Origin of the sequence: Pseudalkalibacillus sp. Hm43 (assembly GCF_051842935.1) — a bacterium.
Lineage (GTDB): Bacteria > Bacillota > Bacilli > Bacillales > Fictibacillaceae > Pseudalkalibacillus.
The window spans coordinates 1,087,959-1,203,301 of the sequence record NZ_JBPXRR010000001.1 but is presented as its reverse complement, the minus strand read 5'-3'; the positions used below and the strand labels follow the sequence as shown (position 1 = coordinate 1,203,301).

Genomic DNA, 115,343 nt, shown 5'->3' with positions numbered 1-115,343 from the left:
GTATGATTCATAAGGACAATCACTTTCTTCGCTTTTTGAGCGAGATCGATTGCGCCTCCCATTCCAGGTACTCTTTTCCCAGGGACGATCCAATTGGCGATGTCGCCTTGTTCACTCACTTCAAGCGCTCCGAGAATGGTCATATCGAGATATCCTTTGCGGATGATGCCAAACGCAGTGGCACTGTCGAAGTAGGAAGCACCTGAAACAAGCGTCACTGGGTAACCACCAGCATTCGAAAGATGTCCGTCTTCCTCTCCATCCTCTGGTGATGGACCCATACCAAGGATGCCATTTTCCGTATGAAGCATCACACCAAGCTCTGGTTTCAAATAATCAGCAACAAGAGTCGGAATTCCGATTCCAAGGTTGACGATCATGCCATGCGTTATTTCTTGTGCGGCACGTTTGGCGATCCGTCTGCGCGTCTCAGCTCCCAAACCCATTTCCAGTCCACCCCTTTACTCGGTACGACGTAATCGACGAATGCACCCGGTGTCACGATACACTCGGGATCCAATTCACCAGCACCGACAATCCGCTCCGCTTCAACGATCGTGATGTCTCCAGCCGTTGCGATGAGCGGGTTTGTATTTCTTGCACTTTTATCAAACGTCAGGTTCCCGTATATATCTGCTTCCTTTGCAAAAACGATGGAAACGTCGGCTGAGAGTGCCGGTTCGATCATGTACTCTTTATCTTCCACATTCACCTTCTGCTTTCCTTTTTCAACGAGCGTTCCTAAGCCGACATCGAGCAGAATGCCTCCGAGCCCCATGCCCCCCGCTCTAATTTTCTCCGCTAACGTACCTTGGGGATAAAACACGACCTCAAGCTCTCCGTCGTGCATCTGTTTTCCGGCTTCTGGGTTAGAGCCTATGTGAGAAGCGATGAGCTTTTTCACTCTTTTCTCGGTAATCAACTTGCCTGGTCCGATCCATGGAAAACCAACGTCATTGGAAATGAGTTCAATGTCTTTTGTTCCGAGGTCCAAAATAAAGTTTACAAGAGTCGGAGGAGCACCGACTCCCCCAAACCCTCCGCACATCAATGTCATGCCGTTTTTAAAACAGGAAGCAAGATGTTCCATTTCAACAACTTTAGAAGGGACATTCGGTTCCGTCATCTATTCTCCTCCTTTCTAACTGATCGACCGGTGCTGTAAAAGACCTTCCTGGTCGAGATCATGACTGATTTCAGCAATCGCTTCTTCCAATGTCGTCAACAACAGTTTCACTTCTTCTTTATTGATCGTGAGGGGTGGTGCTACGATGACTGCATCACCTGAAGTACCATTGATTCCACCAACTGCAGGATAGACGATCAATCCCTTTTCAAAGCATTTCTTGATGGTCCGCTCTGTCACGAATGTGTGGATCGGGAAGCATTCCTTCGTGTCAGGGTTGCTGACGAATTCAAGGCCCCATAAAAGACCTTTTCCTCGCACGTCTCCGACCAAAGGATAACGATTCGCAATTTGATGTAGCTCCTGTTCAACGAACGCTTCAAGATCCGCTGCGTTATCACACACTTGATGCAAGTTCATGTAATCGACGACGGCAAGGGCTATGGCCGCTGATTGAGGGTTTCCGCTCAGCGTATGCCCGCTCATAATGACTTTCGAACCTCTCTCAATCGTGCTGATGATTCTTTCCGAGGCCATCGTTGCGCCAATTGGTGTATATCCACCACTCAAGCCTTTTCCGAGTGCCATGATGTCGGGTTCCACGCCCCAATGCTCCATGGCAAACCCTTTTCCGGTCCGACCGAATCCTGTCATCACTTCATCGGCAATCAGAAGGATGTCATACTTGTCGCAAATTTCCTTGATTCTGTTGTAATAAGGGTCAGGTGGAACGATTGCGCCTCCTGCTGCCCCGATGATCGGTTCAAACACGAATGCTGCCACTTTATCCGGACCGATGCGCTGGATTGCGGTTTCCAGTTCATTCGCACACTTCAATCCACATGTCGGATAGGTTTCGTAAAAAGGACACTGATAGCAGTACGGTGGTGACACCACCGGGTAATCTGCGAGCAATGAAGAGAAGCGGTTCCGCCTCAGCACATGGCCAGACATGGATAAAGCTCCGAGTGTTATTCCGTGGTAGCTGGTCCATCGAGATATGACGCGGTTCTTTTCCGGTTTCCCTTTTTCCTGCCAAAATTGGATGGCGATTTTGAGTGCCGTTTCCATCGCTTCAGATCCACTGTTGACGAAAAACACGTAATCAAGGTCACCTGGAGCCATTTGTGATAACTTTTCAGCGAGTTCTTCTGCTGGTCGATTCGTGAACTGTGAGCGATAGACGAAAGACACTTTTTCCGCTTGCTCTTTCATCGCCTGGATGATTTCCGGGACACCATGCCCAATATTCGCTGTGACTGCACCAGAAGCGCCGTCCAAATATCGGTTTCCGTCTGTATCGTATAAATAGATCCCTTTCCCATATGCGACTTCAGGATAAGATGCGCCAAGCAAAGGTTTGATGAGATGTGATTTGTTCTTGGCCATGGCAGATAACACCTCTCTTCTATAATGAAAGAAGCACCGAATGGATCGCTGCTCCTTTCGTATCTGTGATGAATCAGATCAGATGTCCGATACTCTACAATTTAAAATAATTCTTCTTCAAAAACCGCGGGACTTCCATCAGTTCTTGGTAGGTCAAGGAATTCGGCAGCGGCTTCGTATCAATCAACATAAGCTGGTCTTCGATCTCTTCAACTAAAGTTTCATCCTGATATTCCATTCCACAATCCGGACACTGGACAGATGGAATCGCCACAATTTCTATAGCTCTTGTTCCGTCTGGAAGTTCCCAGTAACAAGTCGCAGCTGCATTGGTCGCTTTTTTCGATTCACACCACGCACATTGCATAGAATCCCCCCTTATTCCCCAGCCGTCTTGTTCTGTTCGGCTTGCCATTTCCGCTCGATCATTTCATCCCGTTTCGATCGGCGATCCTTCAATGAACTGTGATCCGGATCATCGTTGTAAGTTTTCCGTCTGTTCAACCGTTGCAATCCTTCAGGTACAAGATTGAACGCCTCATCCCTCATCAAGCCGGCAATTCCGACGCTCTTCGGTTTTTCTGCGATTTGATAGAGTTCATCGAAATACGCTTCGGCCCGGCCTGGTACATAATTTTCTGGCTCTGGATATGTCGTGATCACACCTTCAAAATTCCGCAAGACCACTTTATCGGCACTTTGCGAAATGATGTAGTTCGGCTGCACGGAAATCTTACCTCCGCCACCTGGTGCATCAACGACAAACGTCGGTACAGCATAGCCCGATGTATGACCGCGGAGCGATTCAATGATTTCCAGACCCTTGGAGACAGGTGCCCGGAAATGTCCGATTCCTTCTGACAGGTCACATTGATAGATGTAATATGGACGGACTCGTATCTTTACGAGGTCGTGCATCAACTTTTTCATAATGTAAGGGCTATCATTGATACCCGCTAAAATGACAGCTTGGTTTCCGACTGGTACACCGGCATCGGCCAGCATTTCACACGCTTTTTTCGACTCTTCGGTAATTTCAATCGATGTATTAAAATGTGTATTCAGCCAAACCGGATGGTATTTCTTCAAGATATTGCACAAGTTTTCCGTAATCCGCTGCGGGAACACGACCGGTGCTCGGGTCCCGATCCGGATGATTTCAACATGCGGAATCGCCCGTAAATTTTTCAACACATATTCGAGGATGTTGTCGTTGATCAACAATCCGTCTCCACCGGAAATCAACACGTCCCGCACGACCGGTGTATTCGCGATGTACTCGATGGCGGCATCCAATTGTTTCTTCGGTACACCCATTCCGATCTGGCCCGAGAAACGGCGTCGCGTACAGTAACGGCAGTACATCGAACATTGGTTCGTCACCAGGAAAAGGACACGGTCCGGATATCGGTGAGTCAGACCCGGGACAGGTGAATCTTCATCCTCATGAAGTGGGTCTTCGAGATCGTACTTCGTCTTGTTGATCTCTGCGGATATCGGTACCGACTGCATCCGAATCGGACAACGGTGGTCATCCGGATTCATGAGTGAAGCATAGTAAGGCGTGATGTTCAACGGAATCGTCCGAGTGGAGATCCGAACCCCTTCTTCCTCTTCTGGTGTCAAATTGACCACTTTCTTCAATTGATCGACGTTCCGGATCGTATGGGTCAGCTGCCAGAGCCAATCGTTCCATTGCTCATCGGTAACATCCTTCCAGAGCTCAACATCTTTCCAATGACGTTTCGGCTTATAAATGAACTCTTTCATGTCATTCCCCCCATTAAAAGTTCTGCTCACCTATATGAAATGCAAGTTTCATGCCAATTTCTAATTTTTCAGAAAATAGTTCCTCTACATCATATGAGACATAGGCAGAAAAGGGTGAATGACTATTTTGCGGAGGATTGATTTGTGATATTTTTGTTTTAAAAAAGAAACACACCGCCTAATTTTCGGCAGTATGTTTCTCATTGATTTTTGAGAGCTTATATTGCAAGGTTTGTCGTGGTATTTTCAAAAGTTTAGCCGCTCGCTGGATGTTTCCGTCCGTCGCATCCATCGCTTTTTTGATCCATTTCGCTTCGGTGTCCGAAATTGCTTCCCGAAGTGATGGGATCCGGACTTCTTCACCCGGGAGATCGGACGCCTCAATCAAGTGGATCGGGATGTGCTCAAAGGTCAGGGTATCTTCGCTGATCAAGTTCAAAGCCGACTCAATCGCATGCTCCAATTCACGGACATTGCCGGGCCAATGATACTCGTTGAACAATCGCTTCACTTCATCTGAAACCCGGATGACGAGTTTACCAAATTTGAAGTTATACCGTTGGATGAAATGGTCCATCAGCAGTGGAAGATCTTCTTTTCGGTCCCGTAACGGCGGTATTTTTAAAAAGATGACGTTCAATCGGTAGTAGAGGTCTTTCCGTAGCGTTTCCTTCTCGATGCACACTTTCGGATCTTCGTTCATCGCAACGATGACACGAACATCTACGCTTTTTTCCGTCGTACTTCCTACACGGCGGATTTTTCCGTTTTGAAGAACGCGAAGCAGCTTCGCCTGGGTGTCGAGCGGCATGGAATTCAGCTCATCCAGAAACAGCGTGCCACCATCAGCGAGCTCGAACAATCCCGGTCGGTCCACTGCTCCGGTATAGCTTCCTTTCGCTGTTCCGAATAGAATGCTTTCCAGCAGTGATGACGGAATCGCTGCACAGTTTTGAGCGATAAAAGAACGTTTGCGACGATCGCATGCATTATGGATTGCCTGAACGAGCAGTTCTTTTCCAGTACCCGTTTCCCCGTACACGATGACTGGCGAAGTCGATTCTGCCGCTTTCATCGCGGTTTCCTTCACTTTTAAAAACAAATCATTCTGTGTCAAAATGTCGTTCATCTTGAAGTTGGTTCCGTTTTCGTATTCCTTCGGCCGTTCATTCGTAGTCGAACCTTTGACCCTTGCTTCCAGATCAAGCAATTTCCAGGAAAGCTGTTGGATTTTCGAGAAGTCCTTTGCAATTTCAACTGCTCCGACAATTTCCCCATTTACAACGATCGGAAGGGTCGTATTGACCGTCGTGATCAGCTTTCCTTTTACATTCGGATAGCGTTGATGCTGGTTATAGATTGGTTCACCCGACTCCACGACCTTCAGCAATGTGCTCGTTTCTTTTGAAAAGGTCGGAAACACATCCAGCAAGTGATTGCCGAGTACATCCTCAACTGCAACACCATCATGAATGGACGCGATATCGTTGTAAAATACGGTAATGCCCTCTTTATTGATGACATGAATTCCTTCGTCAATGGAACTTAAGATGGCTTGGAGCATTTCGCGCGTATTGGTGACATCCAGTAGCATGTTCCTTACCCCCTTGAAACAAGATGCCCAAAATTCATCATCTGCTGCCGGTTTTTCGGCATCTATTTCCGTCTTGATAAATCACAGACCCATAGGTTCATATCTTCAAGTTTGTTATAGATGTTGCAGTTTTTTGTGAATCGCCCTTTATATTGATAATATCGTTGGTGGAAAACCGCATTCATCCCAAATGAGAGGGCACGTGCGATCGAGTAAGCACAGTAAATCTGCTTCTCTTTCAACTCACATTCCAGCTTGGCGATGAGGATTTTCATGAGACCTTTCTTCCGATGATCAGGCAAGGTCGCACAGTCGGTGAGCTCAGCATTGTGGTAGGTGGTGTTGATGTCGGCCGATGCCGCACTGACGATTTTTCCATCGAACTCGGCAACATAGAAAATCGAGTCTTGGTTGATCAGCTTTTCGATGTATTTCGGATCGTTCATCGGCGTCGGGTAGATTTCAAAGACAGCCTGGTACAGTTCTGATAACGCATACGCATCCGTTGCCTCTGCTTTTCGGATTTTATAATGTGCAGCTGTCGGGACGTCTAATGTTCGTTCCACCTCTTGCACTTGCTGCAACGTTTCATCTTCATACACCCAGTAGTCACTCGTGCGACGGGCATTTTCCGTGAAAAGCGCCATGGAATAGGCATCATTTCCGCTGAAGTATCCAGAGAAAAGTGCCTCGAATTGATAACCGAGAGATAAGAAGTTCTTCCAGTCTTCTTGCCTAGAATAGACGATGACTTTTGAGAACGGATTGTCGGCAAGTAGTCTCATAATCTGTTTGTGGATCGAATCAACGTTTCCTCTATAATCCTCTATTTTCAATCGTTCATTAAAGAAATCCAGCGAGACATCCACCGTAAAATCGGTCGATGTGATTACGCGATCTTCCTTGAACACCTTCGTTTCCTTCATCCTTGCCATGCCCCCAATCGAGATTTGATGACAACTATTTTTCTATATGATTCCATATGTTTATGTCCTTTTCCTGCAAGTATGAGAGGAGAATAATTCGCCGATTTATGGGAAATCTCTGATTCTGGTCTATAAATTTTTATTTTTATGGGAAATGCACTCAATTTTATGGGAAATAACCAAAAACAGATCTATACGATAAAAAAAACACAACTTCCATCCTGGAAGTTGTGTTGATATTTCAAGTTTATAAGGTTTGCAAGTATCGATGAGGCAATTTCCAGCGGTACCTGGCTGAAAAAAGTCTCAGCGTGATCAGTATGATGCATAATGCATACAGTTCCCATGCCTGTGAAACGAATCCCGTTCCGATGCAGATCCCTGCAATGATCGCCCATGCGGCATAAATGTCATACCGAAGCACCGTCGGCTTTCGCCCTGCAAGAAGATCACGGACAATTCCGCCTCCTGTACCTGTCATGACCGCCGCCATAATGATTGCCGTCAACGAGTGACCTGCTGCATACGCATAAAGAGCACCCTGGATGGCAAAAGTCGATAATCCGACTGCATCAAAAAAGTTCAGCCAACCTCTCGTCCAGTGAATCCAGCCATCCGGTATGATAAACACGATGACGATAACGAGAACCGTCACTTTAATGAGGATGTCCTGTTGCCACAGTGTCGACATCGGTACATCTATCAATATATTTCGTATGATTCCGCCTCCGAAAGCGGTCGCTAATCCTAATATCAAAACGCCGAGAAGATCGTAGTCCTCTTCCATCGCGATGATGGCTCCACTGATCGCAAAAGCCAACGTACCGATGACGTTCAAAACCTCCCAAGTCAATCCCGTTTCTCTCCTTTGGTTCATTACTTTTTCGTTATGCCAAATAGAGTTTACACCGTTTCCATCGGGATGGCAACGGATAATGAGTTTTTATTAAAAACCATTTAATGACGGTTTGGTATTCAATTTATCAAACTTCAGTACGGTACGTGAAATTTAATAAATATCATCCTTATTTCTCGTTCGGTTCCGTCTTAACTGCGTGCTCATCATATGAGCTCCAGTCACTCCAGCTACCTACGTATAACTTGCTTTTCTTACCGATTTCATCAAGAGCAAGTACGTTGACGCATGCGGTGACCCCTGACCCACAGTAATTGATGACTGGCTTGTCCTCCGCTTCGAACCGTTCCTTCAATTGATCGGTTGATTTCCAAGTTCCTTGCTCGATATTGTCCATGAAAAAGCGGTTGCGAGCCCCAGGAATATGTCCTGCTTTTACATCGATCGGTTCAGATTTACCAAGATATCTTGCTTCATCTCTTGCATCGATCAACACGATATCTTCTTTGTCAGTCGCTTCCCTTACTTCATCCAGATCTGCAACCATATCTTCCTGGATGTCTGGTTTGAACGTGGTTTTCTCGACATCCGGAAGTTTTTCCGTCAATGGATAATTCTTTTTCTCCCAAGCCTGGAAGCCTCCATCCAACACGTAAACTTTTTCATGACCGAGATATTTCAGCATCCACCAGAGTCGGGCAGCCATTGCGGTGTTCTGTGCATCATATGCGACGACCGTTTTCGTTTCATCCACTCCCATCGATTCCAGGAAACTGACGAATTGGTCCAGATCTGGTAACGGATGCCGTCCACCACGATCTCTGACTGGACCCGAAAGGTTTTTCTCGAGATCGGCATAATGCGCACCCGGAATGTGAGCATCATGATATTCTTCCTGTCCTTGGTCTTTATTGTTCAAATAAAACCGGCAATCTACGGGAATGACACCTTCGTCATCGAGCCATGAATACAACCAATCCACTGATACGATATTTTTCATGATCCATTCACCTACTCTTTTCATTTTCTTCATTGTATCTGAATCGACTTGCCGATGACAAACGAATGGACACCTTCATTGACGGGTGCTGTACAAACGATTAAACTTCAGTTAGATGAAGAAAGAGAGGTCGTTTTACATATGGAGCAATGGATCAATCCAAGAGTGAAAGAGATACAAATTTCAGGCATCCGGCAGTTCTTCAACAGAGTTTCCGCTTATCCTGATGCCATTTCTTTGACGCTAGGACTTCCGGATTTCCCAACACCGGAACATGTAAAAGAAGCCGGTAAAACGGCAATTGATGAAAACAAGACAACCTATACACATAACGCAGGTTCGATCGAACTAAGAAACGCCATCGGACGATTTGTAAAAGAAAAATACAATCTCGATTACGAGACCGAAAACGAAATCATCGCCACGAGCGGCGCAAGTGAGGCGATCGACATATCGCTGCGCACGATCCTCGTCGAAGGAGATGAGGTCATATTGCCGGGACCCGTCTATCCTGGTTACGAGCCGGTCATCCGCTTATGTGGTGCAAAGCCGGTCCACGTGGATACGAGGGAAACGGAATTCAAGCTGACTGCATCACTTATTGAAAAAAACATGACGGACCGGACGAAATGCGTCATTCTTCCATACCCTTCCAATCCAACTGGGATGACGTTATCGCATGATGAAAGGAAAGAAATCGCTCACCTTTTGAAAGATACAAATGTGTTCGTCCTATCTGATGAGATCTATAGTGAATTGACTTACGATCAAGCACATCAATCCATCGCCACGTATGAAGGCATGAGGGAGAAGACGATCGTCATCAACGGGCTATCGAAATCCCACTCGATGACAGGATGGAGAATCGGATTTTTATTGGGGGATGCTGATATCACACAGCATATCCTCAAAGTTCATCAGTACAACGTGACGTGCGTATCTTCAATCACCCAGTCTGCCGCAGTCGAAGCGCTAACAAATGGTAAAGATGATGCGAAGCCGATGAGGGAGATTTATGAACAGCGGTTGGGCTACACCTACTCGCGCCTTCAAGACATGGGTCTTGGAATCCATAAACCAGGTGGCGCATTCTATCTCTTCCCTTCAATCAAAAAATATGGCATGAAATCATGGGATTTCGCAACCCAACTGTTGGAGGAAGAAAAGCTCGCAGTCGTTCCAGGTATTGCATTTTCCGATTACGGAGACGATTATATCCGGATTTCCTATGCGTATCATCAAGATCAGCTGAAGGAAGGTCTCGACAGATTAGAACGCTTCCTTAATCGACTCGAAAAATAAACGAGCAGGCATCCCCTGCTCGTTTTGCTATACATCCACATATTTTTTCAACAAGATAAAGTATCCATAACAGACGATATACGCAAGTAAGTAGGAAACGAATGTCCAGAGGATCGTCCAACCGTTGTAATAATGGACCATGCCGATCACCACTCCCGTATACTCAATGATCGTCGTCAACAAAGTGAATAAAAGAATCCAGAGAATCGGGCTCCATCCCGAACGTTTAATGAAGTAGAAAAGGAAACCCGTGAGGATCGGATAGACGCCGAAATACATCGGTAATGCGGCGAAAGTCTCTATATCATGCTTTGGATCGATTCGCCAAAACTTCAAATGGAAGCCGACAACATCAAACGTAAACGCCACAACAGCCGCAAACGGTGCAATCAACAGAAAGATTTTCGTGTCTCTCTTTAACAAAAAGATCCCTGCAATCCACGGGATCAACAAACCGAACAACGTATTGATGAACATTTCGCTCAACTCCTTATGTAAGGTTTGAGCAATTTAAGCTGTTTTTATACCTAGCACAGTTTTTTATAAAGAAGATCCTTATGTAAAGAGGATTTCTGCAACAAAGGGAATGTCCCGTGCTGGACCTGCTCTTTCAGGCGATTCAACTCAGTCCATGCTTTCTCGTATTGTGATGTCCTGATGATCTTTTTCTGGAGTGCTTCCTCCAGTTCATCAGCATCCTTCACGATCATCTCACCAGATGGAAGGATGACCAGATCCAAAAACAGATCATCCAACCATGGAACCCCTTCATCAAATCCAATCTGTTCACATACATCGATATACCACTGGACTGGCGTGCCCGTTGAATCATACATCGTCGTGACGGAATAATGTTCACCAATCGGGAAGTGCTGAAGCCAGCAGTAACCGTCATCGATGATACATACTTCACTGTTATCGTATTTTACAATCAGCGGTTCGGTCACACTGTTCATTTTTAACAAAGAAAGATGACCTGTGAAGTCATCTTCCTCAATGAACGCTTGTGCATATTGGTGATCGATGAGCCTCGTCCAACCCGGACGGTTTCCATACAATCTTTTTAACATGTGCCCCTCTCCTCACGTAATCAAGTATTCAATTCATATATTTTGCTCACTTGAGATTCCAACGCATCCATCTGTACGAATCTTGCTTCTCGGATGTATTCTTTTCCTTCTACGAACAGTAACAGGACTGGAACGGTGAAAATGGAAAAATGGCCTGCAATGTCTGGCACTTCATCTGCGTTGATATGGCCCATCTGGATCTCCGGATAATCAACCAACATCTCACGGACCTTTGGAAGTAAGGCATGACAGACGCTGCAATTCGTTCTTGAAATATAGATGAAGCTCAAACGATGATTCTCTACAAAGTGATTCACTGCCTCGATGGAATGAAGCTCTTTCATTTCTTTCATGGTTTACCTCCGAAATTTATGAAAAGAGTGCGATGTACACCATCACACTCTTCGCTCTTTATTGCTTTTGACAATATTCTTTGATCATGTCTTTCGTTACATTCTTACGTTGTGGAACGATGCCTTTCCTCGCCAGCTCATTGATCTGCTCGGTAACTTCATTGATTTTTACGAGCGCTTCTGAAAAATCATCATCCGCTTTGCATTTCTTCAAGGCGATCTCGATCCATTGCTCCCGTTTTTCGTCGAGTTGAGCGAATTGACGTACTCTTGCATGTTGATCATTGCTATGTTTAGAAATCTCGTGATGTACAGACATGTACGTTCCTCCTTTTAATCTTCCCTATTTTTCTTATCCATCAGTTTTTTTACATGTTCTTTCGGCTTCCAGCAATTGAACCGATAATCCGGCTTCGTTTCATAGCCGAGTCGCTCACAAAAATACGTAATGGAACCTGGTTTCTTATCGACCCGAAAATGGATACAGGTCGCACAACAATGGAAACGTTCCTCATTCATGATTGACACGAACCTCTTGTTGGATGATTTGGTCAAGCTCATGTTTCATCGTTTGCAACGTTTCCAATTGTTCCTTCGAACCGAATGATTCGATCAGACCAATATAGTATTGCTGAATTTCATCTATCATCTGTTCTTTGAGTCGGTTCAATTCATCCGTCATTTTTTCCTTATAAAAAAGGTTGAACTGTTCTGTGAAGCGATCGACGACCATCTGTAGTTCAGGTAGGAACTTTTCAGAAAGTTCTTCCCTAAGTTCATCGCGTCCATTCCCTTCAAAGAACTGCTTCGGATTTTTGAACCGCTTCAACGAAGGTCGTAAGTTTTCACGTGTTGATTTGGACCAAACTGCTTCGACTTCTGGCGTCTCAATCGAGAGCTCAGCCATCTCCATGTATTCATATTGGCTTTTTGCAGATGTGAAATCCGCAATCATATCAAAGAATTGGAGACGCTGGTCATTCAATTTCTTCTCCACGCGTAATGTCGTCGCCCGTAATTCTTGAGATAGTTGGAACGCCATCGATTCCAACAATTCCTCTAAACAGCGTAGGAGTTGTTCTTTCCCTACATTTTTCTGTGAAAGGACGGATGGATTGAAGGCAATCTTGAATTCATCATTGAACGTGAGCATCAAACGATGAACGACATAATGGAGCAATTCATTCGTTTCTTGGACAACTGCTTTTTCATATGGTTTCGTCGAGCTAGAATGGATTTTCTCTTCAATCTCAGTTTGATCTGTTTTCAGTTGATCTTTTTGAGCGGCTTGCGTCTCTTTATCCGCTTGTGCGTTTTGGATCCATTCCGTTAAGCGATCTTTCGCTGCTTGCAGTAATTGATTGGCTTGCTGCTGTAGAATGTCGTCCCGTTCACGGATGGTGTTCGTATGGAAGGACTCCGCAAATGAACCAAATTTCGAATGATCTTCTTTCGACTCTCCTTTACGTTCATTCAAAGCTTCCTTACTGGATAAAGCATACATACGAGGGTGCCGGATGCCGTATGTGTTCAATTGGGACCTTACATAATCGACGACGGCTTCCCGTTCTTCTTCATCTTTCGCAAGATCGGCTGCATTGATGACGAAATACATTTTGTCCATTGAGAACGTATCTTTTACACGGCCGAGCTGTATGAGAAAATCACGATCCGCTTTCGAGAATGCATGGTTATAATAGGTCACGAAAACGATCGCATCCGCGTTCTTGATATATTCGAACGCAACGGAGGTGTGACGCGCATTGATCGAGTCCGCACCTGGCGTATCCACGAGCGTGATCCCTTCCCGGGTCAGTTCACAATCGTAATACAGTTCCACTGATTCTGTGAAGCATGCACGTTCTTCTTGTGCCACAAACGAACCGAAGTTCTCATGATCGATGATCTGTTCTGAACCTAGGTAGTCCTTCATAGCCGCGTATCCCTTCGATACAGCCATCAAGAAGTTGTAATGAGGGCCCGGTTTCTCACTATCAAGCGTTTGAATGACCTCAACCGCTTCTTCGAGGGTTCTACACTCTTTTCCGAAGCGTTGTAACGAATGATTCACTTCTTCTAAGATGATTTCGACCGATTTTAGTTGAATTTTGACGGTTCCGTGTTTGTTTTCATCGGTCACAGGTAAAATTTTATTGATCGTCGCCGTAGTCGGATTCGGTGATACAGGAAGGACATCCTGTTTCATCCAGGCGTTAGCGAAGGATGATTTTCCTGCACTGAATGCGCCGAACAATGCGACCGTATATTCTTTGTTCTTGATTTTTCCAGAACGTTCCTTCATCCGTTTCGTCAAGTCACTGAGAGATGACCAATCACTTAGTAGTTCACTCGCCTGATCCAGCTGGGAAGCAGCTTGTTCAATATTAACTGTTGACCCTTCGACGATTTCTTCTTCTTCAACTGTAAAATCAGCTGCATCTGCTTCATGCTTGTCTGGCTGTTTGATCCATTTTCCTTCTTCAACTTCTGATTGAAGGTGATCTAGTACGTCTTTAAACCATTCTTCCGTACCGTTCGCTTCTTCATTTGAATGAAGCAGTTGGCGGAGCGTTTCCTGTTCGTGCATGTAAAGGTCGTTTTCAACCGAAGCCCCCTTCACCTTTTCAAGTTCTACCTTCAACTGTTGAAGTTCATCGTTCAACTTCATTTGTTGGGGTTTCACTTGTTCGTTCAAATACATTTCTTTGATTTTCTCGAACAACTGAACAACATCTTTTCGGTACCGTTTCTTTAAATCATCCTCGACATCACGATTATATTGAAGCACATATGCTTCGTTGAACGTCGCCCCTTTTTGTTGGAGACGCCATATATCTTCTGGCTCGAACTTATGCTCCATTTCCAGGATGCTGTTTTCGATGTCTGCATCATGGACGTTCAATTTTTTCATTTGCTTTTGCAATTCATCTTTCAAGTGCCATTCCAATTCCGTTTTCGCTTTCTCATTGACCGCTTCGACAAAGCGTTTGATTCGCGATTCGCGTTCTTCTTCCGTTTTCTTCCTTGTGAAGAAAAGACCCGTTTTGAAGTCTTCCTTCAGGCTCTCAAGCACCGCTCTCCCCAGTTCTCTCACTTCATATGGGGCAACACGTGCATTGTCGATCAGTTTTCTCAATTCGGCGTGGAACTCTTTTTCCACTTTCTGATCCTGCTCTTCCAATGCCGCTTTTTGATCTTCGAACGATTCGATCTCATGGATCAATGACTTGGAATCCTTTTGATTTCCTTCATCAACATCAGGATACTTTTTTTCCAAATATTCATTGATGATTTGTGCGCTCATCGATTCCAGTGTTTTTCGGATATAAGCTTGCTTGTTCGCTTTGATTTGCTTCAATTCTTGCTGTAGACGATCCAACTGATTTTCAGTATGATCTGTTGCTTTTAACGACGTAAAAAAGGTTTCCTTCGGTCGCACGCCCCAATGCATGAAAGCTTCAGTCGTCTGACGCTTGAAGTCCGCAAATGAAAGCTCCTTCTCACTATGTTTGTCGATCTGATTCACGACAAGATAGACCTCTTTTCCGAGATCCTGCATTTCCTTTGTAAATTCGAAATTCAGTTCAGATTGAACGTGGTTGTAATCCATCACGTAAAAGATCACGTCAGCCAGATGGAGCATGGATTCCGTTGAAATCCTGTGGGCATCATCCGTTGAATCGATTCCCGGTGTATCCATCAACACTGTATCATCATTCAAGAAAGGGTGATGCTTAAGGATTTCGATGGTACGTATCCCTTCACCATCTTTAGAAGCTTTCTTCACTTCATCTAGATCCATCTCACCTTCATAAGCGATCTTTTTACCATGTTGATCGGTCAGGATCACCCGAGGTTCCCCTTCCCTCAAAGCGACGATGTTGGCGCTTGTCGGAATTGGAGATGACGGCAACATATCGTCGCCCATGAGCGTATTGATCATACTGGATTTACCAGCACTGAAATGTCCACAAAACGCAATCGTGATTTCTTCAGCATCCGCTTTCTGAGCGAGCTGACGAATTTTATGTAAAAAAGCTTGATCGGCTTGATTCTGTGCAAAATGTTGGTCCATTTGATAAAAGCGGTCCAACCAGATATTCGTTTTGTTTTGTCTATTCGTTGTCATGTTAACACCTGATTTTTTATCGTTTTATTCTTACTTTATCATATTTACCAACTTCTGTGCGTTCCTTTAAACTTGTCCTGCTGTTTTCGATATAATAGAAGATGAAGAATTTGGAAAGATATAGAATGGAGCCGTTGAGAACGAACAAGACTTATTGGACAATTTTGGGAGAGGAGTACATATGGAAACACAATTCGAACTCGTATTATTATTGTTAGCAATCGCCGCAGGAATTACTGCAGTCGCAAAAAAGTGGAGGCAGCCGTATCCAATTGCCCTGGTCATCATTGGTGTCGTGATCGGTCTGATGCCATACAGTGGATTAGAAGAATTGAAAGAGACATTTGCAGAAGATGAGTTTTTCCACTTTGCGATCATCTCGATCTTTCTACCGACTTTGCTCGGTGAAGCAACACTGAACTTGCCTTTTTCTCATTTAAAAGAAAACAAAATGCCGATTTTGCTGCTAGCAGTCATCGGTACATTGATTACATTCGTCACCGCAGGTTGGATGACCGCTTTGTTTCTCGGGCTCTCCATCCAAGCGGCACTCGTCTTCGCGGCATTGATGGCCCCGACGGATCCCATCAGTGTGCTGTCCATCTTCAAATCGATGGGTGTCAATCACAAGATTTCGACTGTCATGGAAGGTGAAAGTCTGATCAACGACGGTTTGGCTGTCGTCTTGTTCACGATTGCTGCTTATCAGTACGATGTGATCCTCGACGCTGGGACGGGTGGCATCGGCATCGCCTTAGGCGAATTTTTCAAAGTCGTCATCGGAGGTCTACTAGTCGGTGGCGCGTTCGGTTACTTCTTCTCCAGACTGACAACCTTTTTTGATGATTACCCATTAGAAATCGTCTTTTCGATGCTATTGTTCTATGGATCCTTTTTCGTGGCAGAAGCCTTCCATGTTTCCGGGGTGATCGCCGTTGTCATCGGAGGAATCATTTTCGGTAACTTCGGAACCCGCATCGGGATGAGCCCGACAACGAGCCTCAGCATCCGGACCTTTTGGGATGTCGCTTCACTCGTGGCCAACTCTCTCGTCTTTTTGCTCGTAGGTCTCGAAATCACGCGGATGGTCCATTCCGTCAACTGGATTCAAGTACTCATCGCGATCGGAATCGTTGTGCTTGCGAGAAGCATCGCCGTGTACAGCACGATCAGTTTCATCCGCTCCCTGCCGAAAAACTGGAAGCACATTTTCAATTGGGGCGGATTGAAAGGGTCTCTATCACTTGCGCTTGCACTCAGCCTACCCATTGATTTTCCATTTCGTGAAGAGATTCTGATGCTTGCTTTCGGAGTAGTCTTCTTCTCCCTTGTCGTTCAAGGATTAACAATCAAGCCGCTCGTATCCTTATTAGGTGAAAAGGCGACGAAAGAGGAAAAATTGGAGTATGATCGTATTCAAAGCCGAATTTACCGTTATCATTCAGGGCGTAAACAGTTGGAGAGGATGACGGCTGAAGGGACATTGTCGTCCATCGTCTACAATAAATTGGTCGATCAATATGACGGAGAATTGAAGGAATTGAATGAGGAACTGGAACGACTTTATCAACAGGAACCCGAATTGAGAAAAGAATCGACTGCCCGTGCGATCAAACAAGCTCTATATGCAGAGCACGAAGCGCTTGAGCAGTTGGAACGCCGGCATCTTATCTCCAATCAAATAACAGAGGAAGAGAAGCGCTTCATCCGAGATCTTCTCGAACGGGAAGACATGGGTGACCAAGTCGCCCTTCATGAACACAAAAAGGAATGACCCATCCCGGTCATTCCTTTTTTTAGAGTTGCTCAATGAAAGAAGTACGCCATATAAATCTCGTCTTCGTACTCCCCTTTTATGCAAAGCTGATCTTTCTGGGTGCCTTCATGAACGAATCCGTATCGCTCATACAATTTGGAGGCAATTGGATTGTTGGAAAAGACCGTCAACCAAAGCTTATGAAGCCCTTCCGTCTTCCCCCATTCAAGCGTATACTCCATAATTTTCGTCCCGATCCCTTTGCCCTGAGCTTCTTCCGTTATCCAAGTCCGGAAAACGCCACAGTGCCGCTTCATTTCGAGCTCACCTCTCAACACCCTTGCAATACCGACGATATTACCGTCCACTTCAACAACAGCGTACATGTTGTCCGACAGTTTCACATCAGTTATAAAGGAACGCTCCTCTTCGATGGTACGCGTTTTCTCTTTCTGGATGAATGAACGGCTTTTGACAATTGATTCTGCAGCCTGGATGATGTGCTCAGCATCCCGAATGTCAGCTGGTCGAATCGTCACAACACTACCGTCTTTCGCTTCAAATGTATATACATGGGGTTCACGTTTCAACGTCACACTAATCCCTCCTGTCGACAGGTCTAGAAATAGTGTGTCTCAATTTGGAGAGAGTCATGAATCGTAAGCCAACCATATGAATAATTCTTTTGAAATCGTTTGGCAGTCGCTGATCCTGGATTATAAAGGATTATACCGTCCACCTCTTCATGATGAGGAATATGGGAATGTCCAAACACAATGACATCGACTTCCTCTTCTTCGAATGCACGTAAAGCGCGTTTCGGTGTACTTTTTCCTTTTCCGAGATGACCATGAACGAGTCCAATTCGATAACCTTCTATTTCCACAACTTTCTTATGGGGAAGTCGCTCCTGCAGTTCATCGGAATCCACATTTCCATACACCGCTTCGACTGGTGCATATTTCATCAACTCTTCCAAAACACTTGAATCCATGAAATCTCCTGCATGTAAAATCAGGTCTGCTTTTTCCATCTCTGTTAAAAGAACTTCTGGGAAAGGTTTCCCAGAAGTTCGTAAATGCGTATCCGCTAACAGGAGGATTTTTTTCATGAAGCATCACTTCCTGTTTCACTGAAATTGTCTTATTTCACTCGTTGCTTGTAAGAACGGTGAGAACGGTTCTGTCTGCCGCCACCAGAACGGCTGTTCTGAGGTCGGTTACCGCCGCCACGCTTTGGAGGACGTCCACCTTTTCCTTTATGCTTGTTGTAAGGTCGACCGCCGCCACCTTTATTGGATTTTTTCTTGGAATCCAACGGCTTGATCGGTGTGATGTCAACTGGCGTCTTATCCGGCTCTTTCGTATAACCTTTAAGTGCTGCAGCTACCAAATCACGAGGATTATATTGGGAAAGCAGTTCATCTGCAACAGCATGATATGATTCAAGATCATCATTTTTGATGGTATTCGTCAGTTGATCCGCAGCCATACGTTGTTGACCTTCCAGGGCATCATCCGTTGTAGGGATCGTCATTTGTTCCATGCGCTTCTTCGTGATCTGTTCGATCGTCTTCAAGTGATCGAATTCACGAGATGTCATGAATGTGATTGCCACTCCTGTTTTACCAGCACGACCTGTACGACCGATTCGGTGTACATAGCTTTCTGGATCTTGAGGAATGTCGAAGTTGTAGACGTGTGTCACGCCACTGATGTCGATACCACGAGCTGCAACGTCTGTCGCAACGAGGATGTCCACACGATTTGTACGGAATTTCTTCATGACACGGTCACGTTTTTGCTGAGAAAGATCACCATGGATACCGTCCGCAGAGTACCCACGTTTGTTCAATGCATCCGTCACTTCGTCTACACGTTTTTTCGTACGACCGAAAATGATGGCAAGTTCAGGTGCTTGGATATCCAACAAACGGCAAAGGACATCGAATTTCTCTTTTTCATGGACCTTCACATAACGTTGGTCGATTTTCGTAACCGTCATTTCACTTGCTTTCACTTGGACGATTTCGCGGTCCTTTTTCATGAATTGGTTCGCAAGTGATTGAATCGCTTTTGGCATAGTTGCAGAGAACAACATCGTTTGATGTTCTTCTGGAATTTGACCAAGGATCGCTTTGATATCATCAATGAATCCCATGTTCAACATTTCATCCGCTTCATCGAGGATGACGGTTTTCAATTCGCCAAGGCGGATCGTCTTACGGTTCAAGTGGTCTAAAAGACGACCAGGTGTACCTACAAGAATTTGTGGTTTTTTCTTCAATGCTTTGATTTGCAATCCGATGTGCTGACCACCGTAAATCGGTAGCGTACGAATACGCTTATGGTGTCCGATTTTGTTAAGCTCTTCAGCAACTTGGATCGCAAGTTCACGTGTCGGTGTTACGATCAATGATTGGACACCTGTTTCTTCCTTATCGATTGCTTCGATAATCGGGATACCGAATGCGGCAGTCTTTCCTGTACCCGTTTGAGCTTGCCCGATCAAATCTTTCCCTTTGATTGCTACAGGGATGGCATCTCTCTGGATTGGTGTCGGTTCTTCAAATCCCATGTCATTAATCGCTTTTAACGTACGTGCTTCAATTCCTAAATCTTTAAATGTTGTCAAATCATCTAACTCCTTTTTTAAATAAGGCAGCGTTAGCATGTCATGTTGACGTTCGGCTCTACCGTCAACCAAAAATTCCTCACCTTTGAGGATATTTGTCATCAAAATCTATATGTTTTCAATAAGTAACTAACAATGCCTTTCCTAATACCATTACTCTTATTATTGAAAGTTCCACAGCTTCCAATACCGTAAACCAAAACATGCCATAAGACATACAAAAGCACTTCCCGTTTCCGGAAGTGCCTCACTACGTTTACGATTTAATATGAGCTACCGGTTATTGAATTCAAATTAAAATATACCATGGTTAATGAAGAAACACAAGAAATCAATTTTCTACACTTTGATTTTGTTGAATACGTTGATTGAATTTCTCTTGAAGCTTCTTCGTTACAGGACCCGGTTGGCCATCGCCAACCTGTTTTCCATCGATCGTGACGACGGGCGAAACCTCCATAGTGGTACTCGTGATGATGACTTCATCAGCATTCATCAGATCATCCCTCGTGAATGTTTTTTCTTTTACGTTAATAGCCGATTGTTTCGCGAGTTCAAGCAACACATTCCTTGTGATGCCATTCAAAATATAATTGTTCGCTGGGTGTGTGAACAATTCACCATTTTTGATGATGAACACATTGGAAGAACTACCTTCCGTCACGATCCCATCCCGAATCAGGATCGCTTCATCACAGCCCGCTTCCTTCGCCTTTTGTTTACTCAATACATTTCCAAGCAAATTCAAACTCTTGATATCACAACGTAACCAGCGAATATCTTCTGTTGTGATGACTGAAATGCCTTCCTTCATTTTATTGAGAGGACGTGGCGCTTCTTTCGTATAAGCGACAAGGATACCGCTTGCATGATCCGGAAAATGGTGCGTGCGCTCTGCTACTCCTCGTGTGATCTGTAAATACACTTGACCGTCTTTGATCGAATTGGCAACAGCCAGTTCCATTAGTCGTTCTTTCAGGACTTCTAACGAGAAGGGAAGCTGCATTTGGATTTCATTGGCACTCCGTTGCAGTCGCACCAAATGTTCATCCATTCCGAAGAACTGTCCATCATAAATTCGGATGACTTCATAAATGCCATCTCCGAATTGATATCCTCTGTCTTCCATTTCAATATGTAGTTTGGACTGCTCCATCAGTTGATCTTGTACTAGGATCATTTCCGTTCCCCTCCGTTTTTTATACAGTATAATATTCAACCCACTTCACAAGCTAAAAGAAGTTCTTTCAGTACGTAAAAAATGTTCTTTCAAGTATACAACATTTCAGTTAATAGGTGGTCTATTTATGGACGGAAATTGGCTCTCCATTATACCTTTTTTGCTGGTCATACCGATTGCGATGATGACCAAACAAGTCCTTCCAGGGATTCTCGTCGGTTTGATAGCCGGAGCATACTTGATGAATCCTTCTGTCATCGGAGGAATTGAAACGATGTTGACCTATCTGGTCACTGCTCTCGTTGATAAGAATAACATCAAGATCATCGTTTTCCTGTACGTGTTTTCCGGACTCGTCGGTATGATCAAGATCGCAGGTGGGATCAAGGGCTTCGTCGAAGCTGCGTCTGAAAGGGTCGATACTAAAAAGGAAGCTATACTCCTAACATATGTCTCAACCCTCGGAACATTCAGTGCACCAAGCTTCCGTTTTGTCACCATCGGACCCATCATGCGCGCCTTGATGAAGCGAGTGAGCATGACGAAAAAAGAGCTTGGATTCGTGATTGAAACGACGACCACTCCCATCATCGTCCTCATACCGATCGCCACAGCCTTCGTCGGTTATATGGTGTCGGTCATCGAGCTCGGTTTGCACAACCAACAATTAGAGGGTGACCCTTATTCTTTGTTCATCCAGAGTATCCCTTTCAATTTTTTCGCAATTGCCATTTTCCTTGTGGGGATTTACTTGAGCTTTTTCCATCATTCATCTGATGGTGAACAGGAGCAACCAGCTGATGAAGGTGACGAAGATGATTGGCACAACTGTGATCCGGCCGTTTCCCTTGATCTTCCTTCAAAGCCGGTCAATTTGTTGTTGCCCCTGTTTCTTGTCATCGTATTGACGCTAGCTCTCACATGGTACGACGGAGCTCAGCAAGGCTATGGCTTCTTCCAGGCTTTCATCAAGGCGAACGTCTTGGATGCGATGGTCATTGCACTATTGATCACCACACTCTTGACCGTCTTTTTGTTCCTGTTCCAGAAATTCGAGCTGAAGATATTGATTGAGAGCTTCGTTTTTGGTGGAAACAATTTGATGTCGGTCATCCTTTTGTTATCTGTCATCTGGGGATTGGCTTCTGTTACAGAGGATCTCGGGTTTTCTTCGTTCATCACGGAAAATGCCAGCTGGATTCCACCGATCCTCGTGCCCCCGATTCTGTTCTTATTCGGTTGCGCAGTATCCTATTTCATTGGTTCTGCTTGGGGAACATGGGGAATCCTCATGCCCCTCGGTATATCCATGGCAGCTCTCGCTGACGTTTCCTTGCCACTTGTGATCGGTGCTGTTTTTGCAAGTGGTACATTCGGTTCGTTCGCTTCTCCCTTGAGTGATGATATCAATACCGTTAGCCGAATTTTGAACCTCCAGGTGATGGAGTATGCTCGTTTCAAATTGAAAGCTGCTCTCATTGCAGTTGGCATTTCAGCCCTTCTATACGCTGGGATTACATTCATCTTATAAATCTTTTTTCTAAAAAGCGAGCATCCTGGAACGGAAATCAACGACGATCAAGAGCAACAAAGTTTGCGAAAACAGCCTAATAAAAAACCTGAGAATCTCATTCATAATGGGTTCACTTGTGAGGTGCATAACGCAAAATCACAGACTAAATCACAAGGTATAACACATACTTCTAGAGTCCACTCTTGAGTCTTAATGGAACCAGTTACTTATTCAGCAAGTGCACCTGATAATTGATGAAGAATGACTAATTCATAAATCTAACGGACATTGAGGACCTTATTTCTATACATTATTCACTTTTACTAAACCTAACGGACATATGGTACCTTATTTGGGCCAAAATCATTAAAAACCATATACTTTTTAAAGAATAGCGTCTCTGATGTCCGTTTGCACCCCGAAAGGAGCGTTTTTGTCACAAATAACGGATCTCCTGTCCGTACAACACAAATCACATCTAAATTCACAGCCCTCCAATAATTGTTTCAGCCCTTGTGAAATGGTATGTGAATTCATATGTAAATTAGGCACAAAAGTTTAGGGAAGGGCTGATATAACAATAAAAAACGCACTGTGAATTCCAATGTGAAATCCAGTGCGTTTCTCTTTGAGATTTACTTGTTTGCACCTCTGAAATAAACCTGTTAATCTCATTCATCCTCAGGTAAATTTAAATACTCCTGTATCCGATTTGCCATCTTCACGTACCCTTTTTGGTTCGGATGCAGTTTGTCATTCGCAAACAGTTCGTCACTGTCTTCTTCAATGAAGATATCGTCGACTGGAATGTATTGCGTATTATCATTGATATCTGCAACTAATTCCGCAGTTTTGTTCCAATCTTCGATGACACCGTCGATCTCTTTGATATCCTGGAAGAAGTTATGGAAAGGGTTGAACATTCCGATTAAATACACATTGGCATCCGGATTCAATGCCCTGATCGTCTGGACGATGACGAACAGGTTTTTCCTATATCTCACCTTCCCGGTTTCAAACAAGTCCATATTCAGACTGAAAAAGTTGTACTCCACGATATTCAATATATCATTGCCACCGATGGTGATGAATATGTGATCCGCCTTTTCAATATGCTCGCGGACGTTCTCCTCATCGACTTTCGGTACGAGTTTTTTACTAGGTAGTCCATGGATTCCGAAGTTCTTCAGACTAACGCTCTCCTCAGATTGTTCTTGGATGTATTGAGAAACGGGATGGATATAACCACCTTTCGTCTTGTCTCCTGATCCTTTCGTCAAAGAATCCCCTAGTCCTACAATATGGACATCCTCTATGACGGATTCCGTTACTTCTTCTTCCTTCTTATCGTCCTTCTTATCCTCTTTCTTTTCCTCTTCCGGCTTCTCTTCTTCAGTCTTCTCTTCTTCTGGTGGTTCGTTTACGATCGGACCGATTACCGGATCGGATTCTGGTTCCTCTTCCGGGTTGTTTATGAATAAAAGAAGACCGATAATAGCTACCAGAGGGACAAGGACCAGGAATATCCATTTTTTCATACTCATAAAATCCCCTCGATCTATGGAAATCTTTCTGTGATTTATGCTTTAAATTACCTTATGAACGGGAATATAAACCGTAGTACATTGTGATTGCAAATCGGTTGCATTCCCGATAGGCTGTTGATACAGTTATTGCATCCGAATCAGATGATGTATTGTAATTTCGATAAATGGATAAGGAGGATCGACAATGGATTTCTCAATTACAAAACCTGCCGTTCAATGGTTCATCAATGAACTAGACTTATCAGAAGGTGATCACGTCAGATTCTTCGCACGAGTAGGCGGTTGTAGTACCGTTCAGTCAGGTTATTCCTTGGGTATTTCAAAAGAAAACCCATTCGAACCTGCGAAAACATTCGAATCCGATGGTGTTACTTTCTTCATTGAAGACAAAGACCTTTGGTATTTCAACGATCATGATTTGAAGATCAAGTATAGCCGTAAATACGATGAAATATCTTACGAATATACGGAACAAGATTAACGCAAACTCTACATGCACATACTCCCGCGGGGAAAAATTCTCACTTTACCGCGGGAAGGGCATGTCGCAACCACAATCCCCTCACACCGATCAACCATCCAATTTGAATCTTTCAATCTGCTCCCATTGATTTTCTGCTTTCAGCACTTTCAATTGCCGTTCCCCCACTAGATCAAAATGAGGAAAGTCCCATCGGTAGTCAACCCACTCTTTTTTCAACCCATAGCGTTGTCCCCATTCGAACAACTTCTGAAGATCCTTGCATCCTACTTTTGTGACTGTATTGCAGTCCGGAAACCGCTCATCTATCCAATAATGCGTCAGAAAAGCAATTTGATTTTGATTTACTTTCTCTTTCCATGACTGCAACTCATCTCTTTTTATCCCAAATGCCATTCCGTTCGTTACCTTTCTTGTTGTAAAGGCTTCATTGCTTCCTTATATGCCTTATGCCAATCTGGAAGGACCTTTTTCATGATCAATGGTTTGAATGTTTCCTTATCTACAAGTACATGTGAAGATGTGCCTGTTATGCACAGTTCATCTTGTTCATTATAAATTTCGTAGCCGTAAATGGCACGGAGACCCGTATAATCATCCAGCCACGTTTTGATCGTAGCCGTATCACCATAACGGAACGGTTTCTTGTAAGAAATATTGATATCCGTAACAGGTGCAAGTACACCATCCTCTTCCATTTTCGGATAACTGAAACCGAGTTCTTTGATGAAGCGTGTCCGACCTAGCTCGAACCAGACAAGGTAATTGGCATGATGGACAACTCCCATTTGATCCGTTTCCGCATATCGGACTTCTATTTCAGTATGTGTTACATGCACGATATCATCCCCTATTTCACTTCTAGTATCGCTTTTTCGAAATCGATCTGTTTCAACTGTTTGAGTGAATTTTCGTCCAAGTCCTCGCTCGCTTTCATAATACGATGTGCTTGGAGCTGGATTGCGGTATCGATTAAATCTGTCGCAAAACGACCATTCCCATCGATGTCTATTTCTTGGAGGCGTTTCAGCAAGTAGTCCTTTGTGGACGCCTCCCACGAATAACCGTAACGATCGGAATACCTTTCCATGATTTCAATCAATTGTTCCACCGTATAATCTTCGAAATGGAAAAACTTCTTGAACCGTGAAGAGAGTCCAGGATTACTGTTGAGCAGCTGCTCGGTTTCTTTCGGATAACCGGCTAAAATGACGACAAGATTTTCATTATGCTTCGTCATTTCTTCAACCATCGTGTTGATTGCTTCTTTTCCGAAGTCTGCACCTTGACCTGTGTAAAGAGAATACGCTTCATCGATGAACAACACCCCTCCAAGCGCTTCTCTCACTTTCTTTCGGGTTTTGATCGCGGTTTGACCCGTATAGCCGGCTACTAGATCGGAACGGCCAGCTACGATGAGATGTCCCCGCTTTAAAAATCCTTTCTTTTTTAACAGGTTCGCATAAATAGACGCGACGGTGGTCTTTCCCGTTCCAGGGTTACCGACGAATACGGAATGAAGCTGGATCGGCACGGATGGCAAACCACGGTCCCTTCTCATTTGTTGAACTTCAATGAACGAACTCAGCGATTGCATTTCACTTTTTATCTTTTCCAAGCCGACAAGCTGGTCGAGATGCTCATCTGGATCTTCTTCATAAGTAGACGTGTTGATTTGTACGTCATCTTTTACGATCAACGTCAAATCCTGAGCGGTAAGATCCTGGTCTGCAGGAAGGTTCGCCCCTTTTTGAAAAATGACATCCAGTACGAGGTTCCTTACAGTCCGGGCATTTCCGAATGATTCGTCGACTCTTGCATAGTCGATTTTCTCTTCCATTCTCTTCAGAGCATCAGGAGTGAAAGTATAATCGTTTTCAAAAGCGACCTTTTCGGCAATTTGCAAGAGCTCTTCATTCGAATATTGTGGAAGATAGATGTGATTGCTTTCAGGAAACCGGCTCTGCAAGCCTGGATTCATTTGTAGAAACTGTCTCATCTCTTCCGGATACCCTGCTAGGATGACGGCGAATTGACCCGCATATTCACTATTCGTCATGGCGGACACGAGTGTATCGATCACTGTCTGTCCGTAATCATTACCTGATGCGCCTTCGCGCTTCAACGTATAAGCTTCATCAATGAATAAGACACCACCGACAGCCCGTTGTATCACTTTCATTGTGTTCTCTTCGGTCTGACCGACATACGCGCCTACAAGCTGTGAGCGGTCCACTTCTGTAACTTCGCTTTTCGGGAGAATCCCAAGATCATGATACAATTTAGCGAGAAGACGTGCGATTGTCGTCTTCCCTGTACCCGGGTGTCCTGTCAGAACCATATTCAAGCTCAATTCATCTTTCATTCGATACCCTTTTTGCTGCCGTACCTTTTGGAATTGCAAGAACTGATACAGCTTGTGGACCCGTTCTTTCACTTCATCCATACCGATCATTTCGTTCAACTGCATGAGTGCCGTACTCGAATCATTTTCCCTTTCGGCTTCTTCCAGCCACTTTTCTTGAATCATCTTGAATTCATTTATGAGCTCTTTCATTTCCGATTGAAGAGCAGATGGGTGGAATGATCCGGATAAGGAAGAACGGTATTCATCCGCAACTTCATGAAGACGGCTGAACAAATCGAATAAACGGTCCACTTGTTCGGCTTGTTCTTCTATCGTTTGAATCTTAGACTGTTCATTCAAAACATTTGAAGAATGTCTGCCTTGCTCCACAAGTTGTTTGATGTGGCGCTTTTTACTTTGTACTTCCTCTGAGGTGTAAATGGCATCATCCGCTGCTTTTCGTTTTGCAGGAACATTGTCTGTTTCCCGGATGACCGGCAGGTTGATGGATTGAATCCAATCGTCCAGTTCAATCAAGGCGTAGTTGTATGCCACATCCTGTACGATGACGTCTTGTTCTCCAATTTTCATTGTCAGATCAAGCCGTTGTTTCATGGACGAATCGATACTGTGCGTTCGTTCCATCCTTACCTTAACGATCAAAGCATTCAATTGCGCCATCAATTGATTCAATGTACCTTCGTCTTCGTTCTCCGTCTGTTTCCAGCTTTCAACGGATTGAAGATACTTCAGCAATTCAATCTCCGCATTAGGTGGATATTGTTTTTTTCTATATAAGTCGTTGATTTGTTTCTGAATATCTTGTATTTGTATTCGTTCTGCATTCATTTTCTTTCACCACCTGCATTTCCCAATCGGAATCATTATATCATACGAACAGGGCTACTTTCTGCACTGACGATTGCATAAAGAAAGCTGCCATTCCGTATGGCAGCTCTTTATAAAAGCGGTTTGAGTATCCGTTTGAATACCAGATTACAGACAAACCTTATTCACGATGATTGAAGCATGATCGGAGTCGTATGTTCAACTGATGCTTCACAAGCTTTCCTCAGATTATTCCAATAGGAAACGATCGATTTGTCTTCTTCTTCAGACATCGACATTTCCAACCAACCTAATTCTTCAAGAAGCCTTACAGAAGAACCGATCCATACTTTCTTACTCCCGATCGACATATAGAATGGATCCTCAAAACGGAATGGCAGGTATATGCCCGTGTTGTTCGGGTGTAAGATGATGTGCTGATAAATCGTGCCTTTCGTGAGCTTTGCATAAAGCAAAAGTACGCCATCATTCTTGGCCGTCTTCTTCCTGAAATTTTTCAACGTTTCAAGATCTCCGAGATCGATCGTTGTTATAGGTGAATCCCAATTCAATTGCTCTTTGAAAGGAATGAGATGACCGAGTCTTTGCATATGGATTTCGAGTTTTCTATAAAAAGGATCTTGTTTGTCCCGATTTGTTACATCAAGTGGTTGAATCATTGCTTGTACTGTCATATCTTCCACTTCTCCCCCTTCGTTCTTCAAAAGAATTCGTTTCAGAGAGCAGTTTATAGAGGGTTTCTACAATTTTTAGTCCGTTCAATGATGATTTTTTTGTTGATTGAAAAAAGTGTGCAGCCATTCACTGCACACTTCGGTATCTTATCCTTTTGGAGGAGCATAGTCCGGCTGTTCATCGGACTTGTTGCTCATCTGCTTCCCCTTGTTCCCACCAGCCGGTTTTTGTTGCGTCCCGATGTGGTTCGGAACGAAGTCTTTTGGATGACGTTTAGGATTGCTCAATTCATCAGCCTCCCTTCCGTCTTATCGTTCCCCATTTCAAAAGAAACTTGAAGAAGAAATTTGTAAGAAAATGTACAAAAGAAAAAACAGGATCACTCCTGCTTTTCAGCTGTTTTTCAGATGTCTGTTCTCTAATCGGATTTCAAGCTGTTCCATCGCTTCTTGATCTTTCAATAGCTCTCTTTTGTTTTCGAGTACCAGATCTTTGAAGGATCGCTTTTTGCTCTTTCTCATATGTAACCTCCTCGCACTCTTGACACTATCTTTATTCTTTCCCGCTTTTGGCCTATTTTATTCCAATTATCAGAAAGTTTATATAAAAATGTTGAGTGCCTAGAAGATTACCTGCTAGAAGGTCTAAAGCCTGCTTTCTCCGCTTCTTTTTCAGAACAGAACATCTCTTCAGCTTTCGTCACCTCATAGTAAGCTCCGTCCGGCATATGGTAGATCTTTTCTCCATCTGAATTGATATTCCCTTTGATATCACACGCTGCATTCTCGTTTGTAGAAGATCCTTCCGTTTCACTCTCAGTGTCTGAAAATCCATCAGAGGTTACATAGTTCTCTAAACTCCAAATTCCAACTTCCCGTTTTTGGGCATCCTTCTGGATCGTTTGAAACCGTTCCACATATTTCGTGTTTGGTGGAAAAATGTAAGCGACACGTGCAAGACCTTTTTGTAAAAGCAGTTCATTCAGCATGTTTCCTTCCATGTCGTATGCGTAAGCCAAAATCCGTCCGTATTTATCCCTTTCCGAGACGTCTAACTCTAGCTCCACTTCTTGTCCTGCTAACTTTTCCTTCATGAATTGGCTCGCCTCTTTCCCGTATGGCTGGACGGGTTTATTCGGATGGACCGTTTCGGGTGTATCGATCAGCAAGAGTCGGATCGTTTCTTCCTCCCCTTCATAGTCGACTTTGAACGTATCTCCATCGATCACTTTTGTTACAGAATAAATTCCTTTCTCCGCTGTTTCCGTTTCTGGTAAGGAACAAGCGGACAGAATGATGACAAGTATGACGACAAAGGTCATCCAATTGAAGTATTTCACCTATTCGTTCTCTCCCTTTATGTATGGAAATAGCAGCCCCTCAAAAAGGAGCTGCTATCTATAGTCAAAGACTTATGCGTTTTGAAGTTTATTACGTAGAACCATTTGAAGGATACCACCGTGACGGTAGTAGTCGATTTCAACTTCACTATCGAAACGAGCGACAACTTCGAATTCTTTCTTATTGCCTTCTTCGTCCGTAGCCGTTACTTTCAACATTTGACGAGGTTTCACATTTTCGTCGATGTCGACATCGAATGTTTCTTTACCTGTCAAACCTAGTGATTCAGCGCTGTCTCCATCCTTGAATTGAAGTGGAAGAACACCCATCAAGACAAGGTTACTTCTGTGGATACGCTCGAAGCTTTCAGCGATGACTGTCTTAATGCCGAGAAGGTTTGTACCCTTTGCAGCCCAGTCACGAGAGCTTCCCATTCCGTAGTCCTTACCAGCTAGTACTGCAAGTCCTGTACCATCTTGTTGATACTTCATGCAAGCATCATAGATGTACATTACTTCTTCAGTCGGCCAGTAAGTCGTCCATCCGCCCTCAGTTCCGGGAGCGATCTGGTTCTTAATTCTAATATTTGCAAAAGTACCACGCATCATGACTTCATGGTTACCACGACGGGATCCGTAAGAGTTGAACTCGGATGGCTTCACGCCGTTATCCATCAAGTATTGTCCTGCTGGGCTGTCTTTCGCAATTGCACCTGCTGGTGAGATGTGGTCCGTTGTTACGGAGTCACCAAACTTACCAACTACGCGCATGTTGTCAAGCTTCTCAATCTTACCTGGCTCCTTGGACAAGCCTTGGAAGAATGGAGGGTTTTGGATGTATGTGGAGTCATCATCCCAGCTGTATAGCTCTTCTTCTGTCGTGTCGAGATCGTTCCATTCCTGGTTGTCATCAAATACACGCTCGTATTCTTTCTTGAAGAGTTCAGGTTTTACAGCATGATCCATCGCTTCCTTGATTTCAGCAGTTGTAGGCCATAGATCCTTGAAGTACACTTCATTTCCGTCTTTATCTTTACCGAATGAATCCTTTTGGAGATCAAAGTCGACAGAGCCAGCCAAAGCATAAGCGACGACAAGTGGCGGTGAAGCCAGGTAGTTCGCTTTTACAAGCGGGTGGATACGTCCTTCAAAGTTACGGTTACCGGAAAGAACAGATGAAACGACTAGATCGCTCTTCGCGATGCCCTCTTCGATCTCTTCTGCCAATGGACCGGAGTTACCGATACATGTTGTACAGCCATAACCGACAAGGTTGAAACCAAGCTTATCCATGTAAGGCATTAGACCGGACTCTTCAAGGTAACCAGTAACAACTTTGGATCCCGGTGCCAAACTTGTTTTCACGTATTCAGGTACTTCCAATCCTTTTTCAACCGCTTTTTTCGCGATGAGTCCCGCTCCGAGCATAACACTTGGGTTGGACGTGTTCGTACAACTTGTGATCGCTGCAATCGCAAGGTCACCCGTCTTCATGTTGGAAACTTTACCGTTCGGGTGCTTGATTTCAACAGATTTGTTGATTTCGTCTTTCTCTAGACCGAATCCGCTGTTTCCTGCTGGAGCAACCAACGCACGGTTGAACGCATCTTTCATTTCAGATAGTGGAATCAAGTCTTGAGGACGTTTAGGTCCAGACAAGTTCGGTTCCAATTCAGAAAGATTCACATCTACAACATCTGTGAATTGTGGATCTTCTGTTCCTGGCGTGTAGAACATGCCGTTTGCTTTCGCATACTTTTCAACTAGTTCTACTTGTTCTGGTGAACGTCCAGTCAAACGCATGTAGTTCAATGTTTCATCGTCTACTGGGAAGAATCCGCAAGTCGCACCGTATTCAGGTGCCATGTTGGAAATCGTTGCACGGTCAGCTAATGTCATGTCTGCAAGACCTGGTCCGAAGAACTCGACGAACTTACCGACAACATTCTTTTGACGTAGAACTTGCGTTACCTTAAGTGCAAGGTCTGTTGCAGTTGTTCCTTCAGGCATTTCACCTGTCAACTTCACACCGATGACTTCTGGTACCGGGAAGTAAGATGGCTGGCCGAGCATGCCTGCTTCCGCTTCAATTCCACCAACACCCCAACCGAGTACACCGATTCCGTTGATCATTGTCGTATGAGAGTCCGTTCCGACAAGGGAATCCGGGTATGCTACGTGTTCTCCATCTGCTTCATGAGAACCTACTACAGATGCTAAGTATTCAAGGTTAACCTGGTGGACGATACCTGTTGCTGGTGGCACAGCACGATAGTTGTCGAATGACGTTTGTGCCCAACGCAAGAATTTGTAACGCTCAAGGTTACGTTCGAATTCTCGCTTCATATTGAATTTCAACGCATCGTCTGTACCATATTTGTCAACTTGTACGGAGTGGTCGATAACGAGGTCAACCGGAATTTCAGGGTTGATCTGGTCTGGTGAACCACCCATGTCCGCCATCGCCTTACGAAGAGATGCAAGGTCAACGACTGCAGGAACACCAGTGAAGTCCTGCAAGATGACACGTGAAGGTTTGAAAGGAACATCAATGTCCTTGACGTCTTTCGTTCCCCATTTTGCTAAGTTTTCAACGTGCTCTTTTCCAATCACTCTACCGTCGTATTGACGTAAAACTGATTCTAACAATACCTTAATGGAATAAGGTAGACGGGATGTGTTTCCTACTCCCGCTTGGTCAAGCGCTTTCAAGTCATAATAATGATACGTTTTTCCGTTTGCATCAAATGTCTTTTTAGCATTATAAACATCATTTGTGCTCATGCGAAAAACCTCCTTCTCCTGTCCATGATACATCAATTACTGGAATGCTGTCGAAAGATTACTGTTGCTGTTTCTATTTGTTTTATCCTTCCTTCTACACTAGTGTAGTATAGAGCAGAACATAAGTAAATTTCAATATTTTTATGGATAATCATAAGATTTTCTTATGATTAGGCTGTTTTCGCAAACTTTGTTGCTCTAGTCGTTGATTTCCGTTCCAGGATGCTCGCTTTCCGCGGGGCGTGCGGTGAGCCCACTCGTCGCTTTGCGACATTGAATGGTCTCACCTGTCCCGCTAATCCCGCAGGAGTCTCGCACCTTGCTCTCCAATCACTTTCACAAGGTGATTTTTAAAAATGACTTAGAAGCAAAAATCTTTCAAAAAGAATAACTATGATTAGAAACACTATATTGATTTTTCGATATCTATAAAAGTAATAATGAAGTGTGTATGTTGCTACGCTTTGGAAACACACTATACTCGTGGAGGTGAAATCCATTGGCTAAACCGAAAAGAGGTAAAGTGAACGCATCTTTTTCCGACAAACAGGCCGTACAACAGTCTTCGGAGTTCGATCACGAATTTGCGAACGAACCGTTGACTGCTAATGAACGCCAAAACAATAAGAAACGCAAAAAGAATCAATAATGAGCATATAAAACAGGGTTGTCTGTCGGGACAACCCCTTTACCATTTACACTTTTGTATTAATAAAGATCTTTTCTAAGATTGTACAAATCCTCTTGATATTGCTTCAACTGCACTCGCTGATGCTCACTTGCAACTTCTAAAGCGTTGTCGATCTGTTGCAATGCTTCATTCAATTCCTGAGTGAACATTTGCTCTTTCGTAGCAAAATCAGGATCTGCTGAACTCTCAAGTGCTGCGCCATTCGCTTTGATCGCCTGCTCATAACCTTGTTGAGCCGCCTGGAATGCTTGTTGTTTATCCTTATGATATGGCATGAGAATCCCTCTTCCTTTCATAATGGTCTTTCATTAATATGAAACAGGACAAGCCGATTTATTCCAACAACGTGATGAATATCCTTCCGTACCCTCCTGCATACTAAATTTTAAGGTCTGATATTTAATGGAGGGTTCCGAATGACAGAAAGAAACACATACAAAGACCAGAGGAAAAATGCTCCGAAAGGTGACAATCCAGGGCAACCTGAACCACTTGATGGATCCAAAAAAGTGAAGAAAGCGAATCATACACGCCAAAAGCACGGTGGCCATATCTGATTTTTACGTTCAAAAAAACCGTACGGTGAACCCTAGGAAGGGTCATCTTACGGTTTTTTTACCCATTTATATTGAAATTAAACGAAAATCGTTTCAAAAATTTGCACGAGTTCCTTTTGTTCTTCTAAAGTGACTGTGCGGAAGTCCAAGAAAAACTGTTCGTCCTTTATCCTTCCGATAATCGGGGTCTCCGCTCCACGAAGTTGAACAAACAATTCCTCGCTGGTCAATGTATCATGACGGACTGAAACAACGTACGTCGGGAGCTCGACTTCAGGCATCGTACCTCCACCGATTTTAGAGACACTTTCCTGTATGCTGAAGGACACGTTCTCTAATCCGCTGACTTGATCAATGAAATGTTGTGCCTGGGTCTTGATCTCCTCAGCAGTACGCAAAATATCTCGGACAGTCGGTATCTCTTCTAACTGATCATATTTATACGATAAAAGAGTCGCTTCCAATGCAGCCAAGGTGAACTTGTCGACTCTTAGCACTCTCGCTAATTGATGCTTCTTCAGCTTCCGAATCAGTGAAGCTTTTCCAGCGATAATGCCACATTGTGGACCACCTAGCAGTTTGTCCCCGCTGAACGTGACGACGTCGACACCTGTTCCTACGACTTTTTTTACAACTGGTTCGTCCCCTATTCCTTGTTGCTCGAAATCATAAAGGGCCCCACTCCCTAAATCTTCATAAGTGAGTACTCCTTCGTGTTCAACAGCCACATCCACCAATTCTCTGGTTGAAACAGAATCTGTAAACCCGACGACCTTAAAATTGGATGTATGGACCTTCATGAGCATGGCCGTCGTCTCATCAATGGCATCCTCATAATCGTGGCGATGCGTCTTGTTCGTAGTGCCGACTTCTTTCAGTTCTGCACCACTCTCTTCCATTATAGAGGATACACGGAATGAACCACCGATCTCGACGAGTTCACCCCTTGAAACCACGACTGACCGATCTTTAGCCAAAGCACGGAGTACAAGGTATACAGCAGCTGCATTATTGTTGACGACCATAGCCGCTTCCGCACCAGTGATCTCCTGTAGCACGTCCTCTACCAAATCATGACGGGAACCGCGCTTTCCCTCCTCGATCTTATATTCGAGGTTGGAATAATGCTTAGCTACATTCGTCATCTGTCGAAGAGCTTTTTCACTCAGTCGGGAACGTCCCAGATTTGTATGGATGACCACCCCTGTTGCGTTGATGACCGAACGCAGATTATATGTAGAATCCGATGATACTTTTTGGTCCAATTCATCAAAAATGTAATCCAACATACTGTTCTTGGTTTCAAAGCCTAACGCTTCTCCATCGAGAATCCGTTTTCGGATCGAACTCAAGATTTCTTGTGTGATGGTAGTCAAGCCCTCTGACGAGTACTCACTCTTACTCAGGATATCTTCAAACCGGCTGTCTGACTGTATAAGGTGGACTGCAGGTAGCAGTCGCAATTGTTCGTTCAACATCGTTCACTCCTCTGAAGGCGTAAGAACACCTCCAGGGAAAGCCTCAGGAGGTGTCGTACCTATCTATTCAAAGAATCAAATTCTGCAAATAACTGATCGCTGTCTGGAAACTCACCCGTTTCCAGCTTGGAATACAATTTCGTTCCATTTACGGTGACTTCGAATGCCCCGCCAGAACTCGGAATCAAATCAAGAGAAGTCACGTCTGAACGAAAGTGATTGAATAACTGTTCCGCGAAACTCGCGGCCTTTGGAGCGTAGTTTCACTGCATGCAAAATTCAACGGATACTTTGTAACTCATTACAATTCCTCCTTAGAATGATGTTAATTCCTTCTAAATTAACATTACCTTACCTTCGTTTTCTGAATTATTTTCATTCTAGTATATTATTTCTCAAATCGCAAAAAAGATGTTTATACTATGGAGAGGAGGTGCTTTCATTGAGTAAGCAAGAAAAGATTCGTTTAACAACCTTATCTTCCAAAGGTGGCTGAGGATGCAAAATCGGTCCTGAAGACCTGGCGCAAGTTTTGCGTCAATTACCAGAACGTGAAAAAGATCCAAATCTATTGGTCGGTATAGATACTTCTGACGATGCTGGCGTGTACAAGCTGACAGATGATCTCGCCATCATCCAAACGGTCGATTTCTTTACCCCGATTGTCGACGATCCATATCAATTTGGACAAATTGCAGCAGCAAATTCACTAAGTGATGTATACGCAATGGGGGGTCAACCGACGACAGTATTGAACATACTCGGATTCCCTATCAAGTCACTCGGTCCTGACATTTTAGCTGAAATCCTTAAAGGGGCAGCTGATAAAGTACAAGAATCTGGTGCTGTCATCGCAGGAGGGCACTCCATTGACGATAACGAGCCGAAATTCGGTTTATCCGTCACAGGTGTCGTCCATCCAGAAAAAATCTTCAAAAATGTCGGTTCCAAGCCAGGGGATGTACTTGTCTTGACGAAACCGATCGGAGTCGGTATCCAGACGACGGCCATCAAAAAGGAAGGGTTGACTGAAGAACAGCTCGAGCGTGTCTCAACTGTTATGGCGACCTTGAATAAAACAGCAGCAGAGCAACTAAAGGATTTCCATCCAACTGCCGTAACAGACGTAACAGGATTCGGATTGCTAGGTCATGCTTCTGAAATGGCGAAGGGTAGCAATGTTTCAATGGAAGTGCGTTTGAACGATGTACCGGTCCTTGATGGAACGATGGAGCTTGCTGAATCCGGCTTCGTTCCTGGTGGTACGAAAGCCAACCATCGTTGGATTGCAGAAGATGTTCAATATGAGGGATTATCTGAACTGGAGCAATGGCTGTTATGCGATGCCGTAACGTCCGGTGGTCTGTTGATCAGCATGCCAGCAGAAGAAGCTGAACAATACGTACAGCTGATGAAAGAACATGGTGTACCTGAAACATCCATCATCGGTTCTGTTTCTGAAAAGAAAGACTTCTATTTATATGCAAAGAAATAGCAAAAAGAGTGATCCAGTTGGATCACTCTTTCTTATTCGTAGATCGTTTCAAGCAATTCTTCTGTCAATCGTTCAGGTTTTCCATCGAAAATCAGTTTACCGTCTTTCAAGGCGAGTACTCTCGTCGCATATTTCTTCGCGAGATTTACATCATGGACGTTGATGAGCGTCAACAATTGATGCTTTTCGTGAATCCTCTTCAGGAGTTGGAAGATTCGGTTAGCGGTACCTGGATCGAGACTGGCCACAGGTTCATCCCCGAGAAACACTTTCGGTCTTTGCAGCAACGCGCGTGCAATCGCAACCCTCTGCTTCTGTCCACCGCTTAGATGTTCCACCCGTTTGTTCGCATGGAGGCTCAATTCGACCGCATCAATCGCTTTATTAGCTTGCTCCCTTTCCTTTTGATTGAAATAGCCTATCAAGCTCAACATGTCATTCCTTTTCCCGAAAGTTCCAGTCAGCACATTTTGCATGACCGACAATCTCGGTATCAAATTGAAGTGCTGGAAGATCATGCCCATGTTCGTCCGGACTCCCCTGAGTTTTTTCTCTTTATAGGCTGTAATGTCGTTCCCTTCAAAGAGGACATGACCTTCTGTCGGGATCTGCAAACCATTCAAACAACGGATCATCGTCGACTTTCCCGCTCCACTTTTACCAAGTACACAGATGAATTCTCCGGTTTCCATCGTGAGAGACAAATCTTCAATCGCAAAGTGATCGGCCCCTGGATATTCCACGCTTATATTTTGCAGTTCAATGATCGCTTTATTCTCCATCAGATCACCGCTTCCCTGATTTTACTGCCGGCAAAGTCGACGAGAATGACCATGATCATGATCAACAAGACATCGACCGCGACAGACTGATATTGGAAGGTTTTGAAATGATTGAACAATTGCTGTCCGATTCCTCCACCACCAATAAATCCGAGAATGAGCGATGTCCGAATAGCGACCTCAAACCGGTAAAAGTAATGAGATAAGACATTCGGCCAAATTTGCGGGATGATTGCAAACAAGTTGGCAAGCCACCTGCTTGCACCTACGGATTTCATCGCTTCTTGCGGTCCGACATCCGCTGCTTCAATCAATTCAGAGATCAACTTACCTAACACTCCGATATTATGAAGAATGATGGCAATGACTGCAGGGAAAGGTCCCAATCCGAGTGCAGTCAGCAAAATCAGACCGAATACGATTTCAGGAACAGATCTCAAGAAGCTTAATCCGATCCGAAAAGCGCCGTATAAAAAAGGAGAACGGCTCGTATTTCGAGCCGCTACGAATGCAAGTGGCAATGCAACGACAAGTCCAAGGAAACTGCCCAGAAACGCCATCGCCATTGTATCGAGACTTTCCATGATCATTCTTGGAATGATTTCGGTTTCAATCGGGTACCAGCCTGAAAGGAATTCGATCATGTTCCGGAAATCCCGGAACTTGGACAGATCGAACTCCATCGCTCTCATACTGATCAGTACTATTATCGATATTAATAGGGTTGTGAAGATGTGACGGCGTTTAAACCAGGCCATGTGATCCTACTCCTTAATGACTCCTTGCTTGATAGCTGCTTGTCGAATGCTTTCATAATCTTCGTTCGAAGCTTTGGTAAAACCAGATGCACCAAATGCATCTAAAATTTCTTTATCGTCGATGTTGACGAAGATATCTTGTAGCTGTTTGACCGTTTCGTCATCCATCTCTTTATTGACAGCCCAAGGGTATTGGAAAAGCTTATCGGATTTCCAAATCACTTTCAGTTGGCTTTCATCGATTTTTCCAGACTCGATCAGCTGATCATAGATCGCACTATCTATCGCACCAGCATCAACTTGCTTGTTTTGAACAGCTAACGCAGTGGCATCGTGAGAACCTGTATATCGTACCGTATTGAATTCATGTTCGTTCTCATCTGTAAAAACGCCACGATCTCCAAGTTCAATGCTCGGTATGAGTGACCCTGAAGTGGAATTCGGATCACCGAACGCAAAGTCATACTTTTTACTCTCTTTCAGGAAGTCTTCTAATGAGTCAAATGCGTTGTCTTTATGGGTGATGATATAGGAATGATAGAACGGTTCTCCATCCACCAACTGAGTGATGATGGCTTCTGCTCCACTCTTTTCATGAGCAATGACATACGTCAACGGTCCGAAAAATGCCATATCGATCTTATCGAAGTTCATCGCTTCGACAACCCCGTTATAATCCGGATATGTATCAATTTTCACTTCACGGTCCATCTTTTCTTCAAGTAAGCTTTCCAGCTTTTCCATCGCCCCTTGCATTTCCCCTTCTGTCTGAGCCGGGATGACTCCGATTGTCAATTCTTCTTTCTGTTCACCGGAATCTTCTTTCGTCTTATCTGCTCCTCCACATGCTGCTAATACGAACAGCATGAAAATCGCGATAATTGGCATGAATACTTTTTTCATTTTCGTTCACCTCGTTATTTGTTGATAAATTTCTTTAAAGTGTTGAATCTCTTTCTGAATGGAAAATTCACGATTCATCATGGATCTTCCATTATTGGCAAACTGGTCATACAGGCTTCTGTTTTCCATCAATCGAATGAACATCTCATCAAAGGAGTCTGGTTCTTTATAAATAAATCCATTCTCTCCGTGACGTATGAGACTTTCATTCCCTGCGTTAGAACGAGCGATGACCGGCACACCGTGATACATCGCTTCCATCAGCGCGATCGGTTGACCTTCTGATATGGACGTATTCAGGATCATATCCGCCCACTGATATACATACGCCATTTGCTCTAGCGGCAGACTTCCAATGTAATGAAACCACTCGTTTTTTTGTTCGAATTTTTTCACCTGGCCTAAGATTTCAAGATCCAAAGCTTCCCCAACAATCATGAATTGAAGATCCGGGTACATTTCTTTCAGCCCTGCAATCCGATCCATGATATGGAAAACATCCTTTACTTCTCTCAAACCTGCGGGTAATAAAAGGTGTGGTCCCTTCCCTTCAGGGAGGTCCACATCGGGTTCTTCGTGACGCTTAGGGATGTAGACGCTTTGTGGGATGACATGCACCTTCTGTTCCAGTTCAGGATAAACAGACATGACCTTTTGAGCAGCTTCATCGGTAAAAACAGTGATGGCTTCTGCTTCTGCTAATAAACGCCGTGATATCGGGTCTTCCATCTGCTCATTCACGTCCGTGCCTCCAGAAGTAATTACATAAGGCTTTGTCAGCTTGATGTCCTTCGAATCCATCCATGAGGAAAATCGACTGAAGTGAAGGATATGATAAAGGTCGCAAGATTCCATCCTCTTAAGATCCTGATCCGACCATTTTTCTTCCTCAAAAGCGAACATTTCAACTTGATACCCCTCGTCACATAAACCGGCAGCAATTCTTCTAGCTGTTGTGGTATTTCCACGATTCGAATGGAGATAAGGCGTCCAGAAGCCGATTTTATTTACTTTTTTCGGGTTTGAGATAGGGTTCAAGTTTATGTTTCACCCACTTCCGTTGATCATCAATTCTTGTTGTCAAACCGAGTGCGTCCAGCTTTTCTAAAAATAGAATACAGTACTTACGTGACAGATCGAGAATACCTTTAGCATCCTGTACAGTGAATAAATCGCCACCCGTACCGTCATACAAGTTTTTCAAAGCATGGTCGAAAACTTCCTGGTGGATGAATGTGCCATCCTCGAGTGTTACAGCTCGGTTCGTTTCAAGTAAATATCTTTCAAACTCAGGTAACAGGGAGTCTGGTATTTCTTGGTCACGAACCATTTCAGCTAAACCTTCATGCTTAATCCCAGCATAGCGCAGCTGTTCAACAACGTTGCTCATCCTTTTTGCCCATTGTTTCGGGAATGTAGGTTGATGCTCGGCTCTTTTCAAGTACGGTCCATTCTTAATCATAACCTTTTCATCGAGACATCGCGTAATCGCATGCTCAATAAGCAAAGTCGGATAAGATACTTTGAACTCTTGAACCACTTCTGCTTTTCCTGGACCTAATCGCATTGGGTACATCTGATGGAACTTAGAAAGATGTTCGATTAATTGTTCGGAAGCGCGCTCTAGTTCAGCTTTCAAGGCTACTTTATCTGGTTCAAGGTTGACGACCTCTCCGCTTTCCTTCATTTCTGATAGAGTATCTGCCGTCTCCTCTTCTGTAGCCCCAATTGATTCACTCAACTTAAGGATTGATGCAACCTTCATTGATTGGAGAGAATCGATCATTCTATCAAATAAGGAACCTTCCATTTTTTGTTGAAGCATTTCAATCGTCTTCGTTCCGAATCGATATTTGGCACCGAATGGATCTAAAACCCATCCACCACCGATTGTTTCAACAGGCGAAGGCCTTCTGATGATGAATCGATCTCCTCTTAGAACCGCTATCGGTTCATCTAATCTCAACTGACAGAGGATGCTTTCCTGTGATCCCTCACTCAGCTCATTCCGATCGAAATAAACGAGTGTTCCCATCACCTCTGAAGTTCCCGTATGCAATTTGACTCGTGAACGTTGTTTCAATTTGTACTCCAACTGCTCACGGACATGAAGGACGAGATCGACAGTAGTGGATGGACTGAGAGAGGTGTTCGAAGTCAAGGTGTCTCCTCTTGATATCTCGTTTGAAGATACTCCTCCTAGGTTGATTGCAGCACGTTGACCAGCTATGGCGACCTCAACCGTTTCCTTATGTACTTGAATTTGACGAACCCGAACAGGTGCTTTACCCGGTAGAAGGAAAAGCTCATCACCCGTATTGACTGTCCCTTCGAAAACGGTTCCTCTAACGATTGCGCCTTTCCCTTTCAACGTGAATGCCTGATCAATCGGCATTCTGAATTTGGCAACCGGATTCCTCTGCTCGACTTCAGGCAAACGTTCGAGTATACCATCTTTCAGATCATCAATCCCTTGACCAGATACACTGTCCACGAAGAACATCGGGACCTCACCGAATATCGTGCCGGAAAATTCACTCCGGATGTCTTCTTCAACAAGATCGAGCAGTTCTTGTTCCACTTTATTGGATTTCGTTACCGCGATGACAGCGTTTTCGACTCCTAAATAATTCAAGATCAGAGCGTGCTCTCTCGTTTGAGGCATTACGCCCTCATCCGCAGCAACGACCAGAATGACAAAATCGATGCCGGCAACGCCCGCAATCATTTGCCGGATGAATTTCTCATGCCCTGGTACATCTATGATGGAAACTTGATACCCATCCCCTAGATCAAACGGGGCATAGCCTAATTCTATTGAGATGCTCCGCTCTTTTTCTTCCTTCAACCGATCAGTGTCTACGTTCGTCAACGCTTTCGTCAGCGTCGTTTTTCCGTGATCGATGTGTCCGGCCATTCCAATTGTATAATAGTTGGTAGACATGCGTTTCACCTACTGTTTTCTGTATCATTTTCTACTTTATCTACTGTTATGGTAAGAAGCAACAAATCGGCTTACTCCGTTCCTTTTTTCCTTTCAATATACCGATAGATCGTCGCTCGGCTCAATCCGGTTTCCTCTACAATCTCACGCATCGTATGTTCTTCCGATTGATACATCTCAAACGCTTTTTCCTTCATGGATCGACTCGCTTCATTCCTGCCTAGTTTGACACCTTTCTCTCTGGCATTTTCAATACCTAGCTTGATTCTTTCACTATGTAACTCCCGCTCGAAATCTGCGAATATATCGATCCAACTATAAATATCGTTCCCATGATCCGTGGTCGTATTGATGTTTTGGGTGATTGAAACGATATCAATCTCTCTGACTTTCAAGTCATCAATGATTTGCTGAAGTTCTTGAATGCTTCGAGCTAAACGGTCCAACTTCAAAACGACTACGATGTCGCCCTCTCTTGCATATTCCAACATCGCATTCAAACCATCTTTATACGTATTTTTAGTTGTCTTATCATCGGTAAAGATTTTCTTGCAACCAAATTCTTTCAAAGCGTCAACCTGTTCTTCAAGTGCATCACTACCAGCTGCTACCCTTGCATAACCAAGTTTCGCCAATCTACTTTGCTCCTTTCTTAAAACCAACCTTTTACTCTATGATATATCAAAAACATGATGTTTCATAATTATATCTCATTAAGTTTGTTGAGACGTGTTTGTGAGACGATGGTATTATTGGGTCTTAAGTCCTAGTTTCGTTTCAAAAAGGAGTGTTTTTGATTCTGGCGTTAGAACGGTGGATAACTGTGGGTAACCGGGGATAACTTTGTAGCATGTTTGTAACATTGAAAATAGATTCAAAATGCTAATTTTTTGAGAAGATTGAAAAACAGTGGAAAACTCCAGATCATTGTGGATAATTTCAATTTCATCTTTTGGGTGTTGGATTTTGTAATAAAATCCTATCGTTTTGAGATGAAGGGAAAAATCGTGGATAACTCTCTGGATTGGGGATAACATTGTTACGCGTATATTACAACGGCATATTTCGACACGCTTTTCCATCATAATATAAATGGGCCTATTCTTCAATAGAAATTTAAAAAGCACTCTATATTTAGATCCAAACGTACGGATCCTACATACAGAATGCTTTGTAGTGAGTAGAACACCTATTAAATTGTAGAATATTGTTGTATGTTGACTATAGTCTTCAACAAAATTTGTCACATGAGCTGTGATGTTTGATATTTTGTCGAAACCGATATATAATGAAATCCTGAAATAACATGGGGCTGGCTGCGGTTCTGGTGTCCGCCTAGGTCTTCAAAACCTCTCGGGAGGCGCGTGCCGTCTCCGGTGGGTTCGATTCCCACACAGTCCCGCCATTTTTAATTTCAGTTATTTTGTTCGAGTTTCAAATGCATTTTTAAACTTCTTCAATTGATCTCCGTCCGACTTCTTTATTGCCACCTGGATCAATGGTGACAATAACTTCATCAAACCTGACGCCTCACAATTAGCATTTAAAGTCATCTTCGTTCCATTGTTTTCTTTTCTGAATGAATAAATGTAATCTGCCCGAAATTTTCCTTGTTGAGAAGTTAAAGTCACGGTATCCATCGGTCTATACTTTGTAATGGTCGTCGATAATGGCTTGCCACGGGATTCGAATACATAACTTGTCCCCTCCTCTACTCCACCTGAGCTAACCTTATCCAAAGACGAAATTCCATTCATCCAGGATGGACCATTTTCCTCTAGGTTGATAAAGTATTCCCACACTTCTTCCAAATCTGCGTTTACTGTCATTGTACATGTAAAAATTCTATTCATATGTAAGCTCCTTTATGAAGTCCCTTGTCTGATAGATGATATGGTACCACTTCATTCTATAGCTTTTATGTGTGGCCCTTCAACAAAGAATGAACCGTTTATGTAGAAAGTAGCTGGAAAAGCTACTTTCATTTATTTTAGCTCGGTGGTGTGAAGTTGTTGAGTGCATTGTATGCCTGGTTCATAATCGCTCTCATACTATCTAGGAATTCTTCATTTGCAATCGATAATGAGACGATATCACGGCAATCAATGATCGTCGTAATTTCTTCCCGAAAGACTTCTTCTGTAAAAGTCGCACAACACGTCTTTTTATCAAAGCATAAGAATCTTCCTTTGATCGATGATTTAATTCCACCTGCTTTCGTCCTTACGAAAACCGGTGTACCCGTATCCAATTTAGAAAGCTGATCGCATACACACGTGTCGCACTTATCTTTCTTTGAATTTTTCCAATCGTTGCAGTGATGTTCGAACAAACTCATCTTTTCATCCCTCCCCCACTCAGACGTACTACATCATATGTCTATATATGTTGAATTGAGTGGGACAATAACCATACGAGAGGACTTGTATTCATTACATCACTCTACTTTGTTTACATAATTTTGTTATGGTAATCTAATGTTATGACGACGGAGTCCTATGTCTTGATAATCAGACTTGATTTGCTTTTTTAAGAGCTAGTATAATGGGGAAAGAAACGTAACGTTAGACTGAGGTGGCTTTATGTTAGAAGGTTGGTTCGGGTGGTTCATCGTTTTATGGACCCTTTTCTTGATATCCATGTTTGCGATAGGCGGATACTTCATGTTCCGGAAGTTCTTAAAACGAATGCCAAAAGAAGATGGAATGTCCATCCTGGATTGGCAAGACCATTATATAAAAGAAACAAGACACATGTGGACTCCTCAACAGTCCGCTCTGCTCGAGGAACTTGTCGAACCCGTTCCGGAACTGTTCAGAGATGTCGCCCGAGATAAAATTGCAGGTAAAATCGGCGAATTGGCAATTGAGGAAAAACGAAAAACGATTGATCAGGATCTGATCATCCGCGGTTACATCATTGCTACACCTAAACGTGACCACAAATTCTTGATCAAAAAGTTGAATCAAAAAAATATCGACCTACAACCCTATCAGAAGTTGTTAGGCTAAAACGAAAGGTTGACCGTAACGGTCAACCTTTTCTTCATTCTGTAATTGTTTGAAGCTTCTTGAATTTAAAATACATCGCTATCCGCCAAGGAGCAATCATACCGAAAGCTAAAATAAAGAATAGTCCGCTTGTTTCTTCAATGGATATCTGTTGCCCTAGATAGAGCTTCAGTACAATTCTGAACAACAACAATCCAATCAGAATGAAAACGAATGCCTTGGACCGTCTCAAATAAATTTCATCTGATCGCTTTTCGAAAGAGGATGTGCGGATGAGCAGCAATGAGAACAATGCTCCTACAAGAAGAGCTTCCAGAGCTTCATCCAAATTGACCCTTGCTGGAGGGTACAAAAACATAAGGAATCCCGTTGACATGAACAACGGGGGTAAGATGATTTTCTTGATGGATGCAGGCTTCCGTGCAGCCCGCATTCTGATGAAAAGTGCTACACTTGCCATCACAATCGCAATGATTGTACTCGCTACTACCAACACTTCATTTACTTCCCTTCCTGCACATTTCCTTGATCCCGATCTTCTGCGATTGTCAAGATAATCGTCATCGTAACTCCGATTACCGTCAAATACACACCAAGGTCGAAAAACATTGCAGTGGCAAGCTCCGTCTTCCCTAACAACGGCAGTTTGAAATAACCGAATGTATGACTAAGGAATGGTTGATTAAAGACGAAAGAACCAATTCCAGTTAAGAATGCTACCATCAAACCTACAGCAATAAAATATCGGAAATTGACTTTCAGCACTTTGTTCATCGTTTTCAAACCAAATGAGATATACAAAAGTATGAATGCTCCAGCTGCCATCAAGCCACCAATGAATCCTCCGCCGGGTGCGTTGTGACCTGCAAGGAATAAATTGACGGAAAACGCAAGTATGACGAAGACGATGATAGCTGAGGTCGTTTTTAAAATAATATCATTAGATTGCATCGTCTCGAACCCTTTCTATCACTATGTATTTTTCTTTTACCCTATTTAACGATATAACAAAATGGGATTATAGGTCAAATTGATGTAAAAGAGGATGTTCTACGAAACATCCTCCACTATAATCGAATAATCAGAATCCATAAAAGCCATTGAAGAAACGATTGGATAAGAAGGATGTCAGTGTCGACATCCAATCAAAATAAAGGAATACTCCCATGAAGATCATCAAATAACCACCTACCAACATGACTCTTCTGCTGTATTTCTTGATCCAGGTCATTCGCCCGATAAAGAAAGACATGATGAAGAATGGTAATGAAAATCCGATGACGTACGCAACCATATAGAACATCGCTTGTCCTGGATTGGTTGTTGCCATGTAGATGACCGCTCCTAAAATCGGTCCTGTGCATGGCGTCCATCCAGCAGCGAATCCCATTCCGATTGCAGAAGAACCCAGATATCCTGTCGGTCTCCTCTGAAATTTGAATTTCCTTTCTTTCATAAGAAATTCAGGTTTGAATACTCCGATCAGGACAAGTCCGAATATCACGACTAATATCGCACCAATCTCACGGATCAAATCTTTATATTGGAAGAAGAAGGTGCCAAACCAGGAGGTACTCATCCCTAAAACGATGAAGATCGTTGAAAATCCAATCAAGAAAAAGGTGGTATGTAATAAAGCCCTTTTCCGTAGTATGCCTCTTTCCTCTTTCAATTCATGCACGGACATTCCTGTAATGTACGATAAGAATGCCGGGTACAATGGTAAACAACATGGCGAAATGAAGGACAGAAATCCCGCACCGAATGCCAAGAACAAATTCACATCTGCTGCCAACGGTTTCAACTCCCCCTAATACCGACTCTACTCTCTTTCATATCTTTCAGTTTACTCGGTAGAGTTGACGGCTTCAACTTGGACACCCAGATATTCTTCAAGTGTCATATTTTGTTCATGAATTCGCTCGGCATGGACTTTCCCAACAAAACGTAAATGCCATGGTTCATATTGATAGCCTGTGATTTCTTCCATACCTTTTGGATAGCGGATAATAAAGCCATATCGATGGGCATTTTCCTTCACCCATTGCCCAGCCTCAGTCTCTCCGAATTCCTCGATGAGTTTGAATTCAACCGCCGGTGACGTCACATCGAGTGCTAGTCCGCTCTGATGTTCACTTTGACCTGGATACGCACTGAACTTGTTCGCTTCTTCTTCTCCTACCCTTTCAGCATTAGAAGTAAAGATCGCTTCTTGCCGATCATACGAACGGTAACCGGATTGTGCAAACAGTGGTATTCCATCTTTTTCAGCCTGGCTGAACATCTCTTCCGCCGCAGAGGCAGCTATTTTCTTCAATTGTTTTTTCGGTAAATTTTCCGTAAATGGAAAAGGGACATTCGGTATGACGAGGTCTTCCGGTTCATAGTCAGCTGGTAAACTACGTTCTTTATTGACGAGAACAAGTGGATCATCAACATTGGTGACGACTTTCTTTCCATCTGCTGTCACCGTCACCGTGTCTTCTAAAGAAGGTAGATCAGGCTCATCTGTCTGTTTGTCATCTTGACCATCCGACTGATCATCCGATCCTTCATGATCCCTGGATTCATCCTGATCATTGTTGGATGGATCTTTCTGTTGTTCATCTGGTTGTTCACTGACGGAGGGTTCTTCCTTTTCAAACGGATTCGGTATAGAAGAACACCCTCCCAATATCAAAGTTAAACTTGTCAGTCCTATGATGGCCTTATTTTGTTTCATTTTTTCACACCTTTATCATTCTGAAGTTCGTTATTTCGGATGAACGGGAGCAAATTCCACAAGAAAAGCAGACTGATCACCAAGAGGATCAATTTTCCGATCCAGTTCCATTCCATTACTTGTTGGACGGCTAAAGCTTCTATTAATAATGCTGGAATCTTCCCTATTGTACTTGCAAAAACAAAGGTCAAAACAGAAACGACCCCGATCGCTGCAAAGAAGGTGACGATTCCGGATGGCATGAATGGCATCAGCCTTAGCGTCAAAATGAATTGGAATGCTCTCCATCCACTTAAATTCATTAGTGGTTCAACCCTTTTATATTTTTGCAGTTTATCTCTAGTAAATCTGCGAAAACCTTTCCTATAGATAAGAAAGGCGACATAAGCACCAATCGATTCGCCAACAATGGAAAGAGTTGTCCCGCCCAAAAATCCGAAAAAGTAGATATTTGCTGCTGTGAGAAAATAACTAGGAAGGAAACCAGAAACCGCAATTAAGATATTGATGAGTAAGCTTATGGCGATTGCCACCTCGGCATTTTCCCGAAACAATGTCAATACCGTTTCTCCCATATGTATGCCTCACATTCTACATGATTCGTCTCTTATGATGTCTTTGCGTACCCGCTAGAATTACAAATCACGTACGTTCTTGAATTGTTCATAATCTTGAAGGATTTCCCTGACTTTTGCTAAACCTTCTCCCAAGTCCTCCATATGGACATGGGTCGGCGATGTGACGTACTGATCCGCAGTAAATTGATATCTCGGATCATAATAATGTTCAAGTAAGACGCGGACAACATTTTCATACTGATGCTTTTGGAAATCATTCATAAGATCATGAAACAATTCTGGCTTCATTCTTTTCTTTAATCTCTGTAGTGCCTCACCTAAGTGGTCATGATGATCTTCAGGTTTATAAGTGGCACAGATCGCCTGAACCCTTTTTTCAAATGGATAATGGATATGGATTCTTTTCCCGTAGGCTTTACCACTTAAAATCCAATCGGGAATAATCACTTTACCGATCCGTTTGCTTTCCGATTCAATCAAATAGTAATCTGTCTCACCAATATCTGAAAGTCTATCGTAGAGGTTACGGTCAAAGGCTTTTTGTGATTGTGCTTCGGTGCCGACCTGCCCGAAGATAGAACCTCTATGCCCTGCCATTTCCTCAAGGTTCAACACAGGATAACCTTCTATTGAGAGCCTTTCTAGTATATCCGTTTTCCTGGAACCGGTCAGTCCCTCCAAGACGACAAAAGGTACTTGGTTTTGGTGATAAAAACGTAAGCCTGAAACGATCTTTTGCCGATATGCGCGTATTCCGCCTTGTAATTGGTAACACGGTAGCCCCATTAATGACATGACGGTTGCAAAACTACTACTACGCATACCTCCACGAGCGCAATAGACGAGAATGGGCTTTTCTATAGAATGATGAATGTCCTTCAAACGGCTAACCATCTCAACAAGTTTCGGAGACACGATGGAAAGACCGAGCATTTTCGCTTCCTCTTTCCCGACTTGTTTATACATCGTACCGACTTTAGCCCTCTCCTCATTTGAGAATATCGGTACATTGATCGCCCCATTGATATGGAATTCTCTAAATTCTGATGGAGATCGTACATCTATGATATGAAAATCATTCCATTCAACGGATTCAACTGAAACAACTTGAACGTTATCCATTTCCATCAAGTCCTTTTCTTCATTCATCTTAAAGTTCAAGATGATGTGTAATGAGTCTAATTGGCATACAGCTCATTATACTATAATGTAAAAAAAGCACTCAACCAAGTGAGTGCTTGTCCACCATCTATTTCATCTGTTTTTGCATTGCTTGCATCATCTGATTGATTTTCTTTTGGGATGGTTTTTGTCCCATTTGCATCATCATTACGCGTAACATATTTTCGTTAATAGGTGGATTTTTCTTAAGATAACTCATCATGTATTTGCGGGCGATAAAAAAGCCAATCGCTACACCGACGAGTAGTGCGATTAAGCCCACAACGACTAACATCCAATCCATGTTCATATTTCTCCCTTCTCGTTGTCTAGAACTAGTGTACTATAAATTCCGATCTGAACTCAATATATGTAAACGAAATTTCTTTGACGTTTTGACTCAAATGAAGTGGGCTTGTTTAACAGGACTTAACCACCCGATGCTATTCCCTTCGATATCCACTGCAACAAATGTTTTGTCGACTTTTCTCAAGTGCTCGAACATGAGTGTCTCCGCATCGAAATTACCAGTAGAGATCAGTGTCAATTGGTGATCCAGCTTCCTAAGAACAGCCTTACTTACATCAGAATAAATGATAAGCATTTGTTCATCCTTCTTCAAGTTGAAACCTTTTGAAGTGGAATCTACCTTTTTCAATTCATAGTTAAACACGAAGCTAGGAATTGCTTTCGTAATATAGGCGAGCTGCCTTTCTATAATATTCCTTAAACTTGGTACTGGATTAACAGCTTCTACGAAAAATTGATACAAAACCTGTTCCCGCCCAAAATAATAGTACGCTACTTCATCTTCGAGTAAAAAGATCTCATATTTCCGCACAATCCATCACCTCGGCATACCATACTTATCCAGTCAGTATACCAAAAATATCCTGTAAGCGCTGTCATTATATGTAGAATTAAATGGCGTCTTTTGTCGAAAGAATTTTCGATCTGAACTTTTTGAAGTAAAAAGGATTGACCCTTACCGGGTCAATCCAAAAATCATTAATTATTTAACATCGCTTTTACTTTCGCTACGACATTTTCTACTGTGAATCCGTATTCCTTCATGACTCGATCACCAGGAGCTGATGCTCCGAAACGATCAATACCGAGGACTTGTCCTTCATCTCCAGTATATTTATGCCAACCATGCGTTGCACCCATTTCAATTGCAAGACGTTTCTTCACAGCTTTAGGGATGACACTCTCTTTGTAATCCTGTGGTTGTTCTTCAAAACGGTCCCAAGAAGGCATGCTGACAACCGAAGCCTTGATCCCTTCTTTTTCGAGCTCCTCTTTCGCTCCCACTGCAAGGGAAACTTCGGAACCGGATGCAAGGAGCATCACATCTGCAGGTCCCTCGTGTGCTGGAGATACGACATAAGCACCTTTACGGACACCTTCTTCGTTCGTGCCTTCCAATGTTGGAAGACCTTGACGAGTAAGAACAAGTGCAGTCGGCTTCGACTCACTTTCTAGAGCAAGTTTCCAAGCTGCAACCGTTTCATTTCCATCAGCTGGACGGATGATACCGAGATTCGGCATGGCCCGAAGTGAAGAAAGTTGTTCGACCGGTTCGTGTGTCGGTCCATCTTCACCAACTGCGATGGAGTCATGTGTCAGTACATATGTGACTGGTAGACCCATTAGTGCAGAAAGACGCATTGCAGGACGAAGGTAATCTGAGAAGACGAAGAATGTTCCTCCGTAAACTTTCAAACCGCCATGTAACTGCATTCCATTCAACGCTGCAGCCATAGCGAATTCACGTACACCGAACCAGATATTGCGTCCGCTGTAGTCATTACGAGAAAACGTTCCTTTATCTTTCATCATCGTTTTGTTCGAACCAGCTAAATCAGCAGAACCTCCAAAGAAATGAGGTACACTGTTTGCGATTGCATTCAATGTTTCTCCAGAAGATGCACGTGTTGCAAGCTTATCCTCACCTGCTTTGTATTGAGGAAGCTCATTTTCCCAGCCTTCAGGAAGTTTACCATTGATCGCATCCGTCAATTGGCTTGCAAGTTCTGGATACGCTTCTTCATAGGACTTGTATAGGTCATTCCATTCTTGTTCCTTTTTAGCACCATCTTCTTTCAATTGTCGGAAGTGCTCTTGGACTTCTGCTGGAACATGGAAGTCTTCTTCAAATGTCCACTTGTAGGATTCTTTTGTCATCTTCACTTCATCTGTACCAAGTGGAGCACCGTGTGAGGCTGATTTTCCAGACTTGTTAGGTGAACCGTGACCGATGACGGTCTTCACTTCGATCAATGTCGGTTGATCAGTGTTTGCTTTCGCTTCAGCAATCGCTTTGTCCAACGTATCCAAGTCTGTTCCATCTTCCACAAACAGTACTTGCCAACCATATGCTTCGAAACGTTTTTGAACGTCTTCAGAGAAGGACATGTGAAGGTCCCCATCCAAAGAGATATCGTTGGAATCATACATGACAATCAGACGACCGAGCCGTAGATGACCTGCAAGTGAAGCAGCTTCAGAAGAAACACCTTCCATCAAATCTCCATCACCACAAATGCTGTATGTGTAATGATCGACAACATTGTAGTTTTCACGATTGTATGTAGCAGCAAGGTGTCTTTCAGCCATCGCCATACCTACAGACATTGCAACACCTTGTCCTAATGGACCAGTCGTTGCTTCAACACCGGGCGTATCTCCATACTCTGGATGACCTGGTGTTTTACTTTCCCATTGACGGAAGTTCTTCAGATCTTCCATAGATACATCGTACCCGAAAAGATGTAGCAGGCTATATAAAAGCATAGAACCGTGGCCAGCCGATAATACGAAACGATCACGGTTGAACCAATCTGGATTGGATGGGTTATGATTCATATGCTTACTCCATAATTGATAAGCCATTGGAGCCGCACCCATCGGCATTCCCGGATGTCCAGAGTTCGCTTTTTCGACACTATCAATTGATAATGTACGGATTGTGTTTATTGATAATTGCTCAATAGATGTTGACACGACGATTCATCCTTTCTTGTTACACCCTTATTCTATCATTCCTTTCTCATGATATACCCTCTTGTTAAAATTCACAAGGCAGATCTATAATAGTCGAAAAATTGTAATTCGTGCATGTTTTCTTGGCTTTTAATAAAGGGATTCCAGTGTTGTTTTGCACATCTCCCTCTTTATCATTCAAGAGGAATTGAAGGTACACAAAAATGCCTGCACCATCTGTTGTGGTACAGGCATTCAACCTTTAAGCGATACTTGGAAGTTCAATCGTAAATCGATCGTCATAATCATCGTAATCCATTGTCATTTTTTCAACGAACCAGACTTCATGTGGCCGGACAAAAAATTGGATACCGTCAATTTCTTGAACATAGTCGTCTTCCCCAGGCAAACCTCGTTCTACTCCAATGCATAGACCTGCTTCACTCCCAGCATATCGGCAAAACAATTGTATGCCATCCCCATTCTTCAAGCCTAGTTCTTCCTTATATAACTTTACAGCCGGACTTGTTATAGAGAACATCAGATTATCCACCCCTCACCCGTTGTTATACAACAGTATACCAGAGTTTCATTCTGATGCAATACAAAGACAAGCCTGATTTGAAAAAATATTCAAATCAGGCTTGTTATCAATGTTTACGCTTTTTTTCGTTTTTCAATTTATCGGGAGTTACATCATTTCCTTCCGGGTCGACGACTTTAATCGACTTCAGTTGGTTTTTGAAACCTCCGCGGAAAGCCTTGAGATATTCTGCTCTCAGTTTTTGTTGTTCGTCCTTCTCTTTTGGACTAAGTCCTTCAGCTTTCGATTTTCTTGCAAGTTCATTGATCCGATCTATTTTTTGTTGTGAAAGCATATCGCTAAACTCCTTTAACCAGATTCATTTTATAAGTGTAACGTATTTCGATTCATATTTCTAATTTTGTGCATCCACATATTCTTGATACCGCCGGTGGACTGTTGCTTTAGAAATATCAAACCCTAATCCGTTAAGAGTCGTCGCGATTTCCTTAAATGTCAACTCAAGCTGCCTAAGCCTTACAATTTCTTCGATGGGGACTTCCTTGCGTTCTCGTCCACCTTTTGTCAAATTGGACAGGTTCCGTTCAGGTCGATAGCCTTTGTTGACTGCTCTTCTCATTCCTCGTTTGATCTTTGCATTATGTAACTTCCGTTGATAGTCTTCTACTAGGCTCACGATTTCAAGCACCATTGAATCCGCTTCTGTAAGTTGGATTTCCCCTTGCTCACTGATCGTATAGCATTTTACACCATATTTTCCCAGTGTGTGAAGAATGGCGATTTTGGCACTTCCCCTGCCGATCCTCGTTTCGTCTTGTACTAGTAAAACATCCGCATAGCCTTCTTTTGCTAGATCCATTACTTGAAGCATGCCGTCTCTTTCAATCTCAAAACCGCTTTTCATTTCTTGGATGACCTCTATAATTTCAAAATGAAACTCGGCTGCGAGTTGTCTAAGCTCCATTTCTTGACGCTCGAGAGAAGATGCTTGTGTTTCTTTTTCTGTGCTGACTCTACAGTATATGACTGCTTTCATGTAATTCCCTTCACTTCTGTTCGGTTATTTGGATGCAATCTGGTTCATATCCAATTTAACAGGGATCGTGACCGTTTGTCCCGGTTGGAGGCTTTCTGCTTGTACACCATTATTTTTCTCTACCCAATTCACGAATGCTTCAGCTGTAAAAGTATGATCTTTTTTATATTTGGAGGATAAACCCCAAAGCGTATCCCCTTGTTCAATCTTGATCTTCACGTATTCTGCTTCCGCTTCAGAGTTCGCTTTTACGAGTGAATAACTTCCCATTATTGAGACAATCACAATCAATACAATTACGAAAGACCAACCGTTCTGTCTTTTCATTACAAATCCCTCCGATACGAATATCTGTTCTCATTTGATAAATTCATTGTAATAAGAACGCCTGTTCTTGTCAACCGTTTTTCTCGAACTTATGTTTGTATGTTCGCCGAACACATGATATACTTAATGCAACAAACGAGGAGAATTGAGGTGGACAGAATGAAACTATCACGCCGGCAACAAGACATATTGAATTACATAAAGTTTGAAGTGAAACATAAAGGATATCCTCCTTCTGTCCGTGAGATCGGGGAGGCAGTTGGACTCGCATCCAGTTCGACCGTTCATGGACATCTATCACGTCTTGAGAAAAAAGGGTTGATTCGTAGAGACCCTACCAAACCTAGAGCGATCGAAGTCATTACAGAGGATATGGATACGACCATACCGAAGAGCGAATCGATCAATGTTCCTGTCATTGGTAAGGTAACTGCTGGTCAACCTATCACGGCTATCGAAAACATAGAAGAGTATTTCCCTCTACCAGATCATATGGTAGGAGATGACAATGTATTCGCATTAGTTGTCCAAGGTGATAGTATGATAGAAGCTGGAATCTATGATGGAGACATGGTCATCGTGAAACAACAGTCCACTGCCATCAATGGGGATATCGTCGTAGCTATGACAGAGGAAGATGAAGCGACAGTCAAACGATTCTTCAAGGAAAGAGATTATGTCCGACTTCAACCGGAAAACGCTTCTCTGGAACCGATTATTCTAAAAAATGTATCTATACTAGGAAAAGTCATTGGAGTCTATCGAACCATACACTAGATTCCGTGGTAAGGAGGAGTGCGGATGATCCGCACTCCTTTTTTTATTGCATATGTTGTGCGTATACACTCTACAACTTAAGCTCTAAAACTTTTCATTCCTATGACCGTTCCACTTCATTTACAAATGTGTGAAAATAAAGATATGAAAAGCAGCCTATTCAATGTTATTTCAATGGAGGTGTTGTACATGAATGAATTGTTCCGGAAGAGGATTGGAATTTCGAGCCAGGAAACGGTTGATTTCCATAACCTGGAGCAGGTACTCCAAAACTTATCAAGGACCATTCCTTTTGAAAACATACGCATCATGCAAAATAAGACGCAACCTCTGACAGAAGATTACCTGATTGACAAGCTTCTAATAAATGAAGAAGGTGGACTTTGTTATGAACTGAATCCTTTACTTTATCTATTCTTGATTGAAAATGGTTTTGAGGCGTATATGGTGCGTGGAGTCGTTCTGAACGGTGAACCGCTCGGAAGAACCCATGTCGCCATTCTACTGATTCATAACAGCAAAAAATATCTTGTCGACACTGGTTTTGGTGGTAATCTGCCATTGAAGCCGGTCCCTTTGAGTGGTGAGAAAGTGACGTCTTCCAACGGGGAATTCTTTGTGAAAAAATCAGAAAACGATCTGGGAGATTATACGCTCGAACTAAAATTGAAGCATAAAGATAAAGACTGGAGAGCAGGTTACACTTTTGATTCGACGGAACAGATCGAAGATGTCACAGCGTTCAACGATATACAAAAAACAATCATTGAACATGAAAAATCGCCATTCAACAAAAACCCTCTGTTAACCCGATTGACTGAGAATGGGAGAATTACATTAACCGATACCACCCTGACCCGATGGGATCATGGTCAGCACGAAAAGGTTGAAGTCAAACCCAATCAATTCCAAGAGTTATCAAAAAAACACTTCAAATTGGATACCGAAATGATGGAATAATAAAAGGGATCACCTGAAATGGTGATCCCTTCTCTCTTATCAGACTTAGAAAAATTGTCGTGGATTGATAGCATTGGATTTGCTCATATTCCATTGACCTTTATGAATTTCAAAGTGTAAGTGCTGTCCAGTCGATCTTCCTGTATTCCCCATAATTCCAATTTGCTGTCCTTTTTGGACAGATGCACCGTTTCCAACATTACGACTTCTTAAATGAGCGTAAACGGTTGTGTATGTTTGTCCATTGAGATAGTGGGCAATAAAGATGACATTTCCGTAACTGCTAGAGTAGTAGGATTTGATGACTGTCCCTGACGCAGATGCGACAACTGGAACTGTCCCACCACGCGCAATATCGACTCCAGGATGCATGCTTCCCCAACGAGGACCGTAACCGGATGTGAAATATCCAGCCGATGGTTTCATGAACAAGCTGCTTGAAACAGATGGTTTCTTAACAGCCGGTTTGCTGCTGGTTGAATTGCTGTTTGAAGAAGAATTACTGCTCGATTGGCTTGAAGACGATTTCTTTGCAGCCGCTTTCTCTTTTGCCGCTCTTTCAGCTGCTGCTTTTCTTGCCGCAGCTTCTGCAGCTGCCCGAGCTGCTGCAGCCCGTCGCGCCTCTTCTTCCTGTCGGCGTTTTTCAGCTTCGAACGCAGCTTGCTGCTTCCTTAGAAGATCCTGTTCATCTTCCAACTTACCAAGCTCTTCATGCATGTGCTTTTCTTCTTCTTTCAAGTCGCTCAAGAGTGCATTCTTACGATCGACTTTTTGCTTCAAGCTTGCCTTTAAACTTTCTAATTCTTTCATTTGTTGATTCAACTGCGCAAGTTCTTTTTCTACTTTCTGCTTCGTTTCTTCTAGTTTCTGTTTATCATTCTTATGTGCCTCTAAAATCTCTTTATCTTGCTCCGCAATTTCATTCAATGCGAATATACGATCAAGGAAGTCTCCAAAACTTTTGGACCCAAGTATAACCTCTATGTACTGGACAGTACCTCCATTTTCATACATCGCTGTTACTCGTTCCTTGAGCATTTTATCCCGTTCTTCAATCCGTTTTTTCAGAACGGCAATTTCAGCTTTCAGTTTTTCGATTTCTTCTCTCGTTTTTGCTATGTCTTTCTCTTTTTGATCAATTTTGGTTTCCGTCTCGCCCATTTGTTGATCAAGCTTTTTGATTTCTGCATCAAGAAGGTCTTGATTGTGTTTGATCTTTTCAATCTCTTTTTTGGTTTGATCTTGTTCTGATTTATTCTCTTCACGCTTTTCTTTTACATCATGAATCTTATCCTTCAACGACTCGGCTCGTACAACATCGTCGCCTATAAAGCCGAATCCACCTAATACCAAGCTCGCTGAGGTCAATACCGCAATGGTTGCTTTTCCTTTCAATCTTTCTCCCCCATTTATTTAAATGATCATAGAAATCATGTCAGATTTTGAACTTTTTTGTCCCTCTATACAATACTAAAAAATCCCACATAAAAATATAGTCAAATAGTACAAAGAATTGGTTAGCTTATCCATTGCAGGCCATGAACCATTGTTAAATAAGGGGAAAACAGAAAAACCCTGGACCAAAAATAGGTCCAGGGTACTAGTTGATTAATATAGTTGGATATACTGTTCACGTTCCCAAGGGTGGACTTGCGTACGGAACATATCCCATTCGATCTCTTTCAACTCGATGAAGTGTTCTGTAGCGTGTGCACCTAGAGCAGAAGTGATGACTTCGTCTCGTTTGAAGAGTTCTAGTGCGTCCTTCAATGTTGCTGGAAGGTCACGGATTCCTGCTTCCTCACGTTCCGCTTTATCCATTGCATAGATGTTGCGGTCGATTGGTTTCGGTGCTTCCATTTTGTTCTTGATGCCGTCCAGGCCTGCTGCCAACATCGCTGCCATCGCCAAGTATGGATTTGCAGCAGGATCGACACTACGTACCTCGATACGAGTACTGATCCCTCTTGAAGCCGGGATACGGATGAGTGGACTACGGTTACGCATAGACCAAGCTACATAACAAGGTGCTTCATAGCCCGGAACGAGTCTCTTATAAGAGTTCACTGTCGGGTTGGTGATCGCTGTAAATGCTTCAGCATGTTTCGCAATTCCAGACAAGAATTGCATGGCCGTTTCACTCAATTGCGTTTCTGTATTTTCATCAAAGAAAGCATTGTCTTTCCCTTTGAATAAGGACATGTTCGCATGCATTCCAGAACCATTCACTCCGAAAAGTGGTTTCGGCATGAACGTCGCATGAAGACCATGCTTTCGTGCGATTGTTTTGACGACTAATTTGAATGTTTGGATGTTATCACACGTCGTGACAGCATCTGCATATTTAAAGTCGATTTCGTGCTGACCAGGTGCAACTTCGTGATGGGAAGCTTCGATTTCAAAGCCCATGTCCTCAAGCTCAAGGACAATATCACGTCGGCAGTTTTCACCTAAATCGGTAGGAGCAAGGTCGAAGTATCCACCCTTGTCATTCAACTCAAGAGTAGGCTCACCTTTTTCATCGTTTTTAAATAAGAAGAATTCCGGTTCAGGTCCAATGTTGAAGTCTGTAAACCCAAGGTCTTCCATCTCTTGCAAGATTCGTTTCAAGTTTGCACGAGGGTCACCTTCAAATGGTGTACCATCCGGATTATAGATGTCACAGATCAAACGTGCGACTTTCCCTTTTTCAGAAGTCCAAGGGAATACGACGAAAGTATCAAGGTCTGGATACAAATACATATCTGATTCTTCGATTCGGACGAATCCTTCAATGGAAGATCCATCAAACATCATTTTGTTGTCAAGCGCCTTCTCTAATTGACTTGTAGGAATTTCGACGTTCTTGATCGTACCTAGCAAGTCAGTGAATTGCAAACGGACGAATCGTACATTTTCTTCTTTCACCATTTTGAAGATCTGGTCTTTTGAATACTTCGAACCCATGTTTTGTTTCCTCCTAATTTTTTAAATGAATTTTTCATTGCATATACAAGTAAATCGCATTGCCTCAATTAAAGAAACGTGATAGTTCTCCCTGGATCAGTGAAGTCTTTCCGAAACGCCCCGCTTGATATAATTCTTTCTTCAAGTACTTATGGATTTCTCCTTCAGTCGGTTCTTTCTTATAGTGGGGCTCAGGAGCCTGAATTCCTCGTTCCTTCATTTCAAATACTTCTCGGATTCCAGCCAGGTTGATACCACGCTCCAGAAGAGACTTGATCTCAAGCAGCCGATCGACATCATTGAATGAAAACATTCTCCGGTTACCTTCGGATCGTGCCGGTGTAATCAGGCCGTTTTCTTCATAGTAACGGATTTGTCTTGCGGACAGTTCTGTCAACTGCTTTACGATACTTATGGGAAATAGAGGCATGTTACGTCTTACGTGATCTCCCATATCGGTCCCTCCCTCCTGCTGAATTACTATAAGTATATGCTATTGTTATGTTTTGTGTCAAACATATGTAAGAAAACCTCACATATTTTTTTGAGCATAGAAAAGGGAGTGTTTTTTCCACACTCCCTTTAAAACATTCCCTATATCAGAATCTTTAAACCACTTTTTGTCATTTCCTTTACAGCAGATGTGACGGCGATTTTCACATGCGAATAGGTCAATCCACCTTGAACGTATGCTTCATATGGCGGTCGGATCGGACCGTCTGCCGACAACTCGATACTTGACCCTTGTATGAAAGTGCCAGCAGCCATAATCACATCATCCTCGTATCCAGGCATATAACTTGGGTGAGGTACGACATGAGCATTCACTGGCGATGCTTTTTGGATTTCCTGGCAAAACTTCACCATTAATGAAGCTTCATGAAATTTTACGGACTGAACGAGATCTGTTCTCGGTGCGTTCCAAGCTGGTGTCGTATCAAAGCCCAGTTCACCGAGAAAGGCTGCTGTAAAGACGGCGCCTTTCAACGACTGGCTGACCACATGTGGTGCTAGGAAGAATCCTTGATACATGTCGAGTAATGTATCAAGAGAGGCACCCGCTTCTCTCCCTAAACCAGGTGAGGTCAGACGGTATGCACATAACTCAATCAGATCTTCCCTACCTGCAAGATACCCACCGATTTTCGCCAACCCGCCACCTGGGTTCTTAATGAGCGATCCAGCCATCAGGTCTGCTCCTACTTCTGTCGGTTCTCGATCTTCTACAAACTCTCCATAACAATTATCCACAAAAACGATGACATCTGGTTTTATCTTTTTCACAAACGAGATCGCTTTTTGGATTTGTTCTATGGTGAAAGAAGGTCGATCGGCATAGCCTTTTGATCTTTGGATCCCAATCATTTTCGTTTGGGAATGGATCGAATGACGGATTGCATCAAAATCCATTCTACCCGCTTCCGTCAAGTCAACGGATTGGTAAGAAATATCGAATTCTTTTAAAGAACCTTTACCGTCCCCACGGATTCCGACAATCTCTTCCAACGTATCATATGGTTTCCCAGTGATGTATAAAAGCTCATCTTTAGGTCTTAGGACACCTGATAGCGCAATCGATATAGCGTGGGTGCCAGAAATGATATGTGGTCTAACGATTGCCGCTTCAGCTCCGAATACATCTGCATACACTTTCTCCAGTACATCACGTCCAGTATCGTCATACCCATATCCTGTAGATGGAGTAAAATGAAAATCACTCACCTGATGATTCCGAAAAGCATCTAACACTTTCTGTTGGTTGAAAAGCTCGATACGCTCGATCTCTTCATGAATCGATTTGATTTTTTCTTCAATTTTTTCCGTTAATGTGGATAGTCTTTCTTCGTTGCTGTTCTCATCATATACGTTCATTCTTAATTAGAGTCTCCCTGTTCGTTCAATGTTTGAATCCGGTCATAGATCGGAAGAGTCGGATGGACAAAACCTTCACATACGTAGACATGTGCTTCTTCGTCCCACTCTCTTCTGTTCAGGATCGTCAAACGCTGCAATTCACTCAACAACTTTCCATCATGAGAAGGAACCGAAACCTGATAATGTACCATGGAGGATTTGATCGTCTCTTCCATCGAATTCAAGAGCTTTTTCGCGTCTTCTTCTCGGAAAGCAGATACATTCAACGATTGATATTCTGTCAATGCTTCATGCTCTAGATCACTTTTGTTGTAAACCGTGAGGACTGGGATTTGATCCGCTCCAAGTTCTTTCAATAAACCAACGACCGTTTCCTGATGCTCGTCCCGATTTGGATCAGCAATATCGACCATATGTATGATCAAGTCCGCCTCTGTCACCTCTTCAAGTGTCGACCGGAAAGCTGCGACGAGTCCAGTCGGCAAATCCTGTATGAAACCTACTGTATCTGTGAGCAACGTCAACATCCCACTCGGTAGCTTCAGCTTCCTTGTCATCGGATCAAGTGTAGCGAACAATTGGTCTTCCTGATACGCATCAGCATCCGTCAATACATTGAACCAGGTTGATTTCCCCGCATTTGTATAACCTACCAATGCAATTTGATAAGCTTGGTTCGTCTTTCTCCGTTCACGGTATCTTTGTCGATGAGAGGCGACAGTCTTCAATTGGTTCTTGATATCTGTAATTCGGTTGCGGATATGTCTCCTGTCTGTCTCTAGCTTCGTTTCACCTGGTCCTCTTGTCCCGATACCACCACCAAGTCTTGAAAGTTGGGTACCTTGTCCAGATAACCGGGGTAACAAATACTCAAGCTGCGCCAATTCCACCTGTAGTTTCCCTTCCTTGGACTTGGCTCGCTGAGCGAAGATATCGAGGATCAATTGTGTACGGTCGATGACTTTGACGTCCCACGCTTCACCCAAATTGCGCAGTTGACTCGGTGACATTTCATGGTTGAAAACGACAAGATCGACTTCAATTTCTTCTATAAGAGATTTTATTTCTTCTACTTTCCCTTTTCCGATCAAGGTTGCTGGATGGAACCGTTCCCGCTTTTGGCTCACTTCCATAACCGGATCTCCCTGAGCTGTTTTTACCAATGCGGCGAGCTCGGACATAGAAGATTCAAAAAGGGTGTCGCTTCTGTCCTGCAACTGACACCCTACTAATAATGTTTTTTCTTTTTCAATCGGTAATCCTGCCAATCTATTCCCCTGCCTTTTTTCAGTACAGAATGCTCATTCTATTGCATTCATCTTATCAAATTCAGGGGGTTTCTGCTAGATGGAGGTCTCTCTCTGTCAACAAGATTAAATAATCCCGATCCACCCTACCTTCTTTCAATAGCCTCATGGACTGTTTCCGCATCGATTTCTCTAACAGATTGCGGATATATCGACCATTGGAGAACGTGCTTCCTTCTCTTGACCGAACGGATTGCAAATGGGAGCGAAGCTTTCTTTCTGCATCCAATGACAGTTTATATTCACGATCCTTAATCATCCGTTTTGCAATTTCCATCAATTGATCGACTGTATAATCTGGAAAGCTGACGACAACAGGGAACCTTGAAGGCAAACCAGGGTTCAAAGTGAGGAAGTGATCCATTTCATTCGAATAGCCAGCTAGAATCAGGATAAAATCATTCTGTTGGTCTTCCATCGCTTTTACAAGCGTATCTATAGCTTCCTTACCGAAATCTTTTTCACCACCGCGTGCCAGAGAATAAGCTTCATCAACGAATAAAATCCCACCAAGGGCTTTCTTGACCAGCTCCCTCGTCTTTTGTGCGGTATGTCCGATATATTCACCAACCAGATCCGCTCGTTCCGCTTCAATCAAGTGCCCTTTGGAGAGTACGTTCATATCATGAAACAGCTTACCGATCATCCGCGCGACAGTGGTTTTTCCAGTACCCGGATTACCTTTGAACATCATATGAAGCACTTGCTTCCCTGTCTTCAGGTTGGCAGTTTCTCGACATTTATTTATATAGAGCCACGCATAGATTTCATTGATCAATTCCTTCAATTCATCCATTCCGACAAGAGCTTCAAGTTCTTTCTGGATACTTTTGAGTGGTGCGTGCTTTTCGCGTCCTTTTGCATCAGTTAGCCAGTCGTCTTTTGTCATAGATGAAGGAGAGCCCGAACTAAGCACGACGTTGATCTGGCTTTTCGTGTTTCGACTGATCGCCTGTTGCATGAACCTTCACCTCACTTTCAGATTCTTGTGTATTATACGCCCAGTAGCAGAATGTGTGACAAATGCCTATGAACCACTCATATACTAATTAAAAAGACCCTGGTTTTACAGGGTCATTTTTTGATATCCGGTAATCGGTGTCGATCCAAATATTCTTTTGAAGGGTTGGATTTGCGGATTTGCAGGTCTTCGTTAGGCTTGATATGGCTGATCATTACGCCTAGACCGTTATAAATATCAATCTCTTCGGTCATTTTATTATTTTTGATGGCGGTGCCCCACTCATCCAATGTACGGATATGCTCTGGATTTGCCGTCACCAAAGCGTTCGCACCATGACTATGGCTACTAAGCCGTTCATATACGGCTTTTACCGTTTCGTTTTCGCCAGCCCCTTTTTCAAGCTGAATGCCAACAACGATGTAGATGCCACTTACGATCGCTCGAGCACTTTCCACTCCATTCACCTGCTCAGTCAACTCGACAAGCTCTTTCGCGTTTGCAGATTCTGCTGATGTTCTTTTCACAATCGGTGTATCTTCTAAGTTGTTCTTGTTGGTCCGGAAGTTTTGTTCTGTAGGGTTGCTGTAATTCTCTTGCCCCTCTTCAGCATCGATATAATTACATGCAGCTAAGAAATGAAGGACGAAGAGAACGGTGAGTACTTTCTTGAACATCCAATCCACCTCGATGATTTTTTTCTTAGCGTGTGAGTTTTCCTTTATGGTTATGCATTTTCATCTTCCTCACACGTGCTATAATGGAAACAAATGACTCCAAGGTGGTGGAAAAGGCATGAATACTGAGGAAACACCGAAAAACACGATCGACTTCATTCTGGATTTGGAGAAACGGGGAAAGCGTCCCTCAACGGTCAAACGGTATCAATATGACCTGGAAGATTACCTTGCATGGATCCGCGTGAACGACTTGTCTTATGAAGATCCGAAAGTCTTCACGACAACCTTCATACAGACGTATTTCGATTTTTTGAGTGAAGAACGAACGTATTCATACCGGACGTTGAAACGAGTCTTTAGTGTTTTGAAACAATATCACCATTACCTTAATTTACATAATAAAATTCCGAGCAACCCCGTAAACGATATCCAGTTGCACAGCCTTGCTGAAGAAGGATTCTCTGAAGAAATGTTCATCAAGGACGCGGAAAGTGAACGGTTGATGGAAATCGTACCAACAGCGGAAGGTCTTACGGAAAATCAACAAAAAGCCTATCCATACCTGGCAAAAAGGAATTTGGCACTATTCACCCTGCTGTTAAACCATGGACTGACATTGCATGAATTATGCTCGATCGACATGAGGCATGTTTCCTTCATACAAAAGGAACTGAAGGTGGAAACGGATGAACCGTCAACCCATCGGACCATCAATCTCTCCAAAAAGGATAGTGAAATACTTTTCGCCTATTACGAGTCCATCCCTGTTTCAGTCCGTCCTGCGCAGTACAGTGCAGATCCATTTTTCGTGGCGTTCGATTTTAAGCGACTGACCTATCGTTGGAGTTATGAGGATAATCGACCGAAGCGTCTGACGGAAATCGCGATCCAAAAGATGATCCGCCAAGAAGTAGCCCGTTCTGGTTTGCGGAAAGGGATTTCAGCCCAACATTTCAGAAGAACCGCTATCCTCCACGCCCTCTTATCCAAACAAGAGAACGATTATATCCAGTACCATTTCGGAATGAAAACACCACTGACATTGAAACGGTACTTGGAATATGTTGAGGAAATGAATTCGCCTATTTCGTAAAACCAAAAAAGGATTGACCGCACGCGGTCAATCCTTTCCTTATTTACATCCAGGCAGGGTACCTGGAGATGGATTAATTATTTTGATTGTCAGAGCTGAATTCGACTGGACGTTGCGGAGTGAAGGTGGAAATGGCATGCTTGTAAATCAATTGTTGTTTCCCGTCTGATTCGAGGACTACTGTGAAGTTGTCGAATCCTTTAACCAGCCCTTTAAGCTGAAATCCGTTCAATAAGTAGACTGTTACGAAAACATTTTCTTTTCTTAGGGTGTTTAAGAATTGATCTTGAATATTAATGGATTGCTTCATGTGTATAGGCCTCCTAAATAAACGTTCATACATTAATTCGATTCAAGTTGTAGCTTTCCTGCCACATAACGCAAAATAGATGGAATTTTTTCATCAATCGTTCCACCCGTTACATCAAACCATTCCACATCCATCTGATGCCGAAACCAAGTCAATTGACGTTTTGCGTATCTTCTCGAGTTTCGTTTCAGTGTGACGATTGCCTCATCCAGTGTACAGTTTCCTTCGAAGTAATCATAAAGTTCTTTGTAGCCGATTGCCTGAACAGCTTGTGTGTTTCGTACGCCTGCCTCATAAAGCGCTTGTACTTCTTCAAGCAAGCCCTCTTCCATCATCAAATCCACGCGATGGTTGATGCGATCGTAGAGCTCTTCCCGATCCATCGTCAATCCAATCGTAATTAACTCGTATGAGGATACCTGATGTTCATGGGAATGCTCTTGATCCAAACTGCCATTTGTATGGATGATCTCCAATGCTCTGATGACCCGGCGAACGTTATTCGGATGGATTTGGGCTGCCCGCTCTTCATTTTTTTCTTTCAGCAGATCATGAAGGGCTTCAGCTCCTTTTTCTTCACCAAAACGTTCTAGTTCTTCACGATAGGCAGAATCAGCAGTAGCATCCGAAAACTGATAATCATGGGTGACGGACCGGATATATAAGCCAGTCCCGCCCACCATGACGGGAAGTCTCCCTTTTTCATGGATCTGATGGATCACTCTTTTGGCATCCACCTGATATTCAGCTGCTGAATAGTCTTCAAAAGGACTTTTGATATCAAAAAGGTGATGAAGAATTCCCTCTTTTTCCTCTTCTTTTATTTTTGCTGTACCGATATCCAGATCTTTATAGACTTGCATCGAATCACTGTTGATGACTTCCCCACTGAACGCCTTCGCGATTTCGACGCTCGTCTTCGTTTTGCCCACTGCCGTCGGTCCTACAATAACAACTAAGGGTGACTTCATCCATCCTACCTCCAACTAACGTTACATAACCCGTTTGAACATCTTTTCCATTTCATACGTCGTGAATTGGATGATGATCGGTCTACCATGCGGACAGGTGAACGGGTCTTCTGATTTTCTCAACGTATCAATCAACGTGATCATTTCATCGTTTCTCAAATGCCGGTTCGCTTTGATTGAGCCTTTACATGACATCATGATCGCTGCATCTTCCCTGAGCTTTTTGATGTCTGTTTTCTTATCGGCCAGAACTTGATCGATGATTTCCTGTATGGTCTCCTTCTCTTCCCCGCTCGGGAACCATTGAGGATGAGAGCGGACGATGAACGTGTTACCACCGAACGGTTCTAAAAAAATACCGATCGTGGACAGCTCTTCTTCATGTTCCTTAAGGATGGTCGCTTCCGTATGTGTGAATTCAAAAGTGAGCGGAACGAGAAGTTCTTGGACTTCATGCTCATACATCCCCACTTTTTCCCTGAAATACTCGTACTTGATCCGTTCCTGGGCAGCATGTTGGTCGATGATGTACATCCCTTGATCATTTTGAGCGATGATATAGGTTCCATGTACTTGTCCGACCGGATACATCGTCGGAACTCGTGAACTAACCGGTTCTTGTTGTTGAACCGTGTCCTTCACAGGCTCCTTTTTGATCAGTGGTTCCCCCTCATCGAAAACATAACCTTCCTCAGGTTCTTTGGAGACCGATTCCTGATGATGTTTCCATTCGGTACTGGTGAAATCGGGTTGATCGTGTTCCACTCTTGGAGGAGTGAATGAAGGAGTAACCAGATCATCTTTCTGTTGGAATGATGCCAGCCTCCGTTCTATGTCCTCCCTGGACGTATCAAATGAAAAACTAGATTGCTCGGTCTTCGGTTTGGATACATGACTTTTTCGAGAAGCATGAGGAATCAATTCAGTCTGTTTGAGCGCGTTTTTGATTCCTGTTTCGATCGCTTCTGAAAGTTCTTGTTCTTTACTGAATCTCGCTTCTAGTTTTCCAGGATGTACATTCACATCTACCAAGATCGGATCAAGTTCAATTGAAAGAATGACAATCGGATGACGACCGATCGGTAGCAACGTATGATAGGCGCGCTCGATCGCTTTATAGATCTTATAATTCTTGATGTATCGCCCATTGATGAATAAAGAGACATATTGACGGGATGCACGAGTGATCTCCGGTTTCACAGCAAAGCCTTTGATCTCATAGTCCAACGTTTCATTTTCGACCGAAATCATTTTCTTAGCAACAGACATCCCATAGATGGCAGCAATGACTTGAAGAAGATCGCCATTCCCTGGTGTTTTCAATACGGTTTTCCCATTATGTTTCAAATGGAAAGCCACTTCAGGGTGTGCCATTGCCTGCCTGTTGATTACGTCTGTTATGTTTCCCAATTCAGTATGGACGGTTTTCAAATGCTTTAGTCGTGCAGGTGTATTATGGAAAAGGTGTGTCACCTCGATGGTCGTTCCTTTTCGACTGTCGGACTTCTTCTGTTCGACCACTTTTCCGAAATGGATCGAAACCTGATCCCCTGCATCTTTCCCGGTGGACGTCTTCAAATCGACTTTGGAGACGGATGCGATACTTGGTAAGGCTTCACCACGAAAACCCAACGTACGAATATGGAAAAGGTCATTCTCATCCTGAATCTTACTTGTTGCATGGCGTTGAAAAGCTGTCAGAAGATCCTCGCTCTCGATCCCGTCTCCATTATCGATGACGATGATTCTGGATAAACCGCCTTCTTCGACTTCAACGTCGATGCGTGTGCTGTTCGCATCAATGGCGTTTTCGACCAATTCTTTCACAATGGAGGCTGGCCGTTCGACCACTTCACCCGCTGCTATCTTATTGGACAAAAGGTCATCTAGCTGTTTGATTTTGCCCATTTAGATTCCTCCTGTTTCTCTTGTTTGATCGACAATTGCAGCTCATAAAGTGCATTCATCGCTTCAAGAGGCGTCATCGAAAGAAGCTCCATATTCTTCAACTGATCGATGACAGGGTGATGTTCGATCTTCTTCTGGGTCTTTACAGAGGGTGCTTCCGGTTCGAAGAGAGACAGCTGCCCTTCTTCATGCACTTTTGATTCCGCCTCTTTTTTCGCAGGACGTTCTGTATGGTTTGTATCCGATTCGAATTCAGTAAGCAATTCATTCGCACGTTGAATAAGCTTTTCTGGCAGTTGAGCAAGCTCTGCCACATGGATTCCATAACTTCGATCGGCTTTACCATCTTCGACCTTGTGCAAGAATACGACTTTGCCCTCTTCTTCGATCGCTTTGACATGAATATTATGCAATCGATCCAGCTCATTCTCCAAAACGGTCAGTTCATGGTAATGAGTGGAGAAGAGCGTTTTTGCACCGATATGGTGATGGATGTATTCAATAATGGATTGTGCTAGAGACATGCCGTCATAAGTGGATGTCCCTCTACCAATCTCGTCGAGCAACAACAAACTCTTGTCCGTTGCATGGGTGAGCGCATATTGCGTCTCCATCATTTCGACCATGAATGTACTCTGTCCACCTGCCAGGTCATCCGCAGCTCCAATCCGTGTAAAAATTTGATCGAAAATCGGTAAGGTTGCTGACTGTGCTGGTACGAAACAACCGATTTGTAAGAGTATCGATGAAAGAGCTACCTGTCTCATATACGTACTTTTACCGGCCATGTTCGGTCCTGTTATGAGTAGGACCTCTCTCTCCGGATCCATATTGACGTCGTTCGATACGTAATCCTGGCGATCCATCATCTGTTCAACGACCGGATGTCTGCCTTCTTCGATTCGAATCGTCCCTTCTCGGGAGATGATCGGTCTACAATATTGTCCCTCTTCACTCACTACCGCAAAAGCTTGCAGCACATCAATCTCGCTGATCTGTTTGGCTAGTTTTTGCAAGTGTGGTATGAACGCCTTGACTTGTTCACGGATTTCTAAAAATAGTTGGTATTCCAGTTCGACTGATTTCTCTTCCGCTGATAGAATGATGTCTTCCTTTTCTTTCAGCTCTGGCGTAATGAACCGCTCAGCATTCGCCAATGTCTGTTTCCGCTCATACCTTTCCTCGTCTATGAGGTGAAGGTTGCTTTTGGTCACTTCGATATAATAGCCGAACACTCGGTTGTAACGGATTTTCAAAGAACGGATCCCTGTCCTCTCCCGTTCGGATTGCTCAAGTGAGGCAATCCACGATTTCCCGTTTACACTTGCATTCCTGTACTCGTCCAACTGTTCGTTGTATCCGCTCTTGATGATGTTACCTTCCTTAATTGAGATTGGAGCTTCTTCATGAACTGATGCTTCCAATAACCGTTCAAGATCGACACAAGGGTCCATCGCCTCTGAACGACTCGTCAACCCAGGGTGGTCCATATCCAATAGACGATCTTTCAACGTCGGGATATTTTGAAGTGAACGTTTCAGTTGAATAAGGTCCCTAGCATTCACATTCCCGAAAGCGACTTTACCGGCCAATCTTTCTAAGTCATACACTTCCGTCAATTGCTCACGGATCTGTTCTCGATTGAAAAACTGCTTCATGAACGTCTCGACGATCGATAGGCGTTCTTCGATCGGTTTTGAATCGAGCAAAGGCTGTTCAATCCATTGCTTGAGCATCCTTCCACCCATCGCGGTGACCGTCTTGTCCAACAACCATAGTAGTGAACCCTTCTTTTGCTTTTGTCGGAGCGTCTCAACGAGTTCGAGGTTCCGTTTTGAATTCGGGTCGATTTTCATGTAGGAAGTGGTCTCGACATATTCGAACTCCTGCAGATGATCAAGTGCTCGTTTCTGGGTTCTCACGAGATAGGAAAGCAGCTGTTTGCCTGTTTTTTGTAGATCCTCCGTTCCTAACGTAGTGATGATACTATGTAAACTTTCAGGAACTTCTATTTCCCGTTCATTGGAAACTGTAAATTGATAAAGATCCCTCAACATGTTCACTTGGTCTTCAGCTATATTACCTGGTACGACAACCTCTTTGATCTCTAACGATTGAAGCTCTAAGCATACAGACTTCCAATCTTCCTTGAGAATTTTCACAGAGTTCTGACCCGTCGAAAGGTCGCAGGTCGCTATTCCATAGCCTTCAGAGAGCGGGGTTATGGAAGCGATGAAGTTGTTCACCTTTTCATCCAACATCGCGCCTTCCATCACTGTACCTGGCGTAATCACCTGGACGACATCCCGTTTGACGACACCTTTTGCGACTTTCGGATCTTCAACTTGTTCACAAATCGCAACTTTGAAACCTTTTTCAATAAGCTGCGCGATATAATTCGGAGACGAGTGATGGGGGACGCCACACATCGGAATGCGGTTTCCTTTTCCCCCGTCTCTGCTTGTTAATGTTATTTCAAGCTCTTGTGACGCTCGTAATGCATCGTCAAAGAACAATTCATAGAAATCTCCTAATCGAAAAAATAAAAAGGCATCTTCATAGTCTGCCTTAATCGATAAATATTGCTGCATCATTGGAGTATACTCAGCCATGTCAGTCCTCCGTCTTACTTATATTCTTCACCCCATTATAGCATATTTTTTCACGATGAATGCAGGGGCTAATATAAGAGGATGAACAACTTGTAGCTGCTTTTATCCAAGGGCGTTCTCGTCTACATTGTGGCTCTTGTATGAAGCCCTAAAAGGAAAAGACTGACCCAAAAAATAAAGTGTCAGGCACCTCCAATCGAACGGAATGGTCCAATCGGAGAGAGTCAGACACTTAAGGGTCAGCCCCGTGTTCACTTACTCTTCCAAATCCCCTAACAAGAAATTCGGATCGAGGTCTTCAAATTCTTCATCATCGACTTCATCTTCCCAGCTGTCGTCCTCAAGCTCTTCGATGACCCCATCCTGGTTCACTTGTACCCACACTTTTGTCTCGCCGATGACTTCAGCAATGAATTCACGCTCAACTTGGACGAGAATCTTGTTCCCATTTGGTGAAATGGTTGCTTCTAATGTATTCGGTTCCTGCAATGCCCTAGCGCTCACTTCAGTATGTTTGCCGAGTGAATTCTCATCTCTTTTCGTGAGGTTACACGTATCTTTATACTTGATCGTCTCTGTTACGACCTCTGTTTTCGTATTGTTATTGTAGGAGTACCAAACATTGATATCATAGCTTCCTTCTACGTCTACAGAGTTCCCGTTTTCTACAGGTTTGTAGTTGTGATTGATGATCCAGCAACCGAGGATGCTGGAAGGTCTGTGAGCAGGTGTGACCGTGTGGGTGGCCTGTGAAAACTTCCGACCTTTGCCGCAAACCGCTTTCGTAATAATCTCTCTATAGCTGTTATCGTTTTTGGCCATGTGACTAAATCCCTCCTCTTCCAATCTTCAATTCATCCTATGCAGGGCGAATGTCTAGTGTGCCTAAAATTTTTATAAACTCGTTCATAATGTCCCGTTAGTTCAGTCTATGAAATTCTTACAGAATTATTTTATCTTTTTTTCTACTTTTTCAAAGTTCGTACGGTACGTGAAATTAGTGTACGAGGATAGATTTGAGTTTAACTGATGTAAATTTGGATCGGCTATTTCGTGCATACGACTGAATCTGGGTAACGTCATGCCCTTGGGCGTTTTTTTTACTATGAAAATCGGACATAAGAAAAGGACTGTCCCTGTCGTTCTCGATTTAGGAGAACGTCAAGACAGCCCTTATACAATATAGATTAAAATCGGTTATGCTTGACCGCTGATCCTGTCATGCCTTTCAGCTGGTCACCTTCCGTTTCACGGATGATTTCATCGGTCACCGTGTTCGAAATCGTAGATGTGACGAGTTGTAGGAGGTCGTTCACATCCGTTTGTGATTGCTTGAATTCTTGTACAATCGGAATGGAATCGACTTCTTTATGAAGGTTTTCAAGCTTTTCTTCTACCTTCTTCAACGCTTCATGCTTTTGATAATGTTGAAGATTTACAGCTTCCTGCTGATACATTTTGATCTTACCGATCAATTTCTGTACTTTATCGTTTTCATTGATTTTCTCTTCGGCACGCTTGAAGAAATCGACTTCTTCTGTAGAAGAAATCATCTTCGCTAGCTCTTCTGCCTTTTTGATGACTTGATCTCTTGTATATTCTGCCATTATTGATTCACCTCAACTGTTTTTACGAGCTCACCATTCAAGCTCCATGTCTTTGCTTCATGTATTTTTACATTGACCAGTTCACCGATCATCGATTTTGGAGCACGGAAATGGACGACTTTATTCGTGCGGGTATGTCCAGTCAACACTTCAGGGTTTTTCTTGCTCTCCCCTTCGACGAGCACTTCGACCACTTCGCCTTCCAATGCTTTATTCTTTTTCAAGAAAATCTCGTTCATGACTTCATTCAATCGATGAAGTCGTTCCTTCTTCACTTCCATCGGCACGTTATCTTGCATCTTAGCTGCTGGAGTACCGTCTCTCGGCGAATAGATGAAAGTGAACGCCATGTCATATTCGACTTCTTTTACAAGAGAAAGTGTCTCTTCGAATTGTTCTTCCGTCTCGTTCGGGAAGCCGACAATGATATCCGTCGTGAAGACGGCATTCGGAATCTTCGCTTTGATTTTATCAACAAGATCCAAATAATGCTCGCGTGAATACTTCCGCGCCATCAGCTTCAATACGTCGGAACTTCCATGCTGGACTGGAAGGTGGATATGCTCAACCAGATTGCCGCCTTTCGCCAGGACGTCGATCAGGTGATCATCAAAGTCTCTCGGGTGGCTCGTCGTAAAGCGTACGCGAGGAATATCGATCTTGCGGATCTCATCCATCAGATCCCCAAGTCCATAGTCCGTATCTTCAAAATCCTTGCCATATGCATTGACGTTCTGACCGAGTAGCGTAATTTCCTTGTAGCCGTTCCGTGCAAGATGGCGGACTTCTTCTATAATATCTTCCGGACGTCGGCTTCGCTCTTTTCCTCGCGTGTACGGCACGATGCAATAGGTGCAGAACTTATCGCAACCGTACATGATGTTGACCCAACCTTTGATATTCCCTTTACGCACTCTTGGAAGGTTTTCGACGATGTCCCCTTCCTTCGACCAAACCTCGATGACCATCTCTTTTCCAAAAATCGCATTCTTGATTAACTGAGGAAGTCGATGGATATTATGTGTACCGAAGATCAAATCGATATGCTGATGCTTTTGCAGAATCTTATTGACGACGGATTCTTCCTGGGACATACATCCGCATACACCGATTATCAATCCCGGTTTTTCCACTTTCAAGGATTTCAAGTGACCGATTTCACCGAACACCTTGTTTTCTGCATTTTCACGGATGGCACATGTATTCAATAGGATGACATCGGCATCGTCTGTGTCGGTTGTCGATTCGAACCCCATATCTGATAGGATCCCCGCCATGACTTCCGTATCATGTTCGTTCATTTGACAGCCATATGTACGGATCAAGAACTTCTTCCCTACACCGATGTTTTTCAAATCGTCATCAATTCCAAAGTCTTTATGGAATTGGATCTTTTCTTTTCCTCTTCTTTTCGCATCTTTTAAAGAAGGAGGCTGATACGTCGTTTGAAAGTATTTGGAGTAGTCTTTTTCTTTCGTTTTCAAACTGTTCACTCCCAACTGCTATGCTGAATCAATTCGCTAACGTGCGAAGTGCCCGTTTAAACATTCATGTTTGTTGATATATAACTCATTTATTATAACAAATCCAGGGTGAAATGACCATAAAACGTCGTATCTTACTCCTCATAGAGATGATGATCTCCGACTATAAAAAAAGAGAAGGCATCCGCCTTCTCTCATTACATCTTTACTTGATGATGTTCAGTTCCTTACCTGCTTTTTCGAAAGCGTCAAGTGCATCTTGAAGCTCTTCTTTCGAGTGTTGAGCAGTTACAATCGTACGCACACGCGCAGACCCTTTTGCAACAGTCGGGAAGCCGATGCCTTGTGCAAACACACCGTAATCGAACAGCTTATCGGATAGTTTGTGCGCAAGGGCAGCATCTCCTACAATCACTGGAGTAATTGGGGTTTCACTTTTACCTGTATCGAATCCAAGCTTGCTTAAGCCTTCTTTCAAGAAGTTGGCATTATCCCATAGCTTGTCGATCAATTCCGGTTCCTCTAATAGAACATCGATGGCTGCCGAGCATGCTGCTGTTACAGCCGGTGGATGTGAAGTACTGAAGAGGAAAGGACGTCCTTTATGGATCAAGTACTCACGCAAAGCTTGCGTACTCGCTACATAACCACCGAGGACACCAATCGCTTTACTTAAAGTACCTACCTGGATGTGGACACGTCCGTTCAGGTGGAAATGGTCGACAGACCCACGGCCATTGCGTCCAAGTACACCGCTGGAGTGAGCGTCATCTACCATGAGGATTGCATCGTACTTTTCACATAGTTCGACGATCTCCGGTAATGGTGCGATGTTACCGTCCATTGAGAAGACTCCGTCCGTTACGACAAGACGGACGCGATAGTCAGAAGACTCTTTCAATGCACGTTCGAGGTCTTCCACATCCACGTGCTTGTAAATTTTACGAGCCGCCTTCGTTAACCGGATTCCGTCAATGATGGATGCGTGATTCAGTTCATCTGAAATGACGACGTCTTCCTTTGTAAGGATGGAGGACAGGACACCTTGGTTCGTTGTAAAACCAGATTGGAAGACGAGGGAAGCTTCCGTATGTTTGAATTCAGCGAGCTTGCGTTCGAATTCTTCATGCATGCTGAGTGTACCAGCGATCGTACGGACCGATCCTGTTCCGACACCGTATTTCTCTACTGCATCTAAAGCAGCTTGTTTCATTCTAGGGTGATCAGTCAAACCAAGATAGTTGTTAGAGGACAACTGGATGACTTCTTTTCCTTTGATGACGACTTTCGAACCTTGTTCGGATTCTAATGGAATCAACTCTCGGAAAACACCTTCGGATCTCATTTCATCTAATTCGTTTTGAAGATATTCAAAACCTTTCACAGTACATTCCTCCTATCAAATTAATGTTTCTAGTTTTTACAGCTGAATTTAAGGTTTAAGGACAACTTTTCCACATTTGCCTTCAAGCATGAGGTCGAAACCTTTTTCAAAATCTTCAAGTGCAAATTCATGTGTAATCATCTTCTGTACGTCGACTTGGCCTGATTCGAGCAATCCTGCAACTTGTCTCCACGTTTCAAACATTTTACGTCCGGTAATCCCTTGAACCGTAATTCCTTTGAAGACGACGTCATTTGTAAGATCAACTTGAACCGGTTTGACAGGTAGACTGAGGATCGACATACGTCCACCGTTCGTCAACATTTTGAATCCTTGATCGATGGCGACGGGATGTCCAGACATTTCACAGACTACTTCGACGCCGTTTCCATCCGTCAAGTCCATTGCAACTTGGACAGGATCTTGTTCTTTCGAATTTACGATTGTCGTTGCGCCCATTTCTTTTGCGAGGTCCAAACGATAGTCGTTCAAGTCATACGCAATGACTTTTGAAGCGCCCGCTGCTTTCGCGACGCCAACCGCCATCAAGCCGATTGGACCACAGCCGATGATGGAGACGGTTTTACCCGCTACATCTCCAGCGAGAACTGTATGTACCGCATTTCCCATCGGTTCTTGGACAGATCCGACTGACATTGGCATCTCTGGGTCGTTGATCCATAGATTTTTAGCAGGCAACGCCACGTATTCTGCAAAACATCCATCGATATCGACACCGATGATTTTCGTGTTACGGCAAATGTGGGCATTCCCTGTCAAACATTGTGGACACTCTCCACAAACGATATGAGTTTCAGCTGATACTGAGTCCCCGATCGTCACATTGGTAACGTTTTCACCGATTTCCACAACTTCACCAGCAAATTCATGACCGAATACGTAAGGTGGATTGACACGGCTTGCAGACCATTCGTCCCAAGCGTAAATATGTACATCCGTTCCACAGATCGATGTCGCCTTCACCTTGATCAACACTTCGTCTTCTTTTATTTGAGGGATGTCCACCATCTCTAGTCTAGCGCCTTTGTCACGATGGTGTTTTACAATCGCTTTCATTTTTCCTTGCAAGATGAACACTCCTTTAAAGTTCACAATAAGTTTCCCTTGAAAATTGTATCACGACAATATTCAAGAGTAAAGATGTGTCCTCCTGACATGAACACGTGCGCATCCATGCTGGATGTGTGCCTAATATTCATTTTCTGCTTACTACCTTAAACTATACCTAAAAACGGCGACAATTCAAAATAAGACACCCAGACTCTTTCGGGGTGCGATCTTGTCAATTTTGTGTTTTCGGGGTGCGAATGAGCCTTTTGCGGGGTGCGATTTCGTCATTTCTCCGACTTCGGAGTGCGTAAGAGCCTCTTGCGGGGTGTGATTCCGTCATTTCTCCGACTTCGGGGTACGAATGAGCCTCTTGCGGGGGGCGATTCCGTCATTTCTCCGACTTCGGGGTGCGTAAGAGCGCCGACCCGAGGAATAACGAAAAAACCTCATCCGAATTGGATGAGGTTGATGATGCTCTTATTTTACATGAATTCCGAAATCAGCTCTTCGAATTGCTTTTCGTCAATTGAGAGATCCGCTTTCGAAAGTGATGAATCACTGTATCCATGTGCAAGATCTTGATATGATTTCTTGTCCGTATTTTGATAGATCAAGCCTTTAACCAGACCGTTATTCTCCATCAATGTCTGCATCGCAACCATTCTGTTGTTCGCATCATAATTTTCGATATCGGAAAGGCTGACAAGATTTTCTTTAAACCAATCATATGTGTTCACTTTGTTGTATGTGACACATGGGCTGAATACGTTGATCAGTGAGAAACCTTTATGTTGGATCCCCTGTTCGATCAATGAAGTCAACTCCTTCAAGTCACTGGAAAAGCTTTGTGCAACAAATGTCGCTCCAGCAGTCAAAGCGGTCTCCATGATGGAGATGGATGATTCAACTGAACCTTCCGGCGTACTCTTCGTCTTGAATCCAAACTCGGAACGAGGCGAGGTTTGACCTTTCGTCAATCCGTAGATTTGGTTATCCATGACGATGTAAGTGACATCGATGTTACGACGGATTGCATGGATGGTATGACCCATACCGATCGCAAATCCATCACCGTCACCACCAGATGCGATGACCGTCAAATCACGGTTCGCCATCTTCACACCTTGCGCAATCGGAAGGGAACGTCCATGGATGCCGTGGAACCCGTAAGAATTGATATATCCAGAAATACGCCCGGAGCATCCGATTCCAGAAACGACGGCCAAGTCTTCAGGCTCAAGACCGATATTCGCTGCAGCACGTTGAATTGCAGCTTGTACAGAGAAATCTCCGCAGCCTGGGCACCAGTTCGGTTTTACTTGGTTACGAAAGTCTTTGAATGTTGCCATCTTATAACAGCTCCTTGCATTTTGCGTAAATTTCTGAAGGCAAGAATGGGTTGCCGTTGTATTTCAATACGTTGTTGATTTTTTCAAGGTTTCCAATGTTCATTTTCATGATGTTCGCCAATTGACCAGTCGAGTTGTTTTCAACGACAACGACTTTCTTAGCAGAATCGACTAGTTCTTTCATCTCTTCGGCAGGGAATGGATGAATCAGACGAATATGAGCATGGTTCACCTTGACGCCATCCTCTTCAAGACGTGGCATCATTTCTTCGATCGCCCCTCTTGTCGAGTTGAATCCAACAACGAGGACATCCGCTTCATCATGCTTCGCATTTGTATAGATCGGTGTATTGAACTTCAAGTTGTTCAATTTACGGTTACGCTTATCCATCTGCGCTTGACGGTTTGCAGCCACTTCTGACGGCTTACCAGTCTGGTCGTGCTCAACACCTGTCACATGGTAGATACCATTCTTCGCACCTGGAAGGACACGAGGTGACACGCCATCTTCCGTCACTTCATAACGCTTGAAATATTCCTTCGCTTCGAGCTCAGGCAGTTCATTCGTTTCAAGCTTACCGCGACGAATTTCCGTTTTACCATGTTCCAATGGCTGTACGGTCTGCTTACCGAGTGAAAGCTGCAAGTCAGACAATAAGATGACTGGACATTGATATTCTTCAGCAATGTTAAGTGCTTCTACTGCATCGTAAAAAGCTTCTTCTGCTGTACTTGGCGCCATAACGACTTTCGGAATTTCACCATGTGTACCATAGATCATCGCCATCAAGTCGGATTGCTCCTGCTTTGTCGGAAGACCAGTCGATGGACCACCACGCTGGGTATCAACGATGACAAGCGGTGTTTCGGTAATACCGGAAAGACCGATTGCCTCCATCATGAGGGAAAGCCCTGGACCAGCAGATGCTGTAATCGTACGGACTCCTGCATAGTTAGCGCCGATCGCCATTGTCGCTGCAGCAATTTCATCTTCTGTTTGGATGACCGTTCCGCCATATTTCGGAAGATGCTTGATCATATACTCCATGATTTCAGATGCAGGTGTAATCGGGTAGGCAGACATGAATCGTACCCCACCGACTAAGAATCCTAAGGAAATTGCATCGTTTCCGATCATGAACATACGCTTTTTGCCGTCTGCTTTTTCAAGCTGAAGACGCTCGATCGGACCGCCTGCTTGTTCATTGAAATATTCTGCACCCTGTCTAAGCGCTTCCATGTTCTTTTCTACAACTTTTTCACCTTTACGACCATATACTTCCTGGACAATTTCACGGTACTCTTCTGTTGATTGCCCGAGAATAGCACTTGTTGCTCCGATGGCAACCATATTTTTCATCAATGATGTACCTAATTCATTTGCAATTTCAGTAAATGGAACAGCGAATAATTTGGCTTTACAATCTTCTGGAGCAGTCGGATTAAATTTGGAGTCTGCGATGATGATGCCTTCATTATGTAACTCGTGATAGTTCACATCGATCGTTTCTTGGTCGAACGCAACCAAAATATCCAAGTCATCAGAAACTGCACCAATTTCTTTTGTGGAAACGCGAATCTTGTTGTTCGTGTGACCACCTTTAATTCGAGAAGAAAAGTGGCGGTAAGTATAGAGGTAATAACCTAAACGGTTTTGAGCAAGTGAAAATACTTCACCAGTACTGTCAATTCCTTCTCCTTGTTGACCGCCAACTTTCCATGAAAGTTGATCTACCATTCAAAACTCCACCCCTTCTAATGTTCCAGTCCTTTTTGATTAATCCAAATCGATGGTAATATGTAATAACCCTCTAAAATTTGGGAAGAAAAATGGTTTATAACGCTTACAATAATAGACCTATCCCTATTAAAATGCAAGTAGTCTACTGAAAATTCTTCCATCAATCCGACTATTCCAAATTTACTAAAAAGTAATTCTTTCAACGAAATTTTCATAACAAAAGCCTCTTACTTCTTCTTCTGAAAAGTGTTTCTGAAGTTCGTTGATGAGCAGGTCGTAGCCGAAATAGGAATCCAGTCCTTTGACTGTTTCCGATATGCCGTCAAAGTCCGATCCGAATCCGATGTTGCGAACACCACCAAATGATGCGACATAATCGATGTGCTTGATGATCTCCTTGATATGAACAGGGGATCTTTCGCTCAAAAAGTATGGAACGAATGTGATACCCATCATCGCATCTTTTTTAATGAGGGCTTGGATCTGGTGGTCATTCAGGTTCCTAGGATGGTCGCATAACACCTTCACATTGGAATGGGAAGCGATGACCCGATCGGTCAATTCCATCACATCCCAGAATCCCGCTTCTGTCAAATGCGAAACATCAGTCCATACCTTCTCAGCATCCAGCATTTTGACTGCTTCAATCCCGAGGTTCGATAAACCTGCTTGTCTCTCTTCAAGGACACCGTCTGCCAGATCATTGGCATAATTCCAGGTCAATCCAACGGATCGGACACCCAGACGGAGCAATGTTTGAAGACGGGTAAGGTCGTTCGCAACAGGGCCGCAACCTTCCAACGTCAGCATGACTCCGATCTCATTTTCTTCCAATCGATCGATTTCCTCTTTTGTCCTGACAGCTTTAATGTCAGGATAAGGTTTCACGACTTTCTCATAAAAGAGGTCGATCATATCGAGAGCTGCTTGAAAACGAGCATCCCCAACAATATCATCTGGAACGAATACCGCAAAACATTGTATCTTGGCTCCAGCTGCTTTCAATCCTTGATATGAAACTTGTAGATGATGAGAACTTTGAAAAGTGAGTTCTGGATTTCTCCACAGCTTCAATAATGCATCACAATGTGCGTCGAACACCTTCATTCCAACATGACCTCCTCAGAAACAGTTCCGTAAAAAACCGTTTCAGCTTACTAGTATAGTTAACTATGAGGTTTTTTAAACCATGAAAAAACCTGGTCCTCCTCAACAGGTGCCAAGTTTCCATTATCTATTATTTCGTTTCGAACATGCAAAAACCTGCTTGCTCTTGTGAACAAACAGGTCGAACGTTTCTTATCTCGGTTCTACAATCAACTTGATTGCCGTTCTCTCTTCTCCATCAATCAAGATATCTGTAAATGCAGGGATACAAATGAGGTCAACTCCACTGGGTGCTACAAATCCTCTGGCGATCGCTACAGCTTTCACTGCTTGGTTCAAGGCGCCGGCACCGATTGCCTGTATTTCGGCAGCTCCTCTTTCACGGAGGACTCCGGCTAAAGCGCCAGCTACAGAATTTGGATTGGACTTTGCTGAAACTTTTAATATTTCCATGATTTGTACCTCCTTATTGATATCCTACCACTTCTACTATATTCAGGATTTGAGCTTGTATTCCTCCTAAGTTACCAATTTGTAAAGAAAACTTGGTGAAGCCAAGCGTAAGCGCAGGTTGAACCTTAGTTGCGCTTATACTGTGAACTTAGCCTTTTCTACTACGTCGACACACTTCTTTTGTTGAAAAGGCATCCAACACAAGTGTAAAGAAAACTTGGTTGAGGCAAACGTTGGTGTTAAATAAAGCTCAGGAGTCGCGAGAAGTCAGTTGATTATAGCTTCCTGTAGTAAAATAGTAGCGAAAAGGAGCACGCTACTCAGTGAAAGGATGATCATCATTTATTTGGATTCTTCGAATCGATTTAGCTTGACCGGTCTCTTTATCCAAATCGATAACGACTCCACTTAACTGTTCCCGCCCATTTTCCACTTCAAACCTGACAGGCAGATTTGTCAGAAATTTTTTGAGAACCGCTTCCTTACTCATGCCGAGGATCCCATCGTATGGACCCGTCATGCCGACATCGGAGATATACGCAGTTCCTCCAGGCAGGACACGGTTATCGGAAGTCTGGACATGGGTATGCGTACCGACAACAGCAGAAACTCTTCCATCTAGGTACCAACCCATCGCTTGCTTTTCACTTGTAGCTTCTGCATGGAAATCCACGAAAATATACGGTGTACGACTCTTTACTTTTTCAATGATTTCATCCGCCTTCTGGAAGGGGCAATCGAGCGGCGGCATGAACGTTCGTCCTTGTAAATTGACGACTGCTACTTCAATATTGTTTATTTTTACAAAAGTATACCCTTGACCAGGTGTCCCTTCCGGAAAATTGGCGGGGCGTACCATTTGAGGTACATCGTCGATGAAATCGAAAATCTCCTTGTTATCCCATGTGTGATTTCCCATCGTAATCGCCTGCGCTCCCCATTGCTTCAGGTTGCGAGTTATCTTTTCTGTGATCCCACGACCATGTGCTGCGTTCTCCCCGTTCACGATTGTGAGTGTCGGATTGTATTTGTTTTTCAATTTAGATAAATAGGTTTCGACCATCGCACGACCAGGTGATCCTACGACATCTCCTACGAATAGAATTCTCATTCTCAAACTCCTTCTATATGTAATAATGAATAGCTTACCTTACTATGCCATTTTCCTTATCCTGTGTCCAATCTCTCGTTACTATGAACAGCATCACAAGTCTTGGTTGATCCATAAAAAATAAAGTGGCGGAAATCGCCACTTTATTTAGCATACTCGACTGCTCTCGTTTCCCGTATAACGGTGACTTTGATATGTCCTGGATAGTCGAGTTCTTCTTCAATTTTCTTCGTGATGTCTCTCGCCATACGATGGGATGCAATGTCATCCACCATGTCTGGGCGAACCATGATACGAATCTCACGACCAGCTTGAATGGCAAAGGACTTCTCAACGCCCTCGAAGGACTCTGAAATCTCTTCAAGCTTTTCGAGTCGCTTGATATACGTCTCAAGTGTTTCTCTACGTGCACCTGGTCTTGCAGCAGACAAGGCATCTGCAGCAGCGACAAGTACAGCGATGATTGAAGTCGGTTCCGTATCTCCGTGATGGGATGCGATACTGTTGATAACCACCGGGTGCTCTTTATACTTCTCAGCGAGCTCGACTCCAATTTCGACGTGACTGCCTTCCACTTCATGGTCAATCGCTTTACCGATGTCATGAAGCAATCCAGCTCTGCGTGCGACTGTTACATCTTCACCCAGTTCAGCAGCCATAAGACCAGCTAAGTGAGCGACTTCCATGGAGTGTTTCAATACATTCTGACCATAACTTGTACGGTACTTCAATCGTCCCAATACTTTGATCAAGTCAGGATGCAATCCGTGTACACCCATTTCGAATGTCGTCTGTTCACCGATTTCTCGAATATACTCATCCACTTCTCTTCTGGATTTGTCCACCATTTCTTCAATACGTGCAGGATGGATTCGTCCATCTGAAACAAGTTTATCGAGAGCAATTCTTGCAATCTCTCGTCTGATTGGATCGAAGCCTGAAAGAATGACAGCTTCTGGTGTGTCATCAATAATCAAATCAATCCCCGTCAATGTTTCAAGGGTACGGATATTTCGTCCTTCACGACCGATGATTCTACCTTTCATCTCATCGTTCGGCAGGTTGACAACGGATACCGTCGTCTCCGCTACGTGGTCAGCAGCACAACGCTGGATGGCTAGGGATAGAATTTCCTTCGCCTTCTTATCTGCTTCTTCTTTCGCGCGAACTTCACGTTCTCTCATCATAGCTGCAAGCTCGTGGTCGATTTCCGACTGTGCTTGATCCATGATCATTTGCTTCGCTTCATCGCGTGAAACTCCAGATAATCTTTCGAGTTCCAGTTGCTGTTGCTGCAACACTTGCTCCACTTTGCTTTCCATCTCTTCGATTTGTTGTTGTTTTTTGGTGAGAGAATCCTCCCTTTTTTCTAATGATTCCTCTTTTTTGTCCAAGGTTTCACTTTTACGGTCAAGGACCTCTTCTTTTTGAACCAAGCGATGTTCTTGTTTTTGAAGTTCAGTTCTGCGTTCACGAATTTCATTCTCTGCGTCTACTCGTTGCTTATGAATCTCATCTTTCGCTTCGAGCAGAGCTTCTTTTTTGCTAGCTTCAGCTTCACGTTTTCCATCTTCAATGATCTGCTTCGCTGCATGCTCGGCACTCGAAATTTTCGCTTCAGCAATGGATTTACGAACAAGATATCCAACAACTGCAAATACTACTGCAGAGACAAGCAAAATGGAGATGAGGACAAATATGTTATCCATACCTATCACCTCCTCTTGCTATCTGATTGTTGGTTGTAAAATTGAATAGTTTCTTAAAAGCTAGCTATTCACATACAGCGGTTTCATTGTTTAACAAATGTAAAAGTAATCAAACAATATACCCTAATTGTATAGTTGTCCAAATTCAATGTCAAGAGCTGTCAGAATGCTCGTACTTTACCAGCTCAAGGACTTTGAAACTCTTTTATATAACAAAAGATACCCGGGAAATCCCGGGTATCTTTATCTAAGCGGATTAAACGAGTTTATCGCTTTCTTCCTCTTCTGTTTCAGCAGCTGCTGCCGTTTCGTTCGTACTCATCTGATAGTAGGAACGGATCGACGAGTAGATCTCACTTTCAATCGCTTCGTTTTCTTTCAAGAACTGCTTCGCATTTTCACGTCCTTGTCCGAGACGTTCGCCATTGAAGGAGTACCAAGCCCCGCTCTTTTGAACGACATCGATGTCTGAACCGATATCAAGAATCTCACCTTGCCTAGAAATTCCTTCTCCGTACATGATATCCACTTCAGCCGTCTTGAATGGAGGAGCGACCTTGTTTTTGACAACCTTGATACGCGTCTTGTTACCGACCATATCGTTTCCTTGCTTCAATGTTTCTGCACGGCGTACTTCTAGACGGACGGATGAATAGAACTTCAACGCACGTCCACCAGGAGTTGTTTCAGGATTTCCGAACATGACTCCGACTTTCTCACGAATCTGGTTGATGAAGATTGCTGTCGTCTTCGACTTGCTGATTGCGCCGGAAAGCTTACGAAGTGCTTGGGACATCAAACGGGCTTGTAGACCTACGTGAGAGTCACCCATCTCCCCTTCGATTTCAGCTTTCGGTACGAGTGCAGCAACGGAGTCGATGACCAAGATGTCTACTGCACCGCTTCGTACTAATGCTTCTGCAATCTCAAGCGCTTGTTCACCTGTATCCGGTTGGGATAGTAATAGTTCGTTAATGTCGACACCGAGCTTTTCAGCGTATACCGGGTCTAATGCGTGTTCCGCATCGATGAAGGCCGCTTGACCGCCGTTTCTTTGTGCTTCTGCAATCGCATGGAGGGCAACGGTCGTTTTACCAGATGATTCAGGACCGTAAACCTCGATGATTCTTCCTCGTGGATATCCGCCTACTCCTAGTGCGATATCTACAGCGAGTGATCCGCTTGAAGTCGTGGAAACACGGTTTTCAGTTTGTTCCCCCAGCTTCATGACAGATCCTTTACCGAATTGCTTTTCTATTTGTCGTAATGCCATATCTAATGCAGCTTTGCGATCACTCATGAAATCACTCCTCTAAATTGACTAACCTCATCATACCGTTTTTCATTACATTTGCCAATACTTTTTACGAACATTTATTCGCCTTTTTTCAATTCTTTCAACAAGTAGAACAAGCCGTAATTGACGGTCCGACTGCGTACCGCATTTCGACCACCCGCGAGGTTCAACGGATATATGTTCGTCCCACCTTCAGAGGCGATTCCGATATAGACAGTACCAGGTGATTTCCCTTCCATTTCATTCGGACCGGCAACACCTGTAAAGCTGATGCCATAATCACTGCCGAACTGGGAACGGATATTTTCAGCCATCAATCGAGCACATTTTTCACTGACAGCTCCTTCATTGTCCAGTACTTCTTGCGGGACTTTCAGAAGATCTCTTTTAATATCATTCTGATAGCAGATCAACCCCCCGAGGAATACTTGTCCAATCCCAGAGATTTTCGTCAAGTCATGTCCGAAGTAACCTCCAGTCAAGCTTTCAGCGCATGCCAGTGTATGATCCGTATCTTGAAGTTTCTGCATGACTTCTGCTGACAGGCTCGTCTCGTCATAACCGTAAAAATACTCGCCTACACGTTCAAAGATCTGACCTTCCAGCTTATCGATCAGAGCCTCTCCTTCGGCTTTCGTCTGACATTTCGCTGTCAGTCTCAATGTCACTTCAAAGTTCCCCGCTAGAGGTGCAATTGTCGGGTTTGTCTGTGCATCAATCAAATCCATCAGTTTCGTTTCAAGAGCAGATTCCCCTATACCATAGAAACGAAGGACACGCGAATGGATGAGTGAATCGTCCCCACGGAACTGCTTCACGTAAGGAATGGCATAATTCATGAACATCGGTTGCATTTCCTTCGGTGGTCCAGGTAATAGGATATACGTCGTACCGTCTTGATGAAGTGCCATCCCTGGCGCCATACCATTATTGTTCGCTAGAACATCCGCGCCTTCAAATACGACTGCTTGACGACGATTGTTTTCGGACATCGTCTGACCGGTTTTTTCATAGTACCCTTCAATCAAAGCCATCGCTTCTTCGTTTTCCACGAGAGACAAACCAAGGTGTTCCGCAATCGTTTCTTTCGTTAGATCATCTTTCGTGGGACCGAGACCGCCTGTGAAGATCAGTAGGTCTGACCGCTCTGAAGCCGTTTCAATTGCTTGGATCAAGCGGTTTTTGTTATCTCCCACCACTGTATGATAGAAAACATTGATTCCTTCCTCAGCTAGTTGCTTGGAAATGAATTGTGCATTCGTATTGGCGATCTGACCAAGTAATAGCTCAGATCCAATTGCAATGATTTCAGCGTTCATTCAATCCACCTCATTTTCAGGAAAGTATAAACCGCCCTTTAAGTAAGGACGGTATGAGTTCTGTTATTTCGACTTTAGCATAATATGTTTGTTTTTCATAAAATAATCCCATCCGGAATAGACCGTGATGATTGTCGCAGCCCATAGTGCAAGGCTTGCGAACGGGATGGACAGCGCAGTGAAAGGCACGTTGTGAAGCAGCAATGCGGCTATCGCAATGATTTGGATCCATGTTTTCAATTTACCCATCTGACTCGCCGCAATCACATCGCCATCTCCTGCAGCGATCAAACGTAATCCAGTTACAGCAAATTCACGGCTCAAAATCAAAATGACCATCCAAGCAGGAGCCAGCTGTAATTCTACAAGTCCAATCAACGCTGCCGTGACGAGTAGCTTGTCAGCTAATGGATCTAGAAATTTCCCTAAGTTGGTGACCATGTTAAGCTTTCTTGCATAATAACCATCAATCCAATCCGTACAGGATGCAATGATGAAGATGAGTGCTGCAATGAAATGATGGGTCGGGATCTCTCCCGAAAAGATTTCAATCGCGCCCCAGTCAAATGGCACTAATAAAAAAATCATAAATACCGGAATCAATAATACACGTGAAAAAGTAATCTTATTAGGTAAATTCATAACTTCCTCCTGAATCAATATGAACGTAAACATGTCTATTTTACCACAATCCATTTAAAAGGAAACTTCAATATGTAAAAAGAAAAGACTGTTTTCGCAAACTTTTGATGCTCTTGAAAGTAGTTGATTTCCGCTTCAGGTGCTCGCTTTCCGTGGGGCGTGCGGTGAGCCCACTCATCGCTTTGCGACATTGAATGGTCTCACCTGTCCCACTGATCCCGCTGGAGTCTCGCACCTTGCACTCCAATCAAATTGCACAAGTGGTTTCTAAATACCATTGATTTTAAAGTAACAATCCTTAAGAAAAGAGCCAATGAAAAAGGATTGGCTCGAGACCTTATGACTTGAGCCAATCCTATGTTTTTACTGAGCGTTTTCTGTTCCTTTTTCATATTGAATGACGATTTTTTGGTGAACTCTTTCAGACGGTTTCACGGTGTAGGTGAAAGGTTCTCCATTGACCGTGATGTCAACATAAGGTGTTGCACCGATATTGAAAGTGACCTTCGATTGATCAGTGAGAGAATACTGAAGTGTTTCACCTTCAGGATATTCCTTCCCGCTCGGTTGTATCAATTTATTGTCGGCACCCTTCACATCAATATATGATTTTCCAGTCGTCTTCAACTCAACATTGAATTCATCTGTATTGGAAAGGGTGTACGTCGTTACAATACCTTCTGTTGAAACCTGTTCAATATTTTGCTCTTGAACCGGTTCCTCTTCTTCAGATTGGGTTTCTGTACTGTCACCTTCAGTTGTATCATCTGCACTGGAGTCATCCTGAGTATCTTCTGCAGGCTGTTCAGGTTCCTCAGGCTCATCCCCCTGTTCAGAGTCATAATCATCAACACTGTCCTGAGTCGGTTCGGATTTCGCATTGTTTACGTTATTCGATACGAACCAGTATCCCGCAATCAACAATGCAATCAGGAGCATGACCGTGAAAATCAATGGCAATACTCTCGCAATCTTACTGTCTTTCGGTACGTCGCTCTTCGCTCTGGATGCCCGTGGAGCAAATTCGGTCTTCGCCTGATCAGTGGCAGGAAGATCACTTGCATGTTCTTCAAACAATTGATCTGGATCGAGATCCACCGCTTCTGCATAGTTTTTAATGAACGCTCGGGCATAGAAAGCACCTGGAAGAATGCTGTATTGTCCTTCTTCAATGGCTTGCAGATAGCGTTTTTGGATTTTAGTCTTGTCTTGCAACTCATCATAAGATAAACCTTTACTTAAACGCGCTTCTTTTAAGCGCTGACCCAATTCTGTCATACTACCACCTACCACTATTCAAAATCAAAGGATGTAACGTTCGTTTCAACAAGATCGTATGTGATTTCTTCATCTGGGTCATCCCGAAGTTCGATGATGTAATCGAAGTCATCCATCGTATATTCCGATTCTCTTACGAAGATATCCGGATGTTCCACGATTTTTGTAGCTGGAAGCCTCATCACTTCACGGATGAGCTGCCAATGCTTTTCAGATGATCGTTTCAAAGAGACAATCCCATCAATGAGGAATACGTGATCGTTACTATATTCATCATCAGCAAGTTGGCTGCGGATCGTCTGTCTCAACAAGGTTGAAGAAACGAATACCCATCGTTTATTCGCACAGACACTCGCTGCCACGATGGATTCGGTTTTCCCGACTCGTGGCATCCCTCGTATCCCTATCAGCTTATGTCCATCCACCTTGAACAATTCGGCCATGAAATCGACAAGTAATCCGAGTTCATCTCTTACAAAGCGAAATGTTTTCTTGTCATCGGCATCTCTTTGTATGTATCGTCCGTGTCGGACTGCTAATCTGTCACGTAGCTTCGGCTTTCTCATCTTCGTAATCGTAATATTATCCATCGTTTCGAGAATGGTCTTCAGACGTTCGACTTGTTCAGAATTGTGAACGAGTAATAGCATGCCTCTTCTCATATTGTCTACACCATTGATAGTGATGATATTGATACCAAGCATCCCGAGCAATGAAGAAATATCCCCAAGTAGACCAGGACGATTTTTATGTATTTCATATTCTAAGTACCATTCCTGCGCTTCCATTGCTCATCTCCTTCCGTCAATTCCTCATTTTCCGACATCCTTTTCTCTAATGATAAATGATTTTCATCTGTAAGAAAAGTAAAAATAAAGATAAACTTGGTAATCCTTCATCCATGAAAAAAGCTGACCCATCTTGAATCAACTTCTTAACCTGTAAACAGGTATCCGTCAAGAGGATCAGCATCTTTCAACTATTCACGACGGTCTTCAACTAACTTGACCATCATGCTTGCGATAGAATGGCGTTCTTCTTCAGAACCAACATTCCAAAGGTCAGCAAGTACCTTTTCTTCCGCATTTTTCGGTTCTACTTGCTCAGCTAAGTATCCACCGATTTCTGTGGCAATTTCAGTAATGGCTTCGTGTCTCATCCCTTTGCCTTCTGCATTGCGTAGACGGTCTCCGAGAAAACCTTTCCATTCTTCCCAGTTATCAAGAACAGACATTTGCAGTCCCTCCTAGAAAAAATTAAAGTCGTTCACGGATTATCATTTCTCATTTCAGGATGGATTATGCACGAAATTTCTTCAACAATACCAAGCGCCATTTACCGGTAGGATATGACCGGTGATGTAGGATGATTTCTTCGAGATCAGATATCCGACAGCATCTGAAACTTCCTCCGGTAGTCCGAAACGCCCGATTGGGATTTCGTCAGCAATCTCATCCAACTCTTCTTCTGAAAGATGTTCGTTCATTTTCGTGGCGATGATTCCTGGAGCCACTGCATTGACCCGGATCCCGCTTGGGGCTAGTTCCTTGGATAGCGCTTTGACCATCGTGTTCATTCCCCCCTTGACCATGGAATACAAGACTTCACACGATGCACCTGTTTGCCCCCAAATGGATGTAATCATCACGATCGATCCTTGCTTTTTTTCCACCATGGTCGGAAGAAGCTTCTGCAACAAACTGAAGGGACTTTTCAATTGTAGTTGAACCATGCTATCCAGCTCTTTGGGAGAAACATCCGTCATCAATCCAGTATGAGAACTTCCGCAATTATAAACGAGGACTTCCACCGGCTTGTCTAACTGTTCATAAAGAACGGAAGGTCCCTCAGAATCAGCAAGATTCGCATTGACGAGCTTGCATTCGACCTTTGTTGAAAATTCGAACTGCAGCTTCTCGACGGCTTCTTTATTTTGATAATAGTGCAAATAAAGGTTGTAACCCTGATCGGCAAGCTCTCTTGCAATGGCTTGTCCAATTTCCCCACTCGCACCTGTCACTAAAGCATATCGAGACATAGCATTTCCCCTCCCCAATATATCAATATGAAGTAGAGACTGACCTCTCAGCCAGTCTCCCTCTGTGCTATGCTTTTTTTGGTCTAACCTGACAACTTGTGAACGATTTCTGATTGAAATGCTCTTTCATGATCGTTTCTAAATCCTCATTTGTAATCTTATCGTACATTTCTACGACTTTGAATAGATTCATGCCTCCGAATTGGAACCGGGTGAATTGATTTGCGATATATTCCGGTGAATTCATGGATCGTAAGAAGCTTCCGATTTTTTTCTTCTTCAAACGGTCGATGGACGAACCTTCAATCCCTTTGGATTTTTCTGCCTCGATCATTTCAACGATCCGCTCCGTCAATCGGTCAGGATCCGTCGTGTCTCCACCTATCAAGGTGAATCCGAAGTCCCCTTCTTCCGTGTAATCAAAAGAGAAGGATTGGTCGATCAGCCCTTCACTATAGAGATCTTCATAGTTGTTGGAACTTTGACCGAAAAGGTAATCCAACAGAAGATTCATGCAAAGCTCATATTTCAAACGTTCGTCACCAAACCTGCCCGGATTCGCCTGTTTGAAACCGACCATGCATTTTGGCGTTTGGACCGTCATCTTGATGACAGACTTTTTCTTCGCCACCTCGGCTGGTTCATCGTCAAAGAACCGTTCGATTTTTTCAGGAGGTGCGAAATCTTTACTGTTCTGGTTCTCTACAATCAGATTCATGATCTCTTCTGGTTCCACATTCCCAACGATGAACAGTAACATGTTGTTCGGATGGTAGAACGTTTCATAACAGGTGTATAGGTCATCCTTCGTAATTTTTGCAATGGAAGGAACGGTTCCTGCGATATCGATTTTCACCGGGTGATGATGGAACATATTTTCAATCACACCGAAGTACACACGCCAATCCGGATTATCATCATACATCTCAATTTCTTGCCCGATGATCCCTTTTTCTTTTTCAACTGTCTGTTCGGTGAAGTATGGTGCTTGAACGAAATCAATCAGTGTTCGCAAGTTTTCGATCACATTCGATGTACTTGAAAACAAGTAAGCCGTCCTTGTAAAAGATGTGAAGGCATTTGCAGATGCCCCTTGCTTACTGAAATCCTGGAAGACATCGCGATCTTCTTTCTCGAACAATTTATGCTCTAGGAAATGCGCAATTCCATCCGGTACTTTAATCGCTTCTTCTGCTCCAAGAGGAGTAAAGTGATTATCCACTGATCCGTATTTCGTCGTGAACGTCGCGTATGTCTTGTTGAACCCTTTTTTCGGTAAAATGTAAACTTCGAGACCATTATCAAGCGTATCTGAATACAACGTCTCCTGTAACTGATCGTAATAGACTTCTTTCATGATTATTGACCCTCCCCTTTAAGGAAATAGATCGTATCTAAAGTAACAGTATCTGCAACTTCCAACACATCCCGCATCGTGACAGCTTGAATGCCTTCGATCCATTCATCAATGGAGCGTTCGATGCCTGCTACTTTTGAGTGATATAGGAGATCGACCCAACTATTCGGGTTATCTACAGACTCTAGGATTTGGTTTCGAAGCATTTCTTTTGTCTGTGCAAGTTCTCCGTCAGAAATATCTCCGTTTTTCATCTTATCCATTTGCTCTCGGATAATGGTTACTGCCTGCTCATAATTTTTGAATTCAATACCAGACATGACAAAAATCGCACCGATATGGCTTTCCACTCTGGAAACAGCGTAATAAGCGAGGCTCGCTTTCTCCCGGACATTGATGAACAGCTTGGAGTGAGAAAATCCTCCAAAGATCCCATTGAACACTTGCATAGCATAATAGTTTGGGTCGGAATACGTAATGGATGTGCGGTAACCCATATGAAGTTTCCCCTGTTTGACATCTTGCTCATCGAAGATTACGTTTTCCTGATCTTTTCGATTGATAGCAGGTGCAGACATTTTTTCAGGAGCCGGTCGTGAAGAAAGCTGGATTTTCGATTGGATTAGATCCGTCACTTGATCTCCATCGATATCACCAACGACATAGACGTCAATTTCATCATTCTCGATTACATCCTGATAGTATGTGTAAAGCTCCTCGGCTGAGATGCCATCGACTTCTTCTTCTTTCCCGAATGCATGGAGTGCATAACGGTCACCTTTGAACATTTCTTCAATCAAGCGTTTATTCGCAAAGCGCATTTTATCGTCGTAAATGGATTGGATCTTCTGTTTAAGGACACGTTTTTCTTTTTTGACATTCGTTTCATTGAATTTCTCGCCATCCGTCAGAGGATTCAACAATACTTCCCCTAAAAACGAAATCGATTGTTCAAGCAACGGGGTTTGATCCAGTAGAAATTTCTCGTTGGAAACATCCATACGGATCGTGATGATCTGATACTCGCCCTTCTTACCGATTGATGTGACGAACCCGGCACCATACATATCCTCTAACAATCTGTGAATATGTAATGAGGAAGGATATGACTCCGTACCTGCTTTCAAAACTTGAGCCAACAATGCTCGTTTTGTGACATTTTCTTCTTCAATCTTCCGTTTGATCTGGATGGAAAATGTCGTGGTTTTATATTTTTCTGTTTCTAGAAGATGGAGTGTATAACCATTTGATGAAACCACTCGTGGTTCTTTAGTCTTCGCCATATTCGGACCTCTCCTTCTTTTTTTGTTAGCATACCCGAATCGGAGTAGAATCATGAACACTTCATATATACTCGGATCAGGGACGTACGATAACGTCAAGCTTTGGAATTGAGGAGGTTGATTTCATTTAATATCAATGATGAATCTAATTTAGACAAAGTAAAAAGAACTCCTCATAAAGAGAAGTTCTCTAAAAGTTAGCGTTTTCCTTTTTCGTAAGGCTTCCCGATTGCTTTCGGTGCATCTGCCCTTCCGACGAATCCTGCCAGGGCAAGGATCGTCAACACATAAGGAGAGATCAAAAGGAACACATAAGGGATTTCTTTTAAAAACGGAATCTGCTGACCTGTGATACTCAAGGATTGCGCTAATCCGAAAAACAGTGCCGCCCCTAAAGCTCCAAGTGGATGCCATTTTCCGAAGATCATCGCTGCAAGCGCCATGAACCCTTGTCCTGCAATCGTCGAGTGGGTGAAGTTCCCGCTGATGGATGTAGCGTAGACCGCGCCACCCAGCCCTGCGAAAGCCCCACTGAGCATGACTGCAATGTATCTCATTTTCGTAACGTTGATTCCCATCGTGTCTGCCGCCATCGGATGCTCACCTACAGAGCGTAATCGTAATCCGAACGGTGTCTTGTAAATGACGAACCAAACGACAATTGCAAGTGCAATCGCCACATAAGACGTGACATAAGCTTTACCGAACAACAATGGACCGATGATCGGGATATCAGACAGGATTGGCACATCCGACTTGAAAATACGTTCGTTCAAGTAAGGTGTTTGTCCTGCATCGAAAATTTTCTTCACAAGGAAGATCGTCAAACCTGCTGCAAGGAAGTTCAGCGCTACACCACTGACGACCTGATCCGCTCTGAATGTAATACTTGCAACGGCATGTAAAAGCGAGAAGATCGCTCCAAGTATGATTGCAACTACGAAAGAGAACCATGGTGATGCACCACCGAAGCCCCACGTTTCTCCATAGAACGTGAATACTGCTCCGACGAATGCGCCCATCATCATGAGACCTTCAAGTCCGATATTGACGACTCCGGATCGTTCACTGAATACTCCACCGAGCGCAGTTAATATAAGAGGGGCTGCTGCAAAGATGGCTGTTGGTATGATGATGCCTAAAATTTGCATGAGATCCATCTAGATTTTCCCCCTTTTATTAATGCGATTTCTCAGCCAATGCACGAGATAACTGGATGCAACGAAGAAGATGATCAATGCAATGACAATCGTGATCAGTTCAGGTGGAACTTGAGCGATGGCTTGCATGTTCAATGCACCAATTTTCAATCCACCGAAAAGAGCGGCAGCAAGAATGATACCGATCGCACTGTTCGCTCCTAAAAGGGCAACAGCGATACCATCAAAACCAACGCCGGTGAACGCAGCGTTAATCGTCATGTACTGGTACGTTCCGAGACCTTCCATCGCTCCTGCGACACCTGCGAAACCTCCAGAGATGACCATTGACAGAACGATGTTTTTCGATACATTGATACCTGCGTAGTCAGATGCATGTTGGTTGAACCCTACCGCACGCAATTCATAACCAGTCGTCGTTTTCCACAGAAGATACCACATCAGGATCGCAGCAAGGATTGCAACGACGATCCCATAATGGAGACGTGAAAAATCTGTGATCTCTTGTAAAAACATTGAGGATAAGGACGCGGAAGGTTGGATTTCCTCCGTACGCTCCCCTGGTGCCAAAAGGTACGATCGAATGATGGAGTTCGTCACATGTAATGCAACATAGTTCATCATGATCGTTGTAATGACTTCATGGACTTTGAACCTTGCCTTCAAATAACCCGGCACTAGACCCCATAATCCACCTGCAAGTGCTCCAGCCAGGATGGCAAGCGGCACATGGATGAAAGCAGGTACGCCTTCTACAGCGATTCCGACATAGACAGAAGCGAGCCAGCCGACTAACAATTGACCTTCCACTCCGATGTTGAATAAGCCTGTACGGAAAGCAAATGCTACTGCAAGACCCGATAAGATCAACGGCGTCATTTGACGGATCGTTTCACCAATGAAGTATGAATCTGTAAATAGGACACTGAACAATGCGTAATATGCTTCGAATGGGTCATATCCGCTCGTCAGCATCAGAATCCCACCAACGAGAAGGGCAAGTGCAACTGCTATGACTGGTACACTGAGTTTGAAAAGAATCTTTTGCAATTTCACCTACTGTTCCCCCTTCTCAGCTTGTTTGGATCCTGCCATCAACAATCCGAGTTCTTGTTCGGTAACTTCCTTCGGATCGACAACAGCTACAATTTCCCCTTCGTATATGACAGCAATCCTGTCACTAACATTCATGATTTCTTCAAGTTCGAAAGAGATAAGCAAAACTGCTTTATCCGCATCACGCTCTTCAATCAACTTGGAATGGATGAATTCAATAGCTCCGACATCCAATCCACGTGTAGGTTGCGCTGCAATCAATAGGTCAGGACTTCGATCGACTTCCCTCGCGATGATCGCTTTTTGCTGATTTCCACCAGATAATGCACGTGCTTGTGTATGCACACTCGGTGTACGTACATCGAACTGGTCAATCAACTCTTTCGCTTTATTCAATATGTTCGTTTTCTTCAATTGCTTGAACTTTGAGTAAGGTTCTTGATAATACGTTTGAAGAACCATATTTTCACCAATTGAAAAATCCAGGACAAGACCATGTTTATGACGGTCTTGAGGAATATGGCCGACACCCGACTCGGTCACTTTTCGTGGCTTACGATTCGTGATGTTCTTACCGTTCAGCTGAATCGAACCACTCGAAGCTTTACGAAGACCCGTGATCGCTTCAATCAACTCAGACTGACCGTTACCATCGACACCAGCGATACCGACGATTTCCCCAGCTTTCACAGTCAGATCAAGACCTTTCACAGCTGTCACACCCCTGGAATCCTTCACGACGAGATCTTTGATTTCCAGGACATCCTGTTTAGGTTTGGCTGGTTCTTTTTCAGTTGTAAAAGAAACTTCACGCCCTACCATCATGGATGCTAGTTCGTCCCTGTTCGTAGTGGCTACGTCGACCGTTCCGATTCCTTTACCTCTTCGGATGACGGTACAACGGTGACAAACCTCCATGATCTCTTTCAACTTATGGGTGATGAGGATGATGGATTTACCCTCAGCGATCAATCGCTTCATGATCTGAATAAGTTCTTTGATTTCTTGCGGTGTCAAAACCGCTGTCGGCTCATCGAAAATCAAGATGTCTGCACCACGATAAAGCGTTTTGAGGATCTCCACGCGCTGCTGCATCCCTACGGAAATGTCTTCGATTTTTGCATAGGGGTCAACTCTCAGTCCATACTGACGGGAAATTTCCTCTACTTTCTTTGCAGCCTTTTTTACATCGACCTGACCTCGATGCCTAGGTTCACTACCAAGGATGATGTTCTCTGTAACTGTGAAATTCTCGACTAACATGAAGTGCTGATGAACCATTCCGATTCCGAGATTGTTGGCAATATTCGGATCGGTTATTTCAACTTTCTCTCCTCGTACTCGGATCTCACCCTGTTCAGGCTGATACAATCCGAACAATACGTTCATCAACGTGGATTTCCCTGCACCGTTTTCCCCCAAAAGTGCATGGATTTCCCCTTTTTGTACTTGTAACGTTACATTGTCATTGGCAACAATGCCTGGAAACTCTTTTCGAATCCCTTTCATTTCAATGACGTATTCCAAAAGTAATCACTCCTACACCTGTTGTTCCTAAAACATAGCCTACAATTGTTGTATGATCGATGCTCCCTATTCTCTCGAGTGTAGCAAGGAAAGCTACATTGAGCGTGTAAGACTTGCCTTGTTACACCCAAGAGCTATGACGTCTTACCTTACTGATTCTGACTTGAGAGCATTTCGGATTACATGCGTGCTTTTACACCCTGTATGGATGGTTTACATGAACAAAGGCCAGTAGTAACTACCAGCCTTTGTATAGAGCTATATGGAGATTACATGTTTTTACTTATTAAATGATGCAAACTCGTCGTCTGTTTTAGGAACTTCCACTTCACCTGCAACGATTTTCTCTTTGTACTCTTCGACCATTTTAAGAGCTTCTTCTGATACGTTGTCTTGAGTAGGGGCAATTCCTACGCCGTCTTCTTCAAGACCGAATTCTACGATTTCTCCACCAGGGAAGTTTCCTTCCATCGTTTTCTTCGATACTTCGAATACAGCTGTGTCAACACGTTTTACCATTGAAGTCAACGTTACACTCTTGTTAGCGTCTTGATCATAGATACCTTCAGCGAATTGGTCACGGTCAACACCGATCACCCATACGTCTTCACCGTTTTTCTTACGGTTGATCGCTTCTGTGAATACGCCTGCTCCAGTTCCACCAGCTGCGTGGTAGATAACATCTGCACCTTTACCATAAAGTGTAGCAGCGATCGTTGTACCTTTTGCAGCGTCGTTGAAGTCACCAGCATATTGTGTGAAGATTTCAGCGTCAGGGTTAGCCGTCAATACACCAGCTTTGAATCCGTTTTCAAATTTCTTGATGAGTTCAGATTCTACTCCACCGATGAAACCGATTTTGTTTGATTTAGACTGAAGTCCAGCTACAAGTCCAACTAGGAAAGATCCTTGGTGCTCTTTAAACGTGATGCTTGCTACGTTATCCAAATCAACGACACTATCTACTAGTGCAAATTGTGCGTCTTTTTGCTGTTCAGCTACTTTTTTGATGTCTTCTTGCATAAGGAATCCGATTCCGAATACAAGATCGAAGTCTTGACGTACTAGGTTGTTCAAGTTCGGACGATAGTCACTTTGAGCGTCTGATTGAACGTACGTATATCCTTCTTTTTCTTTCAAGTCGTTTTCATTTCCGAATTCTTGAAGACCTTCCCAAGCAGATTGGTTGAATGACTTATCGTCAACTCCACCTGTATCGGTAACCATTGCTACTTTAAAGCCGTCTTCCTTCTGTTCCTTTTCGCCATCCCCTGATGCATCGTCACTTGCTCCACAAGCAGATAGTAGTGTACCTGCTGCCAATACCATAGACATTAAAAATCCATAACGCTTTTTCATGAATCCTATTCCCCCTTAATGTATTTTCAAAGTTTCATAGTACACGTATGATGCTTGAACGCTCTCTTTTTCAGCACTCACCCCCTAAAATTGGTAAAAGGCCTTACACCCGACGTCTGACAACATGGAAGTCAAATTTATCTGCACGGAAGTAATTGACAGAGTATAAGACAGCGTTGTCATTTTGATCATAATGCATCTGCTTCAACACAAGTAGAGAAGTCTCTGGTGGACATTCAAGGATCTCTGAAACCCTTTCGTGGTAACCGACCGGTTCGATATGTGTAACCGCATACAAAACACGTCGATTTGATTCCTTTTCAAGCAAGTTGAAAAGAGACTCTTCCTCAGTCGTCTTCTGATTCACTGGCATGAACTTCGCTGGAATCTGATCCAGGCAGTATACGACAGGTCGTCCATCTGCTGTACGTACACGCTCCACAACGACCAATTGTTCGTCTTCCTCTGTATTGAAACGTTGCAGCTCTTCCTCCGTAACGTCCCTAGTATCTGAACTTAGAAAATTCGTACCCGGGCTTTTACCGCCACGTTCGATCATTTCAGTGACACTGAAAAGCTCTTCGATTCCAGATGAAAAGACCGCACGAGAACGTACGAATGTACCGACACCATGGCGTCTGACTACGACGTTTTCATCTTCTAGGATCCGTAAAGCTTCCCTGAGGGTCGCTCTGCTGATCCCGAGTTGTTTAGAGAGTTCGAATTCACTTGGAAGCCGCTCCCCCTCTTCGTAAACACCTGCTTCAATATCTTTCTTCAATCGATCTATTACCTGCAAATATAATAGACGATGGTCCGTTTTAATGGTCACACGTCTTCACCTCAGAAGTACTACTAATCTATTTAATTTAACAATATTCGACAATACTATATCATTTTTACAACAATAAATAAATACTAATTTTACAGAATAGGAAAAAATGTTACACGAATGTTTCAAAAAGTACACTCAAATTCATAAATTAGATGACAATCGAGTGACCTTGTCAGAACTTCCACAGGATGTGGTGACTTCGAGGTTCTCCACAGGACGGACTTGTACAGTATGTACTGACTTCGACGTTCATCACAGGATGTGATGGTACTTAGTCGAAGATCCTTTAGTGGTGAAAGCTGCTGTAGGGTCTCGCCTGGCTCGCTTTTCCCGCTGGAGTGTCGAAAATTTTTAAAATAAAGAAAAGAATTTAAAAACGACCATTCATTTCGTAACGGGTTCACTTGTGAGGTGCAAAACGCAAAATCACAGACTGAATCACAAGGTATAACACATACTTCTTGAATCCACTCTTGAGTCTTAATGGATCCAGTTACTTATTGATAATTGATGAAGAATGACTAATTCATATATCTAACGGACATTGAGGACCTTATTTCTATACATTATTCACTTTTACTAAACCTAACGGACATATGGTACCTTATTTGGGCCAAAATCATTAAAAACCATATACTTTTTAAAGAATAGCGTCTCTGATGTCCGTTTGCACCCCGAAATGAGCGTTTTTGTCACAAATAACGGATCTCCTGTCCGTACAACACAAATCACACCTATATTCACAGCCCTCCAATAATTATTTCAGCCCTGTGAAATGGTATGTGAATTCATATGTTATGTAGGCACAAAAGTTTAGGGAAGGGCTGATATAACAATAAAAAACGCACTGTGAATTTCATTGTGAAATCCAGTGCGTTTCTCTTTGATATTTACTTGTTTGCACCTCTGAAGTAAACACGTTATTCATCTCGAATGGTCGTCTTTCTTGTGTTAACTGGATGAGGCATCTTGATCATGATGTGAAACTAGCACTTCACGTGGTTTGCTGCCTTCATATGGCCCGACGATCCCCCTCGCTTCCATTGCGTCGATGAGTCGCGCAGCACGGGTATACCCGATTCGGAATCGTCTTTGAAGCATAGAAACTGAAGCGGTCTGCATGTCGAGAATCAAACTGACCGCATCATCGAACAATTCATCCTCGACATCTTCAACCTTTTGTTCAGGTTCATCTGTAGGAATCATTTCTTCTTGGTATTTTGCCTTCTGTTGACCGATGACAAAGTCGACGACATCTTGTACCTCTTCATCCGACAAGAACGCTCCTTGCACCCGTGTCGGTTTGTTTGCTCCAATCGGGAAGAACAGCATATCCCCTTTTCCGAGTAATTTTTCTGCTCCACCCATATCGAGTATCGTCCTTGAATCGGTTGAAGAAGAGACACTGAACGCTATTCGTGATGGAATATTCGCCTTGATGACACCTGTGATGACGTCCACTGAAGGTCGCTGGGTTGCAATGATCAAATGAATGCCTGCTGCACGAGCCATCTGAGCCAGTCGAGTGATTGCATCCTCAACATCACCCGATGCGACCATCATCAGATCCGCCAGCTCGTCAACGATGACGACGATGTATGGTAATAAGGCTTGCTTCGCCTCTGATTCTTCATCATTCTTCCGTTTGATCATATTGTTGTAACCCTCGATATTCCTTGCGCCACTATGGGAGAACAACTCGTAACGACGTTCCATCTCATTGACGACGCGTTTCAGTGCCTGTGCGGCTTTCTTCGGTTCCGTTACCACAGGAGCCAGAAGGTGTGGAATGCCGTTGTATACATTCAGTTCGACCATTTTAGGATCGATCATCATCATTTTCACTTCATGCGGTTTCGCTTTCAACAAGATACTCGTGATAATTCCGTTTACACATACACTCTTACCACTACCCGTTGCACCTGCGATGAGCAAGTGCGGCATCTTGCTTAAATCCGCTAAAATAGGCTCTCCTGAGATGTCACGACCTAATCCGATCGTCAGCTTCGAATTGAGATCATTCCGTTTCGTATCAACGACCTCTCGTAGAGAAACCATTGAAACTTCCTGGTTCGGGACTTCGATACCGATTGCGGATCGTCCTGGAATAGGAGCTTCAATCCGTAAATCTTTCGCAGCGAGAGCTAAAGCCAGATCATCCGTCAGATTGACGATTTTACTGACCTTGACACCGATAGCCGGTTGAACCTCATACTTTGTCACCGCAGGCCCTAAGTGGACTTTGACGACTTTAGCTTTCACGCCGAAGCTTTCGAAAGTTCTTTCCAGTTTTCTCGTATTTTCAGATACATGTTGTCTTTCTCGATGTTGACCCGCCTTCACTGGACGGCTGAGCAGATCATACGATGGCAATTCATAAGACTCATTTTCCACTTCCGCTATTGAGAAACCAGGTGACTCTTCAGTGGATTCAGGTGCCTTCCCTTTATTTTGGGATGAATCGGACATCTCTTTTTTCTGTGCAGCAGTTTGGTTAGCCGCTTTCTCTTCTTTCAGCTCTTCGAATTCGAAAGCCCCTTGATACACATTTTCGTTATATTCCTGAATGATCGGTTCTGTATAAGTCTCTTCCTCTGACACTTTTTCTTCTGGAACAGGAGGCTTTCTCTCACTCGTTCGCTTCCCTCTCGACTTCCGCTCTTTTGTACGTTCCGCTTTTTTCTCCTCTTTCTTACTTTCAAAATGCTCTTTCCAGTCCGAATATGTATGCACGATGAAATTTTTCATTGGAACGACGATCTTTGATAATATATCGCTCATTGAGAGACCTGTAATCAGAAGTACAGCTATGACCCACATGAAAAAGATGATGACCTGGGTCCCTTCAGGTGCGAATAAGACGTAAGTGAATGCAAATCCAATAGCTCCAATCATTCCTCCGCCAAGGTCAGCTGTACCCGGTGCTGCCCCTTGCTGCTGGATGAAGAGCTCCCAAGTATTCTGGATGACAGAAGGGTTTTCCCATTCTCCGTTCCGGGTAAGCAGTTCGAACAGCTTCACATGACTTTGTAGTAGCAGTCCAAGCACAAACAAGTATATACCTGCTAGTCTTCTAGTGAAGAATGCAGGCCACGAACGTTTCCAGATCACGTACATGGATAAAATGAATACGCCAAGCAACAGCAGGCCATACCATTCACCACCTAAGAGCTTGAATAAGTTCGCGAATACACGCCCGACTCTACCAAACTCTGCTGCAGCAATCAATGTCAAGGCTAAAAGCGACAATCCGAACAATTCAAAGGTCAATTGAGACTTCCAGCTTGATGACTTTTTATTTTTTTTCTTTCGTTTCGCCATGATTTCACCTCTCTTGGTATATCCATCTATAGATGTATGTGGTGTTTATTACACGAGGTTATGTAGTGGAAAAGGGTTGGCCCTTTCCATCTGATAAGACATGGGCCAACCCTTGAGTAGTGTTATTATATCATACAGAATTACAGCGAACTAGAAGGATTTTGATCTGGGGCGACGGTCATTTTCAACACTGTGCCTGGCTGTAGATTCGCATCCAGATAATGAGCGGGGTCCGTGCTCATCATCCTTACGATTCTGCAGTCTTGATTCTCCAGCTGCTCAACCATCAAAGGTATGCCGTTCATCTCGATCATTGAATGTTTTTCAAAATCGGACTGGACTGCACTGAAAACGACTTCGTGAGGCATCGATGTGTAAAGTATCATTGGACGAGATCCTGTTCTTCGTTCGGTCTCTTCGCTTCGATCAGCTCATTCAACTTTTTCATCGCTGCACCGACCCCGCCTACCTCGTCGATCAGTCCATAAGCGACTGCATCATCACCGATTACATTGGTTCCGATATCCCTTGTCAAATTTCCTTTAGAGAGCATCAATTCTTTGAACTTCTCTTCTTCAATGTTCGAATGTCTCATTACGAAACTGATGACACGTTCCTGCATTTTATCAAGGTATTCGAACGTTTGAGGCACCCCGATCACCAGTCCGGTCAAGCGAACCGGATGGATCGTCATCGTAGCTGTTTCTGCGATGAAAGAATAATCCCCTGAAACCGCAATCGGTACGCCGATCGAATGACCTCCACCAAGGACCAGACACACTTTCGGTTTTGATAAGGAAGCGATCATTTCAGCTATCGCAAGTCCCGCTTCCACATCCCCACCAACAGTATTGAGGATGACAAGTAAGCCTTCAATCTTCGGGTTCTGTTCAATGGCAACCAACTGAGGAATCATATGTTCATATTTCGTCGTTTTGTTGTTTGGAGGGAGTTGTACATGACCTTCTATCTGTCCAACTATCGTCATACAATGGATGTTCGATTGTTCCATTTGGGGAACATTGGTCTGACCCATTTGTTGGATTTTATTGATCAGACTAGATGAACCCTCTTTGTTTTGATCTTGTTTTTTCGGCTTATCCGGTTGAGATGGTTGAGATGGATTGGTCGGAGAAACCGTCTTCTGATCGTTAGGCTGTTCGTTCATGATGGACTCCTTTCACGACTTACTTTGGTCTCCTTATAGTATTGTCATAATCGGTTTCTTTCTATCCATCTGAATCCCTTGTACTTTTAACGTATCTGACCTTCAGAACAACCATAGAAAAGAGGATGATCTCTTGAGACCATCCTCTTATAATATGGATTCTATTTTACTTTAGCGAAGTCATTCAACAATGAATTCAATCTTACTCGTTCTTGCTCAGATAAAGGTATGAGCGGAAGTCTTACACCGCCAACATCGATACCTAATATCTGCAATGCCGTTTTCACGGGTGTCGGACTAGGTGCAGAGAACATTTCGTTCATAACTGGTAACAACTTACCGTGCAATTGTGCTGCCTTCTTCACATCACCTTCTGAATAAGCTGCAATCATGCTCTGCATTTCATTTCCGACTACGTGAGCGGCTACGGATACGATGCCGTCTCCTCCGATCGATAACGTCGGTAGGGTCAATGTGTCATCTCCACTGTAAACTTTAAAATCATCCGCTGTTTTCGTAATGATTTCTGTAATTTGATCCAAATCCCCACTCGCTTCTTTTACACAAACGATGTTGTCGATTTCAGATAATCGAACGATCGTATCAACGGACAAATTGACAATGGAACGTCCAGGAACGTTATAAAGCATAACTGGAAGCTTAGTCGTTTCCGCAATGGATTTAAAATGAAGATAAAGCCCTTGTTGATTCGGTTTATTGTAATAAGGAGCCACTAGCATGACAGCATCAACACCTGCTTCTTCCGCTTGCTTCGTCAGCTCGATGGAAGCATGGGTGTTGTTACTACCTGTACCAGCGATAACTGGGACTCTTTTTTGCACGACTTTCACGACATGTTTGAAGAGGGCTACTTTCTCTTCTTTCGTCAAAGTCGGTGACTCTCCTGTCGTTCCAGCAATCACTAGACCATCTGAACCGTTCTTGATCAAGTACTCGATCAATTTAGTCGTCTTGGAAAAGTCGATATTGCCTTTATGGTCGAAAGGCGTCACCATTGCAGTCAAAATTTTTCCGAAATTCATTTCGATATCTCCTCCTTATAGAAAATTAGATGAAATCTCCTTTTTCAAGCGCAAATACTTGATGTAGTGCATTTACCGCATCAATCATATCATCTTCTTGCACCAATACCCAGATCGTCGTATGGGAATCGGCAGATTGTAGAATATGGATGCCTTTTTGGGAAAGTGCTTCGACGATTTTGGCTGTAACTCCCGGTACCCCAGCGATACCCGCACCTACTGCAGAGACTTTTGCACAATTACGCTGTATATCCGCTTCATACCCTAAATCCTTCAAGATTGAAACCGCTACGTCTGTAAGGTGACCGTTAATCGTATAAATCACACCGCGTGGACTGATATTGATGAAGTCCACACTGATCTGTCTTTCCGCCATGGCCTTGAAGATCTTGGATTGGAATTCGTAATCTCCTTCAGGAGCTTGCACCTTGATCTGTGTGACACCCGCAACATGAGCGATCCCTGTGATCAAGCGGTCCTCGATATCTCGACCTGCTCCATCTCCGGTAGTAGAAGTAACAAGTGTACCTGGATGGTCACTGTAGGTTGAACGGATGCGGATCGGTACCTTCGCTTGCATCGCAATTTCAACTGCCCTTGGGTGGATAACCTTTGCTCCCTGGTACGCCATATTACAAATTTCGTTGTAAGTGACAACATCAAGTGGTCTTGCATCCTGTACGATCCGAGGATCGGCTGTCATGACACCTTCTACATCTGTAAATATATCAATGACTTCTGCCTTAAGAGCTGCACCGAGTGCTGCTGCAGATGTATCACTGCCTCCACGTCCAAGAGTCGTTATATCCCCTTCATCCGATTGACCTTGGAATCCTGCCACTACGACAACATCCAATTCCTCGAATGCTTGGAGAATCTTTTTACAGTCCATTTCCATAATTTTAGCGTTCATGTGTTCAGCGTTGGTTTTAAAACCTGCCTGTGCGCCAGTAAATGCTATGGAAGATACACCTTGTTGCTTCATCAGATTAGAAAAAACGACGGAAGATATGATCTCGCCACAAGACATGAGTAAATCTGTTTCCTTTGGACTGATGTCTGTCGGGTTGCCAGTGATCAAACCAAGCAATGTATCGGTAGCATAAGGATCGCCTTTACGTCCCATCGCTGAAACGACTACAACGACTTTGTTACCGTTGCTTACAGCATTCGTTACGTGTTGTACGGCACGATCCCGACCATCTTCCGTTTTCAATGACGTGCCGCCGAATTTTTGTACGACGATATTCATGAAAGCACCTTCTTCATTTCAATAAATTCAATTTCACTAAGCTTTCAGCAATCTGTACGGAGTTCAGTGCTGCTCCTTTAAGGAGGTTATCCGACACGACCCACATGTGGAACCCGTTCTTGCGATCCAGGTCTTTGCGGATTCTACCTACGAATACATCATCTTTACCGACACAATTCGCTGGCATCGGATAAAGCTGTTCAGAAGGATCATCTTGTAATGTTACGCCTTCAGCTTCTGCCAATAAGGACTTCATGTCAGCAACCGAAACATTTTCATCGTCTATCTCAATGTATACCGACTCTGAATGTCCTGTCTCAACCGGTAACCGTACACAAGTAGCTGCAACTTCGAGCTCTTGCATGCTCATGATCTTCTTCGTTTCATTGATCATTTTCATTTCTTCGAATGTATACCCGTTATCTTGGAATTTATCGATTTGGGGTACAGCATTGAAAGCGATTTGATAGTGCTTTTTATCACCTGAAACAGGCAATACTTCTGGTGTGAACTCTTCACCATTCAAAATGGACTGCGTCTGATCATTCATTTCATCGATCGCTTTCGCTCCTGCACCGGATACAGCTTGATACGTAGAAACGATTACTTTCTTCAGACCGTATTTTTGACGGATTGGTTCTAAAGCAACGACCATCTGGATCGTTGAACAGTTCGGATTGGCGATGATGCCATTATGATTCTTCAATGCATCTTCATTTACTTCAGGTACTACAAGTGGCGTATCAGGGTCCATGCGGAACGCACTCGTATTATCGACCACAATCGCGCCTCGTTTCGCCGCCTCTGGTGCCAGCTCCTTCGAGATAGAACCGCCTGCAGAGAACAACGCAAGTTGCACCCCTTCAAATGCTTGGGGTGTGGCTTCTTCAATCATATATTCATTTCCATTGAATTGCATTTTCTTTCCGGCAGAACGTTTACTTGCTAATAACTTGAGAGAAGCGATCGGAAAGTTCCTTTTTGCTAATGTGTTCAGCATCTGTTGACCTACTGCTCCAGTAGCTCCAACGACTGCGACGTTAAATCCTTTATTTGAATCCAAAATCTGTCCCTCCTCATAAATCTTGCTCTGTGAATGACTTTGACCTATCTTGTGAATATGATAACTGCAAATCTTCAAGAACGATAGAAGGAGAAACAAGATCGTTTCTCCTGAAATACTTGGTCATATTGTCATTTATTTTACCATATCATTGAGTACAGAGGTATGGTTTTGTTTACGATTATACTTGGCTTCCTCTGTTCTTCTATTCATATATTCGTAAGACAGGTTGTAATTGTTGACCATCAAGTGCAGCTTCTACGGTTTCAAGGAGTAGATCCATATGTGCGACTAATGAATTCGGTTTTTTGTTCGGCGAATCTTGACCATATGGGATAAAAAAGATATTTTTCGTCGACATCAATCTCATGATGTTGACCCCGTTCAATCCGAGTCCATCGTTTGTAGAAATACCAAGAACAACTGAATTCAGATTACGCATGGTCGCTTTTGCTGCCATCAAGACGGGAGAATCTGTCATCGCATTAGCAAGCTTACTGATGGAATTTCCAGTCAACGGCGCAATCACCATACAATCCAATGGTGTTTTCGGACCGAATGGTTCCGCTTTGACGATCGAATTCACAACTTCGTTACCTGTCATTTCTTCGATTTTACGAATCCAGTCTTCACCTTCACCGAATCTTGTCGTCGTATTTTGGACGGTATAGGTGGCGAACGGCGTCACTTTTGCACCAGCATCCAACAATCTTTGGATTTGCGGAACGACTGCATCATACGTGCAATGGGATCCTGTCAATCCAAAGCCGATGTGTTTCCCTTCAAGTTTCATTCTACTTACCCCTTCCCCATATTCCTTTCTTCCATAAGTAGTTGTGTCAACACGTTTGCAATGATCTTACCAGCTGTCTTAGGCGCGACAATTCCCGGTAATCCTGGAGCAAGCATAGCTTTTATGCCCCTTTTCTCTGCAAAACGAAAATCCGTACCTCCTGGCTTGGAGGCAAGGTCGATGATTAGGGTATGAGATGGTATTTTAGATATGACATTGGAAGTGATGATCGGTGCTGGAATTGTATTGATACATACATCAACGGCGTCCACTTCATTTTCCAGGTTGCTAAGATAAAATGGTCTGAATCCCATTTCAGTAATACGTGCGATATGCTCAGATCTTCGAGCTCCGACGGATACATTCGCCCCTAGATTGGCGAATGTCCTCGCAACCGTAAATCCGACTCTGCCAAAACCAAGCACCGCGATATTGGATTGGTGAATGGTGAAATCGGTGTTCTGGATGACCATCATGATGGTTCCCTCCACAGTGGGTATCGCATTGTAGATGGCTACATCATCACGCTCAAATAGTTTAATATGCTTTCGGCCGGCACCATTGGTACAACCCGTCAGATAAGGATTGCTTATACCTGAAAAAACGGTGCAGTCCTTTTTCGTTTTTTTAAGGAACTCTTCTGTAAACTGGATTTTTTTGTTGGAGAAGATCGTTTCAACCTCACCATTCGGACCGCTGCCGCTTACAGGCAGAATCAACGCATCCAATTCACTGATTGGTAATTCATCGAGATCCATTTTCGTCGCTCCTGTAAAGCCGTGATCGAGTTGGTCGAATCCGACTAAATAGAGGCGTGCGTCTAATTCAGTCAGCTTCCTGATGACCTCCAGCTGACGAGCATCTCCACCTATGATGGCTGCTTTAATTCCTGTTAACATCGTTCCTCCCCTTTCTCATTCGTCGTATGTTACGGAGGAATAATATACTTGAGTGCTGATTCTTCAACATCATATGAAGAAGATACTTGCAAGGTGATTATTTATATTCGGATTGCACATCGGCTTCTGAAGGGTCAACCAGAATCGTTTCTTCACCTACACGATAGATCTTATTCCACCTGAATTGTATGATGGTCTTTCTCTTTCGCAAACCGTTCCATTGGGTAAGTGGGATCTCCAACGTATCAATATACCCGGCATTTTCATCTATGATGAATTCCGCATACGATAAGACCCCCAACTTTTCTCCCTTCGTATAATCAATGAGTTCTTTTCCAAGAATTTCACTTAATCTCATGTTCGCTCCCCCTTCAAGCATGTCATTCTATATATATGTCCACATGTAGGGAGAAATCCACATCTTGACTCGAAAAATAGGATGAATGGTTGAAGGATACGAGCGATTAAATCATTATGATTTATTCCATTCCAAAAGAAAAGTGTCAAATCCCTTGTTGGGATCAGACACTTTCGTACGATTTGTTCATTAATGAGGAAAACTCTTCGGAAATTCCCCGCTCGGACTGATCAATGAACTTGAGAAGTCCCCAGCAAAGATTCGATGAATCAGTTGATCAACGTTCTTCTTATTGACGCCATCAATACTTTGAAGGATTTCATCCAATGTCCGTTGCTTTTTCAGCATCAGTTCATGCTTACCGTTACGACTCATACGGCTGTTCGTACTCTCAAGACTCAACATGAGACTACCTTTGATCTGTTCTTTGCTGTTCGCAACTTCCTTTTCTGAAACGCCGTCCTCTTTCAACGTTCCGATGATGGAGGAAATGGTCTCATACACTTCATCCAGTTGTCCTGGTGCGGTGCCTGCATATATGTTGAAGACCCCCGTATCCAGATGTGCGGAATGATAGGAGAATACTGAATATGCAAGACCTTTCTGTTCCCTGACTTCCTGGAACAACCGGCTACTCATACTGCCTCCGAAAATATTGTTCAAAACAATCAAATCGAAGATACTGTCATCTCCCACAGGAAGACCCTCAAACCCCATGCACATATGAGCTTGCTCGGTATCTTTCTTTCTAGCTTTCTTTTCCGTACAGAAAGAAGGTTTGACCGCTTCAGGTTTCGTACTTGTAGAAGTGTATCCACCGAAGTGCTCCTCGACTTCTTTAATAAGAGCATCGTCTACATTTCCAGCAATGGATATGACGACATTGTCAGGTGTATAATACTCTTCCATATACTTACGTAACGTTTGACCATTGAATGAGTTCAACGTTTCTTCCGTACCTAAAATCGGATAAGCAAGCGGATGGTGATGATAAGTCGCTTGGCTCAATAAGTCATGGACAATATCATCAGGGGTATCTTCGTACATTTTGATTTCTTCTAGGACGACATTCTTTTCCTTCAATAATTCATTCTCATCAAATGTAGAGTTAAAGAACATATCCGCTAAGGTTGCAAGAGCATTGGAAGCATGGTTATCCAACACTTTGGCGTAATAACACGTATATTCTTTCGAGGTGAATGCGTTCACCTGTCCTCCGATCGAATCGAAAGACTCTGCTATTTCCCTTGCATTCCGTGTCTTGGTTCCCTTGAAGAACATATGCTCAAGGAAATGTGAGATGCCATTGTTGTCTTGTTGTTCAAAACGAGAGCCCGTACCGATCCAGATCCCAATTGCAACGGAGCGTACACTCGGTATGTGCTCTGTAATAATTCGTACACCATTTTTACACGTATGTTTCGTTATCAATCTGTCTCCTCCTAAGTCAGTACAGGAAAGTTATGTAGGTAATTTGGTTCTAGCACTTAGAACCACTATACCATTTAAGCTATCATTCGACAATTACTTGGAAACATCAGACTTTTGTTCGGGCTTGACGATCCGTTTTTCACTCATTAACTGGGAAACTGTGCCGATCGTATACCCCTTCGATTGAATGTCTACAATCATCCTTTCGAGACCCTTTGCTGTAGAAGAAGTCGGATGCATGAGTATCATCGCTCCAGGATGGACCTTAGATACGACTCTTGCTGCCATCTCATTCGGATCTGGCTTTCTCCAATCGACCGTGTCTACAGACCAGAGAATCGTGTACATATCCATCTGGTTCGCAATTTGTACGACATCCTCTCTGAAGCTTCCGCTAGGAGGGGCGAACCACTTTGGCGTTTCTTTCAATGTGCTTTCAATGATCTCATTCGTTTTACGGATTTCTTCAGTGATCCTATCGTTCGACAAACGACTCATGTCAGGATGGGAATAAGCATGATTCCCGATTTCATGACCTTCTTCATAAATGATTTTGGCAAGATCTTGATTTTTCTTGACCCAGGATCCATCCAGGAAGAAAGTCGTATGTACTTTATGCTTTTTCATCGTTTCCAGGATTTCTGGCAAATACTCATTTCCCCACGCTACATTGACAAGGAATGTGACCATCGGTTTATTCGGGTTCCCTTTGTAAATAGGGGAAGGTGGTAAATCTTCCAAAGAAACTTCAGGTGGCGTCTGTTTATATACAATCAATGATTCATCAAATTCCCCTTTTTTCTTCATTCTTTTATAGGAAGCATCTTCATCCACAGAAAAACCATTATATCCGGGAATTGCTTTCCAGACTGGATCAATCCTTGCATTTACAGGCTGGATGTTATGCTCAGCCGCAAAAGATTCAATTTCTTTCCGTAAAGGTTCTTTCACTGCATTCGCAGTAACAGTCAAGGTATCTTCCTTCAATGTAGTCAAGTATCGGTCCGTCAGTGGGTTTTGGACACTTGTATAGGAAATCAATAAAATGATCAACACACCGAGTACTATAGGAGCATTTTTTCTCACCTGAGCTCACTCCTTCCTATAGTCACATTATGAAAGAGCAGGACAGGTTAGAACATGTGCCCATAAGGGGTTAGAAAGCAAAAAAAAAAAGAGGCGGATTCAACATCCGTCTCTTACTTTTGTTCCTGTGCTTTTTTCTGTTCTTTCAAAACAGCTTTTCGAGATAAGTTCACTCGACCTTGGTTATCGATTTCCGTCACTTTGACAAGAAGTTCATCACCGAGCTTCACAACGTCTTCAACTTTTCCGATCCGTTCTTCTGCTAGTTCAGAAATGTGGACGAGACCGTCTTTACCGCTGAACAATTCGACGAAAGCTCCGAATTTCTCAATCCGCTTGACTTTACCTAGATACATCTCTCCAACTTCAACTTCACGAACGATATCTTCAATTGTTTCTTTCGCTTTCGTGTTCATCGCTTCATTCGTTGATGCGATGAAGATTGTACCATCTTGTTCAATATCGATTTTAACACCAGTTTCTTCAATGATCTTGTTGATGATCTTACCGCTTGGACCGATTACATCACGGATCTTATCCGGCTTGATTTTCATCGTCAAGATTTTCGGAGCATATTCAGACAATTCTTTTCTAGACTCACCTAACGTACTGAGCATGGAATCTAAAATTGCCATTCGCCCATCTCTAGCCTGGAACATTGCTTCTTTCAATACTTCCTGGCTAATACCAGAAATCTTAATATCCATTTGAAGCGCTGTAACACCTGTTGCTGTTCCCGCAACTTTAAAGTCCATATCACCAAGGTGGTCTTCCATACCTTGAATATCCGTTAAGACCGTTACATCTTCTCCATCACTGATCAGACCCATCGCAATTCCTGCAACTGGTGCTTTAATCGGAATACCTGCATCCATCATTGCTAGAGTACTTGCACAAATACTTGCCTGTGAGGAAGAACCGTTTGATTCAAGAACTTCACTTACAAGACGGATCGTATAAGGGAACTCTTCTTCAGATGGGATGACGACTTCTAGAGCCCGTTCTCCTAAAGCACCATGGCCGATTTCACGACGACCCGGTCCACGCATGAATCCAGTTTCCCCGACACTGAACGGAGGGAAGTTATAATGATGCATGAAACGCTTAGATTCTTCAATATCCAGTCCGTCCAACACTTGAACGTCCCCTAAAGCACCTAGCGTACAGATGCTCAACGCTTGAGTCTGTCCACGAGTGAACAAGCCAGATCCGTGCGTTCTAGGCAACAATCCTACATCAGAAGAAAGTGGTCTGATTTCATCAACCTTACGACCATCAGGACGTAACTTATCTTTAAGGATAAGACGCCTTACCTCTTTCTTGATGATTGTATGTAAGATTTCCTTCGCTTCACCAGCTTTTTCTTCATCTTCCTCATAATGTGTTGCTACTTTTTCAGCCACTTGATTCAATGCTTCTTGTCGAGCATGCTTTTCAACGACTTTAACTGCTTCTTTAACATCATTAAGGAAAAGTCCAGAAACTTCTTCCGTTAATTCTTCATCCAATTGATGAAGGGTGACTTCCATTTTCGGCTTACCGATTTCTTCTGCAATCTTTTCTTGGAATGCAATCAAGCGTTTGATTTCTTCGTGACCGAACATGATTGCTTCAAGCATCACTTCTTCCGGCACTTCATCTGCGCCTGCTTCAACCATATTGATTGCATTTTTCGTACCTGCGACGATCAGGTTGATGTCACTATTGTCTTTTTGTTCGATAGTCGGGTTGATGACGAATTCCCCATCAATTCTTCCGACGGTAACACCTGCAATCGGACCTTCAAATGGAATATCCGAAATCGTCAACGCAAGTGATGATCCGAACATTGCTGCCATTTCAGAAGAACAATCCTGATCCACACTCATCACCGTACTGACGACTTGTACTTCATTACGGAATCCATCTGCGAATAAAGGACGAATCGGGCGATCGATCAAACGGGAAGCCAATACAGCTTTTTCACTTGGACGACCTTCACGCTTGATGAATCCTCCAGGTATCTTACCGACAGCATATAGACGTTCTTCATAATTTACTGTAAGTGGGAAGAAGCTAAGGTTCTTAGGTTCTTTGGACGCTGTAGCCGTTGATAGTACAGCTGTATCGCCGTAACGTACCATGACGGATCCGTTGGCCTGCTTAGCTAAGTTTCCAATTTCAAGGGTCAGCTTACGGCCAGCCCAATCAATGGAATAAACATGCTTGTTTTGCTCCATTTCTGCGAGAACTCCTCTCAAACTACATTGTATTAAGGTTACACTGTTCTATTATAACCCAAAAGTAGGTGTTCAAAAAGCCGACTCCCTTAAGAAATACAACTCCTAGGGCATACACACCTATTATGTATCCAAAAAACGTTTTAAAGCTAACAAAAAAGCGGGTATAAACCCCGCTTTTAAGTGACTATCGACGTAAACCAAGTTTGTTGATAAGAGTACGGTATCGAGTTACGTCTTTTTTACGTAAGTACGTTAACAAATTACGACGCTTACCAACCATTTTTAGTAGACCACGACGAGAGTGGTGATCTTTCTTATGAGTTCGTAGATGATCGTTCAATTCGTTAATTTGCTCTGTTAGGATAGCAATCTGTACTTCTGGAGACCCAGTATCGTTATCATGAGTCTTATACTCTGCAATCAAGTCGTTCTTTCGCTCTTGTGAAATAGCCATCCTTTTCACCTCCTTTTTCATTAATCCCCTTCTCCCTAGCAAACGTCGGTGAATCGTTGTGCCAAGAAGCGGTTCTGTACATTTAGTACAACTATTAGAATACAACTTTTTTCTAGTGAATGCAACCGATATATCCTATGAATTTTGCAGAACCTGTTTGGCTGCGTTTACATCCCTGGATATTTGTTCTTTCAGATCATCAATTGACGAAAATTTCTTTTCATCCCGTATGTGATCACGCCATTCGACAATGACATCTTCACCATATATGGATGCATCAAACGAAAACAAATGGACTTCAATACTTGGCTTGTCCGGTTGCTTTTCTTTGAAGGTAGGCTTATAGCCGACGTTGCAAACACCTGCATACCATTCTCCATTCACCTTCATTTTCACCGCATAAACACCGGTTTTCGGAATCATATACGTATCGGATAAATGGATGTTGGCAGTTGGAAAACCGATCGTGTGACCTCTGCTGTCTCCGTGTATGACCGTTCCTCTCACTTGATAGTTACGAGCGAGATATTTCGGTATCTCTTTGACTTGTCCTTCTTCAATCAAGGTTCGGATAAGCGTGGAACTTACTTTATGCCCATCAATGGATACTTTATTTACTACCGTATGTTCAAAAGCACCTCTCGAATGGAAAGGAAGGGTTTCCATCGTCCCTTCTCCTTTCTTACCGAAGGAAAAATCAAACCCTGCTACGACATGCTTAACATTGAAGCCGATGATGAATTCATCCACGAATTGCTGTGGTGTCAATGCAGCGAAAGCCTTATTGAAATGAACGATATATAAACGATCGATACCTAATTCTTCAATGACTTTCTGTTTATCTTCAACTGGGGTGATATGGGATTTTTCGGTTCGTTCCCTGCCTAATACGACGGAAGGGTGAGGGTCGAAAGTCATCACGGCCGATTCCAATCCTTTTTCATCTGCTATGGCTTTGGCTGTGCAGATGACTTCACGGTGCCCCATATGGATTCCGTCGAAGTAACCGATTGCCATAGCTGCTGGTTCGAATGTAAGTTGATCTTTTAATTGTGTGTGGTCAATCCTGTACGTTTTCAAATTTACCACCCTAA

General features: G+C 43.4%; 113 protein-coding genes, 1 tRNA gene and 1 pseudogene (1 of these 115 only partly in view). 12 read left to right on the top strand and 103 right to left on the bottom strand.

The features are described 5' to 3' along the window. The 9 genes from ACSVDE_RS06350 to ACSVDE_RS06310 all read right to left on the bottom strand — a co-directional run. Nucleotides 1–446 carry the 5' portion of a 3-oxoacid CoA-transferase subunit B gene (locus ACSVDE_RS06350; RefSeq protein ID WP_439300091.1) on the bottom strand. 220 nt of this gene lie to the left of the window's left edge, so 446 of the gene's 666 nt are visible here — the first part of the coding sequence; its start codon is at nt 444–446; its stop codon lies off the left edge, out of view. Further along, the gene (locus tag ACSVDE_RS06345; protein WP_439300090.1) at nt 389–1,126 is read right to left on the bottom strand and encodes a 3-oxoacid CoA-transferase subunit A; all 738 of its coding nucleotides are present in this window, start codon (nt 1,124–1,126) and stop codon (nt 389–391) included. Before ACSVDE_RS06345 ends, ACSVDE_RS06350 begins: the two co-directional genes overlap by 58 nt. A gap of 15 nt (nt 1,127–1,141) precedes the next feature. Beyond that, on the bottom strand, nt 1,142–2,515 hold the full coding sequence (locus ACSVDE_RS06340; protein ID WP_439300089.1) for an aspartate aminotransferase family protein: 1,374 nt from the start codon (nt 2,513–2,515) through the stop codon (nt 1,142–1,144). A 94-nt stretch (nt 2,516–2,609) separates the two neighbouring features. Further along, the gene (locus tag ACSVDE_RS06335) at nt 2,610–2,882 is read right to left on the bottom strand and encodes a YokU family protein (RefSeq protein WP_439300088.1); all 273 of its coding nucleotides are present in this window, start codon (nt 2,880–2,882) and stop codon (nt 2,610–2,612) included. A gap of 11 nt (nt 2,883–2,893) precedes the next feature. After that, nucleotides 2,894–4,285, bottom strand: a complete 1,392-nt coding sequence (gene ablA / locus ACSVDE_RS06330; RefSeq protein WP_439300087.1) for a lysine 2,3-aminomutase — start codon at nt 4,283–4,285, stop codon at nt 2,894–2,896. 178 nt (nt 4,286–4,463) lie between these two features. Then, nucleotides 4,464–5,879: a sigma-54 interaction domain-containing protein gene (locus ACSVDE_RS06325; protein WP_439300086.1), complete on the bottom strand. Its 1,416-nt coding sequence runs from the start codon at nt 5,877–5,879 to the stop codon at nt 4,464–4,466. Between the two features lie 62 nt (nt 5,880–5,941). Continuing rightward, a complete protein-coding gene (gene ablB / locus ACSVDE_RS06320) occupies nt 5,942–6,805 on the bottom strand; it encodes a putative beta-lysine N-acetyltransferase (RefSeq protein WP_439300085.1) in 864 nt (287 codons plus the stop codon). 247 nt (nt 6,806–7,052) lie between these two features. Beyond that, complete coding sequence (locus ACSVDE_RS06315) at nt 7,053–7,658, bottom strand: trimeric intracellular cation channel family protein (protein WP_439300084.1); 606 nt, start codon at nt 7,656–7,658, stop codon at nt 7,053–7,055. 172 nt (nt 7,659–7,830) lie between these two features. Continuing rightward, nucleotides 7,831–8,661, bottom strand: a complete 831-nt coding sequence (locus ACSVDE_RS06310; protein WP_439300083.1) for a sulfurtransferase — start codon at nt 8,659–8,661, stop codon at nt 7,831–7,833. 141 nt (nt 8,662–8,802) lie between these two features. Here ACSVDE_RS06310 and ACSVDE_RS06305 point away from each other — a divergent pair, with 141 nt between their 5' ends. Further along, complete coding sequence (locus tag ACSVDE_RS06305; RefSeq protein ID WP_439301941.1) at nt 8,803–9,963, top strand: aminotransferase A; 1,161 nt, start codon at nt 8,803–8,805, stop codon at nt 9,961–9,963. Nucleotides 9,964–9,990: 27 nt separating this feature from the next. Here the strand turns inward: ACSVDE_RS06305 and ACSVDE_RS06300 are convergent, their stop codons facing one another. The 6 genes from ACSVDE_RS06300 to ACSVDE_RS06275 are packed head-to-tail and all read right to left on the bottom strand — an operon-like array spanning nt 9,991 to nt 15,515. Next, on the bottom strand, nt 9,991–10,440 hold the full coding sequence (locus ACSVDE_RS06300) for a CBO0543 family protein (RefSeq protein WP_439300082.1): 450 nt from the start codon (nt 10,438–10,440) through the stop codon (nt 9,991–9,993). 50 nt (nt 10,441–10,490) lie between these two features. Beyond that, the gene (locus ACSVDE_RS06295) at nt 10,491–11,033 is read right to left on the bottom strand and encodes a DUF402 domain-containing protein (RefSeq protein ID WP_439300081.1); all 543 of its coding nucleotides are present in this window, start codon (nt 11,031–11,033) and stop codon (nt 10,491–10,493) included. A gap of 20 nt (nt 11,034–11,053) precedes the next feature. After that, entirely contained in the window at nt 11,054–11,386 is a 333-nt protein-coding gene (locus ACSVDE_RS06290; RefSeq protein WP_439300080.1) for a thioredoxin family protein, read from the bottom strand. 58 nt (nt 11,387–11,444) lie between these two features. After that, the gene (locus ACSVDE_RS06285) at nt 11,445–11,705 is read right to left on the bottom strand and encodes a DUF2533 family protein (protein WP_439300079.1); all 261 of its coding nucleotides are present in this window, start codon (nt 11,703–11,705) and stop codon (nt 11,445–11,447) included. A 14-nt stretch (nt 11,706–11,719) separates the two neighbouring features. Then, entirely contained in the window at nt 11,720–11,905 is a 186-nt protein-coding gene (locus ACSVDE_RS06280) for a hypothetical protein (protein WP_439300078.1), read from the bottom strand. Then, nucleotides 11,898–15,515: a dynamin family protein gene (locus ACSVDE_RS06275; protein WP_439300077.1), complete on the bottom strand. Its 3,618-nt coding sequence runs from the start codon at nt 15,513–15,515 to the stop codon at nt 11,898–11,900. Before ACSVDE_RS06275 ends, ACSVDE_RS06280 begins: the two co-directional genes overlap by 8 nt. A gap of 181 nt (nt 15,516–15,696) precedes the next feature. Between ACSVDE_RS06275 and ACSVDE_RS06270 the strand changes: the two genes are divergently transcribed. Continuing rightward, entirely contained in the window at nt 15,697–17,289 is a 1,593-nt protein-coding gene (locus ACSVDE_RS06270) for a Na+/H+ antiporter (protein ID WP_439300076.1), read from the top strand. Between the two features lie 32 nt (nt 17,290–17,321). On the opposite strand, the gene ACSVDE_RS06265 is transcribed toward ACSVDE_RS06270, so the two are convergent. From ACSVDE_RS06265 to dat, 4 genes are all read right to left on the bottom strand, one after another. Beyond that, complete coding sequence (locus tag ACSVDE_RS06265) at nt 17,322–17,867, bottom strand: GNAT family N-acetyltransferase (protein ID WP_439300075.1); 546 nt, start codon at nt 17,865–17,867, stop codon at nt 17,322–17,324. 23 nt (nt 17,868–17,890) lie between these two features. Beyond that, nucleotides 17,891–18,382 (bottom strand): metallophosphoesterase family protein, encoded by a 492-nt coding sequence (locus ACSVDE_RS06260; RefSeq protein WP_439300074.1) that lies wholly within the window; start codon nt 18,380–18,382, stop codon nt 17,891–17,893. Nucleotides 18,383–18,414: 32 nt separating this feature from the next. Then, complete coding sequence (locus ACSVDE_RS06255; RefSeq protein WP_439300073.1) at nt 18,415–19,905, bottom strand: DEAD/DEAH box helicase; 1,491 nt, start codon at nt 19,903–19,905, stop codon at nt 18,415–18,417. Nucleotides 19,906–20,236: 331 nt separating this feature from the next. Further along, nucleotides 20,237–21,085: a D-amino-acid transaminase gene (gene dat, locus ACSVDE_RS06250; protein WP_439300072.1), complete on the bottom strand. Its 849-nt coding sequence runs from the start codon at nt 21,083–21,085 to the stop codon at nt 20,237–20,239. 127 nt (nt 21,086–21,212) lie between these two features. Here dat and ACSVDE_RS06245 point away from each other — a divergent pair, with 127 nt between their 5' ends. Beyond that, on the top strand, nt 21,213–22,616 hold the full coding sequence (locus tag ACSVDE_RS06245; RefSeq protein ID WP_439300071.1) for a Na+/H+ antiporter NhaC family protein: 1,404 nt from the start codon (nt 21,213–21,215) through the stop codon (nt 22,614–22,616). A gap of 653 nt (nt 22,617–23,269) precedes the next feature. On the opposite strand, the gene ACSVDE_RS06240 is transcribed toward ACSVDE_RS06245, so the two are convergent. Continuing rightward, on the bottom strand, nt 23,270–24,136 hold the full coding sequence (locus ACSVDE_RS06240) for a GDSL-type esterase/lipase family protein (RefSeq protein ID WP_439300070.1): 867 nt from the start codon (nt 24,134–24,136) through the stop codon (nt 23,270–23,272). Between the two features lie 193 nt (nt 24,137–24,329). On the opposite strand from ACSVDE_RS06240, the gene ACSVDE_RS06235 reads away from it, so the two are divergent. Continuing rightward, nucleotides 24,330–24,626 carry a HesB/YadR/YfhF family protein gene (locus ACSVDE_RS06235; protein WP_439300069.1) on the top strand — a complete coding sequence of 99 codons (297 nt, stop codon included), beginning with the start codon at nt 24,330–24,332 and terminating at the stop codon, nt 24,624–24,626. Between the two features lie 90 nt (nt 24,627–24,716). On the opposite strand, the gene ACSVDE_RS06230 is transcribed toward ACSVDE_RS06235, so the two are convergent. The 8 genes from ACSVDE_RS06230 to acnA all read right to left on the bottom strand — a co-directional run bounded on the left by ACSVDE_RS06230 (nt 24,717) and on the right by acnA (nt 32,620). Next, nucleotides 24,717–25,022, bottom strand: a complete 306-nt coding sequence (locus ACSVDE_RS06230) for a hypothetical protein (RefSeq protein WP_439300068.1) — start codon at nt 25,020–25,022, stop codon at nt 24,717–24,719. Between the two features lie 8 nt (nt 25,023–25,030). Continuing rightward, complete coding sequence (locus ACSVDE_RS06225) at nt 25,031–25,465, bottom strand: acyl-CoA thioesterase (protein WP_439300067.1); 435 nt, start codon at nt 25,463–25,465, stop codon at nt 25,031–25,033. 11 nt (nt 25,466–25,476) lie between these two features. Continuing rightward, complete coding sequence (locus tag ACSVDE_RS06220; protein ID WP_439300066.1) at nt 25,477–27,822, bottom strand: AAA family ATPase; 2,346 nt, start codon at nt 27,820–27,822, stop codon at nt 25,477–25,479. Between the two features lie 164 nt (nt 27,823–27,986). Beyond that, nucleotides 27,987–28,496 (bottom strand): hypothetical protein, encoded by a 510-nt coding sequence (locus ACSVDE_RS06215; protein ID WP_439300065.1) that lies wholly within the window; start codon nt 28,494–28,496, stop codon nt 27,987–27,989. A 147-nt stretch (nt 28,497–28,643) separates the two neighbouring features. After that, a complete protein-coding gene (locus ACSVDE_RS06210; RefSeq protein ID WP_439300064.1) occupies nt 28,644–28,784 on the bottom strand; it encodes an acid-soluble spore protein N in 141 nt (46 codons plus the stop codon). Nucleotides 28,785–28,889: 105 nt separating this feature from the next. Beyond that, nucleotides 28,890–29,018, bottom strand: coding sequence for an FbpB family small basic protein (locus ACSVDE_RS06205; protein WP_439300063.1), 129 nt, complete (start codon nt 29,016–29,018; stop codon nt 28,890–28,892). 107 nt (nt 29,019–29,125) lie between these two features. Next, the gene (locus ACSVDE_RS06200; RefSeq protein WP_439300062.1) at nt 29,126–29,836 is read right to left on the bottom strand and encodes a thermonuclease family protein; all 711 of its coding nucleotides are present in this window, start codon (nt 29,834–29,836) and stop codon (nt 29,126–29,128) included. A 72-nt stretch (nt 29,837–29,908) separates the two neighbouring features. After that, a complete protein-coding gene (gene acnA / locus ACSVDE_RS06195; RefSeq protein WP_439300061.1) occupies nt 29,909–32,620 on the bottom strand; it encodes an aconitate hydratase AcnA in 2,712 nt (903 codons plus the stop codon). A 499-nt stretch (nt 32,621–33,119) separates the two neighbouring features. Between acnA and sspO the strand changes: the two genes are divergently transcribed. Beyond that, the gene (gene sspO / locus ACSVDE_RS06190; protein WP_439300060.1) at nt 33,120–33,269 is read left to right on the top strand and encodes a small acid-soluble spore protein O; all 150 of its coding nucleotides are present in this window, start codon (nt 33,120–33,122) and stop codon (nt 33,267–33,269) included. A 59-nt stretch (nt 33,270–33,328) separates the two neighbouring features. Here the strand turns inward: sspO and ACSVDE_RS06185 are convergent, their stop codons facing one another. Then, nucleotides 33,329–33,586 (bottom strand): hypothetical protein, encoded by a 258-nt coding sequence (locus tag ACSVDE_RS06185; protein ID WP_226550110.1) that lies wholly within the window; start codon nt 33,584–33,586, stop codon nt 33,329–33,331. Nucleotides 33,587–33,727: 141 nt separating this feature from the next. Between ACSVDE_RS06185 and ACSVDE_RS06180 the strand changes: the two genes are divergently transcribed. Next, entirely contained in the window at nt 33,728–33,868 is a 141-nt protein-coding gene (locus ACSVDE_RS06180) for a small acid-soluble spore protein P (protein WP_439300059.1), read from the top strand. A gap of 77 nt (nt 33,869–33,945) precedes the next feature. Here the strand turns inward: ACSVDE_RS06180 and selA are convergent, their stop codons facing one another. Further along, nucleotides 33,946–35,346, bottom strand: a complete 1,401-nt coding sequence (gene selA, locus ACSVDE_RS06175; RefSeq protein ID WP_439300058.1) for an L-seryl-tRNA(Sec) selenium transferase — start codon at nt 35,344–35,346, stop codon at nt 33,946–33,948. Nucleotides 35,347–35,405: 59 nt separating this feature from the next. Further along, a pseudogene (locus ACSVDE_RS06170) lies at nt 35,406–35,597 on the bottom strand (Rdx family protein); the annotation flags it as partial. Nucleotides 35,598–35,788: 191 nt separating this feature from the next. Here ACSVDE_RS06170 and selD point away from each other — a divergent pair. Next, nucleotides 35,789–36,841 (top strand): selenide, water dikinase SelD, encoded by a 1,053-nt coding sequence (selD, locus tag ACSVDE_RS06165; RefSeq protein WP_439300057.1) that lies wholly within the window; start codon nt 35,789–35,791, stop codon nt 36,839–36,841. Between the two features lie 32 nt (nt 36,842–36,873). Here the strand turns inward: selD and phnC are convergent, their stop codons facing one another. The 6 genes from phnC to ACSVDE_RS06135 form a co-directional block, all read right to left on the bottom strand. Then, nucleotides 36,874–37,623, bottom strand: a complete 750-nt coding sequence (phnC, locus tag ACSVDE_RS06160; protein ID WP_439300056.1) for a phosphonate ABC transporter ATP-binding protein — start codon at nt 37,621–37,623, stop codon at nt 36,874–36,876. Continuing rightward, nucleotides 37,623–38,381 carry a phosphonate ABC transporter, permease protein PhnE gene (gene phnE, locus ACSVDE_RS06155; protein ID WP_439300055.1) on the bottom strand — a complete coding sequence of 253 codons (759 nt, stop codon included), beginning with the start codon at nt 38,379–38,381 and terminating at the stop codon, nt 37,623–37,625. Before phnE ends, phnC begins: the two co-directional genes overlap by 1 nt. Before the next feature lie 6 nt (nt 38,382–38,387). Next, nucleotides 38,388–39,284, bottom strand: coding sequence for a phosphate/phosphite/phosphonate ABC transporter substrate-binding protein (gene phnD / locus ACSVDE_RS06150; RefSeq protein WP_439300054.1), 897 nt, complete (start codon nt 39,282–39,284; stop codon nt 38,388–38,390). Between the two features lie 6 nt (nt 39,285–39,290). Next, nucleotides 39,291–40,322, bottom strand: a complete 1,032-nt coding sequence (locus ACSVDE_RS06145; RefSeq protein ID WP_439300053.1) for a glycosyltransferase family 4 protein — start codon at nt 40,320–40,322, stop codon at nt 39,291–39,293. Next, nucleotides 40,288–42,228: a selenocysteine-specific translation elongation factor gene (selB, locus tag ACSVDE_RS06140; RefSeq protein ID WP_439300052.1), complete on the bottom strand. Its 1,941-nt coding sequence runs from the start codon at nt 42,226–42,228 to the stop codon at nt 40,288–40,290. The genes ACSVDE_RS06145 and selB overlap by 35 nt, the downstream gene beginning before the upstream one ends. 71 nt (nt 42,229–42,299) lie before the next feature. Further along, entirely contained in the window at nt 42,300–42,863 is a 564-nt protein-coding gene (locus ACSVDE_RS06135) for a recombinase family protein (protein ID WP_439300051.1), read from the bottom strand. A 673-nt stretch (nt 42,864–43,536) separates the two neighbouring features. Here ACSVDE_RS06135 and ACSVDE_RS06130 point away from each other — a divergent pair. Further along, nucleotides 43,537–43,633 (top strand) — tRNA-Sec (locus tag ACSVDE_RS06130). Nucleotides 43,634–43,646: 13 nt separating this feature from the next. Here the strand turns inward: ACSVDE_RS06130 and ACSVDE_RS06125 are convergent. Further along, the gene (locus tag ACSVDE_RS06125) at nt 43,647–44,081 is read right to left on the bottom strand and encodes an SRPBCC family protein (RefSeq protein ID WP_439300050.1); all 435 of its coding nucleotides are present in this window, start codon (nt 44,079–44,081) and stop codon (nt 43,647–43,649) included. 137 nt (nt 44,082–44,218) lie between these two features. Then, complete coding sequence (locus ACSVDE_RS06120) at nt 44,219–44,566, bottom strand: hypothetical protein (protein ID WP_439300049.1); 348 nt, start codon at nt 44,564–44,566, stop codon at nt 44,219–44,221. A gap of 244 nt (nt 44,567–44,810) precedes the next feature. Between ACSVDE_RS06120 and ACSVDE_RS06115 the strand changes: the two genes are divergently transcribed. Beyond that, complete coding sequence (locus ACSVDE_RS06115; protein ID WP_439300048.1) at nt 44,811–45,239, top strand: DUF2621 domain-containing protein; 429 nt, start codon at nt 44,811–44,813, stop codon at nt 45,237–45,239. Nucleotides 45,240–45,273: 34 nt separating this feature from the next. Here the strand turns inward: ACSVDE_RS06115 and ACSVDE_RS06110 are convergent, their stop codons facing one another. The 13 genes from ACSVDE_RS06110 to yneA form a co-directional block, all read right to left on the bottom strand. Next, on the bottom strand, nt 45,274–45,732 hold the full coding sequence (locus ACSVDE_RS06110) for a CcdC family protein (protein WP_439301940.1): 459 nt from the start codon (nt 45,730–45,732) through the stop codon (nt 45,274–45,276). An 8-nt stretch (nt 45,733–45,740) separates the two neighbouring features. Continuing rightward, nucleotides 45,741–46,190 carry a Na(+)/H(+) antiporter subunit B gene (locus tag ACSVDE_RS06105; protein ID WP_439300047.1) on the bottom strand — a complete coding sequence of 150 codons (450 nt, stop codon included), beginning with the start codon at nt 46,188–46,190 and terminating at the stop codon, nt 45,741–45,743. A 130-nt stretch (nt 46,191–46,320) separates the two neighbouring features. Continuing rightward, nucleotides 46,321–47,034: a cytochrome c biogenesis CcdA family protein gene (locus ACSVDE_RS06100; RefSeq protein ID WP_439300046.1), complete on the bottom strand. Its 714-nt coding sequence runs from the start codon at nt 47,032–47,034 to the stop codon at nt 46,321–46,323. A 51-nt stretch (nt 47,035–47,085) separates the two neighbouring features. Further along, nucleotides 47,086–47,961 (bottom strand): M15 family metallopeptidase, encoded by an 876-nt coding sequence (locus ACSVDE_RS06095; protein WP_439300045.1) that lies wholly within the window; start codon nt 47,959–47,961, stop codon nt 47,086–47,088. Further along, nucleotides 47,958–48,536: a TVP38/TMEM64 family protein gene (locus ACSVDE_RS06090; protein WP_439300044.1), complete on the bottom strand. Its 579-nt coding sequence runs from the start codon at nt 48,534–48,536 to the stop codon at nt 47,958–47,960. The genes ACSVDE_RS06095 and ACSVDE_RS06090 overlap by 4 nt, the downstream gene beginning before the upstream one ends. Before the next feature lie 60 nt (nt 48,537–48,596). Next, the gene (gene mnmH / locus ACSVDE_RS06085) at nt 48,597–49,661 is read right to left on the bottom strand and encodes a tRNA 2-selenouridine(34) synthase MnmH (RefSeq protein WP_439300043.1); all 1,065 of its coding nucleotides are present in this window, start codon (nt 49,659–49,661) and stop codon (nt 48,597–48,599) included. Nucleotides 49,662–49,788: 127 nt separating this feature from the next. Beyond that, nucleotides 49,789–50,004, bottom strand: coding sequence for a YneF family protein (locus ACSVDE_RS06080; RefSeq protein ID WP_226550219.1), 216 nt, complete (start codon nt 50,002–50,004; stop codon nt 49,789–49,791). 96 nt (nt 50,005–50,100) lie between these two features. Then, nucleotides 50,101–50,541, bottom strand: coding sequence for a sporulation inhibitor of replication protein SirA (gene sirA / locus ACSVDE_RS06075; RefSeq protein WP_439300042.1), 441 nt, complete (start codon nt 50,539–50,541; stop codon nt 50,101–50,103). Nucleotides 50,542–50,708: 167 nt separating this feature from the next. Next, nucleotides 50,709–52,706 (bottom strand): transketolase, encoded by a 1,998-nt coding sequence (tkt, locus tag ACSVDE_RS06070; RefSeq protein ID WP_439300041.1) that lies wholly within the window; start codon nt 52,704–52,706, stop codon nt 50,709–50,711. Between the two features lie 241 nt (nt 52,707–52,947). Then, nucleotides 52,948–53,226 (bottom strand): hypothetical protein, encoded by a 279-nt coding sequence (locus ACSVDE_RS06065; RefSeq protein ID WP_439300040.1) that lies wholly within the window; start codon nt 53,224–53,226, stop codon nt 52,948–52,950. 109 nt (nt 53,227–53,335) lie between these two features. Continuing rightward, nucleotides 53,336–53,563, bottom strand: coding sequence for a DUF896 domain-containing protein (locus ACSVDE_RS06060; RefSeq protein WP_439300039.1), 228 nt, complete (start codon nt 53,561–53,563; stop codon nt 53,336–53,338). Between the two features lie 60 nt (nt 53,564–53,623). Next, nucleotides 53,624–54,265 carry a YneB family resolvase-like protein gene (locus ACSVDE_RS06055; RefSeq protein ID WP_439300038.1) on the bottom strand — a complete coding sequence of 214 codons (642 nt, stop codon included), beginning with the start codon at nt 54,263–54,265 and terminating at the stop codon, nt 53,624–53,626. Nucleotides 54,266–54,289: 24 nt separating this feature from the next. After that, nucleotides 54,290–54,592: a cell division suppressor protein YneA gene (gene yneA, locus ACSVDE_RS06050; protein WP_439300037.1), complete on the bottom strand. Its 303-nt coding sequence runs from the start codon at nt 54,590–54,592 to the stop codon at nt 54,290–54,292. A 159-nt stretch (nt 54,593–54,751) separates the two neighbouring features. Here yneA and lexA point away from each other — a divergent pair, with 159 nt between their 5' ends. Then, nucleotides 54,752–55,369 (top strand): transcriptional repressor LexA, encoded by a 618-nt coding sequence (gene lexA / locus ACSVDE_RS06045; RefSeq protein ID WP_226550280.1) that lies wholly within the window; start codon nt 54,752–54,754, stop codon nt 55,367–55,369. A 189-nt stretch (nt 55,370–55,558) separates the two neighbouring features. Beyond that, the gene (locus tag ACSVDE_RS06040) at nt 55,559–56,329 is read left to right on the top strand and encodes an arylamine N-acetyltransferase family protein (protein ID WP_439300036.1); all 771 of its coding nucleotides are present in this window, start codon (nt 55,559–55,561) and stop codon (nt 56,327–56,329) included. 45 nt (nt 56,330–56,374) lie between these two features. On the opposite strand, the gene ACSVDE_RS06035 is transcribed toward ACSVDE_RS06040, so the two are convergent. The 7 genes from ACSVDE_RS06035 to ACSVDE_RS06005 form a co-directional block, all read right to left on the bottom strand. Continuing rightward, nucleotides 56,375–57,724, bottom strand: a complete 1,350-nt coding sequence (locus tag ACSVDE_RS06035; RefSeq protein ID WP_439300035.1) for a murein hydrolase activator EnvC family protein — start codon at nt 57,722–57,724, stop codon at nt 56,375–56,377. Between the two features lie 213 nt (nt 57,725–57,937). Further along, nucleotides 57,938–59,275, bottom strand: a complete 1,338-nt coding sequence (glnA, locus tag ACSVDE_RS06030) for a type I glutamate--ammonia ligase (RefSeq protein ID WP_439300034.1) — start codon at nt 59,273–59,275, stop codon at nt 57,938–57,940. Between the two features lie 64 nt (nt 59,276–59,339). Continuing rightward, entirely contained in the window at nt 59,340–59,729 is a 390-nt protein-coding gene (locus tag ACSVDE_RS06025) for a MerR family transcriptional regulator (RefSeq protein ID WP_439300033.1), read from the bottom strand. A gap of 140 nt (nt 59,730–59,869) precedes the next feature. Then, nucleotides 59,870–61,147: an aminotransferase class I/II-fold pyridoxal phosphate-dependent enzyme gene (locus tag ACSVDE_RS06020; protein WP_439300032.1), complete on the bottom strand. Its 1,278-nt coding sequence runs from the start codon at nt 61,145–61,147 to the stop codon at nt 59,870–59,872. Between the two features lie 2 nt (nt 61,148–61,149). Beyond that, entirely contained in the window at nt 61,150–62,418 is a 1,269-nt protein-coding gene (gene hflX, locus ACSVDE_RS06015) for a GTPase HflX (RefSeq protein WP_439300031.1), read from the bottom strand. 61 nt (nt 62,419–62,479) lie between these two features. After that, complete coding sequence (gene spoVK / locus ACSVDE_RS06010) at nt 62,480–63,418, bottom strand: stage V sporulation protein K (protein ID WP_439300030.1); 939 nt, start codon at nt 63,416–63,418, stop codon at nt 62,480–62,482. A gap of 113 nt (nt 63,419–63,531) precedes the next feature. Continuing rightward, nucleotides 63,532–64,095, bottom strand: a complete 564-nt coding sequence (locus ACSVDE_RS06005) for a YhcN/YlaJ family sporulation lipoprotein (protein WP_439300029.1) — start codon at nt 64,093–64,095, stop codon at nt 63,532–63,534. A 118-nt stretch (nt 64,096–64,213) separates the two neighbouring features. On the opposite strand from ACSVDE_RS06005, the gene ACSVDE_RS06000 reads away from it, so the two are divergent. Continuing rightward, entirely contained in the window at nt 64,214–65,191 is a 978-nt protein-coding gene (locus tag ACSVDE_RS06000; protein WP_439300028.1) for a tyrosine-type recombinase/integrase, read from the top strand. 73 nt (nt 65,192–65,264) lie between these two features. Here the strand turns inward: ACSVDE_RS06000 and hfq are convergent, their stop codons facing one another. The 44 genes from hfq to ribF form a co-directional block, all read right to left on the bottom strand. Next, nucleotides 65,265–65,501, bottom strand: coding sequence for an RNA chaperone Hfq (hfq, locus tag ACSVDE_RS05995; RefSeq protein WP_226550334.1), 237 nt, complete (start codon nt 65,499–65,501; stop codon nt 65,265–65,267). A gap of 32 nt (nt 65,502–65,533) precedes the next feature. Beyond that, nucleotides 65,534–66,472: a tRNA (adenosine(37)-N6)-dimethylallyltransferase MiaA gene (gene miaA / locus ACSVDE_RS05990; RefSeq protein WP_439300027.1), complete on the bottom strand. Its 939-nt coding sequence runs from the start codon at nt 66,470–66,472 to the stop codon at nt 65,534–65,536. Between the two features lie 21 nt (nt 66,473–66,493). Continuing rightward, nucleotides 66,494–68,380: a DNA mismatch repair endonuclease MutL gene (gene mutL, locus ACSVDE_RS05985; protein ID WP_439300026.1), complete on the bottom strand. Its 1,887-nt coding sequence runs from the start codon at nt 68,378–68,380 to the stop codon at nt 66,494–66,496. Further along, the gene (mutS, locus tag ACSVDE_RS05980; protein ID WP_439300025.1) at nt 68,359–70,992 is read right to left on the bottom strand and encodes a DNA mismatch repair protein MutS; all 2,634 of its coding nucleotides are present in this window, start codon (nt 70,990–70,992) and stop codon (nt 68,359–68,361) included. The genes mutL and mutS overlap by 22 nt, the downstream gene beginning before the upstream one ends. A 255-nt stretch (nt 70,993–71,247) precedes the next feature. Further along, the gene (locus tag ACSVDE_RS05975; RefSeq protein WP_226550350.1) at nt 71,248–71,814 is read right to left on the bottom strand and encodes an outer spore coat protein CotE; all 567 of its coding nucleotides are present in this window, start codon (nt 71,812–71,814) and stop codon (nt 71,248–71,250) included. Nucleotides 71,815–72,179: 365 nt separating this feature from the next. Beyond that, complete coding sequence (locus ACSVDE_RS05970; RefSeq protein WP_439300024.1) at nt 72,180–72,599, bottom strand: RicAFT regulatory complex protein RicA family protein; 420 nt, start codon at nt 72,597–72,599, stop codon at nt 72,180–72,182. Then, the gene (gene miaB, locus ACSVDE_RS05965) at nt 72,599–74,098 is read right to left on the bottom strand and encodes a tRNA (N6-isopentenyl adenosine(37)-C2)-methylthiotransferase MiaB (protein WP_439300023.1); all 1,500 of its coding nucleotides are present in this window, start codon (nt 74,096–74,098) and stop codon (nt 72,599–72,601) included. The genes ACSVDE_RS05970 and miaB overlap by 1 nt, the downstream gene beginning before the upstream one ends. Nucleotides 74,099–74,288: 190 nt before the next feature. Further along, nucleotides 74,289–75,467, bottom strand: a complete 1,179-nt coding sequence (locus tag ACSVDE_RS05960; protein WP_439300022.1) for a glycine C-acetyltransferase — start codon at nt 75,465–75,467, stop codon at nt 74,289–74,291. 48 nt (nt 75,468–75,515) lie between these two features. Beyond that, nucleotides 75,516–76,556, bottom strand: a complete 1,041-nt coding sequence (gene tdh / locus ACSVDE_RS05955; RefSeq protein ID WP_439300021.1) for an L-threonine 3-dehydrogenase — start codon at nt 76,554–76,556, stop codon at nt 75,516–75,518. A gap of 464 nt (nt 76,557–77,020) precedes the next feature. Beyond that, a complete protein-coding gene (locus ACSVDE_RS05950) occupies nt 77,021–77,887 on the bottom strand; it encodes a 2-oxoacid:ferredoxin oxidoreductase subunit beta (RefSeq protein ID WP_439300020.1) in 867 nt (288 codons plus the stop codon). Nucleotide 77,888: 1 nt separating this feature from the next. Further along, nucleotides 77,889–79,625 carry a 2-oxoacid:acceptor oxidoreductase subunit alpha gene (locus tag ACSVDE_RS05945; protein WP_439300019.1) on the bottom strand — a complete coding sequence of 579 codons (1,737 nt, stop codon included), beginning with the start codon at nt 79,623–79,625 and terminating at the stop codon, nt 77,889–77,891. Nucleotides 79,626–79,811: 186 nt separating this feature from the next. Then, the gene (locus tag ACSVDE_RS05940) at nt 79,812–80,735 is read right to left on the bottom strand and encodes a dipeptidase (protein ID WP_439300018.1); all 924 of its coding nucleotides are present in this window, start codon (nt 80,733–80,735) and stop codon (nt 79,812–79,814) included. Between the two features lie 192 nt (nt 80,736–80,927). Continuing rightward, a complete protein-coding gene (spoVS, locus tag ACSVDE_RS05935; RefSeq protein ID WP_003211281.1) occupies nt 80,928–81,188 on the bottom strand; it encodes a stage V sporulation protein SpoVS in 261 nt (86 codons plus the stop codon). Nucleotides 81,189–81,504: 316 nt separating this feature from the next. After that, nucleotides 81,505–82,299: a TIGR00282 family metallophosphoesterase gene (locus ACSVDE_RS05930; protein WP_439300017.1), complete on the bottom strand. Its 795-nt coding sequence runs from the start codon at nt 82,297–82,299 to the stop codon at nt 81,505–81,507. A gap of 143 nt (nt 82,300–82,442) precedes the next feature. Next, a complete protein-coding gene (gene rny / locus ACSVDE_RS05925; RefSeq protein WP_439300016.1) occupies nt 82,443–84,008 on the bottom strand; it encodes a ribonuclease Y in 1,566 nt (521 codons plus the stop codon). 256 nt (nt 84,009–84,264) lie between these two features. Further along, the gene (gene recA / locus ACSVDE_RS05920) at nt 84,265–85,308 is read right to left on the bottom strand and encodes a recombinase RecA (protein WP_439300015.1); all 1,044 of its coding nucleotides are present in this window, start codon (nt 85,306–85,308) and stop codon (nt 84,265–84,267) included. A 74-nt stretch (nt 85,309–85,382) separates the two neighbouring features. Then, nucleotides 85,383–86,624 carry a competence/damage-inducible protein A gene (locus ACSVDE_RS05915; protein ID WP_439300014.1) on the bottom strand — a complete coding sequence of 414 codons (1,242 nt, stop codon included), beginning with the start codon at nt 86,622–86,624 and terminating at the stop codon, nt 85,383–85,385. A 63-nt stretch (nt 86,625–86,687) separates the two neighbouring features. Next, nucleotides 86,688–87,266, bottom strand: coding sequence for a CDP-diacylglycerol--glycerol-3-phosphate 3-phosphatidyltransferase (gene pgsA, locus ACSVDE_RS05910; RefSeq protein WP_439300013.1), 579 nt, complete (start codon nt 87,264–87,266; stop codon nt 86,688–86,690). A 35-nt stretch (nt 87,267–87,301) separates the two neighbouring features. Further along, nucleotides 87,302–87,457, bottom strand: a complete 156-nt coding sequence (locus ACSVDE_RS05905) for a hypothetical protein (RefSeq protein ID WP_439300012.1) — start codon at nt 87,455–87,457, stop codon at nt 87,302–87,304. A 172-nt stretch (nt 87,458–87,629) separates the two neighbouring features. Then, nucleotides 87,630–88,544 carry a RodZ domain-containing protein gene (locus ACSVDE_RS05900; RefSeq protein ID WP_439300011.1) on the bottom strand — a complete coding sequence of 305 codons (915 nt, stop codon included), beginning with the start codon at nt 88,542–88,544 and terminating at the stop codon, nt 87,630–87,632. Nucleotides 88,545–88,558: 14 nt separating this feature from the next. After that, nucleotides 88,559–89,332, bottom strand: coding sequence for a DUF3388 domain-containing protein (locus ACSVDE_RS05895; RefSeq protein ID WP_439300010.1), 774 nt, complete (start codon nt 89,330–89,332; stop codon nt 88,559–88,561). Nucleotides 89,333–89,523: 191 nt separating this feature from the next. Then, complete coding sequence (locus ACSVDE_RS05890; protein ID WP_439300009.1) at nt 89,524–89,778, bottom strand: DUF3243 domain-containing protein; 255 nt, start codon at nt 89,776–89,778, stop codon at nt 89,524–89,526. A gap of 81 nt (nt 89,779–89,859) precedes the next feature. Then, nucleotides 89,860–90,582 (bottom strand): elongation factor P 5-aminopentanone reductase, encoded by a 723-nt coding sequence (ymfI, locus tag ACSVDE_RS05885; protein WP_439300008.1) that lies wholly within the window; start codon nt 90,580–90,582, stop codon nt 89,860–89,862. 67 nt (nt 90,583–90,649) lie between these two features. After that, nucleotides 90,650–91,939, bottom strand: coding sequence for an EF-P 5-aminopentanol modification-associated protein YfmH (yfmH, locus tag ACSVDE_RS05880; RefSeq protein ID WP_439300007.1), 1,290 nt, complete (start codon nt 91,937–91,939; stop codon nt 90,650–90,652). Between the two features lie 2 nt (nt 91,940–91,941). Next, nucleotides 91,942–93,222: an EF-P 5-aminopentanol modification-associated protein YfmF gene (gene yfmF / locus ACSVDE_RS05875; RefSeq protein WP_439300006.1), complete on the bottom strand. Its 1,281-nt coding sequence runs from the start codon at nt 93,220–93,222 to the stop codon at nt 91,942–91,944. A 197-nt stretch (nt 93,223–93,419) separates the two neighbouring features. Continuing rightward, nucleotides 93,420–94,382: an ABC transporter permease gene (locus ACSVDE_RS05870; protein WP_439300005.1), complete on the bottom strand. Its 963-nt coding sequence runs from the start codon at nt 94,380–94,382 to the stop codon at nt 93,420–93,422. Next, a complete protein-coding gene (locus ACSVDE_RS05865) occupies nt 94,383–95,432 on the bottom strand; it encodes an ABC transporter permease (protein ID WP_439301939.1) in 1,050 nt (349 codons plus the stop codon). 6 nt (nt 95,433–95,438) lie between these two features. Next, nucleotides 95,439–96,965, bottom strand: coding sequence for an ABC transporter ATP-binding protein (locus ACSVDE_RS05860; protein WP_439300004.1), 1,527 nt, complete (start codon nt 96,963–96,965; stop codon nt 95,439–95,441). A gap of 279 nt (nt 96,966–97,244) precedes the next feature. Continuing rightward, nucleotides 97,245–98,324, bottom strand: a complete 1,080-nt coding sequence (locus ACSVDE_RS05855; RefSeq protein WP_439300003.1) for a BMP family lipoprotein — start codon at nt 98,322–98,324, stop codon at nt 97,245–97,247. Between the two features lie 103 nt (nt 98,325–98,427). Then, nucleotides 98,428–99,156 carry a GntR family transcriptional regulator gene (locus ACSVDE_RS05850; RefSeq protein WP_439300002.1) on the bottom strand — a complete coding sequence of 243 codons (729 nt, stop codon included), beginning with the start codon at nt 99,154–99,156 and terminating at the stop codon, nt 98,428–98,430. 954 nt (nt 99,157–100,110) lie between these two features. Next, nucleotides 100,111–102,480 carry a DNA translocase FtsK gene (locus ACSVDE_RS05845; RefSeq protein ID WP_439300001.1) on the bottom strand — a complete coding sequence of 790 codons (2,370 nt, stop codon included), beginning with the start codon at nt 102,478–102,480 and terminating at the stop codon, nt 100,111–100,113. Nucleotides 102,481–102,620: 140 nt separating this feature from the next. After that, nucleotides 102,621–102,866, bottom strand: a complete 246-nt coding sequence (locus ACSVDE_RS05840) for a YlzJ-like family protein (protein ID WP_439300000.1) — start codon at nt 102,864–102,866, stop codon at nt 102,621–102,623. Next, complete coding sequence (locus tag ACSVDE_RS05835) at nt 102,863–103,648, bottom strand: ClpP family protease (RefSeq protein ID WP_439299999.1); 786 nt, start codon at nt 103,646–103,648, stop codon at nt 102,863–102,865. Before ACSVDE_RS05835 ends, ACSVDE_RS05840 begins: the two co-directional genes overlap by 4 nt. A 161-nt stretch (nt 103,649–103,809) precedes the next feature. Continuing rightward, nucleotides 103,810–104,691, bottom strand: coding sequence for a 4-hydroxy-tetrahydrodipicolinate synthase (gene dapA / locus ACSVDE_RS05830; RefSeq protein ID WP_439299998.1), 882 nt, complete (start codon nt 104,689–104,691; stop codon nt 103,810–103,812). Nucleotides 104,692–104,716: 25 nt separating this feature from the next. Beyond that, nucleotides 104,717–105,943 (bottom strand): aspartate kinase, encoded by a 1,227-nt coding sequence (gene dapG, locus ACSVDE_RS05825; RefSeq protein ID WP_439299997.1) that lies wholly within the window; start codon nt 105,941–105,943, stop codon nt 104,717–104,719. Between the two features lie 13 nt (nt 105,944–105,956). Continuing rightward, nucleotides 105,957–107,006, bottom strand: coding sequence for an aspartate-semialdehyde dehydrogenase (gene asd / locus ACSVDE_RS05820; RefSeq protein WP_439299996.1), 1,050 nt, complete (start codon nt 107,004–107,006; stop codon nt 105,957–105,959). A gap of 205 nt (nt 107,007–107,211) precedes the next feature. Beyond that, the gene (gene dpaB, locus ACSVDE_RS05815; protein ID WP_439299995.1) at nt 107,212–107,799 is read right to left on the bottom strand and encodes a dipicolinate synthase subunit B; all 588 of its coding nucleotides are present in this window, start codon (nt 107,797–107,799) and stop codon (nt 107,212–107,214) included. Nucleotides 107,800–107,804: 5 nt separating this feature from the next. Further along, entirely contained in the window at nt 107,805–108,698 is an 894-nt protein-coding gene (gene dpaA / locus ACSVDE_RS05810; RefSeq protein WP_439299994.1) for a dipicolinic acid synthetase subunit A, read from the bottom strand. 97 nt (nt 108,699–108,795) lie between these two features. Further along, nucleotides 108,796–109,056 (bottom strand): YlmC/YmxH family sporulation protein, encoded by a 261-nt coding sequence (locus ACSVDE_RS05805; protein WP_439299993.1) that lies wholly within the window; start codon nt 109,054–109,056, stop codon nt 108,796–108,798. Nucleotides 109,057–109,245: 189 nt separating this feature from the next. Next, nucleotides 109,246–110,487 (bottom strand): M16 family metallopeptidase, encoded by a 1,242-nt coding sequence (locus tag ACSVDE_RS05800; RefSeq protein WP_439299992.1) that lies wholly within the window; start codon nt 110,485–110,487, stop codon nt 109,246–109,248. Nucleotides 110,488–110,580: 93 nt separating this feature from the next. Further along, entirely contained in the window at nt 110,581–111,573 is a 993-nt protein-coding gene (locus tag ACSVDE_RS05795; protein ID WP_439299991.1) for a polysaccharide deacetylase family protein, read from the bottom strand. A gap of 113 nt (nt 111,574–111,686) precedes the next feature. Next, the gene (gene pnp / locus ACSVDE_RS05790; RefSeq protein ID WP_439299990.1) at nt 111,687–113,792 is read right to left on the bottom strand and encodes a polyribonucleotide nucleotidyltransferase; all 2,106 of its coding nucleotides are present in this window, start codon (nt 113,790–113,792) and stop codon (nt 111,687–111,689) included. 187 nt (nt 113,793–113,979) lie between these two features. Continuing rightward, a complete protein-coding gene (gene rpsO / locus ACSVDE_RS05785; RefSeq protein WP_221564435.1) occupies nt 113,980–114,249 on the bottom strand; it encodes a 30S ribosomal protein S15 in 270 nt (89 codons plus the stop codon). A gap of 135 nt (nt 114,250–114,384) precedes the next feature. Continuing rightward, on the bottom strand, nt 114,385–115,329 hold the full coding sequence (gene ribF, locus ACSVDE_RS05780) for a bifunctional riboflavin kinase/FAD synthetase (RefSeq protein ID WP_439299989.1): 945 nt from the start codon (nt 115,327–115,329) through the stop codon (nt 114,385–114,387). Nucleotides 115,330–115,343: the final 14 nt, after the last annotated feature.

What these genes read in the sequence shown, in the direction of transcription:
- ACSVDE_RS05975 (WP_226550350.1), bottom strand. Translation starts at nt 71,814, where the DNA reads ATGGCCAAAAACGATAACAGCTATAGAGAGATTATTACGAAAGCGGTT.
- ACSVDE_RS05950 (WP_439300020.1), bottom strand. Translation starts at nt 77,887, where the DNA reads ATGGCAACATTCAAAGACTTTCGTAACCAAGTAAAACCGAACTGGTGC.
- spoVS (WP_003211281.1), bottom strand. Translation starts at nt 81,188, where the DNA reads ATGGAAATATTAAAAGTTTCAGCAAAGTCCAATCCAAATTCTGTAGCT.
- ACSVDE_RS06285 (WP_439300079.1), bottom strand. Translation starts at nt 11,705, where the DNA reads ATGTCTGTACATCACGAGATTTCTAAACATAGCAATGATCAACATGCA.
- ACSVDE_RS06335 (WP_439300088.1), bottom strand. Translation starts at nt 2,882, where the DNA reads ATGCAATGTGCGTGGTGTGAATCGAAAAAAGCGACCAATGCAGCTGCG.
- ACSVDE_RS06105 (WP_439300047.1), bottom strand. Translation starts at nt 46,190, where the DNA reads ATGCAATCTAATGATATTATTTTAAAAACGACCTCAGCTATCATCGTC.
- yfmF (WP_439300006.1), bottom strand. Translation starts at nt 93,222, where the DNA reads ATGGCGAAGACTAAAGAACCACGAGTGGTTTCATCAAATGGTTATACA.
- ACSVDE_RS06000 (WP_439300028.1), top strand. Translation starts at nt 64,214, where the DNA reads ATGAATACTGAGGAAACACCGAAAAACACGATCGACTTCATTCTGGAT.
- ymfI (WP_439300008.1), bottom strand. Translation starts at nt 90,582, where the DNA reads ATGTCTCGATATGCTTTAGTGACAGGTGCGAGTGGGGAAATTGGACAA.
- phnE (WP_439300055.1), bottom strand. Translation starts at nt 38,381, where the DNA reads ATGGCCTGGTTTAAACGCCGTCACATCTTCACAACCCTATTAATATCG.
- ACSVDE_RS05890 (WP_439300009.1), bottom strand. Translation starts at nt 89,778, where the DNA reads ATGTCTGTTCTTGATAACTGGGAAGAATGGAAAGGTTTTCTCGGAGAC.
- ACSVDE_RS06220 (WP_439300066.1), bottom strand. Translation starts at nt 27,822, where the DNA reads ATGAATGCAGAACGAATACAAATACAAGATATTCAGAAACAAATCAAC.
- hfq (WP_226550334.1), bottom strand. Translation starts at nt 65,501, where the DNA reads ATGAAGCAATCCATTAATATTCAAGATCAATTCTTAAACACCCTAAGA.
- ACSVDE_RS05970 (WP_439300024.1), bottom strand. Translation starts at nt 72,599, where the DNA reads ATGGCAGAATATACAAGAGATCAAGTCATCAAAAAGGCAGAAGAGCTA.
- ACSVDE_RS06235 (WP_439300069.1), top strand. Translation starts at nt 24,330, where the DNA reads ATGGATTTCTCAATTACAAAACCTGCCGTTCAATGGTTCATCAATGAA.
- dpaB (WP_439299995.1), bottom strand. Translation starts at nt 107,799, where the DNA reads ATGAAACTTGAAGGGAAACACATCGGCTTTGGATTGACAGGATCCCAT.
- ACSVDE_RS06240 (WP_439300070.1), bottom strand. Translation starts at nt 24,136, where the DNA reads ATGAAAAAATGGATATTCCTGGTCCTTGTCCCTCTGGTAGCTATTATC.
- ACSVDE_RS05855 (WP_439300003.1), bottom strand. Translation starts at nt 98,324, where the DNA reads ATGAAAAAGCGTTATGGATTTTTAATGTCTATGGTATTGGCAGCAGGT.
- ACSVDE_RS05805 (WP_439299993.1), bottom strand. Translation starts at nt 109,056, where the DNA reads ATGAGATTAAGTGAAATTCTTGGAAAAGAACTCATTGATTATACGAAG.
- mnmH (WP_439300043.1), bottom strand. Translation starts at nt 49,661, where the DNA reads ATGGATAACGTTCAAGTTGTTTCAGTTGAATCCGTTGAATGGAATGAT.
- ACSVDE_RS06005 (WP_439300029.1), bottom strand. Translation starts at nt 64,095, where the DNA reads ATGTTCAAGAAAGTACTCACCGTTCTCTTCGTCCTTCATTTCTTAGCT.
- ACSVDE_RS06275 (WP_439300077.1), bottom strand. Translation starts at nt 15,515, where the DNA reads ATGACAACGAATAGACAAAACAAAACGAATATCTGGTTGGACCGCTTT.
- ACSVDE_RS06340 (WP_439300089.1), bottom strand. Translation starts at nt 2,515, where the DNA reads ATGGCCAAGAACAAATCACATCTCATCAAACCTTTGCTTGGCGCATCT.
- ACSVDE_RS06060 (WP_439300039.1), bottom strand. Translation starts at nt 53,563, where the DNA reads ATGCTTTCACAACAAAAAATAGATCGGATCAATGAACTTGCAAGAAAA.
- ACSVDE_RS06295 (WP_439300081.1), bottom strand. Translation starts at nt 11,033, where the DNA reads ATGTTAAAAAGATTGTATGGAAACCGTCCGGGTTGGACGAGGCTCATC.
- ACSVDE_RS05895 (WP_439300010.1), bottom strand. Translation starts at nt 89,332, where the DNA reads ATGGAAGCGCAGGAATGGTACTTAGAATATGAAATACATAAAAATCGT.
- pgsA (WP_439300013.1), bottom strand. Translation starts at nt 87,266, where the DNA reads ATGAATTTACCTAATAAGATTACTTTTTCACGTGTATTATTGATTCCG.
- ACSVDE_RS06300 (WP_439300082.1), bottom strand. Translation starts at nt 10,440, where the DNA reads ATGTTCATCAATACGTTGTTCGGTTTGTTGATCCCGTGGATTGCAGGG.
- ACSVDE_RS06095 (WP_439300045.1), bottom strand. Translation starts at nt 47,961, where the DNA reads ATGAAACAAAATAAGGCCATCATAGGACTGACAAGTTTAACTTTGATA.
- ACSVDE_RS05845 (WP_439300001.1), bottom strand. Translation starts at nt 102,480, where the DNA reads ATGGCGAAACGAAAGAAAAAAAATAAAAAGTCATCAAGCTGGAAGTCT.
- ACSVDE_RS06260 (WP_439300074.1), bottom strand. Translation starts at nt 18,382, where the DNA reads ATGAAAAAAATCCTCCTGTTAGCGGATACGCATTTACGAACTTCTGGG.
- ACSVDE_RS05930 (WP_439300017.1), bottom strand. Translation starts at nt 82,299, where the DNA reads ATGAGAATTCTATTCGTAGGAGATGTCGTAGGATCACCTGGTCGTGCG.
- dpaA (WP_439299994.1), bottom strand. Translation starts at nt 108,698, where the DNA reads ATGTTAACAGGAATTAAAGCAGCCATCATAGGTGGAGATGCTCGTCAG.
- ACSVDE_RS06125 (WP_439300050.1), bottom strand. Translation starts at nt 44,081, where the DNA reads ATGAATAGAATTTTTACATGTACAATGACAGTAAACGCAGATTTGGAA.
- ACSVDE_RS05905 (WP_439300012.1), bottom strand. Translation starts at nt 87,457, where the DNA reads ATGTCGCAAAGCGATGAGTGGGCTCACCGCACGCCCCACGGAAAGCGA.
- rny (WP_439300016.1), bottom strand. Translation starts at nt 84,008, where the DNA reads ATGGATAACATATTTGTCCTCATCTCCATTTTGCTTGTCTCTGCAGTA.
- miaA (WP_439300027.1), bottom strand. Translation starts at nt 66,472, where the DNA reads ATGAAGTCACCCTTAGTTGTTATTGTAGGACCGACGGCAGTGGGCAAA.
- ACSVDE_RS06080 (WP_226550219.1), bottom strand. Translation starts at nt 50,004, where the DNA reads ATGGATTGGATGTTAGTCGTTGTGGGCTTAATCGCACTACTCGTCGGT.
- dapA (WP_439299998.1), bottom strand. Translation starts at nt 104,691, where the DNA reads ATGAATTTCGGAAAAATTTTGACTGCAATGGTGACGCCTTTCGACCAT.
- ACSVDE_RS05840 (WP_439300000.1), bottom strand. Translation starts at nt 102,866, where the DNA reads ATGATACTTTACACATCGATGCCTCACGAAGTCGTTTTCAGTGCAGTC.
- ACSVDE_RS06345 (WP_439300090.1), bottom strand. Translation starts at nt 1,126, where the DNA reads ATGACGGAACCGAATGTCCCTTCTAAAGTTGTTGAAATGGAACATCTT.
- ACSVDE_RS06180 (WP_439300059.1), top strand. Translation starts at nt 33,728, where the DNA reads ATGACAGAAAGAAACACATACAAAGACCAGAGGAAAAATGCTCCGAAA.
- recA (WP_439300015.1), bottom strand. Translation starts at nt 85,308, where the DNA reads ATGAGTGATCGCAAAGCTGCATTAGATATGGCATTACGACAAATAGAA.
- ACSVDE_RS06020 (WP_439300032.1), bottom strand. Translation starts at nt 61,147, where the DNA reads ATGAACGTATATGATGAGAACAGCAACGAAGAAAGACTATCCACATTA.
- pnp (WP_439299990.1), bottom strand. Translation starts at nt 113,792, where the DNA reads ATGGAGCAAAACAAGCATGTTTATTCCATTGATTGGGCTGGCCGTAAG.
- ACSVDE_RS06270 (WP_439300076.1), top strand. Translation starts at nt 15,697, where the DNA reads ATGGAAACACAATTCGAACTCGTATTATTATTGTTAGCAATCGCCGCA.
- ACSVDE_RS06115 (WP_439300048.1), top strand. Translation starts at nt 44,811, where the DNA reads ATGTTAGAAGGTTGGTTCGGGTGGTTCATCGTTTTATGGACCCTTTTC.
- ACSVDE_RS05915 (WP_439300014.1), bottom strand. Translation starts at nt 86,624, where the DNA reads ATGAACGCTGAAATCATTGCAATTGGATCTGAGCTATTACTTGGTCAG.
- ACSVDE_RS06205 (WP_439300063.1), bottom strand. Translation starts at nt 29,018, where the DNA reads ATGAGAAAGAGCAAAAAGCGATCCTTCAAAGATCTGGTACTCGAAAAC.
- ACSVDE_RS06040 (WP_439300036.1), top strand. Translation starts at nt 55,559, where the DNA reads ATGAATGAATTGTTCCGGAAGAGGATTGGAATTTCGAGCCAGGAAACG.
- ablB (WP_439300085.1), bottom strand. Translation starts at nt 6,805, where the DNA reads ATGAAGGAAACGAAGGTGTTCAAGGAAGATCGCGTAATCACATCGACC.
- ACSVDE_RS06055 (WP_439300038.1), bottom strand. Translation starts at nt 54,265, where the DNA reads ATGAAAGCAGTCATATACTGTAGAGTCAGCACAGAAAAAGAAACACAA.
- ACSVDE_RS06305 (WP_439301941.1), top strand. Translation starts at nt 8,803, where the DNA reads ATGGAGCAATGGATCAATCCAAGAGTGAAAGAGATACAAATTTCAGGC.
- acnA (WP_439300061.1), bottom strand. Translation starts at nt 32,620, where the DNA reads ATGAGCACAAATGATGTTTATAATGCTAAAAAGACATTTGATGCAAAC.
- yfmH (WP_439300007.1), bottom strand. Translation starts at nt 91,939, where the DNA reads ATGAAAGAAGTCTATTACGATCAGTTACAGGAGACGTTGTATTCAGAT.
- ACSVDE_RS06290 (WP_439300080.1), bottom strand. Translation starts at nt 11,386, where the DNA reads ATGAAAGAAATGAAAGAGCTTCATTCCATCGAGGCAGTGAATCACTTT.
- phnD (WP_439300054.1), bottom strand. Translation starts at nt 39,284, where the DNA reads ATGAAAAAAGTATTCATGCCAATTATCGCGATTTTCATGCTGTTCGTA.
- selA (WP_439300058.1), bottom strand. Translation starts at nt 35,346, where the DNA reads ATGTTGAACGAACAATTGCGACTGCTACCTGCAGTCCACCTTATACAG.
- ACSVDE_RS05900 (WP_439300011.1), bottom strand. Translation starts at nt 88,544, where the DNA reads ATGACAGAATTGGGTCAGCGCTTAAAAGAAGCGCGTTTAAGTAAAGGT.
- ACSVDE_RS05945 (WP_439300019.1), bottom strand. Translation starts at nt 79,625, where the DNA reads ATGGTAGATCAACTTTCATGGAAAGTTGGCGGTCAACAAGGAGAAGGA.
- mutL (WP_439300026.1), bottom strand. Translation starts at nt 68,380, where the DNA reads ATGGGCAAAATCAAACAGCTAGATGACCTTTTGTCCAATAAGATAGCA.
- ACSVDE_RS06120 (WP_439300049.1), bottom strand. Translation starts at nt 44,566, where the DNA reads ATGAGTTTGTTCGAACATCACTGCAACGATTGGAAAAATTCAAAGAAA.
- dapG (WP_439299997.1), bottom strand. Translation starts at nt 105,943, where the DNA reads ATGAATATCGTCGTACAAAAATTCGGCGGCACGTCATTGAAAACGGAA.
- glnA (WP_439300034.1), bottom strand. Translation starts at nt 59,275, where the DNA reads ATGGGTTCGAAGTATTCAAAAGACCAGATCTTCAAAATGGTGAAAGAA.
- ACSVDE_RS05940 (WP_439300018.1), bottom strand. Translation starts at nt 80,735, where the DNA reads ATGAAGGTGTTCGACGCACATTGTGATGCATTATTGAAGCTGTGGAGA.
- ACSVDE_RS06065 (WP_439300040.1), bottom strand. Translation starts at nt 53,226, where the DNA reads ATGTTCTCTATAACAAGTCCGGCTGTAAAGTTATATAAGGAAGAACTA.
- ACSVDE_RS06280 (WP_439300078.1), bottom strand. Translation starts at nt 11,905, where the DNA reads ATGAATGAGGAACGTTTCCATTGTTGTGCGACCTGTATCCATTTTCGG.
- ACSVDE_RS06090 (WP_439300044.1), bottom strand. Translation starts at nt 48,536, where the DNA reads ATGGGAGAAACGGTATTGACATTGTTTCGGGAAAATGCCGAGGTGGCA.
- selB (WP_439300052.1), bottom strand. Translation starts at nt 42,228, where the DNA reads ATGTCTACCAACTATTATACAATTGGAATGGCCGGACACATCGATCAC.
- phnC (WP_439300056.1), bottom strand. Translation starts at nt 37,623, where the DNA reads ATGGAGAATAAAGCGATCATTGAACTGCAAAATATAAGCGTGGAATAT.
- rpsO (WP_221564435.1), bottom strand. Translation starts at nt 114,249, where the DNA reads ATGGCTATTTCACAAGAGCGAAAGAACGACTTGATTGCAGAGTATAAG.
- ablA (WP_439300087.1), bottom strand. Translation starts at nt 4,285, where the DNA reads ATGAAAGAGTTCATTTATAAGCCGAAACGTCATTGGAAAGATGTTGAG.
- yneA (WP_439300037.1), bottom strand. Translation starts at nt 54,592, where the DNA reads ATGAAAAGACAGAACGGTTGGTCTTTCGTAATTGTATTGATTGTGATT.
- ACSVDE_RS05835 (WP_439299999.1), bottom strand. Translation starts at nt 103,648, where the DNA reads ATGAACGAACAGCCTAACGATCAGAAGACGGTTTCTCCGACCAATCCA.
- ACSVDE_RS06245 (WP_439300071.1), top strand. Translation starts at nt 21,213, where the DNA reads ATGGACGGAAATTGGCTCTCCATTATACCTTTTTTGCTGGTCATACCG.
- lexA (WP_226550280.1), top strand. Translation starts at nt 54,752, where the DNA reads ATGAAACTATCACGCCGGCAACAAGACATATTGAATTACATAAAGTTT.
- ACSVDE_RS05870 (WP_439300005.1), bottom strand. Translation starts at nt 94,382, where the DNA reads ATGGATCTCATGCAAATTTTAGGCATCATCATACCAACAGCCATCTTT.
- mutS (WP_439300025.1), bottom strand. Translation starts at nt 70,992, where the DNA reads ATGGCTGAGTATACTCCAATGATGCAGCAATATTTATCGATTAAGGCA.
- ACSVDE_RS06185 (WP_226550110.1), bottom strand. Translation starts at nt 33,586, where the DNA reads ATGCCATATCATAAGGATAAACAACAAGCATTCCAGGCGGCTCAACAA.
- spoVK (WP_439300030.1), bottom strand. Translation starts at nt 63,418, where the DNA reads ATGCAACAGGCGATCAGTCGAAACACGAAAAGCCAGATCAACGTCGTG.
- ACSVDE_RS06025 (WP_439300033.1), bottom strand. Translation starts at nt 59,729, where the DNA reads ATGGGAGATCACGTAAGACGTAACATGCCTCTATTTCCCATAAGTATC.
- ACSVDE_RS06230 (WP_439300068.1), bottom strand. Translation starts at nt 25,022, where the DNA reads ATGGCATTTGGGATAAAAAGAGATGAGTTGCAGTCATGGAAAGAGAAA.
- ACSVDE_RS06325 (WP_439300086.1), bottom strand. Translation starts at nt 5,879, where the DNA reads ATGCTACTGGATGTCACCAATACGCGCGAAATGCTCCAAGCCATCTTA.
- ACSVDE_RS06310 (WP_439300083.1), bottom strand. Translation starts at nt 8,661, where the DNA reads ATGAAAAATATCGTATCAGTGGATTGGTTGTATTCATGGCTCGATGAC.
- dat (WP_439300072.1), bottom strand. Translation starts at nt 21,085, where the DNA reads ATGATCCTAGTACAAGATCAACTGATGGAGCAGTCCAAACTACATATT.
- ACSVDE_RS06215 (WP_439300065.1), bottom strand. Translation starts at nt 28,496, where the DNA reads ATGACAGTACAAGCAATGATTCAACCACTTGATGTAACAAATCGGGAC.